The sequence below is a fragment of the Pontibacter sp. Tf4 genome, from assembly GCF_014212495.1.
Taxonomy (GTDB): domain Bacteria; phylum Bacteroidota; class Bacteroidia; order Cytophagales; family Hymenobacteraceae; genus Pontibacter.
Genome location: NZ_JACKZC010000008.1, coordinates 173,015 through 288,357 on the forward strand (window position 1 = coordinate 173,015; position 115,343 = coordinate 288,357).

The 115,343-nt window shown below is 48.0% G+C and carries 100 protein-coding genes and 1 pseudogene (1 of these 101 cut by a window edge); 42 read left to right on the forward strand and 59 right to left on the reverse strand.

Annotation, left to right across the window (positions count from 1 at the left end; all coding sequences use genetic code 11):
- Window positions 1–236: 236 nt before the first annotated feature.
- From H7F15_RS14515 to lon, 5 genes are all read right to left on the reverse strand, one after another.
- Window positions 237–965, reverse strand: coding sequence for an SDR family NAD(P)-dependent oxidoreductase (locus H7F15_RS14515; protein WP_185197713.1), 729 nt, complete (start codon window positions 963–965; stop codon window positions 237–239).
- A 173-nt stretch (window positions 966–1,138) separates the two neighbouring features.
- Window positions 1,139–3,091, reverse strand: coding sequence for a DUF3857 domain-containing protein (locus H7F15_RS14520; RefSeq protein ID WP_185197714.1), 1,953 nt, complete (start codon window positions 3,089–3,091; stop codon window positions 1,139–1,141).
- A gap of 287 nt (window positions 3,092–3,378) precedes the next feature.
- On the reverse strand, window positions 3,379–4,773 hold the full coding sequence (gene hslU / locus H7F15_RS14525) for an ATP-dependent protease ATPase subunit HslU (RefSeq protein WP_185197715.1): 1,395 nt from the start codon (window positions 4,771–4,773) through the stop codon (window positions 3,379–3,381).
- A gap of 44 nt (window positions 4,774–4,817) precedes the next feature.
- Complete coding sequence (gene porQ, locus H7F15_RS14530; protein ID WP_185197716.1) at window positions 4,818–5,861, reverse strand: type IX secretion system protein PorQ; 1,044 nt, start codon at window positions 5,859–5,861, stop codon at window positions 4,818–4,820.
- 105 nt (window positions 5,862–5,966) lie between these two features.
- The gene (gene lon, locus H7F15_RS14535) at window positions 5,967–8,456 is read right to left on the reverse strand and encodes an endopeptidase La (RefSeq protein WP_185197717.1); all 2,490 of its coding nucleotides are present in this window, start codon (window positions 8,454–8,456) and stop codon (window positions 5,967–5,969) included.
- Window positions 8,457–8,678: 222 nt separating this feature from the next.
- Between lon and H7F15_RS14540 the strand changes: the two genes are divergently transcribed.
- Both H7F15_RS14540 and H7F15_RS14545 read left to right on the forward strand, forming a co-directional pair.
- The gene (locus H7F15_RS14540) at window positions 8,679–10,658 is read left to right on the forward strand and encodes an OmpA family protein (RefSeq protein ID WP_185197718.1); all 1,980 of its coding nucleotides are present in this window, start codon (window positions 8,679–8,681) and stop codon (window positions 10,656–10,658) included.
- A 15-nt stretch (window positions 10,659–10,673) separates the two neighbouring features.
- A complete protein-coding gene (locus H7F15_RS14545; protein ID WP_185197719.1) occupies window positions 10,674–11,417 on the forward strand; it encodes a DUF4184 family protein in 744 nt (247 codons plus the stop codon).
- A gap of 1 nt (window position 11,418) precedes the next feature.
- Here H7F15_RS14545 and H7F15_RS14550 read toward each other — a convergent pair whose 3' ends face one another.
- The 5 genes from H7F15_RS14550 to H7F15_RS14570 all read right to left on the reverse strand — a co-directional run bounded on the left by H7F15_RS14550 (window position 11,419) and on the right by H7F15_RS14570 (window position 16,546).
- Complete coding sequence (locus tag H7F15_RS14550; RefSeq protein WP_185197720.1) at window positions 11,419–11,919, reverse strand: DUF6702 family protein; 501 nt, start codon at window positions 11,917–11,919, stop codon at window positions 11,419–11,421.
- A gap of 195 nt (window positions 11,920–12,114) precedes the next feature.
- Window positions 12,115–13,428, reverse strand: a complete 1,314-nt coding sequence (rseP, locus tag H7F15_RS14555; protein WP_185197721.1) for an RIP metalloprotease RseP — start codon at window positions 13,426–13,428, stop codon at window positions 12,115–12,117.
- Between the two features lie 49 nt (window positions 13,429–13,477).
- Window positions 13,478–14,638, reverse strand: coding sequence for a 1-deoxy-D-xylulose-5-phosphate reductoisomerase (locus H7F15_RS14560; RefSeq protein ID WP_185197722.1), 1,161 nt, complete (start codon window positions 14,636–14,638; stop codon window positions 13,478–13,480).
- Window positions 14,639–14,662: 24 nt separating this feature from the next.
- Window positions 14,663–14,992, reverse strand: coding sequence for a four helix bundle protein (locus tag H7F15_RS14565; protein WP_185197818.1), 330 nt, complete (start codon window positions 14,990–14,992; stop codon window positions 14,663–14,665).
- A 54-nt stretch (window positions 14,993–15,046) separates the two neighbouring features.
- Window positions 15,047–16,546, reverse strand: coding sequence for a GH3 auxin-responsive promoter family protein (locus tag H7F15_RS14570; RefSeq protein ID WP_185197723.1), 1,500 nt, complete (start codon window positions 16,544–16,546; stop codon window positions 15,047–15,049).
- A gap of 157 nt (window positions 16,547–16,703) precedes the next feature.
- On the opposite strand from H7F15_RS14570, the gene H7F15_RS14575 reads away from it, so the two are divergent.
- Entirely contained in the window at window positions 16,704–17,138 is a 435-nt protein-coding gene (locus H7F15_RS14575; RefSeq protein WP_185197724.1) for an OsmC family peroxiredoxin, read from the forward strand.
- A 154-nt stretch (window positions 17,139–17,292) separates the two neighbouring features.
- Complete coding sequence (locus tag H7F15_RS14580) at window positions 17,293–17,802, forward strand: hypothetical protein (RefSeq protein ID WP_185197725.1); 510 nt, start codon at window positions 17,293–17,295, stop codon at window positions 17,800–17,802.
- Window positions 17,803–18,437: 635 nt separating this feature from the next.
- Here the strand turns inward: H7F15_RS14580 and dnaA are convergent.
- The 3 genes from dnaA to H7F15_RS14595 all read right to left on the reverse strand — a co-directional run bounded on the left by dnaA (window position 18,438) and on the right by H7F15_RS14595 (window position 21,677).
- Entirely contained in the window at window positions 18,438–19,862 is a 1,425-nt protein-coding gene (gene dnaA, locus H7F15_RS14585) for a chromosomal replication initiator protein DnaA (RefSeq protein ID WP_185197726.1), read from the reverse strand.
- Between the two features lie 105 nt (window positions 19,863–19,967).
- Window positions 19,968–20,903, reverse strand: a complete 936-nt coding sequence (locus H7F15_RS14590; RefSeq protein WP_185197727.1) for a bifunctional UDP-sugar hydrolase/5'-nucleotidase — start codon at window positions 20,901–20,903, stop codon at window positions 19,968–19,970.
- Between the two features lie 6 nt (window positions 20,904–20,909).
- Window positions 20,910–21,677, reverse strand: a complete 768-nt coding sequence (locus H7F15_RS14595) for a 5'-nucleotidase C-terminal domain-containing protein (RefSeq protein ID WP_185197728.1) — start codon at window positions 21,675–21,677, stop codon at window positions 20,910–20,912.
- 308 nt (window positions 21,678–21,985) lie between these two features.
- Here H7F15_RS14595 and H7F15_RS14600 point away from each other — a divergent pair, with 308 nt between their 5' ends.
- Complete coding sequence (locus tag H7F15_RS14600; RefSeq protein WP_185197729.1) at window positions 21,986–23,617, forward strand: T9SS type A sorting domain-containing protein; 1,632 nt, start codon at window positions 21,986–21,988, stop codon at window positions 23,615–23,617.
- A 37-nt stretch (window positions 23,618–23,654) separates the two neighbouring features.
- On the opposite strand, the gene H7F15_RS14605 is transcribed toward H7F15_RS14600, so the two are convergent.
- A complete protein-coding gene (locus H7F15_RS14605; protein WP_185197730.1) occupies window positions 23,655–24,968 on the reverse strand; it encodes an amidohydrolase in 1,314 nt (437 codons plus the stop codon).
- A 127-nt stretch (window positions 24,969–25,095) separates the two neighbouring features.
- Between H7F15_RS14605 and H7F15_RS14610 the strand changes: the two genes are divergently transcribed.
- The 3 genes from H7F15_RS14610 (at window position 25,096) to scpA (ending at window position 29,604) form a co-directional block, all read left to right on the forward strand.
- The gene (locus H7F15_RS14610; RefSeq protein WP_185197731.1) at window positions 25,096–25,479 is read left to right on the forward strand and encodes a YkvA family protein; all 384 of its coding nucleotides are present in this window, start codon (window positions 25,096–25,098) and stop codon (window positions 25,477–25,479) included.
- A gap of 73 nt (window positions 25,480–25,552) precedes the next feature.
- The gene (locus H7F15_RS14615) at window positions 25,553–27,373 is read left to right on the forward strand and encodes a methylmalonyl-CoA mutase family protein (RefSeq protein WP_185197732.1); all 1,821 of its coding nucleotides are present in this window, start codon (window positions 25,553–25,555) and stop codon (window positions 27,371–27,373) included.
- Between the two features lie 95 nt (window positions 27,374–27,468).
- Window positions 27,469–29,604, forward strand: a complete 2,136-nt coding sequence (scpA, locus tag H7F15_RS14620; protein WP_185197733.1) for a methylmalonyl-CoA mutase — start codon at window positions 27,469–27,471, stop codon at window positions 29,602–29,604.
- A gap of 195 nt (window positions 29,605–29,799) precedes the next feature.
- On the opposite strand, the gene H7F15_RS14625 is transcribed toward scpA, so the two are convergent.
- The gene (locus tag H7F15_RS14625) at window positions 29,800–30,291 is read right to left on the reverse strand and encodes a transposase (protein ID WP_255481260.1); all 492 of its coding nucleotides are present in this window, start codon (window positions 30,289–30,291) and stop codon (window positions 29,800–29,802) included.
- A 105-nt stretch (window positions 30,292–30,396) separates the two neighbouring features.
- On the opposite strand from H7F15_RS14625, the gene H7F15_RS14630 reads away from it, so the two are divergent.
- Window positions 30,397–30,942 (forward strand): metal-dependent hydrolase, encoded by a 546-nt coding sequence (locus H7F15_RS14630; RefSeq protein WP_185197735.1) that lies wholly within the window; start codon window positions 30,397–30,399, stop codon window positions 30,940–30,942.
- Between the two features lie 342 nt (window positions 30,943–31,284).
- On the opposite strand, the gene H7F15_RS14635 is transcribed toward H7F15_RS14630, so the two are convergent.
- Window positions 31,285–32,052: a hypothetical protein gene (locus H7F15_RS14635; protein WP_185197736.1), complete on the reverse strand. Its 768-nt coding sequence runs from the start codon at window positions 32,050–32,052 to the stop codon at window positions 31,285–31,287.
- A gap of 144 nt (window positions 32,053–32,196) precedes the next feature.
- Between H7F15_RS14635 and H7F15_RS14640 the strand changes: the two genes are divergently transcribed.
- From H7F15_RS14640 to H7F15_RS14655, 4 genes are all read left to right on the forward strand, one after another.
- Entirely contained in the window at window positions 32,197–32,595 is a 399-nt protein-coding gene (locus tag H7F15_RS14640; RefSeq protein ID WP_185197737.1) for a hypothetical protein, read from the forward strand.
- A gap of 88 nt (window positions 32,596–32,683) precedes the next feature.
- Window positions 32,684–32,878 (forward strand): hypothetical protein, encoded by a 195-nt coding sequence (locus H7F15_RS14645; RefSeq protein WP_185197738.1) that lies wholly within the window; start codon window positions 32,684–32,686, stop codon window positions 32,876–32,878.
- A gap of 38 nt (window positions 32,879–32,916) precedes the next feature.
- Entirely contained in the window at window positions 32,917–33,162 is a 246-nt protein-coding gene (locus tag H7F15_RS14650; protein ID WP_185197739.1) for a hypothetical protein, read from the forward strand.
- Window positions 33,163–33,265: 103 nt separating this feature from the next.
- Window positions 33,266–34,390, forward strand: coding sequence for a hypothetical protein (locus H7F15_RS14655; RefSeq protein WP_185197740.1), 1,125 nt, complete (start codon window positions 33,266–33,268; stop codon window positions 34,388–34,390).
- Window positions 34,391–34,461: 71 nt separating this feature from the next.
- Here H7F15_RS14655 and H7F15_RS14660 read toward each other — a convergent pair whose 3' ends face one another.
- Window positions 34,462–35,865, reverse strand: coding sequence for a DUF5723 family protein (locus H7F15_RS14660; RefSeq protein ID WP_185197741.1), 1,404 nt, complete (start codon window positions 35,863–35,865; stop codon window positions 34,462–34,464).
- Between the two features lie 262 nt (window positions 35,866–36,127).
- Between H7F15_RS14660 and meaB the strand changes: the two genes are divergently transcribed.
- The gene (gene meaB, locus H7F15_RS14665) at window positions 36,128–37,108 is read left to right on the forward strand and encodes a methylmalonyl Co-A mutase-associated GTPase MeaB (RefSeq protein ID WP_185197742.1); all 981 of its coding nucleotides are present in this window, start codon (window positions 36,128–36,130) and stop codon (window positions 37,106–37,108) included.
- Between the two features lie 886 nt (window positions 37,109–37,994).
- Here the strand turns inward: meaB and folB are convergent.
- From folB to H7F15_RS14680, 3 genes are read right to left on the reverse strand one after another with little or no spacing between them, the layout of a single operon-like run.
- On the reverse strand, window positions 37,995–38,351 hold the full coding sequence (gene folB, locus H7F15_RS14670) for a dihydroneopterin aldolase (protein WP_185197743.1): 357 nt from the start codon (window positions 38,349–38,351) through the stop codon (window positions 37,995–37,997).
- A gap of 6 nt (window positions 38,352–38,357) precedes the next feature.
- Window positions 38,358–39,335 carry a DivIVA domain-containing protein gene (locus H7F15_RS14675; RefSeq protein WP_185197744.1) on the reverse strand — a complete coding sequence of 326 codons (978 nt, stop codon included), beginning with the start codon at window positions 39,333–39,335 and terminating at the stop codon, window positions 38,358–38,360.
- Window positions 39,332–40,261 carry a WD40 repeat domain-containing protein gene (locus tag H7F15_RS14680; protein ID WP_185197745.1) on the reverse strand — a complete coding sequence of 310 codons (930 nt, stop codon included), beginning with the start codon at window positions 40,259–40,261 and terminating at the stop codon, window positions 39,332–39,334. The genes H7F15_RS14675 and H7F15_RS14680 overlap by 4 nt, the downstream gene beginning before the upstream one ends.
- A 239-nt stretch (window positions 40,262–40,500) precedes the next feature.
- On the opposite strand from H7F15_RS14680, the gene H7F15_RS14685 reads away from it, so the two are divergent.
- The gene (locus H7F15_RS14685; RefSeq protein ID WP_185197746.1) at window positions 40,501–41,151 is read left to right on the forward strand and encodes a 4'-phosphopantetheinyl transferase superfamily protein; all 651 of its coding nucleotides are present in this window, start codon (window positions 40,501–40,503) and stop codon (window positions 41,149–41,151) included.
- Window positions 41,152–41,153: 2 nt separating this feature from the next.
- Entirely contained in the window at window positions 41,154–41,744 is a 591-nt protein-coding gene (locus H7F15_RS14690) for a thioredoxin family protein (protein WP_185197747.1), read from the forward strand.
- A gap of 260 nt (window positions 41,745–42,004) precedes the next feature.
- On the opposite strand, the gene H7F15_RS14695 is transcribed toward H7F15_RS14690, so the two are convergent.
- The 6 genes from H7F15_RS14695 to H7F15_RS14720 form a co-directional block, all read right to left on the reverse strand.
- Window positions 42,005–42,637, reverse strand: a complete 633-nt coding sequence (locus H7F15_RS14695; RefSeq protein ID WP_185197748.1) for a bifunctional 2-polyprenyl-6-hydroxyphenol methylase/3-demethylubiquinol 3-O-methyltransferase UbiG — start codon at window positions 42,635–42,637, stop codon at window positions 42,005–42,007.
- 268 nt (window positions 42,638–42,905) lie between these two features.
- Entirely contained in the window at window positions 42,906–43,757 is an 852-nt protein-coding gene (locus H7F15_RS14700) for a transglutaminase-like domain-containing protein (RefSeq protein WP_185197749.1), read from the reverse strand.
- A gap of 135 nt (window positions 43,758–43,892) precedes the next feature.
- Window positions 43,893–44,255, reverse strand: coding sequence for a four helix bundle protein (locus H7F15_RS14705; protein WP_185197750.1), 363 nt, complete (start codon window positions 44,253–44,255; stop codon window positions 43,893–43,895).
- Window positions 44,256–44,366: 111 nt separating this feature from the next.
- Window positions 44,367–45,995 (reverse strand): acyl-CoA carboxylase subunit beta, encoded by a 1,629-nt coding sequence (locus H7F15_RS14710; RefSeq protein ID WP_185197751.1) that lies wholly within the window; start codon window positions 45,993–45,995, stop codon window positions 44,367–44,369.
- A gap of 83 nt (window positions 45,996–46,078) precedes the next feature.
- The gene (locus H7F15_RS14715; protein WP_185197752.1) at window positions 46,079–47,137 is read right to left on the reverse strand and encodes an MlaD family protein; all 1,059 of its coding nucleotides are present in this window, start codon (window positions 47,135–47,137) and stop codon (window positions 46,079–46,081) included.
- A 21-nt stretch (window positions 47,138–47,158) separates the two neighbouring features.
- Window positions 47,159–47,941 (reverse strand): N-acetylmuramoyl-L-alanine amidase, encoded by a 783-nt coding sequence (locus tag H7F15_RS14720; protein ID WP_185197753.1) that lies wholly within the window; start codon window positions 47,939–47,941, stop codon window positions 47,159–47,161.
- 73 nt (window positions 47,942–48,014) lie between these two features.
- On the opposite strand from H7F15_RS14720, the gene H7F15_RS14725 reads away from it, so the two are divergent.
- The 9 genes from H7F15_RS14725 (at window position 48,015) to H7F15_RS14765 (ending at window position 57,479) form a co-directional block, all read left to right on the forward strand.
- Window positions 48,015–50,672, forward strand: a complete 2,658-nt coding sequence (locus H7F15_RS14725) for a putative LPS assembly protein LptD (protein WP_185197754.1) — start codon at window positions 48,015–48,017, stop codon at window positions 50,670–50,672.
- A 75-nt stretch (window positions 50,673–50,747) separates the two neighbouring features.
- A complete protein-coding gene (gene panB, locus H7F15_RS14730) occupies window positions 50,748–51,569 on the forward strand; it encodes a 3-methyl-2-oxobutanoate hydroxymethyltransferase (RefSeq protein ID WP_185197755.1) in 822 nt (273 codons plus the stop codon).
- A gap of 196 nt (window positions 51,570–51,765) precedes the next feature.
- The gene (locus H7F15_RS14735; RefSeq protein WP_185197756.1) at window positions 51,766–52,437 is read left to right on the forward strand and encodes an RluA family pseudouridine synthase; all 672 of its coding nucleotides are present in this window, start codon (window positions 51,766–51,768) and stop codon (window positions 52,435–52,437) included.
- Window positions 52,438–52,670: 233 nt separating this feature from the next.
- Entirely contained in the window at window positions 52,671–53,423 is a 753-nt protein-coding gene (locus H7F15_RS14740; protein ID WP_185197757.1) for an acyl-CoA desaturase, read from the forward strand.
- Between the two features lie 1,021 nt (window positions 53,424–54,444).
- Window positions 54,445–54,993 (forward strand): 30S ribosomal protein S16, encoded by a 549-nt coding sequence (locus tag H7F15_RS14745; protein ID WP_185197758.1) that lies wholly within the window; start codon window positions 54,445–54,447, stop codon window positions 54,991–54,993.
- A gap of 12 nt (window positions 54,994–55,005) precedes the next feature.
- Window positions 55,006–55,578 (forward strand): ribosome maturation factor RimM, encoded by a 573-nt coding sequence (rimM, locus tag H7F15_RS14750; protein WP_185197759.1) that lies wholly within the window; start codon window positions 55,006–55,008, stop codon window positions 55,576–55,578.
- Window positions 55,578–56,255 (forward strand): tRNA (guanosine(37)-N1)-methyltransferase TrmD, encoded by a 678-nt coding sequence (gene trmD / locus H7F15_RS14755; RefSeq protein ID WP_185197760.1) that lies wholly within the window; start codon window positions 55,578–55,580, stop codon window positions 56,253–56,255. Before rimM ends, trmD begins: the two co-directional genes overlap by 1 nt.
- 153 nt (window positions 56,256–56,408) lie before the next feature.
- Window positions 56,409–56,762: a 50S ribosomal protein L19 gene (gene rplS / locus H7F15_RS14760; RefSeq protein ID WP_185197761.1), complete on the forward strand. Its 354-nt coding sequence runs from the start codon at window positions 56,409–56,411 to the stop codon at window positions 56,760–56,762.
- 129 nt (window positions 56,763–56,891) lie between these two features.
- Window positions 56,892–57,479 (forward strand): inorganic diphosphatase, encoded by a 588-nt coding sequence (locus tag H7F15_RS14765; protein WP_185197762.1) that lies wholly within the window; start codon window positions 56,892–56,894, stop codon window positions 57,477–57,479.
- 504 nt (window positions 57,480–57,983) lie between these two features.
- On the opposite strand, the gene H7F15_RS14770 is transcribed toward H7F15_RS14765, so the two are convergent.
- The 3 genes from H7F15_RS14770 to yidD all read right to left on the reverse strand — a co-directional run bounded on the left by H7F15_RS14770 (window position 57,984) and on the right by yidD (window position 60,574).
- Window positions 57,984–58,679 (reverse strand): ABC transporter ATP-binding protein, encoded by a 696-nt coding sequence (locus tag H7F15_RS14770; protein ID WP_185197763.1) that lies wholly within the window; start codon window positions 58,677–58,679, stop codon window positions 57,984–57,986.
- Between the two features lie 29 nt (window positions 58,680–58,708).
- Complete coding sequence (locus tag H7F15_RS14775) at window positions 58,709–60,187, reverse strand: DUF5687 family protein (protein ID WP_185197764.1); 1,479 nt, start codon at window positions 60,185–60,187, stop codon at window positions 58,709–58,711.
- 165 nt (window positions 60,188–60,352) lie between these two features.
- Entirely contained in the window at window positions 60,353–60,574 is a 222-nt protein-coding gene (gene yidD / locus H7F15_RS14780) for a membrane protein insertion efficiency factor YidD (RefSeq protein ID WP_221627092.1), read from the reverse strand.
- A gap of 172 nt (window positions 60,575–60,746) precedes the next feature.
- Here yidD and H7F15_RS14785 point away from each other — a divergent pair, with 172 nt between their 5' ends.
- Together H7F15_RS14785 and H7F15_RS14790 are read left to right on the forward strand one after the other, a co-directional pair.
- Window positions 60,747–63,068, forward strand: a complete 2,322-nt coding sequence (locus tag H7F15_RS14785) for a S46 family peptidase (protein WP_255481261.1) — start codon at window positions 60,747–60,749, stop codon at window positions 63,066–63,068.
- 383 nt (window positions 63,069–63,451) lie between these two features.
- Window positions 63,452–65,779: a glycoside hydrolase family 20 protein gene (locus tag H7F15_RS14790; RefSeq protein WP_185197766.1), complete on the forward strand. Its 2,328-nt coding sequence runs from the start codon at window positions 63,452–63,454 to the stop codon at window positions 65,777–65,779.
- A gap of 175 nt (window positions 65,780–65,954) precedes the next feature.
- Here H7F15_RS14790 and H7F15_RS14795 read toward each other — a convergent pair whose 3' ends face one another.
- Entirely contained in the window at window positions 65,955–66,341 is a 387-nt protein-coding gene (locus H7F15_RS14795; RefSeq protein ID WP_370523736.1) for a GIY-YIG nuclease family protein, read from the reverse strand.
- A 151-nt stretch (window positions 66,342–66,492) separates the two neighbouring features.
- Between H7F15_RS14795 and H7F15_RS14800 the strand changes: the two genes are divergently transcribed.
- Together H7F15_RS14800 and H7F15_RS14805 are read left to right on the forward strand one after the other, a co-directional pair.
- Window positions 66,493–67,278, forward strand: coding sequence for a hypothetical protein (locus H7F15_RS14800; protein WP_185197768.1), 786 nt, complete (start codon window positions 66,493–66,495; stop codon window positions 67,276–67,278).
- A gap of 2 nt (window positions 67,279–67,280) precedes the next feature.
- Entirely contained in the window at window positions 67,281–69,359 is a 2,079-nt protein-coding gene (locus H7F15_RS14805; RefSeq protein WP_185197769.1) for a hypothetical protein, read from the forward strand.
- Between the two features lie 4 nt (window positions 69,360–69,363).
- Here H7F15_RS14805 and H7F15_RS14810 read toward each other — a convergent pair whose 3' ends face one another.
- From H7F15_RS14810 to H7F15_RS14865, 12 genes are all read right to left on the reverse strand, one after another.
- On the reverse strand, window positions 69,364–69,777 hold the full coding sequence (locus H7F15_RS14810) for a hypothetical protein (protein ID WP_185197770.1): 414 nt from the start codon (window positions 69,775–69,777) through the stop codon (window positions 69,364–69,366).
- Between the two features lie 276 nt (window positions 69,778–70,053).
- Window positions 70,054–70,650, reverse strand: coding sequence for an RNA polymerase sigma factor SigZ (sigZ, locus tag H7F15_RS14815; RefSeq protein WP_185197771.1), 597 nt, complete (start codon window positions 70,648–70,650; stop codon window positions 70,054–70,056).
- Window positions 70,651–70,668: 18 nt separating this feature from the next.
- Window positions 70,669–71,181 carry a GNAT family N-acetyltransferase gene (locus tag H7F15_RS14820; RefSeq protein WP_185197772.1) on the reverse strand — a complete coding sequence of 171 codons (513 nt, stop codon included), beginning with the start codon at window positions 71,179–71,181 and terminating at the stop codon, window positions 70,669–70,671.
- 82 nt (window positions 71,182–71,263) lie between these two features.
- Window positions 71,264–71,674, reverse strand: a complete 411-nt coding sequence (locus tag H7F15_RS14825) for an ArsI/CadI family heavy metal resistance metalloenzyme (RefSeq protein ID WP_185197773.1) — start codon at window positions 71,672–71,674, stop codon at window positions 71,264–71,266.
- Window positions 71,675–71,800: 126 nt separating this feature from the next.
- On the reverse strand, window positions 71,801–72,262 hold the full coding sequence (locus tag H7F15_RS14830; RefSeq protein ID WP_185197774.1) for a hypothetical protein: 462 nt from the start codon (window positions 72,260–72,262) through the stop codon (window positions 71,801–71,803).
- A gap of 48 nt (window positions 72,263–72,310) precedes the next feature.
- Window positions 72,311–74,206 carry a DUF3857 domain-containing protein gene (locus H7F15_RS14835; RefSeq protein ID WP_185197775.1) on the reverse strand — a complete coding sequence of 632 codons (1,896 nt, stop codon included), beginning with the start codon at window positions 74,204–74,206 and terminating at the stop codon, window positions 72,311–72,313.
- A gap of 95 nt (window positions 74,207–74,301) precedes the next feature.
- Window positions 74,302–76,263: a DUF3857 domain-containing protein gene (locus H7F15_RS14840; protein WP_185197776.1), complete on the reverse strand. Its 1,962-nt coding sequence runs from the start codon at window positions 76,261–76,263 to the stop codon at window positions 74,302–74,304.
- Window positions 76,264–76,277: 14 nt separating this feature from the next.
- Window positions 76,278–78,224 carry a DUF3857 domain-containing protein gene (locus tag H7F15_RS14845; RefSeq protein WP_185197777.1) on the reverse strand — a complete coding sequence of 649 codons (1,947 nt, stop codon included), beginning with the start codon at window positions 78,222–78,224 and terminating at the stop codon, window positions 76,278–76,280.
- 368 nt (window positions 78,225–78,592) lie between these two features.
- On the reverse strand, window positions 78,593–78,961 hold the full coding sequence (locus tag H7F15_RS14850; RefSeq protein ID WP_185197778.1) for a hypothetical protein: 369 nt from the start codon (window positions 78,959–78,961) through the stop codon (window positions 78,593–78,595).
- Between the two features lie 170 nt (window positions 78,962–79,131).
- On the reverse strand, window positions 79,132–79,911 hold the full coding sequence (locus tag H7F15_RS14855; protein ID WP_185197779.1) for a TIGR03915 family putative DNA repair protein: 780 nt from the start codon (window positions 79,909–79,911) through the stop codon (window positions 79,132–79,134).
- Between the two features lie 11 nt (window positions 79,912–79,922).
- Window positions 79,923–80,141, reverse strand: coding sequence for a hypothetical protein (locus tag H7F15_RS14860; protein ID WP_185197780.1), 219 nt, complete (start codon window positions 80,139–80,141; stop codon window positions 79,923–79,925).
- Between the two features lie 16 nt (window positions 80,142–80,157).
- Window positions 80,158–81,423, reverse strand: a complete 1,266-nt coding sequence (locus H7F15_RS14865) for a putative DNA modification/repair radical SAM protein (RefSeq protein WP_185197781.1) — start codon at window positions 81,421–81,423, stop codon at window positions 80,158–80,160.
- Window positions 81,424–81,653: 230 nt separating this feature from the next.
- On the opposite strand from H7F15_RS14865, the gene H7F15_RS14870 reads away from it, so the two are divergent.
- The 8 genes from H7F15_RS14870 to H7F15_RS14905 all read left to right on the forward strand — a co-directional run bounded on the left by H7F15_RS14870 (window position 81,654) and on the right by H7F15_RS14905 (window position 91,240).
- Complete coding sequence (locus H7F15_RS14870) at window positions 81,654–83,537, forward strand: hypothetical protein (protein WP_185197782.1); 1,884 nt, start codon at window positions 81,654–81,656, stop codon at window positions 83,535–83,537.
- Between the two features lie 65 nt (window positions 83,538–83,602).
- Complete coding sequence (locus tag H7F15_RS14875) at window positions 83,603–84,235, forward strand: Dps family protein (protein ID WP_185197783.1); 633 nt, start codon at window positions 83,603–83,605, stop codon at window positions 84,233–84,235.
- 1,031 nt (window positions 84,236–85,266) lie between these two features.
- A complete protein-coding gene (locus H7F15_RS14880) occupies window positions 85,267–86,106 on the forward strand; it encodes a S1 RNA-binding domain-containing protein (protein WP_185197784.1) in 840 nt (279 codons plus the stop codon).
- A gap of 81 nt (window positions 86,107–86,187) precedes the next feature.
- Complete coding sequence (locus H7F15_RS14885; RefSeq protein ID WP_185197785.1) at window positions 86,188–88,704, forward strand: DUF5916 domain-containing protein; 2,517 nt, start codon at window positions 86,188–86,190, stop codon at window positions 88,702–88,704.
- Between the two features lie 13 nt (window positions 88,705–88,717).
- A complete protein-coding gene (locus H7F15_RS14890) occupies window positions 88,718–89,404 on the forward strand; it encodes an oxidoreductase (RefSeq protein ID WP_185197786.1) in 687 nt (228 codons plus the stop codon).
- 25 nt (window positions 89,405–89,429) lie between these two features.
- Window positions 89,430–90,215: a cyclopropane-fatty-acyl-phospholipid synthase family protein gene (locus H7F15_RS14895; protein ID WP_185197787.1), complete on the forward strand. Its 786-nt coding sequence runs from the start codon at window positions 89,430–89,432 to the stop codon at window positions 90,213–90,215.
- 102 nt (window positions 90,216–90,317) lie between these two features.
- Window positions 90,318–90,812: a hypothetical protein gene (locus H7F15_RS14900; protein WP_185197788.1), complete on the forward strand. Its 495-nt coding sequence runs from the start codon at window positions 90,318–90,320 to the stop codon at window positions 90,810–90,812.
- Window positions 90,813–91,003: 191 nt separating this feature from the next.
- On the forward strand, window positions 91,004–91,240 hold the full coding sequence (locus H7F15_RS14905) for a hypothetical protein (RefSeq protein WP_185197789.1): 237 nt from the start codon (window positions 91,004–91,006) through the stop codon (window positions 91,238–91,240).
- 144 nt (window positions 91,241–91,384) lie between these two features.
- Here the strand turns inward: H7F15_RS14905 and H7F15_RS14910 are convergent, their stop codons facing one another.
- The 8 genes from H7F15_RS14910 to H7F15_RS14945 all read right to left on the reverse strand — a co-directional run bounded on the left by H7F15_RS14910 (window position 91,385) and on the right by H7F15_RS14945 (window position 97,493).
- A complete protein-coding gene (locus tag H7F15_RS14910; protein WP_185197790.1) occupies window positions 91,385–92,326 on the reverse strand; it encodes a succinylglutamate desuccinylase/aspartoacylase family protein in 942 nt (313 codons plus the stop codon).
- Between the two features lies 1 nt (window position 92,327).
- Window positions 92,328–93,230: a 30S ribosomal protein S6--L-glutamate ligase gene (gene rimK / locus H7F15_RS14915; protein ID WP_185197791.1), complete on the reverse strand. Its 903-nt coding sequence runs from the start codon at window positions 93,228–93,230 to the stop codon at window positions 92,328–92,330.
- Window positions 93,227–93,721, reverse strand: a complete 495-nt coding sequence (locus H7F15_RS14920) for a RimK/LysX family protein (protein WP_185197792.1) — start codon at window positions 93,719–93,721, stop codon at window positions 93,227–93,229. The genes rimK and H7F15_RS14920 overlap by 4 nt, the downstream gene beginning before the upstream one ends.
- A 135-nt stretch (window positions 93,722–93,856) precedes the next feature.
- A complete protein-coding gene (locus tag H7F15_RS14925) occupies window positions 93,857–94,666 on the reverse strand; it encodes an alpha/beta fold hydrolase (RefSeq protein ID WP_185197793.1) in 810 nt (269 codons plus the stop codon).
- 426 nt (window positions 94,667–95,092) lie between these two features.
- Complete coding sequence (locus H7F15_RS14930; RefSeq protein WP_185197794.1) at window positions 95,093–95,635, reverse strand: DUF502 domain-containing protein; 543 nt, start codon at window positions 95,633–95,635, stop codon at window positions 95,093–95,095.
- A gap of 75 nt (window positions 95,636–95,710) precedes the next feature.
- A complete protein-coding gene (locus tag H7F15_RS14935; protein ID WP_185197795.1) occupies window positions 95,711–96,607 on the reverse strand; it encodes a 4-hydroxy-3-methylbut-2-enyl diphosphate reductase in 897 nt (298 codons plus the stop codon).
- Between the two features lie 7 nt (window positions 96,608–96,614).
- The gene (cmk, locus tag H7F15_RS14940) at window positions 96,615–97,319 is read right to left on the reverse strand and encodes a (d)CMP kinase (protein WP_185197796.1); all 705 of its coding nucleotides are present in this window, start codon (window positions 97,317–97,319) and stop codon (window positions 96,615–96,617) included.
- Window positions 97,320–97,337: 18 nt separating this feature from the next.
- On the reverse strand, window positions 97,338–97,493 hold the full coding sequence (locus H7F15_RS14945) for a hypothetical protein (protein WP_185197797.1): 156 nt from the start codon (window positions 97,491–97,493) through the stop codon (window positions 97,338–97,340).
- 86 nt (window positions 97,494–97,579) lie between these two features.
- On the opposite strand from H7F15_RS14945, the gene ade reads away from it, so the two are divergent.
- Window positions 97,580–99,217, forward strand: coding sequence for an adenine deaminase (gene ade / locus H7F15_RS14950; protein ID WP_185197798.1), 1,638 nt, complete (start codon window positions 97,580–97,582; stop codon window positions 99,215–99,217).
- A gap of 31 nt (window positions 99,218–99,248) precedes the next feature.
- Complete coding sequence (locus tag H7F15_RS14955; RefSeq protein WP_185197799.1) at window positions 99,249–100,100, forward strand: sulfite exporter TauE/SafE family protein; 852 nt, start codon at window positions 99,249–99,251, stop codon at window positions 100,098–100,100.
- Between the two features lie 51 nt (window positions 100,101–100,151).
- Here H7F15_RS14955 and H7F15_RS14960 read toward each other — a convergent pair whose 3' ends face one another.
- Entirely contained in the window at window positions 100,152–100,592 is a 441-nt protein-coding gene (locus tag H7F15_RS14960) for a response regulator (RefSeq protein ID WP_185197800.1), read from the reverse strand.
- A 254-nt stretch (window positions 100,593–100,846) separates the two neighbouring features.
- Window positions 100,847–101,827 (reverse strand): annotated as a pseudogene (locus H7F15_RS14965) (PLP-dependent cysteine synthase family protein); the annotation flags it as partial.
- Window positions 101,828–102,160: 333 nt separating this feature from the next.
- On the opposite strand from H7F15_RS14965, the gene sucD reads away from it, so the two are divergent.
- Entirely contained in the window at window positions 102,161–103,051 is an 891-nt protein-coding gene (gene sucD / locus H7F15_RS14970; RefSeq protein WP_185197802.1) for a succinate--CoA ligase subunit alpha, read from the forward strand.
- 715 nt (window positions 103,052–103,766) lie between these two features.
- Here sucD and H7F15_RS14975 read toward each other — a convergent pair.
- A complete protein-coding gene (locus H7F15_RS14975) occupies window positions 103,767–104,711 on the reverse strand; it encodes a hydrogen peroxide-inducible genes activator (RefSeq protein WP_185197803.1) in 945 nt (314 codons plus the stop codon).
- A 133-nt stretch (window positions 104,712–104,844) separates the two neighbouring features.
- Between H7F15_RS14975 and H7F15_RS14980 the strand changes: the two genes are divergently transcribed.
- A complete protein-coding gene (locus tag H7F15_RS14980) occupies window positions 104,845–105,318 on the forward strand; it encodes a Dps family protein (RefSeq protein WP_185197804.1) in 474 nt (157 codons plus the stop codon).
- A 998-nt stretch (window positions 105,319–106,316) separates the two neighbouring features.
- Here H7F15_RS14980 and rny read toward each other — a convergent pair.
- From rny to H7F15_RS15010, 6 genes are all read right to left on the reverse strand, one after another.
- A complete protein-coding gene (gene rny, locus H7F15_RS14985) occupies window positions 106,317–107,882 on the reverse strand; it encodes a ribonuclease Y (RefSeq protein ID WP_185197805.1) in 1,566 nt (521 codons plus the stop codon).
- A 108-nt stretch (window positions 107,883–107,990) separates the two neighbouring features.
- Complete coding sequence (locus tag H7F15_RS14990) at window positions 107,991–108,275, reverse strand: cell division protein ZapA (RefSeq protein ID WP_185197806.1); 285 nt, start codon at window positions 108,273–108,275, stop codon at window positions 107,991–107,993.
- A 56-nt stretch (window positions 108,276–108,331) separates the two neighbouring features.
- On the reverse strand, window positions 108,332–108,628 hold the full coding sequence (locus H7F15_RS14995; RefSeq protein ID WP_185197807.1) for a hypothetical protein: 297 nt from the start codon (window positions 108,626–108,628) through the stop codon (window positions 108,332–108,334).
- 3 nt (window positions 108,629–108,631) lie between these two features.
- Window positions 108,632–111,052, reverse strand: coding sequence for a phenylalanine--tRNA ligase subunit beta (pheT, locus tag H7F15_RS15000; RefSeq protein WP_185197808.1), 2,421 nt, complete (start codon window positions 111,050–111,052; stop codon window positions 108,632–108,634).
- A gap of 885 nt (window positions 111,053–111,937) precedes the next feature.
- Window positions 111,938–112,732, reverse strand: coding sequence for a hypothetical protein (locus tag H7F15_RS15005; protein ID WP_255481262.1), 795 nt, complete (start codon window positions 112,730–112,732; stop codon window positions 111,938–111,940).
- A 122-nt stretch (window positions 112,733–112,854) separates the two neighbouring features.
- Window positions 112,855–114,027 (reverse strand): glycosyltransferase family 1 protein, encoded by a 1,173-nt coding sequence (locus H7F15_RS15010; RefSeq protein ID WP_221627085.1) that lies wholly within the window; start codon window positions 114,025–114,027, stop codon window positions 112,855–112,857.
- 153 nt (window positions 114,028–114,180) lie between these two features.
- Here H7F15_RS15010 and H7F15_RS15015 point away from each other — a divergent pair, with 153 nt between their 5' ends.
- Window positions 114,181–115,343, forward strand: partial view of an aminopeptidase P family protein gene (locus tag H7F15_RS15015; protein ID WP_185197809.1) — the 5' portion only. It continues 127 nt past the right edge of the window; 1,163 of the gene's 1,290 nt are visible here — the first part of the coding sequence; the start codon lies at window positions 114,181–114,183; its stop codon lies off the right edge, out of view.

The window sequence follows — 115,343 nt, forward strand, 5'->3', positions numbered from 1 at the left end:
GTGTTAAGATAGTTTTTATGCTATAAAGATGCAAGGTGCCAGTAACTATAAAAAAGCATAATCCCCGGTAAGTACACATCCTGCCAACGAATGTACTACACCCACAGAAGCCTGTCGTTGTCCGTTATTCGTTGATCGGTAAACTATAGCCTGTACTCCTGTTCACGAATCCCAAACTATAGTTTGCCGAATACCTAATTCATAATTCTTAATTCATCATTCATAATTGACCCTCTCTACATATTCCGCACGTCCTGCAGCACCTCGCTATAGTTGTCGGCGTTCTGCATGAAGCGGATGATCTTGTGGGCAACATCTTCGGGCTGAGCCAGCGCGTTACTGGCTTTATAGTCACGGAATTTTTCGACAGTACTGAATTGCCCTGCATCTGCCTCCCGGATCTGACCCTGCATCTGGGTATCGACCACGCCGGGTGCCAGCGCATATATTTTTACACCGCTCCCGCGCATTTCCTGCTCTTTTTGTATCGTCATGGAAAGCATATCCAGCGCTGCTTTGGAGGCACAATAGCTCGCCCAGCCATCGATCGGGTATTTGCCTGCACCGGAGCTGATGTTCACGATAAGCTTTTGAGCGGGGTGCTGCTGGTACACCTGCAGGAAAGAGTTCATCAGCATGGCTGGCACGATCACGTTCACATCAAACACAAACTCAAACCGCTCATTCGGCATGCCTTCACCTACATAGCCAATATCACCCAGCACACCGGCATTGTTGATCAGCACCAGCTTTTGGGCATCTTTGTAGGGCAGAAACACTTTTTGCAGGTTGTGCTCTACGGCTGGTATATCCGAAAAGTCGAGGGGTTGGTGCCTATAGTTTGGATGTGCTATGGTGCTGTTGCGGCAAACGCCTACTACATGGTTGTTCTCGTCTCTTAGAAGTTCTTCTGCCAGGGCTTTGCCTATTCCTTTGCTGGTTCCGGTTATGATGTAGATGTTCACTTTTTATCTGAATTATGAATGATGAATTAAGAATTATGAATTACGGGTGCGGGGTTAGGAAAGGTTATTTCTACTCAAGCATACAAACTATAGAAACTAAACTATAAAACAAAAGCCGGCAGCTCTGCATCTGCAAAACTGACGGCTTTTTTAATTTATTTACAACCTGATGCTTAATTGACAACTACCTTCTTAAGTACTACCTGCTCTGCATGCTTGGCAACTACCTGGTTGTATAGTTCGCGTAGCTGTGGGTATTCTTCCGGCGTAAATACTGTTTTATTCACGTTCAGTTTACTTACTACCATCAGTATGTCGCCGGTTTGCTGTACCATGTAAGAGTAGGTAGCACTTCGGCCAGGCAATACCAGGTTTATGTTCTGCGGTACTTCTTCTACTTTCCATCCGGCAGGAATTTTAAAATTACATACCACTGTCTCTTTTATAGGAGCCGCAAAATCTACAGGATAAGTGCGAACCGGCAGTTTAAATGGATTTTCAGTAGCACCACGCCCCATTACCGGGTTCAGGTAAAGCATGTTTATCTTACTACTGTTTGTAGAAGTAATTTTATAGTTGACTGAAAGTGGCAGGTGCAGGCTGTCCAGGTTGCTTACTATGGCATTGTTGGTTTTCAGGCTGCCAGAACCTTTGTTATAGTTGGCTGCATATTTTTCTATACCTTCTTCCTTTATAACCTGGCGGGCATCTTTTGCCATGTAGCCATCCAGCAATTCTTCGCCGGTGCCCGCTATAACGCCCTCTGTATCTATAGTTAAATTACCTACAAAGTACTCGCTGAAGCTGGCCTCAGGCTCAACCGTAATCCATTTCGAGTTTTCACCATCTACCAGATAACCTTCCCCGTTCAGACAGCGCACTGGTAACATACCCGGCGTCAATTCTTTTTCTGTAGCATCCAGCAGCAGTTCATTCCCATCTACGGTAACCTGGGCTATAACATAATTAAATTTACTATGGAGTGGGCTTGCTTTGTAAGGCTTGCCATAGCCGCGTGTGCTAACTAAAACCGGATCAGCCTTAAAGCCAGCTTCCCGCAACATAGCGATCAGGGTGATATTGATGTCTCCGGCATCTCCTTCACCCCCATAGTATAGTTCGGGCAAAGGTTTTTCTACTGTCCAGCCGCTGTAGCCGTTCCAGGCCATGTTGGTTTTTACCAGGTCATAGATTCCTGCCACCTGTTCTGCCGGTGTTTTAAACTTCGCCTTTATTTCGCCGATGGGTCTCTCAAAACGATTTGCTGGTGTGAGCGGTACTCCAAAATCTTTTTCTTTTGATAACATCTCGACAAACTCCTGCCAGCTGCCTGATATGATTTTCACATCGTTGGCAGAATACTTTATTTTTTGCAGCTCAAACTCAATCTTGGTTGTATAGTCTGACAGTGTAGTAACATAGCTCTCTAACTTTAAGGCAGGCACATCCTTCGCTATCCAGCGATTCCCTTCTTTTCTGAAGTTATGCGGTAAACCGAGTTGCTCCGGTGTATAGATCGGGTGATTCCCTTGTCTGACTAATTTAAATTCAAACGTTGCTGGTATCCTGACGCTATACTCACTCCAGACAGTGGGAATGACAGATTGGAAATCCCACCCTCTTAAGTTTTGGAAGTACCTTGAATTGATTGTGTAGGAGTACTCGATAACAGAACCAACTTTAACATTAGGCATCGCAAACTTTTTGTAATGCCTGCGTCTGTCCGATTTTTCTGTAAATATTTCGTTAGGCTTTACTTTGTCTTCTATGATCTTACCATCCAGTAGATTGTAGGTGCTTGCTTTAATATCGGTTACTTCCTCTCCTTTCGCTACCGCGCCGAAGAAAGGGATCTCAATATTGGCGTATTTGTAACCAGCTTTTTTCATGATTTTGATGCGGACCTGACGCTTATATCTGAAAGATGCATAATAGTCTTCAACATAAGCCAGGCTTCCGTGGTCTGAAAGAATAACAGCCACTGCTGATGTATCCGGAGCGTAAGATGTCATGGTCAGGTCAGCGATATCAATCTGACCGAATTTGGGTGCCTGGGCCAGAGCTGTACAATTAGCGGCTACAAAGAGTGTAAGTGCCAGGCACAAGATGGTAAGGTTTGTTTTCACAGGTGATAAGGATTGATCTAACACCTGTAAATATAGCACCTTTCAGATATAAATCTGTGATAAACTATAAAGCCGGCAGCTCTGCTTTTGCAAAACTGCCGGCTTTTAATCTATAGTTGTGACTCAGAAGCGAGCCTGGAGACTCGTGCCCACCCTTCGTCACCGGTCGGATACCGGCGCCAGTTTTGGGGTTTGCGAGAATCTGAGATTCGCTTTTATAGTCTGGCCCGGAAGCGACTTCCGCGCCAGTTCTAACTTTCTAACTTTCTAACTTCCCAACTTTCTAACTATAGAATGTATTCGCTCAGGTCACGGTTTTTCACCATGTCTGATAATTTTTCCTGCACCAGTTCGCGGGTGATCACGATCTGGGCGTTGGCACTTATTTTGTCCGGTACATCAAACAGAATGTCGTTGAGCAGGCGGCTCATGATGGTCTGCAGGCGGCGGGCACCGATGTTCTCTACTTCGGCATTTACTTCGTAAGCCAGGCTCGCGATCTCATCCAGCGCTTCGTCGTTAAAGGCGAGCGACACATTTTCTGCAGCCAACAAAGCCTCGTACTGCTTGGTAAGCGCGTTTTTAGGGAATTTCAGGATCTGGTAGAAGTCATCTTTCGTCAGGCTCTGTAGTTCCACACGGATCGGGAAACGGCCCTGTAACTCTGGTATCAGGTCGGATGGTTTTGCCACGTGGAACGCGCCGGCAGCTATAAACAGAATATGATCGGTGTTGATGACGCCATACTTTGTGTTTACTGTCGAGCCTTCAACTATAGGCAGCAGGTCGCGTTGCACACCTTCGCGGCTTACGTCCGGTCCGCCGCCTCCTTTTTTGCTGGAGCTGGCCACCTTGTCAATCTCATCTATAAAAATAACGCCGGAGTTCTCTGCCTTAAAAATGGCTTCTTCCTTCACTTCATCCATGTCGATGAGTTTGGCTGCTTCTTCTTCCAGCAATATTTTGCGGGCCTCGGCTATCGTTACTTTGCGCTTCTTTGTCTTCTTCGGCATCATCCCGCTGATCATTTCCTGGATGTTCATCATCGATGCCTCATCCATACCAGGCCCTAAAACGCCCATGCCCGGCATGGCGCTTTGCTGTACACGTATCTCAATCTTGCGGTCTTCCAGCTCGCCGTTTCTGATCTTCTCTCTAAACTTTTCGCGGGTACGCTCATTCAGTTCGTAGTCGTTATCCGGAATTGTGTTCGGGTCCAGGGTATGGTTTACCGGTGCGGCAGAACGTCCCTGAATTGGCGGGATCAGCGCATCCAGAATAATATCTTCTACAATCTCGGCTGCGCGCTGCTTTACTTCTTCTTTTTTCTGGGTCTTCACCATGTTCACCGACTGCTCTACCAGGTCGCGCACCATGCTTTCCACATCACGGCCAACGTAGCCCACTTCTGTAAATTTAGAAGCCTCAACTTTAGTAAAAGGGGCATCGGCAATTTTGGCAAGGCGGCGGGCAATTTCTGTCTTACCTACACCCGTAGCCCCAATCATCAGGATATTATTCGGAACGATCTCTTTCTGTATGCTTTTGTCGGCATTCATGCGGCGCCAGCGGTTACGCAAAGCAATGGCTACGTTACGCTTGGCATCCTGCTGCCCGATAATATATTTGTCCAGCTCCGCTACAATCTGGGCTGGTGTTAAATGTTCTAAGGAATCTAACATCTTATTCGTTATTAAATGATCTGCTATAGTTATAACAGGTAAATTTATTCTGTGTTTTTACGCTTGAGCAGCGTACCGGTATCTGTGCTTATAGTTACATAATGACTGGCACCGGCCGGGTGATAAAAGGCACTGCTATAGTTCAGCTCAAATGCCCGCACACGCAGCATCGCACCCACCGAAAAACCTGCCCCGCCCGAAGCGTTCTCTAACCGTAGTTCTTTACGGCGTAAATGGTTATACCCGGCACGAACCTGAAAGTTTTTACTGAAAATAAACTCCGCTCCTGCCACAAAATGGCGCGCTATCTTATCTCTGACCGATTTCTCTTCCTTTATCTCGTTGCCGTTCGCATCGAGGCGGCCTTTGCTGTTGGGGTCTAAGTATACAACGTCAAACTGGTACAGGTGGTATGCAGTAAGCGATAACCTGACCGGCATATGCTCCGGCTTATAACTGGCTCCAAGCTGCGCATCAAAAGGCATAGCCTGCCGCTCGCCGCCATCAAAGGGCTTTAGCTGGTAGCCAATATTCTTAAACGCAAGCCCCACTGTAAAGTCTTTCTCAGGATGCTTGAACAAACCACCTACATCAGCCAGAAAACCAACCGATTTATTACCAGCTATAGTTGACACAGCCAGTTTCGCGGTAGCTCCTATCGTAAAAGCATCGGCCTGGCGGGCGTGGCTCAGGCTAAACGTATAGTCGTTTACGGTAAAGCTGGCTTCTTCTATACCGCTTGCGTCGCGCTGCACAAAGTCGCCATAGTTCAGGTAGTTGATAGTTGCAGCCCAGCGCCCCAGTTTCTGGTGGTTAAAAGCATAGGCGATGTTGCTTTGTTTGATGTCGGCCAAATAACCCACATAACTCAGACTCAGCTGGCGGTCCATTTCCGGGTTAAGCAAGGCCGGGTTGGCCGTTACCATATTTACATCATGTCCTAACGAGCTGACGTTTACTCCACCTAACCCCGCCTGTTTAGCGCTTACCGGCAACTCCAGAAACGTAAAAGCCCGCTGCCCTCCCACCTGCGCCGCGAGCGGAAAGCTCAACAGCAAACAAAGTAAGAGGGCAGCAGGGTATTTCATATTAATGTTGAGTGAGCGAATGTGTGATTGAGTGAGTATTGAAATGACAACTATAAGTTAATTTAAAATTCACTCATTCACTCAATCAAAATTCAAAATTAAACCTTACTCTACTTCCACTTTCCGGTCTTCCGTCACAGTCAGGTTGAGCGGGTTCTTTACTTTCTCTTTCAGCAGGGCAATCTTCACTACTTCTTCCACGCGGTCTACATAATGGATGGTCAGTCCTTTGATATAGTTCTCCGGAATCTCGTTAATATCCTTGCGGTTCTTCTGGCAAAGGATCACATCGGTAATGCCGGCACGTTTGGCAGCCAGTATCTTCTCTTTTATGCCACCTACCGGCAACACCTTGCCACGCAGGGTTATCTCGCCGGTCATCGCTAACTTAGAGCGTACCTTGCGCTGCGTGTAAACCGAGGCAATGGACGTGAAAATAGCGATACCTGCCGAAGGACCATCTTTTGGAACAGCCCCTTCCGGGAAGTGAATGTGCAGGTCGTACTGCTCAAATATTCTATAGTCTATATCCAGCAGGTGCGCATGCGCTTTTAAATGCGACAGTGCCGTAACAGCCGACTCCTTCATCACATCGCCCAACTGGCCGGACAAGGTAAGCTTGCCTTTTCCTTTGCTAAGGATAGATTCCACGAACAGAATATCTCCACCCACCGAGGTCCAGGCTAGGCCTGTTACAACACCGGCTGTACTGAAATCCTGGTAAATCTCTTTATCAAAGATCTCGGCACCCATGATCTTCACCACATCTTCTGGTTTTATAGTTGTCGGGTACTCTTCTTCCATCGCTTTCAGCTTGGCAATGTGGCGCACCAGTTGGCCGATCTTACGCTCCAGGCTACGCACTCCCGATTCGCGGGTATAGTCTTCGATCACTTTCTGCAGGGCAGGCTTGGTGATCTTTACATCGCTTTCTGTCAGGCCGTGTTCTTTTATCTGCTTTGGTACCAGGTGGCGTTTGGCTATTTCCAGCTTTTCCTCCATCGTGTAACCAGTCAGCTCAATAATCTCCATACGGTCGCGCAGGGCAGGTTGTATGGTGTCCAACGAGTTGGCCGTAGCAATGAACAGTACTTTCGACAGGTCGTACTCCACATCCAGGTAATTATCCATAAACGTGTGGTTCTGCTCCGGGTCCAGCACCTCCAGCAACGCCGAAGACGGGTCGCCACGGAAATCAGAAGCCAGCTTGTCGATCTCGTCCAGGATGATAACCGGGTTACCCGAGGCTACTTTTTTAATCTGGCTGATGATCTTGCCTGGCATTGCACCCACATAGGTTCTGCGGTGCCCACGAATTTCTGCTTCGTCGCGCACCCCACCCAGTGACATTCTGACATATTTACGACCTAAGGCAGTAGCGATAGAACGACCAAGCGACGTTTTACCAACACCCGGAGGACCGTAAAGGCAAAGGATCGGCGCCTTCATGTCGTTTTTCAGCTTTAGTACGGCCAGGTATTCCAGAATGCGTTCCTTTACTTTCTCCAGGCCATAGTGGTCGGTATCCAGTATCTTTTTGGTGCGCTTCAGGTTAAAATTATCCTTGGTGTACTCTTCCCACGGCAGGTCCAGCAGGAACTCGATATAGTTTACAGCCACAGGATATTCAGCGGCCTGCGGGTTAAGGCGGGCCAGCTTATCAATCTCTTTCTTGAAATGCTTTGCAACGGCTTCCGGCCATTTTTTCTTAACAGCTCGATCCCGGAAGTTCTCAATTTCCTTATCCGGGCCTTCCTGCCCCAGTTCATCCTGCAGTACTTTTATCTGCTGGCGCAGGAAATAGTCGCGCTGCTGCTGGTCAATGTCCGTGTGAACTTTGGTATGGATCTCCTGCTTCAGTTCCAGCAGCTGAATCTCGCGCAACATCAGCTGTAGCAGCTGTGTACCGCGCTCGGCGCCATCGTTCACCTCCAGTAGCTGCTGCTTCTGAGCCACTTCCACGTTCAGGTTGCTGCTCAGGAAATGTGTCAGGAAACTTGGGCTGTCGATATTATCCAGCGCTACCTGCGCCTCCTGCGGTATCTCCGGGTTCAGTTTCAGGATCTTAGCCGCCGCATCTTTCAGCGATTGTACCAGCGCCTTTACTTCCTTGTTCTTCTTGTTCAGGTTGGTTTCCTTACAGTAGCTGACACGGGCTGTCAGGTAAGGATCTTCCTGGGTGATCTCTTCGATCTGGAAACGGCTGTGGCCCTGTATGATGATCGTTGTGTTACCGTCCGGCAGTACCAGCATCTTTAAAATGCGGGCAACCGTACCTACACTAAAGAGGTCTTCCGGGTTCGGATCGTCGGCGTTGGTATTCTTCTGGGCTACTACCCCTATCGTTTTATCACCTTTATAAGCTTTGCGCACCAGGCGCACCGATTTTTTACGGCTAACGGTAATAGGCAGCACCACCCCCGGGAACAGCACTGTATTGCGCACGGCAAGTATAGGCAGCTCGGCAGGCAGGTCTGCGGTAGGTATTTCCTCTTCAGGGTCCGTGGTAATGATCGAAACTACATCGTCGCTGTCGTGGTCTGAAGCGGAACTTAGTAAAAGGTTATGCAGAAAGTTATTCAAGGTATACTTCATAGTTTGGTAAATGCCATAATGACATAAAAAGTCCGCAAACGCGGCTTTCCGGGAGTTGTCGTACTATAGTCAAGACTTGTGCCAACTATAGCCTGCTGCCGGTTTTGCAGCCCTGACCAAATGAGCACTTAGCCAAAAATTAAATGTTATAGTACGACACTTGTTACAAAAATATAACACAAAATTAATATCTTTGGCTGACAGGTAAAAACAAGATGGCAAATGAATAGACTGTACCTGCTCGGGGTGTTGCTATTGTTGCTACCAGCCTTCAGTAAGGCTCAGGAATACAAGCAGATACCCATTGAGACGGAAACCGGCATCAAGGTGCACCGCAAAGCTCCCAAGCAGGAGGTACAACTCTTATTTCCTAACCTGAACAAAATTCCCTATTACCACGACCAGAAAAAACTGGATGCGATCCAGAAATTAGAGAAAAAGCGCCGCTACGAGGAAGCCCTTCCGCTGCTGGAGGCCTACGTGAATAATTTCGGTATCGAGAACTTTTACAAAGATACGCCGCTGATCTGGCGGCTGGGTCAGTTGCTCGAAAAACAAGGCCAGTCTGAAAAAGCCAAGTCACTTTACCGCATGGTGCTCAAACACCACCGCTCGGATGTGCGCCGTGTGTACTCTTACTACGACTCGCTGGAACAGAACAGCAAAGACTACTACGTGCCGCTCAACTATTATTACGAGATGGTGGAGTACCGTAAATCTGTGGCCACGTTTAAGCCACCCAAAGGCGTATACCTGAACATGGGCAATGCCATCAACTCGCCTTACGAGGACTATGGCCCAACTATAAATGCCGACGATGAAGTGCTGATATACACCTCGCAGCGCAACACCCAGGGGTTGAACGGCCGCGCCAACGAGGACCTTTTTTACACGCAACAGGTAAATGGCTACTGGGAAGAAGGAAAATCATTTGGCAAGCCCATCAACAGCATTTACAACGAAGGCTCTGCCTGCCTGAGCCGCGACGGTAACACCCTGTACTTTGCCCGCTGCGAGGCCCCGGACGGCTACGGCAACTGCGACCTGTATGTAGCCACCAAACAGGCCGACGGCACCTGGGGCAATATCCAGAACCTGGGCAAACAGGTAAACTCCACTTCCTGGGACTCGCAGCCAACCCTGACTGCCAACGAGGACACCATCTACTTTGCGTCTGACAGGCTCGGCGGATTTGGCTTATCGGATATCTACTACACATATAAGAACAAAAAAGGCGAATGGTCACCTGCCGAAAATGCCGGCCCTGTAATTAATACCCGCGAAAGTGAGGTAAGCCCGTTCTTCCACCCGCTTTACCAGGTATTATATTTCAGCTCACGGGGTCAGCTTTACAACTTCGGCGATTTCGACATCTATAAAACCTACCGTGTAGGAGGCCAGTGGCAGGAGCCCCGCAACATTGGCCCGCTCGTGAACGGGCGCGGCAGCGAGTATTATTTTACTATCGACTCCCAGTCCAAGAACCTGTATTATGCCCGCTCCGAAGCACAGGACATCCACAACCTGGACCTGTTTTCGTTTCCGCTGCCCATGGAAGCCCACCCGCTGGCTGTAACCAAAATTGAAGGAACACTCCTTGATTCTGTTACCCAAAAGCCTCTTTCAGGTATGATCTCCGTTATCGACCTGGAAAATGGTATCGAGATATCCTCTAAATACATTCGCCCGGATGGCAGCTTTGAGTTTGACCTGATCGACCACACCCGCTACATGCTGCTGATCCAGAGCCCCGATTTCTTTACCATTGAGCGGGAAATCGCGCTGGAACAGGACACGGCTTTCCAGATCATGACCACCCTGATCGACTATAGTGTACCGATGGTTTTCAGTAACATTGAGTTTGACCAGAACCAGTCGGATATTAAGGAAGAAATGAAGCCTATCCTGGACGAAGTGGCCATTTTCCTGGTGGACCACCCGACTTACCGTTTAGAGATATCGGGCCACACTGATAGTGCCGGCGACCCTGAATTTAACCTATCGCTCTCGCAGGACCGGGCAAACGCCATCCGGAAATACATTGAAGACAAGGTTAACTTAACGGACGGGCGCATAGATGCGTATGGATTTGGCAGTACCAAGCCGCTGCGTGAAGAAAAGACACAGGAGGACCGCAGAATAAACCGCCGCGTGGAGTTCAGGCTGATAAAACCTGAAAAAGCGGAACGTGGCGGCAAGTAAACCAATTCCTACATTATGCCCTTTACGGCCGCACATCCTGCGCTTATAGTTCCATTGCTACGGCTGCATCGCCGGTGGCTCTCTGTTACGGGGCTTATAGTTGGCAGCATCGCCCCAGATTTTGCTTACTTTCTTCCGGTTGACAGGCTGGGTAGTTTAAGTCACTCGCTGAAAGGGTTGCTGCTGTTTAACCTGCCCATGGCGTTTGTGCTGGCCATACTTTTTCATATGCTTATCCGCGACCAGGTGATGCAGCAACTCCCGGAGTATTTCCGGAAACGGGCATTAGCTGTACAACCTGTGCGTGTCGCTGATCTGTTGCTCAAAAACGTACACATCTTCGCTATTTCAGCGCTTATCGGCTCTTTTACCCATTTATTCTGGGACAGCTTTACGCACTATAACGGCTACTTTGTCAGAAATTATCCGTTCCTGCAACAACCGGTTTCAGTGCTGGGGATTTTGAGTCTGCCGCTTTGCAGGGTGTTGCAGCATGCCAGTACGCTGGCCGGTTTTACTGTGCTGCTATGGCATATCCATAGTTTGCCTGTTGCGCCTGTGAAGCGTCGGTTTTTGTTTGCCTGGCTACCTTACTGGGTGCTGGTGGGCTTTATAGCTGCGGTTTTCATGCTCCTGAACCTACCCTCACACTTCCACTTGTCGGGGCTGGAGCGCTTGGTGGTGCCTTACCTGGCAGGTATCTTATTGGCTGTAACTGGCCTGGCTACTATCCGGAAAGTACGGTTGCTGTTTGGCTGAACTATAGGGTAAATTTTTTGCTGGTTTCGTCTTTCCGGAAAAGAGAGCTGTGCATTTTGCCTTTATAGTCCAGGTTCAGGATGTTCATCTGGTCATCAAAAAGCTCTGTAAGCACGGCGTTCCGGATGTAGAGTTGCGACAACGAGGCTGCCTGCACCGGCACTTCAAAATAGATCCAGACCACATCGGCTTCGGCTTCCGATCCTACAAAATGCTGTTTCAGTGGTTTGCCCTGGCTCAGCTCAAACCTCATGGTAGTTGCCATGTAGGTAACCAACTGCTCTTTTACCTGCTCCGAAGTGGCACTATAGGTTACGTTTCTCTTACTCTGTTTTGAGAGGGCATTTTCCAGGTCATCGGTAAACACCTTTACGGCTACCTGCAGGCTTTGCGTGCGCGGGTTAAACTTTACATCCGTTATGCTGGCGTGGTAATCGTGGGCGGCAGCGGAAAGGCTGCACAAAAGGCAAAGGGTAACTATAAAAACAGATCTGAGATACATGGTTTGCAAGAGGTAAAGTAAAACTATAAACTATAGTTTGAACCGGTACAGGTAATTTACTTAAAATTTCAGAATACCAACTAAGAACCGGTTTATAGTTGCCATAGTTCAGTTTGGCTATAGTTGGATATCCTCAAACAAAAACGCTGTTGCAGGTCATGCAACAGCGTTTGCTATCGTTTACTCATCTTTTGGTTAGAAGATAAGTTTGAACACATCGTTAAAGATCGCGAAGGCCATTAAACCTAACAGCAGCACCATGCCTACTTTCTGGGCATTCTCCAGGAAGTTATCAGAAGGTTTGCGACCGCTGATCATCTCATAGGTCAGGAACATCACGTGGCCGCCATCCAGCGCCGGTATCGGCAGGAAGTTCATAAACGCCAGCACCATCGACAACATCGCCGTGATTGACCAGAATTTGTACCAGTTAAAGGTATCACCAAAGATCTGCGCTATCCCGATCGGGCCGCTCACTGATTTGGAGGCCGAAACCTCGCCGCGGAAGATCTTGCCAAAGCCTTTCAGGTTAGCTGTAATGACGCCAAACGCCTGTTCCGTACCAGCCGGTATCGCTTCCCCGATGCTGTATTCTCTGGTAGCATAGTTCAGCAATGGCTTCTGCATGAAACCAATGGTACCATCCGGCTCTACTTTTGCCTTTAGGTCAATCACCTTTTCGCCGCGCTCTACCTGCAGGGTCACGTCTTTGCCGGCATATTTTACCAGCAGCTGCTTAAATTCATCAAAAAAGCGGGCTTCTTCGCCGTTTACGGTCAGGATGTAGTCGCCGGGTTGCAGGCCTGCTTCGGCGGCGTTGCTGCCTGCCATTACCTGGTCAACCACAAACGGCTGGCGTGGCTGCACAAACAGCATACGCTCTTCCTTATCGGCCAGCTTGTCCATCAAGTCTACGGGCACCGGTATGTTCACTTTCTCGCCATCGCGCTCCACGGTATAAAAAGCGTTTTGGTTCAGCAGGGCATCCATCGAGTAAACATCCTCAAATTTCTCCAGCGGCTTGCCATTTACAGCTACTACCTTGTCACCGGTCTTAAAACCGATCTCTTTGCCTATCTCGTTCGGTACAACACCGTATTTTACTTCTTCTGCCGGCAGGTAATTTTCGCCGTAACTATAGGTAAGGCAGATATAGATAACAATACCTGTGATCACGTTCACAATAATACCGCCCATCATCACGATCAGGCGCTGCCAGGCCGGCTTGGCCCGGAACTCCCATGGTTTTGGCTCCTCTTTCAAAGCCTCTGTGTCCATCGATTCGTCTACCATGCCGGAAATTTTTACAAAGCCGCCCAGTGGGATAAGGCCCAGCATGTATTCTGTTTCACCGATCTTTTTACCGAAAACCTTTGGCGGGAAGCCGATAGCGTATTTTTCGACGCGCATGCCAAACCACTTTGCCGTGAGCATGTGCCCAAGCTCGTGCAGACCAACCAAAATTGTAAGGCCCAGAATTAACTGGGCAACCATGATTACTATATCCATCTAAGAAAAAAAATATGCAAGTATTAACTGTATTGTGCCTTGTAAGCTGCTAAATCGTTTTATTTTTCACGAAATCGGCGGCCAGCAGGCGGGTCTCCCTGTCTGTATCAACATAGTCGGCGTAAGAAGGGTTTGCAATATACGCAACTTTTGCCATACAGCTTTCTATCAGATCCGACATCTCCAGAAATCCAACCTCATCCTGCAGGAAGGCACCTACCGCAACTTCGTTGGCTGCATTCAGGATACAAGGCATGTTTCCGCCCTGCGCCATGGCATCAAAAGCGAGCTGCAGATTACGGAAAGTCTTCAGGTCGGGCTGTTCAAAGGTAAGCTGCGGGTAGTCCAGGAAATTGAATCTCGGAAAATCAGACTTCAGGCGGTTGGGGTAACCCAATGCGTACTGAATTGGCAATTTCATATCCGGTAAACCAAGCTGTGCTTTTATGGAGCCATCCTCGAACTGAACCAGCGAGTGAATAATAGATTGCGGATGCACCACTACTTCGATCTGGTCGTTGCGCAGCCCGAAAAGCCATTTTGCCTCGATCACTTCCAGGCCTTTGTTCATCAGGCTGGCAGAATCTATCGTTATCTTAGCACCCATGTCCCAGTTCGGGTGTTTGAGTGCCTGCGCTTTGGTAACGAATTTTAAGTCGTCTATAGTTCGGCCACGGAACGGGCCACCTGAAGCTGTGAGGATGATCTTTTCGATCGGGTTATGAAACTCTCCTGCCAGGCACTGGAAAATAGCGCTGTGTTCGGAGTCTACGGGGTAAATGTTCACGCCTTTTTCGCGGGCCAGATCTGTGATCAGTTGTCCGGCTACTACCAGCGTTTCTTTGTTGGCCAGCGCAATCTCTTTTCCGGCCTCTATGGCGCGTATAGTTGGTTGCAGCCCGGCATACCCGACCATCGCTGTGAGGACCATATCCACCGTTCCCATTTCCACTACCGCGTTCAGGGCGTTGGCACCGGCGTATACTTTTATGGCCTCGTGCTGCAGGGCGCTGCTTACTTTGTCGTACAGGTCTTCGCGGGCAATTACCACCACGTTGGGCTTAAACTGCAGGGCCTGTTCTATCAGTAGGTCGGCGTTATTGTAAGCGGTTATAACTTCCAGTTCAAAACTCTCCGGGTTAGCCGCAATCACGTCCAGCGCCTGCGTCCCGATAGAGCCTGTTGAACCAAGTATGGCGATTCTCTTCATTAATTACGAATTACGAATTACGAATTACGAATTGGTCTTCTTTTCCAGCTTCGCTTTACTCGTAATGATGATACTATTTAAAATTTTAATTATCTCTTCACAATCTGTATGAATACTTTCGAACTGTGTTTGTTTAATGTAGCCGGTGTCATGTAATAGCCTCAGCCAATAACTACTTTCTCTGGCTTCCTTTCTAGCTATGCTTAACTTATGAACAAAATCTATAGTTGATTGCGCGGCCACTCCTTCTTCAACATTTGCTCCAATTGATGTACCGCTCCGTAATAACTGCTTTGCTAAAACATATTCCTGTTTCTCTCCTTTCAGGTACTCATACAGCTTAACAACCCGAATGGCAAATCATAGGTTTTGCTTACAATTACATTTTCCTTCATTCGTAATTCATAATTAGGAATTCGTAATTGTCAGCAGGCCTGAGGCCAGCTGGCGGTCGTTGCTCAAACGTGGCACTTTGTTCTGACCGCCCAGTTTGCCCTGCGATTTCATGTAATTACGGAACGTACCAAGTGGCAGCACACGTACTTTCAGATTCGCAAGTATGTTGCCGGTAATCAGGTCGTTGTAGTAACTGTTCAGCTTTTGTAGCTGCTGGTTCAGCTCTTTTTCGAAATCGGCCAGGTTGTTTGGCACCTTCGAGAACTCTACCAGCCACTCGTGGTACGACTCGCCTTCGCCGCTACTAACGTATGGCGCCACCGTAAATTCCACCAGTTCTGCCGTCGGAAATTTCTGCATGGTCTGCTGCATGGCTTTCTCCACTTCCTCCCCAATCACGTGCTCTCCAAACGCCGAAATAAAGTGTTTTATGCGACCGCTTACAATAAGTTTGTATGGTTTTATGCTTGTAAACTTCACCGTGTCGCCAATGGAGTAGCCCCACAAGCCCGCGTTGCTGCTGATGACCAGTGCATAATTTTTTTCCAGTTCCACCTCACCTATGGTTAAGCGGGTCGGGTTGTCGTTAAAATATTCTTCTACTGGTATAAACTCGTAAAAAATGCCGGCATCCAGCAAAAGTAGCAGGCCTTTGTCGTTCTGCTCGTTCTGGTAAGCAAAAAAGCCTTCCGATGCCGGAAACGTCTCGATGCTGTCTACCTGGCGCCCGATCGACTCGAACATTTTTTTGCGGTAGGGTTCAAAGTTCACGCCACCATATACAAACAGCGAAAAATTCGGGAAAACATCTTTTATCTGCTTGCCCGTTTGCCGCATCAGTTTGTCAAAGTACATCTGCACCCACGGCGGTATACCCGAAATGAGTGTCATGTTCTGATCTATAGTTTCCTCTATGATCTCGTCAAGCTTGTGTTCCCAGTCTTCGATGCAGTTGGTTTCGTAGCTGGGCAGTTGGTTGGTGCGCAGGTAACCGGGCACGTGGTGGTTCACAATACCAGACAGCCTACCGGTCTTAATGCCGCCCACCTCATCCAACACCGGACTTCCAGATAAAAAGATCAGTTTGCCATCTAAAAACCTGGAATTACCGGTTTCGTGAATATAGGCCAGCAGCGCATTTTTAGCGCCGTTTATGTGGTTCGGGATAGAATCTTTAGTAATTGGGATGTATTTGGTGCCCGACGTGGTGCCGCTGGTTTTGGCTAAGTAAATGGGTTTGCCAGGCCAGGTAACATTTCGCTCGCCCTGTTTGATGCGGTTGAAATACGGGCTCAGGCCCTCGTAGTCGCGTACAGGAACAGCTTTTACAAAATCAGCGTGGGTTTTTATAGTTTCGAAGTGATGATCGTGGCCAAAGGCGGTCTGCCGCGCCCCGGCAATGATCTTCTGAAAAATGGCCTCCTGCGCAGCTACCGGATTATTGATCCAGGTCTGCTGCTTTTTGTGCACATAGGCTGCCAGAAACTTACTCAACCACGCTTTTACACCCATACATTGCTGTTTTATAGTTGGTAAAGATAGGCAGGAATCGTTTTAATGCCATAGTGTAGCCTTACATTATGCTTGCTGTAAACAAAATCTGCTGCGCTGGGGTAACTATTAATGCTAAACTAAGTTTATAGATTATCTAAACAAACTAATAAAAACTATGAAGCAGCACAAAGCAAAAGCCCAGTGGAAAGGCAGCCTGAAAGAGGGCTCCGGAGAATTTGAGACCGGCCGCGGTAATGTAAAAACCGGTTATTCCTTCGCATCCCGCTTCGGCGACGACACCAAAGCCACCTCGCCGGAAGAACTGATCGGTGCGGCACATGCCGGCTGCTTTTCGATGTTCCTGAGCGCTTTGCTGGGTAACCAGAACATCACTCCGGATTATATCAGCACCACAGCCGATGTAACTTTAGGCGAAACCGATGGCGCACCAACCATCCAGAAAATTGTGCTCACCACCGAGGCCAAAGTGCCCAACCTGCAAAACGACGACTTTCAGAAGCTGGTACAGGAAGCCAAACAGAAGTGCCCGGTTTCGAAGGCGCTGAGCGCGGTGCCCGAGATCTCAGTGAATGCCACACTTAAAGAATAATTTATTATCTTGCACTGAAGCTGAAATACAACTATAGTTTGGGTTGCAAGTTCCGGTCATCAAAACCTGATGACTGCGCTCTTCGCTTATCCAAAATAGTTTTAAACCAGCTTCTAAGCCCGCAGGGCAGTATGTTTCACCAAATCAGTAAAGCATGGCAGCAACTGGCAGTAGCAGTGCACGATCGTCGTTATTCATTCAGTTAAGCCCTTCGCGCAGCGCCAAGCTGTCGTTCTCTATTCAGCTTATGCTCACCTTGTTGTGGGTAGCATGGGCAGCAATGCTCGCTTTTACCGACAGGCCAACGTCCGGCGAGTCGATCCTGTTTTATGCTTTTCTGGGGCTGGCAATTGCTTTCCTGGTTTATGTGGTACTGCAAAACACGTCGGTTTTCGGCTTTCAGTCTTACATTGAGGTAACACCAGAGTACATTGTGCGCAAGCACGGGGTTTTCCGCCCGAAGCATGTGGTGGCTATCCCTAACATAAAAGCAGTGCACATCACGCCGCTGGCCCTGCGCGTAACTGAAAAAAACGACACCCAAACGTACTTCGACCTGAAGCAGGTGCGCAAGCGCAAGGATAAGCAAAGGATAAAAGGGAAAGTCCGTGACCTGGCTGCCGTACATGGCTTTGAACTGACAGAAGCAGAAAATAACCGGTAAGGTTTAAACTATAGAAGTCCGGGCTATACTTGATGAAAGTATAGCCCGGACTTTTTTGACAGGTTTTTAGATTTCTCCTGAACTGCGGTCATCCCCCAGCCCCCTTCAAAGGGGGACAATAAGCAATGCGTAATTCAAAACTATAGTTTTACGTCAGGAGATAAAGTCCCCCTTTGAAGGGGGCAGGGGGATGAGTTACGATTGCAGAATTTCTCAACTGACCCAAGGCAAGTCACAGGTTAGGGCGGACTTACCTTAATTTTTACCTTTTAAGGCTGAAGTGAACCACCACATAAATTCCAGGTAATGCTTTAAAAGAAGTACTAACAGAATTATAAATGCAATAAGAATAAACAAGTCATTCACAGACCATCTCTTTCTTACAACTTTAACTATAGCTACGACACCATGAATAAAAACAGACACGTACAGCAACATCATAAAGATTATATCTGCGCCGCCTGAATGATTGAACAGGAACAACGAAGCAACAAGAAAATAAGACAAGAAGATTATAGCCTGTCTCCTCATTGATATTCCAATATTCATCTTTAGTTTAATATGTTTGCCCCAAAAACAAACCGGGGCTATAGTTACTGCAACTATAGCCCCGGCTATTTTATAGTAGAGTTTTTCTATCCGGCTTTCGATTTAAATTTTTTCTGTAACTCCTGAATGCTTGCCTTAAACTTCTTATCCGTATCGATCAGATCAGAAACGGTTTGTACGGAGTGGATAACGGTACTGTGGTCGCGGCCGCCGAAGTGATAACCAATTGACTTAAGCGAGTGGCTGGTAAACTCTTTGGCAAAATACATGGCCACCTGACGCGCCGTTACAATTTCTTTCTTGCGCGTTTTGGCTTTCAGCGAGTCTAAGCTCACCTGGAAGTACTCGGCTACCGTTTTCTGGATGAAGTCGAGGTTTACTTCTGTCTCAACGTCTTCAATAATATGTTTCAGGGCCTGCTTGGCAAGCTCCAGGTCAATTTCTTTACGGTTCAGCGACGATTGCGCGATCAGGGATATCAGTACACCTTCCAGTTCACGCACGTTGGTATCCACGCTGTAAGCCAGGTACTCGATCACGTTATCCGGAATGTCGATGCCGTCGCTCTGCATCTTTTTCTGGATAATGGCCATACGCGTTTCAAAATCCGGGCTCTGTAAGTCAGCTGTTAAGCCCCACTTAAAGCGGGACAACAAGCGCTCTTCCAGGCCTTTCAGGTCGCGTGGCGGGCAGTCTGATGTCATTACGATTTGCTTGCCGGATTGGTGCAGGTGGTTAAAGATGTGGAAGAACATTTCCTGTGTTTTGTCCTTGCCGCTCAAAAACTGCACATCGTCTATGATCAGGATATCTACCAGCAGATAGAAGTTGGCAAAGTCCTGCACATTGTTTGTCCGAACAGATTCGATGAACTGGTTCACGAACTTCTCCGACGAAACGTAAAGTACAAACTTATCGGGATTGCTGTTTTTAATGTAATTGCCAATGGCCTGCACCAGGTGCGTTTTACCAAGACCTACACCGCCATACACCATCAGCGGGTTGAAAGAGGTTGTGCCGGGTTTGTTAGCCACAGCATAACCAGCAGAACGCGCCAGACGGTTACAATCACCTTCAATATAGTTCTCGAACGTATAAGCTGCATTCAGCTGCGAGTTCAGGAAGTTGCGGTCAATCGTTTTGGACTCGAACGGGCTCTTAATGAAGTTCTGCTCCGGACGGTATGAGTTAACAACAGCTGCTGGTATTTTTTTGGTCGGGATGTTAACGGTTTGCGGCTTGTTCGACTCGTTGCCGCGGTCAACTATAATAGAGTATTCCAGGCGGCCATCGGCGCCAAGTTCCTGGTAGATTACCTTCTTTAAAAGCTGCACATAATGTTCTTCCAGCCATTCGTAAAAAAATTGGCTGGGCACCTGTATAGTCAGCACACTGTCGCGCAGGCTTATCGGTTTAATTGGCTCGAACCAGGTCTTAAAGCTCTGATCGCCAATATTTTCCTTTATCACCTGCAGGCAGTTACTCCATACAGTCGTACAATCTTTAATCATCCAGTTTTCCAAAGCTCACAAGATTAGTTTGGTTTTGCAAACCGCTCCTTTTCCACAGGGGGGTTACAAATTTGCTTAAATATAAGTAAACAAAAAATTATTTTTTCACGAAGTTAATACAGGGTTATCCACAGGCAAAGCAGCCGTTCTGACACCCGTTTTTTGCTTCGTTTTTTTACTGAATTCATAGTCGATGCGACCTAAGTAGATGCCGGCATAGCCTACCTGGTTTATCAGCGTTTCGTGCCCTGATTCGTGGCGCATTACTTCCGGCTGCTCCATAAACGTGTGGGTATGCCCGCCAATAATCAGGTCGATGCCCGGTACCTGCTGCGCCAGCTTTCGGTCGTCTATCTTCTCGGTTGTGTAACTATAGCCCAGGTGCGACAGGCAGATGACCATGTGGCATTTCTGGTTTTCGCGCAGCACTTTTACCATTTCCTGCGCTTTGGCAACAGGGTCTAAGTAAACGGTTTCGCCGTACTGTTTTTTACCTACCAAGCCTTCCAGCTGTATGCCCAGACCAAATACGCCGATGCGCAAACCTTCCTTCTCGAAAATTTTGTAAGGCTTAAATTTGCCAGCCAGCATCGTTTTAGAAAAATCATAGTTGGCGTTCACAAACTCGAAACCAGCAACAGGTAGTTGTTTTGCCAGTCCCTCCAGACCAAGGTCGAAGTCGTGGTTACCGAGTGTGGCGGCGTCGTACTTCATGTCGGTCATCAACTTGTACTCCAGCTCGCCGTTAAAAAAGTTGAAGTAAGGCGTCCCCTGCCAGATATCGCCGGCATCCAGTAGAAGCACATTCGGCTCTTCTTTGCGGATACGCTCTACCAGGCTGGCACGTCGGGCCATGCCACCCATACCGGCATGCTTGCGGCCATCGCTCGGAAACGGATCGATGCGCGAGTGCTGGTCGTTGGTATGCAGAATGGTAAGCTTTATAGTTTTGCTGGCGGCTTCGGTAGTTAACGGAAAACCAACTATAGTTAAACCGGCTGCTCCTACGGCACTGTATTTTAAAAAATCTCTTCTCTTCATGGCTGGTTACTTTTGCGGGATTCCGAAAACGCGTTTGGTGGTGTCGGCAACTATAGGTTTACCGGCGGCAGTCAGTTCTTTTATGTGTTTCAGGATCATGTCGCGCATCATCATACCAACTTTCTCCGACTTAATGGCTTTTTTAAACATCACCATGTTATCGCCGCCGCTTGCCAGGTAATCTGATGTTACAATGGTATAGTTGCGGGATGTATCCAAAGGTTTGCCGCCGATCTTCACATCTATAGCCTGGCCATCCTTTACTGTATAAGTGGCATTAGCAATGGGTGAGATACCGGTCTTGGCAGCAAAGTCAAACAGCTCTTTGGTGGTAGGGCCATCCAGTGTCAGCACGATCACTTCGTTCTCGAAAGGCATCAGTTCGAAGATGTTACCAACGTTTATCGGTCCGGCTGGAAGTGGCACGCGTAAACCACCATTCGTGGTTTGGGCCATATCCACCGGCGTGTCCACCATTTTATTGGTCTGCTCCAACAGCAGGTCCACCACAAAATTACCGAGCGGCGATTCGTAATCTGCCTTGCGTAGTTCTACAGGAGCTGTACCGATCACTTCGCTCATTTTGGCGGTAACCTGCTGGCGGTAAGGAGCGATCATGGCTTCCGTTTCGGGGTCTGCTTTCAGAGTGCTGTCTACGGGCACATCGGTCAACTCCAGGCTCGGCGACTGCGGCTGCCATACTTTCTGCTGGCAACCAACCGCTGATGTGGCAAGCAACAGGGCGGTTATATAACTATAGATCGGGTGTTTCATAAGATCAGGTGCGAGTTATCCACAAAAGTACGGATATACCTGCTGTGGCACAACATCAATTCGCCTGTCAAGGGTTTCGTTACTTAAGGTAAGGTTTATATTTGATAGATGCTATATTCTGCAGCAGAGTTATTATCTTAGTATCAAATTTATCAACCGCTATGAAACAACTTATACTTCTTTTTAGCCTGTTACTATGTTTTGCGACTGCTTCGGCTACGCATATTAAGGGTGGATTTATCACTTTTACTCACGATCAGCGCGCAAATCCGAATCCACGTAAGTTTACTTTTACTTTAACTGTACTAATGGATCAAACTTCTCTGGCAGATCATGAACAGGTTGAAGTTAACATGGGAGACGGAAAGGTTATTGTAGTAGAGCGTGAAACTGGGTCCAGCCGTGGTCCGGAAATCGGCTACTATAACACGAGCGTGAATTTTTATAAATGGGATTACACCTATGCTAATGATGGCAATTATACAGTTTACTGGAATGGTGTAAACCGGAATGCTGGTATCTTAAACATAACTCCCCCATCTGATTCGTACTCTTTTCTGGTAAGCACTACGTTAACTATAAACTCATTAACGCGACTGAACAATAGTCCGGTGTTTATGGCTCCAATTGGAATATTTGCAACTGTAGGGCAGCCTTTAAACTATAATCTGTTAGCTTATGACCGGGACGGAGACAGCCTGTCATATAAGTTAAGGACTCCCCTATGGAAAGATATAAATGGCAAAACATTACCACTGCCAGGCTATCAGCTACCAGATAAAATAGCGCGTTGCATGAACGCTGAGCAAATGGGCCAGTCTGAGTTTAAGCTATCTGAAACTGATGGGCAGCTGGTCTGGAATACCCCTTGTTATACGGGTGAATACGTTTTTGCAGTAGCAGTAGAAGAATGGCGTAATGGCCGTAAGATTGGGGAAGTAGTTTATGATATGCAGCTGTTGGCAAAAGGCAGTTTTAATGGTACTTACCCTGAAAAGCTATTCCTGATAAAACAGCCGGCACAGGAATTTACGCAGGAAGGATACCTTGTGGCTAAGATAAACCAGGAAGTGGAACTACGGATCGCCTATAATAACCTGAAACCCACCTACGCTCCTATTAAAGATGCGACAACGGCAAAGCTGTATGCCAGCGAATTGTCGGAGTTACTGAATGTTCCGGTCACATTCGAGATTGGTCAATATGGAACAGGCATATTCAGGTTTACACCAACTGAAGACCTAATCAGAAACCGTCCTTATTTTGTAAGCTTTTACGGAACCACTTATTATACCTGGGCAGTAACTTCAGTAGGTATCAGAGTGCGCTCCGATCAGCCAATATTTACACTTTTAAGCACCAGCAACCTCAGCCGGTCTCCGGAAGGAGAGTTCATGACAAAGCCGCAAAAACAGGTAAGCCTGGAAGTATTTGCCGAAACTATAAAGGGCTATGCGCCAACTATAACCACAGAAAGTGATTTAGCTAACGGAGCATCTGACTTCGCCTTCACCTCCCGCGACTCTACAGAAGGTAAAATTGGAAAGCTTGTTTTTACGCCATCGCTATCTCAGGCAACCGGCACTCCTCAAACTATAACTTTCAGGGCAACCCATACTGCTACTGCCAAGGAGCCTATAGTTCTGGAGAAACAGGTACAGGTTATAGTTGTGCAGCAGTTGCCAACCGCCACCGCCGAAGAATTAGCCGCCGCCACTTACCTGATCTACCCGAACCCGGCGCAAAATAAATTTACCGTTCAGGCGGAGACACCGGCTTTGCTCAGCATCTATAGTTTACAGGGCCAGCTGGTACTGGAACAAAGACTACAACCGGGCCTAACTGAAGTAGAAAGACCTAACGCCACTGCCGGGCTATACTTTTACACCTTAACGACTAAAGACGGGCAAAAGAAAACCGGTAAGCTGGTGCTGCAATAGCACTGGCTTACCGGTTTTGTCCAACTATAAACTATAGCTACAACTTCCCTTTCCCCGTCATATAGTTCAACGTTAAACCGAGCAGGGTTTTAACGCCTAGTTGCATGCCGCTTTCGTCGATGTAAAAATCCGGGGTGTGGTGGGCTGGTGCGGTGTTGGGGTCCTGGCCTTTTTTCATGCCGCCTACAAACACGAACAGGCCCGGTATCTTTTGCTGGTAATAGGCAAAATCTTCGGCACCGGTCATGGCGTTCATCAGCAGCACGTTGTCTTTACCAGCTATAGTTTGCAGGGTGGGCAGCATGCGCTGGGTCAGTGCTTCGTGGTTATAAGTTATGGGGGCCATTTCTTCTATAGTTACTTCGGCAGTGGCTCCGGCGCTTTCGGCAATTTTGGTGGCGGTTAGCTTTATGCGCTCGTGTATCTGTTTCTGCATGTTGGGGTCCAGTGCGCGAATCGTACCTTCGAGCTGCACTTCTTCCGAAATAATGTTGTTGCGCACGCCACCGTGTATGCTGCCAATCGTTATCACAGCGGCATCTTCGGTCAGGTCTACCTGGCGGCTAACTATAGTTTGCAAGCCGTTTATGATCTGCGCTGATACAACTATAGGATCTACCCCAGCCCACGGACTGGCGCCATGTACCTGCTTGCCTTTTACTTTTATCCGCAGTACATCGGCACTGGCCATAATACCGCCGGGGCGGTACTTTAGCTTGCCTACTTCAGTTTGGGAGTTGATGTGTAAGCCAAAGATCACTTCCGGTTTCGGTCCTTTGCTTAGTACGCCTTCTTCCACCATCAGCGATGCGCCACCTTTCTCACCGGCTGGCGCGCCTTCTTCGGCAGGCTGAAAGATGAATTTCACCGTTCCCGGCAAATCCTTTTTCATACCGGCCAGCACTTCGGCGGCACCCAGCAGCATAGCCACATGGGTATCGTGACCGCAGGCATGCATTACGCCAACTTCCTGGCCGTTATAGTTGCCTTTTGCTTTACTAGCATAAGGTAGATCGGCACGCTCTGTAACCGGCAAGCCATCCATGTCGGCACGCAAGGCAACTACAGGTCCGGGCTTTCCGCCTTTTAAAACTCCTACTACACCCGTATGGGCTATGCCGGTTTCTACTTCAATGCCCAGTCGTTTTAGCTCGGCGGCAATTTTGGCGGCGGTTTTTACTTCGCGGTTACCCAGTTCGGGGTGCTCATGAAAATCGCGGCGCCATTCAATTACTTTCTTTTCGATTTTGTCGGCCATGCTATTGGCACGGGCGAGCAGTTTGGCATCCTGGGCGGTAGCAGGCAAGGCCAGTAGTGCGGCGCCAACTATAGTTAGTAAGGTTTTATGCATACAGGTGAGTTGATGATCGTGTTTAAAGTAGAAATATAGCGATTTTATAGTTGCGATCTATTGTTCAGGGCTGACCTTCCGAATTTAAAATAAACTATAGTCCGGCTTCTTCCCGTACAACAAAACTATGCTGCGCAAATGGAAAGAACTGGTCCGGAAACTGAAAGAAGATATCTACACCCTGTATCTGGCATCAGGCGATCCGCGCATCCCGTTTATGGCCAAAGTAGTAGTGGTACTGACCGTAGCCTACGCCTTCAGCCCCATCGACCTGGTGCCGGATTTTATACCCGTGCTTGGTTACCTGGACGATCTGCTGATCCTGCCGCTGGGTATCTGGCTGAGTATAAAACTTTTACCTGCAGAGGTAGTAGAAGAGTACCGGCAAAAGGCCCGCCAGCAACTGCAACGCCCGCGTAAAACCAACTATACCATGGCGTTTATGATAGTACTTATCTGGCTCCTGATCGGGTATGGTGCCTACCGCCTTTACGTTCGCAGCTTTGCATAACCAGCAACTATCCCTGTTTAAAACGTAAACTATAAAGTATATCTTTACATCAAATTACAACTATATACACCAGATGACGGACGATAGCAACAACACGCAAAAGCTATTCTCGGAGTTTACACCTGCCACTGCCGCCGATTGGGAAGAACGTGCCCGCAAAGACCTGCGCGATACGCCCCTGGAGCAACTCACCTGGCACACCTACGAAAACATCGATATTAAGCCATACTATACCAAAGAAGATGTACAGCAACTGCCTTTTGCCGGAGAGTTCCCGTTTGTGCGCGGCAGCAAAACAGAAAGCAACAACTGGCTGAACATACAGGAGATTAAAGCAACCGGCGATGGCAGAGCAGCTATAGATAAAGCGACTGATGCCCTGGCACGCGGGGCAGATGGCATTCATTTTATAATTCCGCAGCCGGAGCAATTTGACCTGGTTTACCTGCTGAGCCAGGTAGACCTGAACAAAACACCGGTTGGCTATAGTTTGCCCGAAAAGCTGGACCATTTCCCGAGCCGCCTGTACAACAAGCTGGCCGCCAACCAGGTATCGGCGCAAAACCTGCGGGGCTTTTTAAAATACGACCCCATTACAGCCAAAGGCGAACTGAGCCGCGACGAAAATAAAGCGATTCTGGAAATACTGGACCAAACCAAAGAGAGCCCGGAGTTTCGTGGCATCTCCATCAGCGGTACCAATTTCGGCAGTATCGGGGCATCGGCCACGCAGGAAATTGCTTATACCTTAAATGCAGCGGTAGCCTATATCACCAGGCTCACCAACGCAGGTCATCCGCTGGAGTCGGTGCTGCAGAATGTGCAGTTCCACATGGCGGCGGGCACCAACTATTTCTTCGAGATCGCCAAACTGCGTGCCTTGCGTTTGCTGTGGGCAGCTATAGTTGAAGCATACCAGGCCGACCCGAAACTGGCGACAGCGCTGCGCATCCATAGTTCCACATCCAGCTGGTACCAGACAACCCTGGACCCTTACGTGAACATGCTTCGCGTAACTACAGAAGCCATGTCGGCGGTTATTGCGGGCGCCAATTCGCTTACCGTTTCGCCATTCGACAGTACCTTTAAGGAGTCGGATGAATTTTCGGAGCGCATTGCCCGCAACGTATCCATTATCCTGAAAGAAGAAGCTTATTTAGATAAAGCCATTGACCCGGCTGCCGGCTCGTATTACCTCGAGTCTTTAACGAACGAACTGGCCACCAAGGCCTGGGATTTGTTTAAAACAGTAGAAGCCAAAGGCGGTTTTGAGGCAGCCTATGAAAGCGGGTTTATCCTTGGCTCGATCACCGCAGTAAGCCGACAGAAGTTCCGTGATATTGCTACCGGCCGCATGGTGCTGGTGGGCACCAACAAATACCCGAACCCGAACGAAACGCTAAACTTCGACCCGGAAGCACTTATCCAGAGCCCTGCCTTTGATACCGCACGCGCCGCCTACCCTACCGAAGTGATGCGCATGGCCACTGAGCTGCACCTGCGCAAGCGCCAGCGCCGTCCAAAAGCTATAGTTGCCATTATTGGCAACGGCGAGCAGCGCCTGGTAAATGCTACGTTTGCAAAAGAGTTTTTCTCGTGCGCCGGCTTCGAGACAGACCTGCAAAACTATAGTTCAGTAGAAGAAGCATCTGATAAACTACAGAATACGGCAGCCGAAGTGCTGGTTGTGTCGTCATCGGAAGCCAACTATGTGAAAGAGTTCGGTCCACGCATCTGTAACCATCATGCCAAGCCAACCTTAATTCTGGCAGATGATCCGCAGCACATGAAAGAGGAAATGATCGCCAACGGGTACGACGAATTTATCTTCGAAGACTGCGACATGCGCTCTATCCTGGACCTGGTACACCGCAAACTGCACGGAGATAAGTAATGGGATTTGAAAATTTGATGATGAGAAGATTTGAAGATGAATCATGAGTGCCTATCTAATTCATAATTCGTCATTCATAATTCATAATTAAACACATGAAGCCTGATTTCTCGAAAATAGACATAGCAAAAGTAACATCGGCTGAGAGTGCGCCGCCGGAGGCTGCCGCCTGGAAAACGCCGGAGCGGATAAAAGTAAAGAGCTTTTACACCGCTGAGGATGCCGCCAGCTTTGAACATACCGGTTTTGCCGCCGGTCTGCCGCCTTATCTGCGCGGGCCTTACAGTACCATGTATGTGCAAAAGCCCTGGACCATCCGCCAGTACGCCGGTTTCTCTACTGCCGAAGAAAGTAATGCCTTTTACCGCCGCAACCTGGCGGGCGGGCAAAAAGGCCTTTCGGTAGCCTTTGACCTGGCCACGCACCGCGGCTACGACTCCGACCACCCGCGTGTGGTAGGTGATGTGGGCAAAGCCGGTGTGGCGATTGATTCGGTGGAAGATATGAAGATACTTTTCGATCAGATCCCACTGAATGAAATGTCAGTTTCGATGACGATGAACGGCGCCGTGTTGCCGATCATGGCGTTTTACATAGTTGCTGCCGAAGAGCAGGGTGTAAAGCCGGAGCAGCTTTCAGGAACGATACAGAATGATATCCTGAAGGAGTTTATGGTGCGCAACACCTACATCTACCCGCCGGAGCCGAGCATGAAGATCATTGCCGACATCTTTGCCTACACGTCCAAAAAGATGCCGCGCTTTAACTCTATTTCCATTTCGGGCTACCACATGCAGGAAGCCGGCGCCACCGCCGATATTGAACTTGCTTATACCCTGGCGGATGGTTTGGAGTATGTGCGCACCGGTTTGCAGGCAGGTATGGACATTGATGATTTTGCACCGCGTTTGTCGTTTTTCTGGGCCATTGGCATGAACCACTTTATGGAGATTGCCAAAATGCGCGCCGCGCGTATGCTGTGGGCAAAGCTTATCAAACAGTTCAACCCAAAGAACCCGAAATCACTGGCTTTACGAACGCACTGCCAGACATCCGGCTGGAGCTTAACCGAGCAGGACCCGTTCAATAATGTAACCCGTACCTGCGTGGAAGCCTTAGCTGCTGCCCTGGGCGGTACACAAAGTTTGCACACTAACGCGCTGGATGAAGCCATTGCCTTGCCAACCGACTTTTCAGCCCGCATTGCCCGTAACACACAGATCTACCTGCAGCAGGAAACCAACATTACCAAAGTAGTGGACCCATGGGGCGGCTCGTATTACGTAGAGGCGCTGACGCATGAACTGGCGCACAAAGCCTGGGCCTTGATACAGGAAGTGGAAGAGCTGGGCGGCATGGCCAAAGCGATTGAGACTGGTTTGCCTAAAATGCGCATCGAAGAAGCTGCTGCCCGCAAGCAGGCCCGCATCGACTCCGGTAAAGACATTATAGTTGGCGTGAACCGCTACAAACCACTACACGAACAGGAAATCGACATCCTGGATATCGACAACACAGCAGTGCGGGAATCGCAGTTGCGCCGACTGGCTAATGTAAAGGAAAGCCGTGATAATGATGCAGTAGCCAAAACACTCGAAGCTTTAACCGCAGCAGCACAAACCGGCGAAGGCAACTTACTGGACCTGGCCGTTGCAGCAGCTCGCCACCGCGCCACCTTAGGCGAGATTTCAGATGCCCTGGAGAAAGTATACGGAAGACATAAAGCAATAATCAGAGCCATATCAGGAGTGTATTCAGCAGAAATAACCGATGACGAGAACTTTGACCGCGCTAAGAAATTAGCCGATCAGTTTGAAGAACTCGAAGGCCGCCGGCCACGCATTATGGTGGCTAAAATGGGCCAGGACGGCCACGACCGCGGCTCCAAGGTAATTGCCACTTCCTTCGCCGACCTTGGCTTTGACGTAGACATAGGCCCATTGTTCCAGACCCCGGCCGAAGTAGCCATGCAGGCCGCTGAAAACGATGTGCACGTAGTGGGAGTTTCTTCTCTCGCAGCCGGCCACAAAACGCTGGTTCCGCACTTAATTGAGGAGCTCCGCAAATTAGGCCGTGACGACATCATGGTTATAGTTGGAGGTGTAATTCCTGCCCAGGACTACGACTTCCTGTACCAGGCAGGTGCTGTGGGTGTGTTTGGTCCGGGCACAATCATTTCCGTTGCCGCACAGAATATTCTGGAAAAGCTGATTAATTCAGTTAAGAGTTAAAAGTTTAGAGTTAAGAGTCTAAATCCGCAGTTGATTCAGTTCAACTGCGGTTTTTTACTTCTAAGTTTCTGGCGCCGGTATCTAACCGGTGACGCATAGTGTACGCGAGTCTCCAGACTCGCTTTCATCCTTATATAAGTGAGTCTGGAGACTCACACCCACCTAAGGCACCGGTTGGATACCGGCGCCAGATTCTTACTCAATCAAAACAATCTCCAGCCTCCCTTTCTGCCCGGCATAATCTCTCGCGCTACTATAGTACCAATGTTCCGGATCTTCAACAAAACCAGCCTTTACCGGATTTTGGTGCAGGTATTCCAACCGCTGCTCCATCAGCTCATTGGTGCTTAACTCCACATAATGCCCACCCAATTGCCAAAACTGGTATTCGCCGTGGCTGGCACTTTTTCCGGCAGCACTTTTAAACATCCACAACAGCCAGTTTTTCCGGCTTTCTGCGGGGTTATTCTTAATAGAATCAACTATAAACCGGGAAGTATATTTCTTCAGATCACGTATCACGTCTGGCAACTTTGGTGCTGAGCAAATTAAGTGCACATGGTTGGTCATAATGCACCAAGCATATACCGTTAGGTTTTTCTTTTTCTGGCAGTATGCTAAACTTTCACAAAGCAGCTCATTGTACGCGCGGCGGGTAAATACATCAGCCCATTCAACTACTGTCAATGTTACAAAATAAAGATAGTCCGGGCCCGAGAATCTATACTTTTCACTCATCTTACCCAAGACGAATTATTTACTATCTTGTTTGCCTGACCCAAACCCCAAACAATGGCATCAGCATTTGCGCACGCTTTGGCAGCGCTAACGATAGGCAAAGCTTACCCAAACAAATATACTTCTGCAAAATTCTGGGTACTTGGGGCATTTTGTACTATAGTTCCGGATGCCGATGTGGTAATGTTTAAGTTCGGGGTACCGTATGAACACCTATTCGGGCACCGGGGATTTTCGCACTCGCTGGTATTTGCGCTGCTGTTAGGCATAGACGTAACTATAGTTTTCTTCCGGAACACCCGATTTGGCAGCAAACAGGGCTTCCTACTGGTGTTGTATTTTACCCTATGCACGGCTTCCCATATCCTGCTGGATGCCCTCACTAACGGAGGCCTGGGCGTGGCCATATTCGCACCTTTTGATAATACCCGTTATTTCCTACCGTGGCGCCCGATACAGGTTTCACCGATCGGGGTTGGCAATTTTTTCAGTGAGTGGGGTTGGCGTGTTATAAAAAGTGAGTTGGTGTGGGTAGGGCTGCCTGCTATAGTTTGCCTGGCTATAGTTTGGTTTTTCAGGCGGCGCACTTCTGCAGAATAACGGCAGCTATAAAATAAAAGCGGACCAAATGAGCGGCCCGCTTTTCGGGGATTAGGGTTTAGGAATGTAGAGGGTATTATCTGTATTGGTAAGTATCAGTATTTCTGCCATGATCGGTGTATCCTGGTACCGTAGTTCCTATACACAATCTCATAAGCGTTTATAGTTGTAATTGATTTAAAACAAAGTTCAACTATATATATCTATAGTTCAATACTCATTATTGGGTAATTTTTAATGAGATACTAATCAGGCTCCGCGCATACTTATGCAGCATGCAGGTAAACAAAAAGCGGGTACCCGAAGGAACCCGCTTTGCTATAGTTTAGCTATAGTTGGTGCTTAGTTACAGGCGTATGTGAAGTTGGTTACATACGTGTCATCGCCATCAACCTCCGTAATTTTGGTTGGCAGGTTTTTGTCGTTGTACTGGTAAGTATAGTTGATCACAGCTGTTTCAGCCTCTTCACCTTCGTAGTAGTAAGAATAAGTTACTTTGCCCGGGTTGTTCTGGCTTGAACCTGAATATGGGTTAACCATACCTTTGATAGCCGCATACGGGGTCAGTTTATTATCGTAGTTCTCATACTTAATCTTATAGCTGATTTCATCCATGTACCCTACTGTAGCTTCTGATACGTTGTTGCCGCTGTAAGTAAAGTTCATTACATATCCTTCATCATCAGAGATCTTGGTGATCTTCTTGTTGCTGTCGTAAGTAAGGGTTTCTGTATAGTTCAGCTCACCACCAGAGTAGCTCTTTATTTTGCTCAGCATACCGTTGCTGTACTCGTAGGTATAGTATCCATCCGATTCACCATCTTCAAAAGACTCTTCTTTTACAAGGTTGTTGTTGCTGTCGTAGGTAAATACCACAGTGTACTCTGTGCCATCCTCGCTGTCAGTTTCTGTAACTTTGCTTACATAGCCTTTTGCGTTGTATTCGATCACCGACTCGTCGCTATCGTCATCGGATACTTTGGTAAGTCTGCATGATGTCTGGCCAACATCTGGTGTTACATCATCATCTTTGTCGTCGCCGCAAGAGGTTAAGATAAGCGAAGCCATAACAAGCAGGCTCAGCAGTTTGCTGGTAATGTTTAATTTCATTGTTTTATTTTGTTAGTGATTATAAAAGACTGGCAAATTTCAAATAAATAATTCGATTATACAATACTCAAAAATGAGTATCAGATAATTTTTAAAACAATTGGGTGCATTTGCTGTTTCCTATAGTTGGTCACTTACAAATTCATGAAACTAAAACACATCCTTTTAGCCCTTACAGTCGTGCTTATCGGCTGGTTTATCTACGACTCGTTTTCGCAACCGGGCCCCGATGACCTGGAAGGCGACTTTAAAGAAACTGCCTTTTATCGGAACGAGAACAATACCGGCCCCATTATCCGCATCTATGCCGTAACTGTTTCCGATACCCTGTGGTCGCAGATGCAGCAGTACGGCGAGTATATGCCACACACCAAGTACGGCAATACCAAGGTCTATTTTTTCCCGGAAGGCAAACCGGCCCCAACCGAGGTACAGCCCGGTAACCAACCTATTCCCGCTCCTTTCCGCGAGAACTGCCTTGGCGTATATGAGAAAGATGCCATGAGCCAGGTAACGTTTACCAGGTACCCGTTCAGTCGTTAAGCAGCCGTTTTTCCAGGCGCCGGTTTAGTCTTTGTATGTTTATGCCTCGTACAATAGAAAATTGTTCCATTAACCAAGTGCATAAACTATGAAACGAATAAGAACAACTATAGCCGGTGCTATGCTTATCGGCGCAACAATGGCAGTTGCCTCGTGTGGCGGCCGGCCCGACGGCGAAGGAGATGACCATGCTACCCAGAACGAACAGATAGACACCGATACTGACAACAGCATGCCACAGGACACCGCTATGACAGACACCGACACGACAGCCACGATGTAACTGCTGCTTTCGTAACCTGAACTTTTACTTAATTAACTATGAAAACAATATCCAGAAAAATAGCAACACTAACCCTGATCTGTGCGCCTTTGCTGTTTGCAGCCTGCGGTGGCGGCGAGTACGGCGAAAACGCAGAAATGCCGCCAGAGTCGCAGACCGGTGACACAAACGAATCGGGTGTGGAAGGCACCGGTGACCAGCCCGGCACTGCCGCCGACGACACAACAGACTATGTGAACGAAGTAATAGGTGACGACAACGCTGCCGCTCCGGACAGCCTTTAAACCTATAGTTTATAATCAAGGGCAGGCATCGTAAACCTGCCCTTCTTTTTTTACTCTGGCACTACGTTTGCAACAACCGCGTTATCAGGTAAAACGCAAACACATGATCCGATTAAAACACATAGCCACTGCGGTACTTTTCTATAGTTCTGTGATTATAGCCCAGGCCCAGGGCGAACAGAACAACTGGTTCTTTGGCAAAGGGGCCGGTATTGCCATCCACGGCGATTCGGTAACGGCCTTAGCCAATGGCAGACTTTATACCGAAGAAGGCAGCGCCAGCATTTCAGATAAAAACGGGAACCTGCTGTTTTATACCAACGGCCTCACCGTCTGGAACCGGAACCACCGGGTAATGCCCAACGGCAACGGCCTGCTGGGCGGCAACTCCTCTACGCAGTCGGCGCTTATAATTCCCAAACCCGGCTCCGAAACCATATACTATATTTTTACAACTGATATACAGGCACAGTCGGATGGCCTGCGCTATAGTATACTGGACATGAGCAAGGACAACGGCAACGGCGACCTGGTGTTTAAGAATACATTTATGATCGCACCGGCCACCGAAAAACTGACAGCCGTACGCCACAGCAACGGTAAAGACTGGTGGGTGATTGCACACCGCTGGAACAGCAATGCTTATATCTCTTTCCTGGTATCAGAGACCGGGGTAGCCACGCAACCTGTAATGAGCCACGCCGGCACCGTGCACGGGGGCGCAAACCGCAAGGCCATCGGTTACCTGAAACCCTCGCCGGACGGCACCAAACTGGCTGCAGCCCTCTGGAACGACGACAGCAACTTCGAGCTCCTGAACTTTGACCGCAGCACTGGCAAAATATCCAACCCTGTGTTATTTAAAGGTTTTACAGAGGCCTATGGCATTGCTTTTTCGCCGGATGGCAGCAAACTATACGGCACCGTTAAAGATAAAAAATCAGGTAAGGGCCAGGTAGTGCAGTTTGATCTGAAAGCAGGTAGCCCCGGCGATATTATAAAATCGGCAACTATAGTAGCTACCTCAGGCAGCCCCGTGTTAGGTGCCCTGCAAACCGGCCCTAATGGCCGCATTTATGTAGCCCGTAAAGATAACCTGTATCTGGGCATTATCGAAAATCCGAATGCAGCAGGCAAAGCTGTAGTTTACCAGGACAATGGCATAAAGCTGGCCGGCCGCCGCAGTGATCTTGGTTTACCTAACTTTGCACAGGATGTAAAAAGATAAACTGCCAACTATAAAAACAGAAAGGCCAGCCCGGTTAAGGCTGGCCTTTCTGTTATGAACTATAGCTACCGTTACAGTAGCTGCGGCTTACCGATCTTGAAACGCAGGAAGCCCATTGCAAAAGAAGCTCCCGGGTTATTTTTTGTGAACGGAGCGGTTACATCGCGCATGCCCAGGCCAAACTCATACACCGGCGAAACAATAGCGAAACCAAACGGCACATTCAGCTTATCTCCTGCTCCTGATGATACACCTGAGCTCAGGCGGAACACCGGAACAGGCGAGAAATCGATACCTAACCCAACGAAATCAGAAGCAATGTTGCCTGGTGCCTTGTTCAGAGGTGCCACGTAGTCTACACCAACTTCCACGCGCTGGCCAATTTTAACGCCTGCCCCAAAACGGAAACGTGTAGGCAGTTTCACTTTCATCTCATTCACCGGACTGAAAACCAGGGCGCTATCAACTATAGTTTGGGCCATTTTACCGGCATCTCCCCAGAAGCCTTCGTTATCGGCACCAGTTTCGCCAAGGTCGCTCATGGTAAAGCCATTGTCTTTCCCCTCCAGCAGGTTCTTGTTCCAGCGGATGCTACCAATATCAGTAACGGAAGCGCTTACTTTTACGATTTTGATGATCTCGGCAGAAAGACCTAGGTCAACACCGTGGCCGCGGCCAACCGGGCTTAGCAACCCATCGGCGCTGTTGTGGTTAAACTTCGGATCGTCGAGGTATTTGTCATAATCGGCATCCAGCACCGGCGAGAAGGCATTGTACGCTTTCACGTTTCCGCCTTTGGCGCTGAACTCATACAGGCCCAGGCCCTGCAGGTATTTGTAGCCCACACCACCGTAAATGTTTATTAGTGGCAGTTCCATCACCTTGCGGCCGTAAGCCAGGTTCCACTCGTTCACCCACGACATCTTTACTTCAGAACCATCAAAGATCTCGGAAACAAACAAGGTTTCATCGGGCTGTACATTCTGCAGAAACTCGGCATCCTGGCCCAGGAACAACAGCTCCGAAAAGTTTTTATTGAAGGCCACATGCCCCAGCAGGCGCTGTCTGTTGCTCACGGCAAAGCCGCCTATTTTTGGCAGACTTACTGATACGGCCAGGGTGGTCATATCGGCGCCGGCATTCAATACGTTGTCGCTGGTAAAGGCACGGGCAAGCTGCAGGCGCTCTTCCATGCTTATGGTCTGGTCAGATGCCAGCTTGGTAGCGTTGCGCAGGGTTTTGCGGGTAAAAGCCTGTGAGCTTCCGAAACCACCAAACTCGGCAATGGTGAACGAGATAAAAGAGGTGCTGCGGCCCAGGTTGGCTGGGTTTACGCCAATGGCCTGGTAATCGTGCACAAACGTGTTCTGAACGCCGCCACGGCTTACAACCGAGTAGCTGCTGCTTTCGGTTTGTGCCAGTGCTGCCACCTGCCCTGCCAGCAGAGCAGCGGCCACTAAAAGTACTTTCTTCATAAAAAGGTCAACTAATAAATTGTGCTGTACAGGAAGATCCGGTTTATACTTTAGCAACACCTCCACTATAGCAAAATAACTATACCTGAACAGGTTACCAAATTCAGAAGTATAAACCGGGGCGCAAGTTCAACTTTTTTTCTGAAAATCAGAATATAGTCCTCTTAAATTATAGTTCCGTTTTTCCGGGAATGGCCCAGCGCCTTCGTTGGCTTATGATGTACCGTACATTCTATTAACTTTGTAGCTAAACCCTGTCGTTATGGCTAAAAGATTTTCTGCAGAAACGTATGTGAATGGTATCCTGAGCGGAGACCGTGTGCTGCTGAGCCGTGCCATTACCTTAGTAGAAAGCAAATTACCCCAGGACCAGGAACTGGCCCAGGAAGTGATTGACAGGGTTTTGCCCCATTCCGGAAACGCAGTACGAATCGGCATCACGGGTGTGCCGGGCGTAGGGAAAAGTACCTTTATTGAGGCTTTTGGCAACTATGTAATTGAGCAGGCCGGTAAAAAGCTGGCCGTTTTAGCCATAGACCCCACCAGCCAGCGCACCGGCGGCAGTATTTTAGGCGATAAAACCCGCATGGAGTCGCTGTCTGTTAACCCGAATGCCTTTATTCGTCCGTCTCCGGCGGGCAAGTCGTTGGGAGGTGTAACCAGGAGCACCCGCGAAACGATAGTTCTGTGCGAAGCGGCCGGTTTTGATGCCATTATAGTGGAAACGGTTGGTGTTGGTCAGTCCGAAACGGCCGTGCATGCTATGGTTGATTTCTTTTTGCTGCTGATGCTGGCCGGTGCCGGCGACGAGTTGCAGGGCATCAAACGCGGCATCATGGAAATGGCCGACGCTATCGCCATCACTAAAGCCGACGGCGAAAACCAGGGCAAGGCTACTTCCGCCAAAGCAGAGTATCAGAGTGCGCTGCACCTCTACCCTGTCGGTTCCTCCGGCTGGATGCCTAAAGTATCTACCTGCTCTGCCCTGCAACAAACCGGCTTAGACACTATCTGGCAAACTATAACGGAGTACCTGCAACTCACCAAACAAAACGGTTACTTCGAGCAAAAGCGCCGCGACCAAAATTTACAGTGGATGTACGAAGCGATACGACAAGGACTGGAAGAGAATTTTTATGCCCACCAACAGGTTAAGGCACAGCTTGCAACGATAGCGGAGCAGGTAAAGCACGGGCAAAAGTCCGCGTTTGCCGCAGCACATGAGTTGCTGAAGTTGGTTTGACCAATTTCCTCCTATTTATCAACCTGAGCAAAGTCGAGAGACTCTATTATACCCTATAGTTCCATCGCTAGCGCGAGCGTTCTCGCTCGTGTCGAAATATGGTGTTTAGTCTCCTGACTAAACTGGCCCAACAGGGACAGGCTTGCCATTAGTTCTGGCCATGGTTCGACAAGCTGTAGTTTCTCTTTTGTCATGTCGAGCATTCTTGAGACGAGAGTCGAAAAGAGCCAGCGTAGCTGTGAGACATCTTATATTTCCGTTTTTTGTCATTTCGAACGCAGTGAGAAATCCATCTCAAACTATAGTTGATGCTGAAAAGCTATAGTCCTATAGTTTGCTTTGCTTACTGCTGGAACCAAGCCTTTCTTTTATAGTTATCTCTGATCCTGGGAGCTCTAAGAGCCTATAGTTCTATAGTTTATTTGGCTCCCTCTGAGGCCGGGAGGCCCCGTCTTCGGGCATCGCGCTGCTTTCGCTTCCTTGGCTCCTGACGTCGCCATGCCTGACGGCACCGGAACCTCTCGAGGCGCTCAACCCAAAGACTGTAATCAAGCTCGATAGTAGATGCTATAGTTTTAGTTTGCTCTATGTCTCTTGGGTAAAGCAGTTCGGTTTACTTATGGATGTATTCCGTCGGGACAGGTAAACCTGTCCGCTCTTGGTCTATAACTATGAAACTATAGCTTAAACTATAGTAGTATCAGAGTTCCCCTCCTTGGATAAGGAGGGGCAGGGGTGGTTGGACCAACGCCAACTATAAACTATAGCGCAAACTACAGTCTAATAAGAAATCCTATTTATCAGTTCAATCCCTTTAATCACTGGTCTAAAACAAAAACAGCCGGCCCATTCCTGAACCAGCTGTCTCTGTATCAATAAGTATCTTTTATCTCGCTTCTTCCAGGGTAACTTTTGCCCATTTGCAAATGCCTCCGAGCGGCGGGTTAAATTTGTATACGCTCACTTTCACCGACTGCACAAACGGAAATTTGTCATACACCTTGTCGATGATGCGGTGGCCGAGGTGCTCTAACAGACGGGCCGGTATTCTCATTTCCTCCAGCACCAGCGCGTACAGCACTTCGTAGTTTACGGTTTCATCCAGGTCATCAGATTCTGCGGCGCGGCGCAGGTCGGTGTTTATCGTCAGGTCGATGCCGTATTTGTTTCCGATCTTCTGCTCTTCGTCGTAAAAACCATGGAAGGCAAAGAACTCCATGCCCTCCAGTGCAATCTGCCCCATTCCTGCTTAGATCTCGTCGAAGAAAGAACCTCCACCCTGCTTAACAGTTGCTCCGTTGCTAGCATAAGCATTGCGCGAAGGCTCGGTCAGCGGAGGCTGAATTTCAGGTTTTTCTGGCTGAACCGGCTTAATTTCAGGCACAGGCTTTTCGATGTCCGGCGCTGGCACACGGCCCGGGTAATCAGGTTTTACAGGCTCTATTTCCGGCGATGGTACGTTTGGCACTGGCGTCACCGGATTCGGAATTTCCGGGTGTGGCTGCGTTACGTCTGGTGCCGGGTCACCAAGTGGGTTATATTCTTTGCCGTTATTTTGTACCGCTATTGGTGCATTGGCTGCAGTTGATACCGGTATTTGTTGTTGTATTGTTTCGGTTGTGATGTCCATATCTTTCAAGGTTTTCAGCAGCTCTGTGTTGTCTATAGTTACATTTGCTGCTCTTGAAAGCATACTGTTTACACCACCCTTTGGTTTTGCCTTGGTGCGCTCTACTTTTTCCAGGGCATCGTTTGCCAGGTTCTTCAGATCACGAACAAGGGTATCCAGGTAACCTTCCATGCGCTGGTATTCCTGTTCCAGACCTTTCACTTCTTCCTGCATCTCGGCTACCATCTTCTCGGTCTGGCGGGCTGCATCTTCCAGGGCCTGGCGCGCCTGGTTGCGGGCCTTGTTCAGCAGTTCGTTGGCCTGCAGTTCGGCTTCGCGGGCGCGTAGCTCGGCTGCTTTGGTGGCCTGCTCTAATATGTTATTGCCGGTATCTTCGGCGGTTTTAAGCGTTTTGTATAGCGATGATTCCACTTCGCGCAGCTTCTGGGTTTCGCGGTTGGCGGCATCCAGCTTCATGCGAAGATCCTTGTTTTCATCCAGCATCTTCTCCCACTGCTGCGACAGCGTCAGCAAAAACGCATTTACTTCATCCTTATCCAGTCCTCTAAAAGCCTTCTCAAACGTTTTCTGCCTGATATCTAACGGTGTAATCTTCATAATGCATCAAAATTTATATCCCAAACCGAAATGGTACGGTCATCGCTACACGAAACTAACTGATTCTTGTGAGCCGACCAAAATAATTTATTAACCGATGTGCCGTGGCTTGCATTGCGCACTTTATCGATCACTTTCAGCAACTTAAAGGTTTCAGCGTCCCAAACTTTTACTGATTTATCCATGCTGCAGGTGGCAAAATAGCGGCCATCGGGGCTGTAGGTAATGTTGTTGATCGTATACATGTGCGCGATCACGTAGCCACGCTCTTTATAGTTGTTCGTTGCTTCCCAAACCCGCAAGTGTGCATCACGCCCACCCGTTAACAGCAGTTCGCCATCCGGAGAGTAAACTATAGTAAAGACCGAGTTTGTATGGTTCTGTAGTTCAAACTTTACTTCCATAGTTATGGCATCAAAAATGCGCACCAAGTGGTCGCTGTAGCCGGCTGCCAGTTCGTTGGTTTTAGCATTATAAGCCAGGCTGCGCACACTTTTCTCCGATTTCCGAACTATAGTTTCCAGCTCAAAAGTATCGGCAGCAACTATAGCTATTCCACCGTTTTTCAGGCCAACATATACTTTGTTCAGATCCGGCACATATTCAATATCAAAAATGGGCACCTTCGGCAGCGGCACTGATTTAACTATCGTTTTCTGCTTCACATCTATCACATGCAGGCCGTCGTTGTTCTGGCCAACTAGCAGCAGGTCGCGGTCCGGGATGTATTTGATGGCGTACACAGAGCTTTCGGTGCGGGCGATCAGTTCGCCCTGCTCCGGGTCGTTAAAGTCCCAGCGCACGATCATGCCATCGCCGGCAGCCGAATAAAAATGTGTTTCGCTACCAGACTGCTCTAAACTATAAACACAATCGCGGTGACCGGTCAGGGTGGCTATTTTCTGTACTTGTACCTTGCTCGCCATCAGTGAAATCAGCGTAAGTTAAATTTTACCTAAATTTACGATTTACCCGGCAGCCCTACAAAAAGCGGGGTTGTTAAGTTATTTTATAGTTAGTCAAACAACTACTTTTGAAAAGTCTCCCCTTGAGGGGAGTTAGAGGGGTGTTGAACTTCGTAAAGGGCTTTTGCAACTGGCTTTACACCCCTATAGTCCCCTCAAGGGGACAGTTTAATTAGCCAGAAAAAGTCAATAAATTACTTATGCCCCTACTTTTTACCCGCCAGCTAAACGAGCATACTGTACTTGGTGCGTGGTCTATTACAGAACGCGCCGAGGAACTTTTGCTTGCCCTGCCCACCGGAATTTCTCCGGAACTGATGCTGGAACAGGCACACCCGCGCAGGCAGAAAGAGTGGCTGGCCAGCCGGGTGCTGGTCTATAGTTTACTGCAACAGTTTACTTCCGATAAGCCTGTGCTTCAGCGCAATGATCATGGCCGTCCGGTGTTCGAACAGGCTCCTTTTCATGTTTCCATCAGCCACTCACCTGGATTGGCTGCGGTCATCCTTTCAAGTAAATATGAAGTTGGCATAGATGTTGAATTACTGAGCCCGAAAGCGCTGCGTGTAGCCGATAAGTTTCTGAACGACAACGAGAAGAACTATACTTGCGGAGAAGCGGATATAACCTGCTTGTACTGGAGCGCTAAAGAAACATTGTACAAAATGTATAGCCAACGTAAACTGTTCTTTAAAGAGAACTTACTGCTGCAACCCGACCCGAATTCAGAAAATTTGCTTTTAGGCCATGTGCAGACAGATAATTTTTCTAAATTGTATCAGGTACAGCACGAGATTTTAAACGAACACGTACTTACTTATTGCATCGATAATTCTACAAACGAACGATAGACATGAAATTTTTAGCAACTCTTGCCACTGCCCTTTTGCTTACGGTAAGTGCATTTGCCCAAAACAGCAGTTACCAGTTAGGCGATAAGGTTGCAGACTTTACGCTGAAAGGCGTAGGCAACACCGAGGTTTCGCTCAGCGACTTTGCCAACAGCAAAACTGTAGTGCTGGTATTTACCAACAACACCTGCCCTTACGCCAAACTATACGAGAACCGCCTGGTAACCTTATCGAGCGCGTATGCCAGCAAAGGGGTACAGTTCATTTTTGTTAACCCGGGCGTAGGCCTCGGCGAAGGCAGCGAAACTTTGGAAGAAATGGCTGCCAAAAACTATAGATTCCCGTACCTGGCTGACGAAGGACAAAAAGTGAGTTCCCGTTTTGGAGCGACTAAAACCCCTGAAGTATTTGTGCTGCACAACACCGGCGACAGCTTTGTATTAAAGTACAAAGGTGCCGTTGACGATAACCCACAGGTTGAAAGCGGCGTGAAAAGCCCTTACCTGAAAAACGTGATCGACGAAGTGCTGGCCAACCGCGCCGTAACTATAGCCGACAAACGCGCCACTGGTTGTTTGATCCGGAAGTACTAAACTATAGATTGAAGGATAAAAACAAAAGCCGCTCTTATAGTTTAGGAGCGGCTTTTGTTTTTTAAGTTTCACTCTTGCCTTCGGTAAGAAACATTTTAGGGTGTAAACTATAGTTTGTCTTTTTCAATTCTTGTGCTGTTTCGGATTGCTTAATCCGAAACCAAGCCTGGAGCGGATTTCCTAATCCGCGTTAGCAGCAAAACGGGGATTAGGCAATCCCCGGCGGGACGCGCGAGCGAAGGCAGTAGACTATAGTTAGGTTATCCTTCTTTTTTGCAGGTTACCAGGTAGAATTTAAGTGCCGGCTTGCCCGGCATGTTCTTCATCGGTTCTGAAATCCCTATAAAATCAACCAAGCCAAATTTGCCAAACTCCTGTTTTACCGCATCTTCATTGTAAAAGTACATCTGCACGCCTTCAAAAATTTCGAACCGGTTTTTGCTTAGCTGCCTGCCTGCGCCATAGTTTGGCGACTTTGTTGAAACGGCTGTAAAAATCATATAACCGCCCGGCTTTAACTGGTTATAACAATCAGTAAGCAGCTTTTGTCTTTCTTTTTGGTCCAGCAGATGGATAAGCGCATAACAGAAAATACCATCGTAAACCTCATCATCAAAAGGCATATCCGTTACAGAACCGTGGTGGATTTTCAGCTCCGGTCCGTAATGCTTCTTAGCGAGATCAATGGCTGTCTGGGAAATTTCGATACCGGTTACATGCATCCCGTTCTCACGGAACAGCTGGGCATTTCTACCATAGCCAAACCCGGGAACCAGTATATTTTTGAGCTGTTTCTCTCTAAAAAGTTCGTTTGCAACTATAGCAGATTCCGATGGCTCGAAACCCCACATGGCTTGCTTTTCAATGAAACTTGCTTCCCAGAATTCGGCCATGTTTTGATAGCTATAGTTGTAGTTTTATGCTTGAGTTCATAGATTAAATACAAGAGAAGTATTAATGACTCTTCTTATATTTTCTCCTGAAGAAGGTTATTACGACAATTAATACTCCTAAAAGAAAATAAATCCAACCTATTGAGTTTGTTGTATTTTCAGGAATATTATGCCCTGAAGCTATTAACATTACCCAAAACAATGAATTTGCTATTAATAACAGAATAAGAATTACCAATAAAATATTCAGGGCTATTTTCATCAGCTTCTACTGAATTGCCGGATCATCATCCGTAATAGCGGTAAGCAGCTTGGTAACCTCTGTAGCTTTTTCCAAATCTTTCATTTTCTCAAACGAGAAGGCCAGGTTGCGGAGCGCGCGCTTTACGATCTCCAGGTTTGAAGTCGGTTCGTAGAAGATGTCTACCGGGTTCAGGTTAAGCTGCAGAATATAGTTGTCGATATCGGCTTTGGAAAGAATTAGGCCTTTGTTGTAGACATTAATGTAGAACTGTACCCCGTCCATTTTGTAGGTGAGTATAAACAGGTTTGGCAGGTTTACGCCATACACCGGGAAACCCAGGCGCTGCGCAATAACCATGTAAATAACGCAAAGTGTAAGCGGATTACCGCGCTTAGTTTCTAGGGCTAGGTGCAACATAGAGTTAGCAGGCGAATGAAAATTCTTGGTATTGGCCGTAAACTTCTTTTCCCGGAACAACACGTTATTTAGAGACTTCACCTGGTCATAAGGGTGCATGTCATCCCGCATGTTCGTCCAGACATCAAAGTACAGCTGGTCCATTGTTTTGGAGATAGATGCAAAATCTACATCCGGATACATGTAAGCGTTTACCAGCCACATGCCTTTCAGCAAATCAGAAGCACCTTCCTCCTTCCATTCCTGCAAACGGTGCAGTAGGCCGTTAAACTGCATGTCGTGGATCAGGTCTTCTATCTTTTTCTGCAGATCGGTGTTAAGTGTTTCTTCCCACTCCTCTTCCAGCAACGGAATAGCACCTTCGCCCAATGAAATTATTTTCTTCTCCACATGCTGCGCTACCTCAAAATCCGAATCGTCCAACAGCGAGATAAGCGCCTTTATTTCCTTCTTTGTCAAGCTAATGAGTAATTATTAATGAGTAATGACTAATAATTTTAATGAATAGTTATTAATGAATAATGACTAATGCTTTGTTAATGTTTAATCTATAGTCTATTATTCATTCTTAATTGCTAATTATTCATTACCAGGTTAACTTCTTATTCTTCCGGAAGACTTTAATATAGAGAACAGTATTTTGCTTATTTCTACATAGGCCAAATGTGAACTATCAAAAGTCGGTTTATCTATATAGCCAGTGGCGTGAAGTAAACGCAACCAGTAGCTGGTTTCCTGAGCCTCTTTATAAGCTATGCTAATCTTTGCTGAAAAGTCGGCCAGTGAGATTCCTGCAACTGCTTCCTCTACATTAGCACCAATTGATGTGCCGCTTCTTAAAAGCTGTTTAGAAAGCACAAACTCCCTCTTTTCTTCTGTTAATTTCTGGCAAAGCAAAACCACCTGCACAGCAAACTCAAACGATTTGCTTAAAATAACATTCTCTTTCTTCTCCATTCTGTTGATCTGAATTGCAACCTAAATCCAAATCAACCCCAGTAAGTTCAAAAGAAGGATGAGTAAATTATTAGTCATTACTCATTCCCTCATTATTCATTAATTAGATTATCACGTTTGTATCACGCCTACGTTGTAAGGCTTTTCAATCGGGGCGTGGTTTGCCGCTTCTATACCCATGGATATCACTTTGCGGGTCTCCAGCGGATCAATGATGCCATCTACCCATAAACGAGCGGCCGCGTAATAAGGTGACAGTTCTTCGTTATACTTTGCGGTGATGCGCTCCAATAGTTCCTGCTCGGCTTCCGGCGTAATTTCTTCGCCTTTGGCTTTAAGCGCTGATACCTGTATTTGGAGCAATGTTTTGGCTGCTGCCGCACCACTCATAACCGCTAACTGAGCAGTTGGCCATGAGTAGATCAGGCGTGGGTCGTAGGCTTTGCCGCACATGGCATAGTTGCCGGCTCCATAGCTGTTACCAACTATAATGGTAAACTTAGGCACAACAGAGTTAGCCATGGCATTCACCATTTTAGCGCCATCTTTTATAATGCCGCCGTGCTCGGCCTTGCTGCCCACCATAAACCCGGACACATCCTGTAAAAACACCAGCGGAATTTTCTTCTGGTTACAGTTCATGATAAAACGGGCTGCCTTGTCAGCTGAGTCGGAGTAAATTACGCCACCCATCTGCATTTCGCCTTTTTTGCTCTTCACGATCTTGCGCTGGTTGGCAACTATACCAACTGCCCAACCATCAATGCGCGCCAGGCCACAGATCAGCGACTGACCGTATAGTTCCTTGTAAGGCTCAAACTCAGAATTATCTACCAAACGGCTGATGATATCCATCATGTCGTAAGGCTTGGTGCGGTCCGATGGAAGTATACCGTAAATTTCCTGCTCATCCAGTTTCGGGGCTACAGGTTCTACGCGGCTAAAGCCGGCTTTCGGGTTCTCGCCCAGCTTATCAAAAATAGTACGGATGTGGTCCAGCGCTTCTTTATCGTCTTTGCACTTATAGTCTGTTACCCCGGAAATTTCGCAATGCGTGGTAGCACCACCCAGTGTTTCGTTATCTATAGTTTCACCGATGGCTGATTTAACCAAGTATGATCCACCTAAAAAAACAGAACCGGTTCCCTCAACTATAAGGGCTTCGTCGCTCATAATGGGCAGGTATGCGCCACCGGCCACGCAGCTTCCCATAATAGCGGCAATCTGAACGATACCCATCGAACTCATTACTGCGTTGTTGCGGAACATGCGGCCAAAGTGCTCTTTATCCGGAAAGATCTCGTTCTGCATTGGCAAAAATACGCCAGCGCTATCCACCAGGTAAACTATAGGTAATCTGTTTTCTATGGAAATTTCCTGTGCACGCAGGTTTTTCTTGGCTGTGATCGGGAACCAGGCACCGGCTTTTACAGTAGCATCGTTGGCAACAATCACACACTGGCGGCCTTTAATGTAACCTATACCTGTAACTACGCCACCACTTGGGCAGCCGCCAACTTCCGGGTACATGCCTTCGCCGGCAAAAGCAGCCACTTCCAGAAACTCAGAGCCTTCATCAATCAGATAGTTAATGCGCTCGCGGGCTGTCATTTTGCCTTTTTCGTGCTCTTTGGCGATGCGCTTTTCGCCGCCGCCCAGGTATACTTTCTTTAACTTCGTTTTAAGCTGAAATACAAGTTGCTTTAAGGAGTCTTCGTTTTTGTTGAATTCGATATCCATGAAGGGTGTAAGTTTGTATGAGGGCACTTATAAAGAAAAATCCGCCCAGAAAGCGGATTTCACAAATATACAATTTTATAGTCTTATTTAGATTTTGTTGTATCAGGTTTTACCGGTACCTGCACACTGTCCGGCACTGGTCTTCTGAACTCGTCCGGGTGCTCGTCCTGCATGTCTTTTACTTCTTCCAACGTTATCACACGCCCGGTAGCATCTACCTTGTATTTATCTTTGCGGCCAATCAGCGAGAACTGCACGTAGCGTTTCGGGTAGGCCTGTATGTCGCGCAGCAGCAGGTTCAGTGCTTCGGTAGAGCGTGCCATGTTCTCGTACAGGGTGTTGTCGTTCATCAGCTTGCCCATTGAACCCTCGCTTGAGTTAAGCTTGGCTACTGTTTGCTGCATTTCCACAACAGCCTTGTTAGCATTATCTATCAGTTTATTAACCTCAGCCTGTTTTAAGGTATCAGTTATTTCGGCCATGTTCTGGGCCATGCGGTCTATGTGGCGCTGCGTTTGTATCAACGAAGCCATCAGCCTGTTGGTGTTAGCCGTAATCTCGTTAATATTTTTCTGGTTGGCCCGAAGCATCTGGTTCAGTGCATCAGTAGTGGCCTGGGTATTAGCCAGTATCAGCTGTATGTTTTCCTTGGCTTCAGAGTCGAGCAGGCGGTTTACGCGGGCAAGGGTGGTATCTACCTTATCTATTACAGGCACTGCTTTTGTCGAGAGCATGTCGGCTATGCTTTTCTCGTTAAAGGCAATAAGCCGCTCGCCACCCTTATACAGTTTTTTGCTGTTACCTAAGTACAGTACTATGGCTTTGCTGCCCAGCAGGTCGGAGCTGGCAAGCGCTGCGATCGTGGAGTCGCCAACCTGCAGCTCATCCATAATTTTAAGCTGTACCAGAATATGATTCTGTTCTTTGGGCAAAAGCTCCAGTTTCTGTACAGTACCTACCTGCACGCCGTTCAGCATTACAGGATTAGAAGCAGTAAGGCCGTCTACATTCGTATATTTTACATAGAAGGTCCTGGTATCAGAAAACAGGTCGGCCCCTTTCAGGAACATAAACCCGAAGTATAAGATCACAAGTGCTACTATACCAAGTAGCGCCACTTTAATTTCTTTCGTCAGTTTCACGCAATGGTGTTCGGTAGGGTGTTAGTTCATCGCCTCGAGCTCTTTCTTATAATCTTTAAAAGCCCGATATATACCTGAAGCCATATACGATTGCCCTGTTTTATCGTTAAGAAATTTTTCTTCGGTGGCATTTGTCAGGAAACCGCACTCGATCAGTACGCTTGGCATATAAGATTTCCAGAGCACCAGGAAGCCAGCCTGTTTTACGCCGCGGCTGCTGCGGCCAACTCTTGTTTTAAACTCATTTTCCACTTTCTGAGCAAAACGCAGGCTGTTGTCCATGTAGGCGCTTTGGTGCAATGTAAATAAGATATGGCTTTGCGGTGAGTTAGGATCAAAACCGCCATAGTTCTCTTTATAGTTGTCTTCGTGAAGGATTACCGAGTTCTCGCGTTTGGCTACATCCAGGTTGCCTTTGGAGGTGTGCAGTCCCATGGTATAGGTTTCGGTACCGAAGGCAGCCGGAGGGCCGGCATTTAAGTGAATGGATATAAATAGATCGGCGTTGTTTTTATTGGCAATACCAGCGCGGTCTATCAGTTCCACAAACGTATCGGTTTTGCGGGTGTAAACCACCTTTACATCGGGCAGGTTCTGTTCTATCAATTCTCCTACCTGCAAGGCCAGCTTAAGTGCTACGTCAGCCTCGTGCGAGAATTTTCCGTTACAACCATTGTCTTTACCGCCATGACCGGCATCGATCACAACTGTACGAACTTTGTAGTCTTTGCGGTACTCCAGCCTGTTGGATGATAACAGGAAGAAAATAAGGGCTAAAACTGAAACAATAACAATATTTCTCACAACGCTCGTTAGTTAAAAGCTAAAACAATAACTTTGTACAAATTAAATAAAACTTTAGGGAAGTCTGAAGAAGTTGCGACACATTTTGATTTTTTTGCTGCTGCTGCAGCTTGCCGTACTTATTCCCTTTGACGCGGCTGCTCAGTTCGTCCGCGCGCGCCAGTCGCGGGTTACCTCGCCGCAGGATACAGTAGCACAGGACTCGCTAAAACTGGCCCCTACCGGCGACATCGAGACCACTATCAAATACTCGGCCAGAGACTCCATCCAACTCGAAGCCAACACCAAAGTAGTACACCTTTACGGCGAGGCCAAGATCAACTATGGCACCATGAACCTGGAGGCAGCCTACATCCGCATCGATTACGCAGAAAATACGCTAACCGCCACCTCCCTCCCCGACTCTGCCGGAAAAGATATCGGCGTACCCATTTTTGCCGATGGGGCGGAATCGTACCAGGCCAAGCGCATCGTTTATAATTTTAAAACCAAACGTGGCCGCATTGCAGAAGTAGTAACGCAGCAGGGCGAAGGATTTATACATTCCGAGATCGTAAAAAAGAACGAGCACAACGAGATTTTCGGTTTTCATAATAAGTATACCACCTGTAACCTGGCGCACCCGCACTTCTACATCAGTGCAGGCAAAATAAAAGCCATCCCGAAAGATAAAGTGATGTCGGGGCCGTTTAACCTGGTTATCGGTGATATTCCTACGCCGCTGGGCTTTTTGTTCGGACTTTTCCCTACTCCTAAAAACAACCGCTCGTCGGGGGTTATTGTGCCCAGCTTCGGCGAATCGCGCACACAGGGCTTTTACCTGAACAATGGCGGCTATTACCTGGCCCTGAACGACTACATCGGTACAACTATAACCGGTAGTATATACTCGCTGGGTGGCTATAACATCAGGGTAAACAACGACTACCGCAAACGCTACTCCTATCAGGGTAGTTTTACGTTTGATTACAACTACTTTAAGAACGACATAACCGACATAGAGCAGTCCCGCGCAACAGATGGTGTCGGTTTGTTGCCGCCTTCTACGCGCTCGTTCGGAGTCACCTGGAACCATGCTCCTGTGCCAAAGCCCGGACAGGGCCGCTTTACTGCAAGCGTAGATATCCATAGCGATCCTATACATAACCGGGTTTCCAGCAATTCCACTACCGCCCAGCGACTGGAGGCTTCGGTTAACTCCAGTATCTCTTACCAGAAAAATATCCAGAACTCGCCCTTCAGCTATACTGTAAAGTTAAGGCAGTCGCAGCAAGCAAACGGAACCATGAACCTTGTGCTGCCGGATATAAACTTTGGCATGTCGTCGGTGGGTTTGTACGAGGTACTGTCCGGAAATGCGCCGACCGGCAAGTGGTACGAGAATTTTACGCTGGGCTATAGTTTAAATGCTTCCAACCAGATATCAAATATTATCCCGGCGAGCAGCAGCCAGTTTGGTGCCTTACCGGTTGTAGGCGGCGCTACCCGGTCGGACACCATCAGATTTGGAGATGTGCAGCGTCTTTGGGAAAATGGTCGCCGGTCTGCCAACCATAGTTTCCAGATCGGGTTGGGTAACTATAAGATATTCAAATACTTTAACTTATCGCCGAGTGTAAGCTATGCAGAAAGATGGCTGGACCGCAAGTATAGTTTTACCTATAACCCGGATCTGAAGGCCCTGGACGTGGACACCGCTAAGTTTGGCCGTGTGTATGACTATAGTGCTTCGGCCTCGCTCAGCACCACAATTTATGGTACCGTGCGCGTGGGTGGCAAACGTGTAGAGGCTATCCGTCACCTGGTAAGGCCATCTATTTCTTACCGCTACCAGCCGGATTTCGGCGATCCGTTCTTCGGATTTTACCAGAACCTGTACGTAGGCGATAATCCCAAAGGAGAACCGGTTTACCGCCAGATCAGCCGTTTTGAGTCGGGCGCACCCGGCCTTGGCTTAACAAGCGGATTAGGATTCAGCCTGAGCAACAACCTGGAAATGAAGGTAAAAGCCAAAGGTGACACCACTGGTAAGCAGTTCGAGAAAGTCAGCCTGATCGACAACTTAGGCATTAGTGGCAGTTATAACTTTGCGGCAGAGGCTTTTAAACTGAGCAACATTTCGGTAAACATGAACACACGCCTGTTCAAGGTGGTAAACTTTAACTTCTTCTCCACCTTCGACCCCTACCAGGTTGACTCGGCAGGCACCCGCATTGACCGTTATATGCTGAAGGGCCCGGGCTTTAAACCGGCTCGTCTGTTAAACGCTGGTCTGAACGTTACCGCAAACCTTAACCCGCAGGCCCGGCGCACCGACACCTCAAACCCAGGCACCGTGCCAGACCTGGGCCAGGATCAGAATCCGTTTGAGCCCGACTATGTTGATTTTAAAATTCCGTGGTCGCTGAGCTTTGGCTACACCCTGAACTTTAACCGCGGCACAGGCAACCAGCCAAACAACATTAACAACACCGTGGACGTGAACGGCGATGTAAACCTGACCGATAAATGGAAAATAGGATACCGTGCCCACTACGACCTGGTAGCACAGCAGATTGCAAGCGCCGCCCTTAACATTCACCGCGACCTGCACTGCTGGGATATGAGCATCAGCTGGACACCGTTTGGCTACACCCGCGGATACAACATCACTATAAATGCCCGCTCGGCACTGCTCCGCGATCTTCGCCTGACCAAAAGATCTTCCGCATCCGGCATTAACTACAGGTAAAGTATAAACAGCCGCCCCCGGGTGGCTGTTATTGTTTAGGAAGTTTTATAGTTTTACAAAAAAATACGAAAGCACATGTCAGTACAGAAAAAGACCGATGTTAAGGTGATCACGACGCACCAGCTCCAGAACATGAAAGAGCGTGGCGAAAAGATATCTATGCTTACCGCCTACGATTTTTCGATGGCCACTATACTGGATGCAGCCGGTGTGGATGTACTGCTGGTTGGCGATTCGGCATCGAATGTAATGGCCGGTCACGAAACGACACTGCCTATCACGCTGGACCAGATGATATACCACGCGCAATCGGTAGTACGAGGCGTGCGACGTGCTTTTGTAGTAGTAGACCTGCCTTTTGGTTCGTACCAGGGCAATTCATCTGAAGCGCTGCGCTCCACTATCCGGATTATGAAGGAATCAGGGGCACATGGCGTAAAGATCGAGGGCGGCGCGGAGATCAAGGAATCGATCACGCGTATTCTGAGCGCCGGCGTACCGGTGATGGGCCATCTGGGTCTGACGCCGCAGTCCATTTATAAATTCGGCACTTATACAGTACGCGCCAAAGAAGAAGCCGAGGCACAGAAACTGATCGAAGATGCACAACTGCTGCAGGAGCTTGGCTGTTTTGCTATAGTTCTGGAGAAAATACCATCTGAGCTGGCAAAACGCGTAGCAGAAAATCTGCAGATACCGATCATTGGCATTGGTGCCGGCCCGCACGTAGATGGCCAGGTACTGGTGGTGCACGACATGCTGGGCATCAACAAAGAGTTTAAACCACGCTTCCTGCGCCGTTACGCCGACCTGCACACCATTATGACCGAGGCGGTGCAGAACTACGTGAAAGACGTAAAAGACCGCAATTTCCCAACCGAAAAAGAAGCGTACTAAGTTTAATTACGAATTAAGAATTACGAATTATGAATGAGTGGTTCGTAGTTCTTGATTCATATAGTTCTCGTTCATCCTAACTATAGTTGCTCAATATTTGACTGATGTTCTTTGCGAAAAGGTAGCCACTGCCACCATTCGTAATTCATAATTCGTAATTCATAATTCGTAATTCGTAATTCTTAATCACCCAAGCTTGTCTTTAAGTGTTTTGTTTGAGGATAACCATGTGCTGGTGGTGAACAAACCTGCCGGCCTGCTGGTGCATGGCGATGAAACAGGCGATGTAACACTGGCCGATCTGGCAAAAGAGTACATCAGGGAAAAGTATAACAAGCCCGGGAATGTATTTATAGGTGTAGTGCACCGCCTCGACAGGCCCGTAAGTGGCGTAGTACTGCTGGCCAAAACATCTAAAGCACTGACCCGCCTGAACGAGCTTTTCAGGAGTAAGAAAACCCGGAAAATTTACTGGGCAGTTACCTTAAACAAGCCGCAACAGGAAAGCGGTACTTTGGTGCACTGGCTGGTAAAAGATGCATCCAGGAACGTTACAAAAGCCTTTGCAAAAGAGAATGCTGCCGGCGCCCGGTCGGAGCTCAACTATAGATTGTTAGCTTTTAAGCAGGGCCGGTACCTGCTCGAAGTAAACCCGATCACAGGGCGCCCGCACCAGATACGTGTGCAACTGGCCAGTATGCGCTGCCCCATAGCCGGCGACCTGAAATATGGCGCCCCAACTCCTTTGCCCGATAAAAGCATTGCCCTGCACGCCCGTGAGCTCCACTTCGAGCACCCTACCTTAAAAACAACTATAACTGTAAGCGCCCCACTCCCCGCAACCCCTGTCTGGAAACCGTTTGTTTAATCACTAATTAGTAATGATTAATGAGTAATCAGATAGTAACTATTCTCTGCTTATTTGTCGTTATTCATTCATCATTACTCATTAAACAAAAACCTGATTTTCGTCACCTTTCTGAACTTTTATAGGGTCTACACTATTTTGATTAAAAACCTATTGTAATTTTGCAGCAGTTTGGGTCTATCGTTTCGTATAGTTCCTACCTAATCAACTAATTACCACATACAACCGCTTTAATGGCTATTCTGATTTTCTTTTTAGTACACTGGTACCTGTCACTTTTCGTGCAGACGTTCTTTCTGCACCGCTATGCCGCGCATAAAATGTTCACCATGAGCCCGTTCTGGGAGAAAGCATTTTACCTGCTTACTTATATTGCCCAGGGTTCATCGTTTTTATCGCCACGCGCTTACGCTATTCTGCACCGCATGCACCACGCGTTTTCAGATACAGAGCGCGACCCGCATTCGCCGCATTTCTCTAACAACGCGTTTACCATGATGTGGAAGACAAAAGAGATTTACAATGATGTACTGAACAACCGAGTGGAACCAGAGCGTCGTTTTGATGGCAATTACCCTGTATGGAACCTGATCGAGAAAGTAGGAGATTCCTATTACTCCAGAATTGGCTGGGGCGTGCTGTATGTATTGTTCTACATTCAGTTTGCGGAATACTGGTGGATGTACCTATTGCTGCCGATCCACTTCCTGATGGGCCCGGTACATGGCGCTATCGTAAACTGGAGCGGCCACAAATATGGTTACCAGAACTTCGATAACAACGATAAATCACGCAACTCCCTGTTCTTCGATTTCCTGACAGGCGGCGAGCTGTTCCAGAACAACCACCACAAACTGCCAAACCGCGTTAACTTCGGTGTAAAATGGTGGGAAGTGGACCCAACATGGCCTGTTATCTGGACACTGAATAAACTAAGCATCATAAAACTGAAGCCTGTTAAGGTAAAAGTAAAAGCCAACGCATAACGCAAAAGCCCTTCGGAAACGGAGGGCTTTTTTGCTGTCTGAATCTTTAAATAGGGCCCCTACCCCAAGGATTTACAGGATTAGAGAATTTTCAGGATTGGGACTTTTGCTATAGTTGAAGCTATAGTTTTATAGGTACTTCATTATTGCTGGCGCGGGTTTGTAACCCGTGTCTATCTATGAGGTTGAGTTTGTAACTCAACTGGCCCGATAGGGACAGAAATGGTAGAGGCATTGGCTATATAGTTTTATAGTTACTGATTGTCCAACCACCCCTACCCCTCCTTATCCAAGGAGGGGAACTCTGATACTGCTTTGGATTCAACTATAGTTCTATAGTTGCAGTCTATGAGCAGGCAGGCGTAGCCTGACACAAGTAATTACAACCACAAGCAAAACCGATCTGCTCAAGCTAAGAGCAAGTATAGAAACTATAGCCAGATCATAACCTATCGAATATGATTTCAGTCTTTGGGTTGAGCGCCTTTGACTTGTTGCGGTGCCGTCAGGCAATCCGACGCAGGAGGATAGCAAGAAGGCAGCAGCGCGATGCCCGAAGACGGGGCCTCCCGGCCTCAGAGGGAGCCAAAGAAACTGTAAAACAATAGGTAAGTCGAGCTCCCAGGATCAGAGGTAACTATAGAACTATGGCTTGGTTCCAGTGGTAGGCAAAGTAAACTATAGCACAAGACACCCACAGGAGCTGCTAGGTCTTAATAAACTATAGGCCAAGATAGATTTCTCACGTTGTTCGAAATGACAGTAACAGAAACTATAGGACATATAAGATGTCTCGGCTGCGCTCGACATGACAATAACAAACAAATCCTTCGACTTCGCTCAGAGTGACATCAGAGAAACTGACATCTTACCCAAACAAACTATAACTCTGCAACTTACTACACCAAAAACTCTCTTAACCATACACAAACTATAGTTTGAAATATCACAAACTATCTTTACCTTTGCGGTTCTAAAAACTGGCGGACGGGTTCCGCCGACTTAACTATTATACTATACAATGGCTGTTAAAATCAGACTGGCCCGCAGAGGCCGCAAAAAAGCCGCTATCTACGATATCGTAGTAGCTGACGCTCGTGCACCACGTGATGGTAAATTCATCGAGAAACTGGGTACTTACAACCCGAACACTGTTCCTGCTTCTATCGACTTCAGCGAAGAGAAAGCATTCCAGTGGCTGATGAACGGAGCGCAACCAACTGACACTGTGAAAGCGATGCTTTCTTACAGAGGTATCCTTTACAAGAAACACCTGCAAATTGGTGTTGTAAAAGGTGCTATCTCTCAGGAGACTGCTGATGCTCGTTTTGAAGAGTGGAAGAACGCCAAAGACGCGAAGATCGCTAACAAAGTAGCCACTGTAGGTTCTGCTAAAGAAGCTGCTAAGAAAGCTGCTCTGGAGGCTGAAACGAAGAAGAAAGAAGCTCGTGCAGAAGCTATCCGTCAGCGTGAAGCTGAGAAGGCTGCTGCCAATGCACCTGCTGCTGAAGCAGAAGAAGCTCCTGAAGCACCAGCTGCTGAAGGCGAGTCTACTGAAGAGCAAGCATAAATTATTGGTGCCATGACTATTGATGCTTGTTTTCAGCTTGGATACATCGTTAAAACGCATGGCATAAAGGGGCAGGTTGTCGCGTTTTTTGACGTGGACTACCCCGAAGATTACGAAGATCTGGAATCAGTTTTCCTTGAACAACAGGGAAGACTGGTTCCATTTTTTATTGATGACATGGAGCCGCAGCAAAAAGGCCGCTTCATCATCAGGTTCGAAGACATTACCACCCTGGAGCAGGCCGAAAAGCTTCGCAATGCGGCGCTCTACCTGCCACTGGACGAACTGCCAGAGCTGGAAGCAGATCAGTTCTACTTTCATGAAGTGATCGGTTACACAGTAGTGGATGCGCAGCACGGCGAACTGGGCACTGTAAAGGAATTTTACGACATGCCGCAACAGCAACTGATGGCTATGGACTACCTGGACCAGGAAATGCTGATACCGGTAATGGACGAGATACTGTTACGCGCTGACCACGAAGCAAAACAGCTGCACGTAAACCTACCCGAAGGACTACTGGAAGTTTACACCCAGCCAGGTACCCCCGACGATGCCGACGAGGACGCAGAGGAGGAAAAATAATGCGTATCGATATTATCAGCTGCCAGCCAGACCTGCTGGACAGCCCCTTTAGCCATTCTATTCTGAAACGCGCGCAGCAAAAAGGCCTTGCCGAAGTGCATGTGCACGACCTGCGTAAATATGCCATCAACAAACATGGCCAGATAGATGACTATGCGTTTGGGGGCGGAGCCGGCATGGTGATGATGATAGAACCGATAGACAGGTGCATCTCTGACCTGAAAGCGGAGCGAGAGTACGATGCTATCGTTTACATGACACCGGACGGCCAGACGCTGAACCAGAACACGGTAAACCAGTTTTCGCTGCTGCGTAATATCATTATTCTTTGCGGGCATTATAAAGGTGTAGATGAGCGCGTACGCCAGCAGTTTATTACCCACGAGATCAGCATCGGCGATTACGTGCTGTCGGGTGGTGAATTAGGAGCTGCTGTGTTGGCCGATGCCATTATCCGCATTATACCAGGCGTGCTGAACGACGAGACCTCGGCCCTAACGGACTCTTTTCAGGATGGTTTGCTGGCCCCGCCGGTGTATACCCGCCCGGCAGAGTACAAAGGACTGAAAGTGCCGGAAATACTGTTATCAGGCGACACGCCGAAGATAGAGCAGTGGCGCTTTGAGCAGGCCGTAGAACGCACCAGGCAGCGCAGGCCAGACCTGCTGAACGAATAGAACCATAGATTTTAGCTGCCACCACAAAAGCAGCTAACCAACTATAACACAGAAAAAATAAATTTTTCGGGCAAGTATTCTTATCTATAAAATAATTATATATCTTTGCAGTCCGAAATTTGAAGAAGATACTTTAGCTTTAAGAACATAGCCATGAGCGAATTAATTAAATTAATTGAGCAGGAATCTACAGAAAAACGTGCATCGTTCCCTGCTTTCCAGGCGGGTGATACTATAAACATCCACGTAAAGATCCGTGAGGGTAACAAAGAGCGTATTCAGCAGTTCCAGGGCGTTGTTATTCAGCGTAAGAACGTAAATACTAACGGCGAGACTTTCACTGTAAGAAAAGTTTCTAACCAGATCGGTATGGAGCGTATTTTCCCGCTGCTTTCTCCATCTATCGAGAAAATTGAGCTTATCAGAAAAGGTAAAGTAAGAAGAGCCAGATTATACTATCTGAGAGGCTTGTCAGGTAAGGCTGCAAGAATCAAGGAAAGAAGATAATAATACCTGTTTTCATACATTTTCCATAGTTAAAAAGGAGCCGTTAAAGCAACGGCTCCTTTTTTATTTCCCTGCTACTATAAGCCCGAAGCCTTATATTTGCAGCCAACACATTCCGGTTACCCAAACATGCGTCGCTTATCTTTTCTGTTCCTGTTGTTTATAGTTACTGCATTAACTGCCTGCCAGACAAACTATACCGAACTGCCCACCTACTCAGGGGCAAGACAACTACAGGTGGTGATAGAAGTGCCTGCCGGCGATGCCTACGCCACGGTTTACAACAAAGCCAGCCATACGTTTGAGAAAGCCAAGGTAGCTGGCAAAGACCTGATTGTTAATTCGCTGCCCTACCCCGGCAACTATGGCTTTATACCGTCTACAGAAATTGGCGCAGCAGGCCGCGGACTAAGTGCCCTGGTTATAGCCGACCGTGCAGAAAGCGGCACCGTAACCGAAGTAATACCGCTGGCCACCCTGATGCTCGAGAAACCAACCGGCGATCTGTATCCGGTCATTATCTGTACGCCTGCGCGCCCAAGCGAGCAGCTCATCAAGGCCTGGGACTTTGTATCGTTTAGTGTAGAGTACCCGGCCGTAAAAAATATGCTGCAGCAATGGTTTGTAAGCCGGAGCAAAACAGAGCAATTAACTTTTGTGGGCTGGAAAGACGAAAAGTTCGCTGAAAAAGAGATACAGCGCTGGATGAAACTATAGACCAGGATTTATAGGACAGGGATTACAGGATTAGGCTATAGTTGTAGTCTGTAAATTGGTATTATTATTTTAAGTTCGAGTGTCGCGCTGAAACTATAGCTTGTATTTACTTATAACTGCTCTTTTGGACTTCTTAGTCCGAAAGCCATCTGCCGGGGATTTCCTAATCCCCTTTTGGCGAATAACGCGGACTAGGAAGTCCGCAGCAGAGTTGGTTCCGGACAAGGATGTCCGGAACAGCAGCTAAAGCTCTAACTATAGAACGTTAGATCGAATACAGCCTAACACTGGCGCGGAAATTATTTCCGTGTCTGTCTATACAGTCGAATCTCAGATTCGACAAAGCCACACGCCAAACTATAGCTGCAACTATAGAACTATAGCTTAACGCGGCCAGAGGCCGCATGTAACTCACACTCGCGGGACACGAGCGAGGGCATAAATACAAAAGGAGTTAGAAAGTCGAGAGCTTTCCAACTCCTAAACTCACTAACTCGCAAACTCTTACACTGTAAAGTACGTTTCCAGCTCCTGCAGTGTGTTTTCGGTTGTCTGCATGTCCTGCACTACCTGTCCTTTTTCCAGGATCACAATGCGCTCGCAAACATCAATTACATGGCTCAGGTCGTGGCTCGAGATCAGCATGGTCATCTGCTTTTCTTCCCTGAATTTTTTCAGCAGGTTTTTCAGCCTGATCTGGGAGCTTGGGTCGAGGTTGGCAAAGGGCTCGTCCAGGATCAGCAGTTCCGGGTTGGATAGGGCCGCTGCCGCAATTCCGATCTTTTTCTGGTTTCCTTTCGAGTAATCACGGATGTATTTGCGCTGGTTCAGGATCTCGCCGTTAAAGAGGTCGGTAAAAGGTGCCAGGCGCTCGACCACATCGCCACCAGACAAGCCGTGCAGGTCCCCTATAAATTTAAAGTATTCTTCGGTGGTCAGGTAATCTATCAGGAAACCTTCGTCCAGGTAAGAGCCGGTATAATTTTTCCAGTCGCCGGATTGCATCACGTTTGTACCCTTCGACAGCACTTCGCCTTTACTGGGCCGGATCAGGTCCAGGATCATACGGAAGAGCGTGGTTTTGCCGGCCCCATTGTTACCTACCAGGCCCACAGATTCGCCTGCAGTTATAGTTAGTTCGGTCAGGTTTACGACAGTGGTGCCGTTATATATTTTCTGAAGATTATGTATGGTGAGCATTGTTGCTTGATTTTAGAAGTTATAGTTTGTTAGGATTGTCTGTAGCCGGCAGCAAGTTTGTACTTATGGGCTACGAACCTGTTAGCCGACCATTGCAGCAGCTGTTTCCGGAAGATGATGCCCAGGAACCCGAGGCCGCCCAGCGCAGCAATACCGGCATACGGTATGCCCGTTAAACCAAAAGGCAGATAGATCAGGATGGGCAGTGCCATAGCAGGCAACATCATCACAAACTTAGAGGCACCAACCCCCTGCCAGTTAAAGGTAGCGCCCTTGCTCAGGTCCAGCCGCTCTTTGTTATACACCGAGAAGAAAAAGATCACGAATACGTTTACCCCCACGTTATAAAGCAGGGTAGCTGCATTTATGAGTATAATTTTGTAGCCAAAAAAGCCGTAAGGCAATGTCAGGATAAAGGCCAGCACCGTAACAGGTACCATCATCCAGTATTTGGCAGTATAAAACTGGTAAGGTGAAATGTTCTTTTGAGTGAGTAATCCATCGAAGTGGCCGCTCTGCCAGCCCGGCAAAAACTGGCCATAGTTAAACATTGGCATCCCCGACAAAATAATCCCTACAAAAATCAGTGTCCCGAAGCCATCCATAAACTTGCCTTTCCCATAAAATAGAAAGCCATAGAACAGGAACATCACCGACATCATGGCGATAGATCTGGTGCGTTTATGCCGCCAGATCAGCTTCAGTTCCAGCTCTATCAGTTTGCCCAGTTCCCCGAAACGATTCAGGAAGGCGATATCGCCGCCTGTGGCTGTGTTGGTTTTGCGGAGCTCCAGTTCTTCGGGGTAGGTATGGGCTTTCAGGTAATAAAAGTTAAGCAGGTAGGTCCCTGCCAGCAACACAAGCGGTACAACTGCCAGCCACGGGTTTACCAGCACCGCCCCGAAAAGTGTTTCAGAAATTGCCTTTAGCTGCAGCACCCCAAAATAATCGAGCAGCATAAGCCCAACTATAGCCACGCCAAATGCCAGTGTGTAAAGGGGTTTGGTACTCATTTGCCGCTTAAAGTACATAAGCAGGTAATTGTTCAGGAGGGTAACCAGTAGCAGTGTAGCAACCCAGACTATAGCGACGGCTGCCCCATAGGCCGGCATTACGGAAGTGTACATAAACGGCACAAAAACCAGCAGCGGAAACAGGTTAAAAATGCTCGGTACCGATTTTACCAGCACATAATGCACCAGCTTGTTTTTAGCGATAGGTAAGTGCAGGTAAGGTTGCACGGCCAGCACGGGCAGTTCCTGCATCAGAAACCTGAAAAACAGATCGATCAGGAAACAGAAAAGCAGCGCACTGTTAAAAATACCGACAACATCCTGACCCGGGTACATGTTGCCCAGAATCTTATGCAGGCCAAACCCCAGAAGCAGGAAAATGCTCCCGAAGTACAAAATAAGCAACCCAAGGATAATGTTCAGGACCAAACTTTTCTGAAAAATGGAGGAGCGTAGCTTTGCCTTCCATTGGTGTGAGAGTAGCGTTAGCAGCATAGGCAACAGGTATATGATATAGTTACTTTCCTGAATATACCTGAAAAACTTGCAAAGTCTAAGCCCATATAGCAGCATTTAGACCAACCTGCCCGAAAAAGATACCGATCGCCTCTCCTGCTCTATAAACAGGACAGCCATTTCCGACGCCCTCGCGCTCGTCCCCTATTTTACCGGGTCGTAGCCGCTGCCGCCCCAGGGGTGACACCGGCCAATGCGTTTCAGGGCCATCCAGCCGCCTTTAAACGGGCCATATTTGGTTACAGCCTGCAGCGCGTAGGCAGAGCAGGTAGGCGTGTAGCGGCAGGTAGCTGGCTTTAGCGGTGAGATCATGTGCTGGTATACCCAGATCAGGCCAAGGAGTAATTTCTTTATTATCCAGCTCATGGTATTGTATTTCGTGTTTTGTGTTTTGCCTTTCGTAGGTTTATGTATCATTCAACTATAGTCCTTCATCGAAAAACTAAAAACGATACACGACACACATCTTAACTAACAGCCGTTAGGTGAGTAATTTTTATTAAATTGCATGCAGTTTAACTAATCTAAACATATTTCCATGTTAAAAAGAATCCTCTCACTCCTACTTTTAGTTGCGCTTAGCGTGCCGTTCACGGCCAAAGCCGACGAAGGTATGTGGTTGCCGATGCTGATAAAGCGCCTGAACCACGCTGATATGCAGAAAAAAGGACTTCAGCTTACGGCCGAAGAAATTTACTCTGTAAACAACTCGAGCCTGAAAGATGCCATCGTGCAGTTCGGTGGTTTCTGTACCGGTGAGTTCATTTCTAAAAACGGTCTGTTACTAACTAACCACCACTGCGGTTACGGCCAGATCCAGTCGCACTCTACACCGGAGAACGATTACCTGACCAACGGTTTCTGGGCGAAGAACTACGCAGAAGAGCTACCAAACGAAGGCCTTTTTGTGGATATTTTAGTGCGTATGGATGACGTGACAGGCAAAGTTCTGGAAGGCATCGATAACAACACTCCGGAAGCTGAGCGTGCTCAGAAAGTAGGCCAGCGTATGCAGGCATTGGCTAAAGAAGCGAGCAACAACGGCGAATATGTAACCTATGTGCGCGATTTCTTTAACGGCAACGAGTTCTACCTGTTCGTTTACAACCGTTACACCGACGTTCGTCTGGTAGGTACGCCTCCATCATCAATCGGTAAATACGGCGGCGACACCGACAACTGGATGTGGCCACGCCACACCGGCGACTTCTCTATCTTCCGTGTATATGCGGGCAAAGATGGCAAGCCAGCCAAGTATAGCAAAGACAACGTTCCTTACAACCCTAAGCACCACCTTCCGATCAACATCGGCGACAGAGAGCCAGGCGATTTCTCGATGGTTTTCGGTTTCCCGGGCCGTACCAAGCGTTTCATGACCTCTCAGGGTCTGCAACTGGAAGTAGATCAGCTGAACAAGACACGTATTAAACTGCGTGAGAAAAAGCTTGCCCTTTGGAAAGAAGACATGGATAAGAGCGATGCCACCCGCATCAAATATGCCTCTAAATATGCCTCTACTTCTAACTACTACAAATACTCTATCGGTCAGAACGAGGGCATTAAGCGCATGAAGACCATAGAAGGCAAAGTAGCTGACGAAGCGAAATACCAGGCATGGGCCAACGACCCGCAGCGCAAAGCCCTTTACGGCAACGTGCTTTCTGATATTGATGCCTCTTACAAAGAGATCGCAAAATACAACCTTGGCTCTGTTTACCTGAACGAAGCCATTTTGGGTACTGAATCGTTGCTGATGGCTTACCGCCTGATGCCGCTTTACACAACGCTGAAGGGTGGCGACAAGGCCGCTGTTGACAAAGCAGTTGAAGACCTGATGCCACGTGTGGATGCGTTCTTTAAAGACTACAACATGCCAACAGACAAAAAAGTGTTTGCTGCCATGCTGAAATTCTACTCTGAAGACATTGCCAAAGACCAACAGCCGGAAGCATTCAAAAACCTGGTTGCCAAGTACAAAGGCGATTTCAACAAACTGGCTGACCACGTATACAGCAACTCGTTTGTGGTATCAGAGCAGAAAATGAAGGACTTCCTGAAGAACCCAACTGCCAAGAAACTGGAGAACGATCCTGCTTTCGCGATCGTGCAGCCGATCATCGAGAACTTCCAGACCAACATTGCGCCTAAAGTGGGTGCAGCTAACGCTAAACTGGCAACAGCCAGCCGCCTGTATGTAGCTGGTCTGCGCGAAATGAACCCTGACTTTGTATACTACCCGGATGCTAACTCAACTATCCGTCTGAGCTACGGTGCCATTAAAGATTACAGCCCGCAGGATGGTGTACTGTACAACTACTACACTACCATGGAAGGCTTAATGGCGAAAGAAGACCCAACCAACGAAGAGTTTGAAGTACCGGCTAAACTGAAGCAACTATACGAAGCTAAAGACTACGGCCGCTATGCTAACTCTAAAGGCGAAATGGTGGTTAACTTCATCACAGATAACGACATTACTGGTGGTAACTCAGGTTCTCCGGTTATTAACGGTAAAGGTGAGCTTACTGGCCTTGCATTTGATGGTAACTGGGAAGCAATGACCGGTGACTTAGTTTACGATGCAGACTATAAGCGTTGCATTAACGTGGATGCTCGTTACGTACTGTTCATCATCGACAAATATGCAGGTGCCAACAACCTGATTAGCGAGATGACAATTGTAGACACAGACAGCCCGGGTGCCGGCGACGCTGCAAAAGCAGAAGCTAAAACACCACAGGCTGAACTACTGAACGAAACGATGACCGAAGCACAGGAAAAACTGCGTGCCGGTAAAACAGAGTTCAAAATCGAAAAGAAAAAAGGTGACGCGAAGGTTAAACTTCAGGTAAAAGACTAAGTACCTTTTAAACTATAGAAAAGCGCTGGGAGCCATCTCAGCGCTTTTTTTTATGTAAGTGATTGAGGGGATTATCCTGATTATGATGATGCTGGTTATGCCGCAAGTTAGGAACAGCGTAACTTGATGTAGAGTATGGTTCCAGTTTGTAACTGACTTTCTGCACCAGCAGAGAAAAGGAACTTTGGCAGAAAGCTATAGTTGAGGAACTCTGTAGCTACTGTTCTATAGTTGCGGATGCTGTTTTCTTTGCTTCTGCAAAGTAGAAATCCCATTATGCAGTGATTCAGAAATCTTATAAATCAGAATAATCTTTTTAAATCACTGGTCTGTTGGCATTTTAAACTAATCCTGCTTATTCTTGAGGCTCAAATCTTTGCCCGATGCCAAAACTGCTTACCCTAATCTTAGCTATAGTTACCATTTTGCCGGCTCTTGCCCAGCAAAGCGCGGTTTCTGAAATTTCTATAGTTCCGAAACCGCAACACCTTATCTTGCAGCAAGGCAATTTTATCCTTAATGCCAACACCAAGCTATACATAAACTCTGAACAGCAATTCCTGAAAAGTACCGCCGAGCAATTGGCCCAAACTATAAAAATGGCAACCGGGCAACAACCACAACTACTCTACAAAATACCCCGGAAGCGGACAGCCAACTATATTTACCTGAGCCTTATTAACTCCCCGGATACGCTTGGCCCGGAAGGCTATCGTTTATCAGTGCAACCTACCAGAATTTTACTTTCTGCAAATCATCCGGCAGGCATCGGCATGGGGCTTCAGACTATAAAGCAGCTTTTGCCACCAACTTTTAAGTTTACTTCTGTAGCTGTTCCTGCCCTGGAGATCATTGATAAACCAAACTATAGCTGGCGTGGTCTACACCTGGATGTGGTGCGTCATTTCTTCCCGGTTTCGGATATCAAAAAGTATATTGATTACATGGCAATGCATAAGCTCAACACCTTCCACTGGCACTTAACCGATGACCAGGGCTGGCGCATCGAGATCAAGAAATACCCGAAACTGACGGAAGTTGGCGGCTGGCGCGACGGAACTATAGTTGGCCACGCCCTGGAACGTCCGCAGCAATTTGATGGCAAAAAATATGGCGGCTTTTACACACAGGACGAGATACGGGAAGCAGTGCAATATGCCAAAGACCGCCACATAACTATAGTTCCGGAGATAGAAATACCCGGTCATGCACTGGCGGCACTGGCGGCTTACCCTGAACTAAGTTGCACGGGTGGTCCTTTTAAAACAGAGCAGGCCTGGGGTATTTTTGAGGATGTTTTCTGTGCCGGTAATGAGCAAACCTATAGCTTTTTGGAGAATGTGCTGACTGAAGTCGCTGCCCTTTTTCCGGGACAGGTCATACACATTGGTGGCGACGAAGTGCCCAAAACCCGCTGGAAAGCCTGCCCCAAATGCCAGGCTAAAATAGCTGCAGAAAAACTAAAAAATGAGAATGAGCTGCACGGATATTTTATCGAGCGCATCGCGAAGTTTCTGAAGACAAAAGACAAACGCATCATTGGTTGGGATGAAATTCTGGATGGTGGCATTCCCAGCAATGCGTTGGTGATGTCGTGGCGCGGAACGGCTGGTGGTATAAAGGCAGCCGAGCAACAACACGGTGTGGTTATGACGCCTACCTCGCATTTGTATTTCGACTATTACCAGGGCGATCAGCAACTGGAGCCGCTTGCCTTTGGTGGATACACACCGCTCAGCAAAATCTATAGTTTCAACCCCACTCCCGACAAACTCACGCCATCCGAGAAACGCTTTATAATTGGCGCCCAAGCCAACCTCTGGACCGAATACATCCCGACGTTTAAACAGGTCGAATACATGCTATTCCCGCGCATTGCCGCCGCTTCCGAAGTATTCTGGACCAACCCTGCAAACAAGAACTGGCAGGACTTTAAAGAGCGTATGCAGGAGCAGTATAAGCGCTACGATGCTCTTGGCATAAACTATAGCACCAGCGCTTACCAGGTAAAACAACAGGTAACGATAGACACCACGCAGCACCACGCAACTTTAACCTTTACCTCAGATGCAGCAGGCACGCAACTCTACTATAGTTTGGATGGCTCCGCTCCTACCATTGCAAGCCAACTTTACACCAGGCCATTTATAGTTAACAAATCGGCAACTATAAAAGCGGCATCTTTTAAGGATGGCAAGCTGATGGACGAGCCAACTACCACAACCTTAACTATTCATAATGCTTTTGCCCGGCCAGCGAAATTACTCAACAAACCCAGCCGCTACTTTCCGGCCCAAGGCAGCGCAACTATAGTTAACGGTCTGAACGGTTCCCTTAACCAGTCGGATGGCCAGTGGCTCGGCTTTTCCGGCAACGACTTTGAAGCTGTAATTGATCTGGGGCAAACCACCACTATAAGCCGCATTAGCAGCTCGCATTTACAGAACATGCTGGCTAACATTTTCCTGCCTACGCAAGTAGCGTTTCTGGTTTCCGAAGACGGTAAGAAGTACAAAACCGTTAAAACTATAGCCAACACCACCGACCCGTTAAAAGGCGGCATCTTTACCCAAACATTTACGGCTGAGTTCGCGCCTGTAAAAGCTCGTTTCATTAAAGTCGTCGGCCGAAATATTAAAGTATGCCCGCCTAACCACCGCTCCGCCGGCAAAACCGCCTGGTTGTTTGTGGATGAAGTTGCGGTGGAGTAACGTTCTTATTTAGTCTGAGATAGATCTCTCACTTTGTTCGAGATGACAGTAAGTTTAAGGTTACTTATTATTTATTTTGTCATTTCGAGCCAAAGCGAGAAATCTATTTAAAATGCATTTTGATAGTTTCAATCTGCTTCCCATTTAATCCGGATGACATCATTAGATAATTCTATTAATCATCTTGTATCTCTTGGTTAAGGAATATCCAGAATGGATTTTGAGAATTAATCAGACTTTCCTTTTTCGCCCTACTCCACTTTTTAATTTCTTTCTCCCGCTCAATTGCATGTTCAACTTGGGTGTGTCGTTCGAAATAAATGAGATTATAGCAGTAATATCTTCCGGCATAAGTAGATGCATTCCCACTGTTCATAAAGTGTTCATGAAGCCTTCTCGGTAAATCATTTGTTATACCAACATACAGAGTCGTTTTCTTGGGATTGGTAGTGATATAGACAAAATAATTATGCGCTCTCATATTTATTGTCATTTCGAGCCTGAGCGAGAAATCTATCTCAGATACTACCACCAACAATCTTCTAAAGTTGCTCAGACACATCGCATCGCTAACAAAACCAACTTAATCAACAACCTCCCGTAAGTCCTATTTCACTAACTGTTAAAGGCTTACGGATGGGATAACTTTACTGCGCTATAGTTTATACTGCTTCTTATTCCTCTTCCCTTTCCTTGCAAAGGCACAAGCTGATGTGCCGTTTGGTGCCCGAGCTGCTGCACTTGGTAATGCCTCTGTAACAATTCCTGACCTTTGGGCATTGCACAACAACGTAGCCGGCATGGCCGCGCTCACACAACCACAAGCCGGGGCTTATGCCGAGAACAGATTCGGTGTACGGGCTTTTACTACTGTAGCACTTTTGGGTGTTTACCCGACTTCTAACTATGGCGTGTATGGCATCAGCCTGAGCAGGTTTGGCGACGAACTATATAACCGGCAGCACATTGGCGTTGGTGCAGCACATAAACTGGGGCAGTTCAGTTTAGGTGTAAAAGCGGATATCTGGCAGGTTTCCGTTCAGGGATATGGGAGCCGCAAAGCGGCAACTATAGCAATCGGCGGGCAAGCTGAAATTGTGCCAGGACTTTATTTTGGTGCCCACGCATACAACCTGAACCAGGCAAAACTCTCCGACTTTGAAGACGAACGCATTCCCACCATCATGAAAGCGGGGCTCAGTTACACACCCTACAAAAAGCTTCTGCTGTTAGCTGAGACTGAAAAGAACATCGACCATAACGCTACTTTTAAAGCCGGTATCGAGTATCAGCTGTTTCCGGATAAATTTATAGTTCGCAGCGGGTTCCAGTCGCTAACCAACACGCTTAACTTTGGAGCTGGTTTTGTGGCCAGGCAGTTTATAGTTGATTATACTTTCGGCAATACCACGCACCTGGGCAACAGCCACCATTTGTCGGTTAGCTATAGTTTTGGAAGCCGGGCTATAGTTCAACCTACCTCTGTAAATCAATTATAGGTATGCGACAGGTTATAATTCTATTACTGATCTTATACCTGCCACTACAACTACAGGCGCAGAACTACCCGCGCCAGACAATAGATTTCGACCTGTTTGTGCAGGAGCTATTTTCGCAGCAGGAAGACGAAAACATCTCTTACGAAGACCTGTATGAAACGCTTTTCCAGTATTACCAGCAACCTATCGATCTAAACAATACTACGCCCGAAGAACTGGCTTCGCTGTTCATCCTTTCACGCCCGCAAATCGCTTCATTTTTCCAGCACATTCAGGACAATGGCAAACTACTCAGCATTTACGAACTGCAAGCCATCCCGGGCTTCGACCTGATCACCATTTACCAGCTGCTGCCTTTTGTTAAAGTAGATGACGCCGGCTTGTATGCTGATTCGCGCCCGTTATGGCAACGCCTGATCGGGGAAGATAACAATGCACTTATAGTTCGGTACGAGCGCACGCTGCAGGAACGGCGTGGCTATAGTTCAGTTGATTCCAGCAGCAGGTCGCAGAGCAGATACCTGGGCTCACCGGATAAGCTTTTTGTACGCTACCGCAACAGCGTAGCGCAGGATTATAGTTTGGGCTTTACGGCCGAAAAAGATGCCGGCGAGGCCTTTACCTGGGACCCCGACACCCGCCGCTATGGTTTCGATTTTTATACAGCGCATTTCCAGCTATACAACAAAGGCAGGTTTAAAACCATAGCGCTCGGCGATTACCAGTTACAGATCGGTCAGGGATTACAATTGTCGTCGGGGTACAGCGTGGGCAAAGGCAGCGAAACGATAACTACGATTAGTCGGGCTAACCTGGGCATACGGCCCTATAGTTCTGTGTTGGAATCAGCCTTTTTCAGGGGTGCGGCGGTAACCTATCGTTTAAAAGATGACCTGAACCTAACAGGTTTTTACTCCACCAAACGCACCGACGCAAATTTACAGACCGACACGATCTCTGATGTTAGCGAAACTTTTACCGGCATCCAGACTTCCGGCTTTCACAGAACCGCAACTGAACTGGCTAACAAAGGGCGCGTGCGGGAGCAGATTTTTGGCGGCAGTTTGCAGTATCAGAAACGGGCTTTTACCATTGGTTTTACGGCCGTAGGAACCAGCTATAGTTCACCTATCAAAAAGACCGATGCCCCTTACCAGCGTTTCGAGTTTAACGGCAGCAGCAACTATACAGCCGGCGCCAACTATAGTTTTACCTGGCAGAATGTGTACCTGTTCGGCGAGACAGCTATGAGCAAAAGCGGTGGAATTGGCAGTATAAATGGCCTGATCGCGAACCTGTCTGACAAAGCGGAAGTGGCCATGCTGTACCGGTACTATAGCCGCGATTTCCATAGTTTGTATGGCGGCGCTTTTGGCGAAGGCAGCCGGAACATCAATGAGCGGGGCTTTTATACCGGCATCAAACTAAAGCCAATTGCCCGCTGGGAAATTACCGCCTATTACGACCGCTTTACCTTTCCGTGGCTGCGCTACCGCGTTGATGCCCCGTCGTATGGAGACGAATACCTGGTGCGGCTCTACTTTAAACCCAACCGACAGAGCGCCCTCTACGGCCAGTTCCGCACCGAAAGCAAAGGCCTGAACGCCCCCAACAACACTACAACTATAGACTATGTAGCACAAGCCCTGCGGCGCAACTACCTGTTATATTATGAATTCGCACCAACGCCAGCACTCAGTTTAAAAAGCCGCGTTCAGTTCAGCAGTTACGAGCACGAAGCCCCAAAGCAAACCGGTTACCTCATAGCCCAGGACATAAACTATAGTTTCAAAAATATCCGCCTCAGCACCCGTTACGCCCTTTTCGACACCGACAGTTACGACACCCGCCAGTATGTGTACGAACGCGACGTGCTATATGCGTTTTCTATTCCAGCACTCAGCGGCAAAGGTACGCGGGTGTATGCATTGCTACAGTTCCAACTAATCCGCGACTTGGATGTATGGATAAAATATGGTATCACCAACTATAGAAATGTGGAGACCATTGGCTCGGGATTGGAAACTATCGAAGGCGCTACGAGATCAGATGTGAAAGCGCAGGTTAGGTATAAGTTTTAAGTTATTAATTATCGCAGTGTATTAGTGGCCTGTCATCCTGTGCTACATAAAAATTGATGTGTACTGAGTCACCTGCTTGAAAAACAACAGGGGTAGTTTCAATATCACGGCATCCTATGTACCTGCTTACCAATGAATATCCTACACTGAATGGCTTTGTTTTGAAACTGAAGTTTCCTTGTTTATTGTCTGCATAAGCACAACCATATTTAACCACAGCACCTTCTAAAAGTCCTTTTGAGGCAACATCAAATACATTTCCACCCACATACACGCTATCCTGAGCAGCCAGATGCATGCTCTTGTATACTTTGAATGTATAACCTCCTTTGTTATAAGTTGGTGTAAGTACTAACTGTTCTGTTTTGCAGCTGACGAGGAAAGTTAAGAGCGCAAGGCAAAGTAGCAGGTTTCTCATATTAGTCATTTTGTAGTTTAGCTTTTAGTTACTTAGATGCCAGAACCTTCTATTTTCCATAAACCGAATTAAAATTACTCAGCTAACACGTTGCTGGCATGGGTCTGCAATCGAACTGGGCCGGAGGCCCAAACTATAGTCCGACACGAGGGAGGACGCTCGCGCCATAAAGACTTTACCCCTCCTGATTTTAGGAGGGGACAGGGGAGGTAATTCCCCTCCTCGGAGGGGTTAGGGGTGGGTTAATCGGACCACGAAACCTATAACTGCCCACAACTACAACCCTTGCAGCGGCTTACAGCTGTCTTTTACAGTAGCGGAAACGATACTGCCGTCGTGGCTGAACTCCAGGTGGCAACATTCTATGAACAGGGCTTTTAGTTTTTCGCGGCCGCGCTGCACCCTTGATTTTGCGCCGGAATAGGAAATACCTAAACGCTCCGCAATTTCTTTCTGGCTTACTCCTTCCAGTTCGCTCAGGCGCAGGGCTTCGGCATATTCTTCAGGCAGTAAACTGATCAGTGGTGCAACCAAGGCTTCTACATCATGGCGGGTGTCGTCGGGTAGTTCTTCCAGCTCTACTTCAGCTATAGTCTGGTAGCGGCTGCTTTCCCTGAAAAAATCGTAGACGGCGTTGCGGGTTATCTGGTAGAGCCAGGCTTTTATATTCTTTACTTCAGGGAGCTGTTCGCAGTTTTTGTAGATTTTCAGGTATAGTTGCTGCAGGATGTCGTTGGCTTCGTCTTTGTCTAAAATACGCTTCATCACAAAGCCTTTCAGCTGCGCCTCGTAAGCCAGAAAAACGGGTGCTACCGCCGAGCATGTGTCGGTCGTCAGCTTTTGAGGTGCAGAGTTGTCACAGCAATTTTTCATCGGTAAACTATAGTTGGCTTAAACTCCTACTCTGTTACTCCGGCGTTCCATCAGGCAGATATCGCGCCACTGGCCGTGTAGCTGGCCCAGCCTTTCACGTACACCTACTATCCTGAAGCCACATTGTTCGTGCAGGTGTATACTTGCTTTGTTCTCGTTGATAATACCAGCCTGCAGCGTCCAGATACCCGCCTGCTCCGATTGACGCACCAGCTCCCGCAACAGCAGTTTACCGATACCCTGTCGTTTAAAATCAGGATGCACATACACGGTATCTTCGGCCACGCCGGCATACACGCACCTACCAGACACGGCTGACAAAGCAGCCCAACCTGCTACCCTATTATTTTGTAGTGCCACCAGGCGGCAGATCTTCATAAATTTGGCATCCCAATCGGCCCATTCAGGGGCTTTGGTCTCTAAGGTGGCGTTGCCTGTGGCCATGCCCAGTTCGTAAATTTCTTTAACCTGCGGGTAGTGCTCCGGCAACAGATCAGTAACTATAGTTTGTGCGGTAGTTTTGGCTTGCATAGGTGGCTCAATTTAACGGAAAGCAGCAATAGCGGCAAGTAAAAATTTACCTGCCGCCTTACTTTTATAGTTCTATAATGTACTAAACGATCGCTTCAATTTTACGGGCATTGGCACCTTCGCCGTAAACAGTTGCTTCCCCAAAGGTGTAAAATGCTTCCCAGTCCACGCCCTGTGGGTCTGTTATCCACGACTTCTCAGATTTAGCATAGCAGCAGGTGCATTTACCTTCTTCCCTTATAGCGCCTTTCGCTTTTTTCAGGTTACCGTATACTTCAGCCAGTTCTTCTTCGCTCTCAGCCTGAATACCTAAATGCTCGATGCCTGCATTTTCAGGGTGCAGCGAAATGGCAAAATTTATACGTGGGTCTTCGAGCATCCATTTGGCATAATCCTCTTTCAGTACAGTGGGCTCAGTGGCGAAAAGGGCGGTATAAAATCCTACTGATTCTTCCAGGTTCTTTACTCTAACATTAACGTGAAATCTTTTCATGGCTCTTATAGTTTAAGGTGTTTTGTTTCGTTTTACACCCTGATGACGGAGCCACTTCTAAAAAGACGCAACCCACAGAAAATATTTTTCTGTGGGCTGCGATTGAGATTTACAGTTTAAGTATATCTATAATACAGGCGACATAAAAAATAGAAGCGGGATTATCATAATGACGGTAACAACAGCACAAACTATTCCCATCCAAACTGAACGCCAAACAGAGTAAAAGGCTCCGTTCTGTTGTTCATGCTCAAGCAATATATTATTCTGGTATTTCTTAGCTACAAAGTAAGCTATACCCCCGTTGATCCAAGGTATTACAATATTAGGAATTCGATCTATCACAGGCTCGGGTAACAGCATCATCACTCCAAAAAGTAAATAGGTATAGATGATCGCCCAGATGATGATACTTTTGGCACCCTCTTCTTCCCCAGTAGTTGTATAGTTTCTATACATCATATACCCGGCAGCTATAGGCCCTCCTAAAACAGTAGCTACCATAATAGGATTCAGGTTATAGTATTTCTCTTCGGGCACACTTGGCACGTTTTCTCCCGCTGCCACTTCGGTATTCTCCTCTATCATTTGTAAAAGGTAAATGGTATTAAATAAAATTCATGGCTAACTATAACCCTACTGCACATTCTTCACAAACACCAGCTGCTGACTGTCAGATTTCACGATGCTGTTCATAAAGTCCAGTAGTTTGGTATAGGCTTCCGGTTTGTGACGGCCTTTGTTCAGTTGCAGCGTGCGGATATAGGTTACCTGCTGCCCGTCTACTTTTACAGTTGTTTTAAAAGAACCGAACTCTGTTTTATGCTCCGTATCGCTTGGTTTGTGCTCCAGTGCATAACCCGACGGCACTTCGTACACAATGGTGTCTACTTCTGTATAAGCCATTTTGCGTTCCACATCCCACTGCCGTTTCTCAATAATGTTTGGTGTGCTGTTCCATTTGTTCATCAGGTTTGGCGTCAGGAACATGCGTTTGCCACTGATAGTAGCACACTGGCGCAGCGTGAGCTCCAGCGTTTCGTCCACTTCAGGCAGGCGGTCTTTTTTCAGGTTAAGCGAGAACTTGTTCAGCTCAAACGCAGGTATGCCAATGTTGCGGTAAAGCCATTTGCGCTGATCCTCCGGCGAGGCCGAGTTGATCAGCCTGGCATACACCTCGTGGTCCTGGCCTGTGTAGCGGGTATGGGCGCTGGCAGTACCGTTGCCTTTGTCGTCCAGTTTCACTTTTACGGTGCGGTGGTGCGTGTTTTCAGCAGCTGTGTAAACCGGGGTCTTCACCAGTTTGCCGCCTTCCGGGGTTATTAACAAGGCTTTGCGGTTACCTGTAAAGCTACCCGAGTAACCCGCCGCTTCGGTCTGGCTGGTGCACTCAAGCCACAGTGTGTCCTGCTCCATTGGTACCGATAATACAACGTGGTTAAACTGGCTGCTCGGGAAATCATCACGCAGATCAGGTGCATCTTCGCCGGCCCGTATCAGGGCATAATAAGAATCTATACCTGCCACTTTCAGCATCGACAGCGTATAGTTGGTGAGCGCCTTGCAGTCGCCGTAGCCTTTGCTGTCCACAAAGCTGGCCTCAAACGGTTGCCAGCCACCTATGCCCAACTGTATCGACACATACCGGGTGTTGCTTTGCAGATACTCGTAAATACGTTTTACTTTTTCTTCTTTGGTTTTGGCATCGGCTACAAGGGCTTTTATTTTAGCTTTTGTGGCTTCCGGTAGCTCATCGCGGCCGGCATTCAGCTTGTTCATCCACTGCCCGAAGCTCTGCCACGTGCTCATGTCGCCGGCATAGCCCTGCACTTCAAAGGTGGTAGGCGCTGTATGCACCAATGGCACCAACTCTGTAAAGTCAGGCATATAAGGCTCTGCCTTAAAAGAAGTCAGGTCGTTTACCTGCCAGATGTAGATATCGTACCCGCCTTCTTTTTTTATAGTTACCGGACTTTGCAGGTTCTGTTCGCGGTAGCGCATTTTCATACCAGCCGGCATCACTACTGTAAATACTGATTTTGCAACCGACAGATTTTCTTCATCAAGGGGCACCCAGCGTGGGTAAAACATCATGTTGGAAGAAGTGGTCTGGTACTCAAACTCCACTACAAACGGGTACATGGTGTGCGTCAGGTCGGCGATCTTCATGCGGTTATCTTCAAACAACGACACCCCCGACACAGCACTTACATCCGCCACATCACTGCTCTTCAGCGATTTTATCTTCTTCCCGTTTCTATCAAAAGAAACGCCTTTCAGGTAATTTACCTTCGAGAGCTTGTCGTAGGGCACGTACATTTTAGCGCGGTGCAGCCCGTTCTCGTTCAGGATGGTAAGGTTTACCTTGTAAGTAGTAGTAGCTGAGGCCGGTGATAGCACCGTAAAAACGGTTTCCTCGGAATTGACCACCACATTGGCGCCCTTGGTAAGGTCGGCGGTGCGGGCAGCTATAGTTGCAAATGGCAGGGCCAGCCACAGTAGTAAGGGCAAAACGGCCAGTTTGTATCTCATAAAATGGTTGGGTAAGTATAAACCGGCAACTGCAAACCCAGGCTGCTGCCCGGGCTATAGTTGCCGGCTTATAGTGATAAACTATAAATTACAAATTAGTTGGCAGTTGCCTTTTTCAGCACGATCTGCTCGGCATGTTTCGCGATGATCTGGTTATAGAACTCTTTCAGGAACGTATATTCCGGGGCGTAAAACACAGGTTTGTTTATGCTTATGCGGCTCATTACCTGTAGCATATTGCCGTCCTGCTGCACTATAAACGTAAAGCGCCCCCCATTTTCCGGCAACGATATCACCGAACCTTTCGGGGCTTCATCTATCACATAGCCGGCCGGGATGGTAAACTTCGTGATAATGGTCTCATCTATAGGCGAAGCAAAATCAACCGGGTACTGGCGCTCGTTCAGCTTAAACGGACTCTGTTTTTTGCCATGGCCAAGCAGCGGGCTCAGGTAAATGATGTCGGCCAGCTGTCCGGTACCGCCAGAGCTTATGTCATAATTTATCTGGAAAGGCTCGCTTATCTTCTCGGTGTTGCCAAACGAAGGCTTGCCCAGTTTATAGTTACCGATCTCGCGCGTCAGTCTTTCAGCAAATTTATCTTCGCCTTCCTCGGCCAGTGTTTTGCGCAACGACAGGGCATAGTAGCCACCCGCCGATTCGGTGGTTTTTCCTAAAAGCTCGCCGGTAGGGCTAAAAGTTACATCTGTTGTTATAAACTGCGAGTAGTTTGCCGGTTTAAGGGCTACCCAACGGTTTTCTTTTCTTTTGATCAGGTGGCCCTCATCGTTCAGGGCACGTACCGGCAGCATCCCGAAAGGCATTAGGGGCTCGGTCGCATCCAGCAGTATTTCCTTGCCATCTACCACCACATGCGCCAGTACGTAGTTAAACTTATTGATCAGAGGAGAGCCTTTAGGCGGACGGCCGTTGCTGCGGGTACTTACCAATACCGGGTTGGCATCGAACGACGCTTCCTGCAGCATAGCCACCAGCATCAGGTTTATATCGGCAGCACTTCCGGTACGGGTATCGTAGGCTTTGCGCAGCGTGTTGGTTGCTAAGTAGTGGTACTTCCCGTTCCAGGTCATGCGGTCTTTCACGTGGTTATAGATAGCCTGCACCAGTTCTTCCTTCGTCTTATGCTGGGCTGTAAGCAATGCCAGCTCGTTCTTATAATAGCCACTGCGGTTCAGCTGTTCCCCGAAGCGTTCGCTCAGCAACAGGTCTCTTGTTACGTCGTCCCAGTTTCCGGTCATGGTTTGCGGAGCCTGGCCCGGCAGGCGCACCTGCTGCAGCTCAAACTCTATCTTCGCCTGGAAATCCTTCATGGTCGTGATGTAGCTTTCTTCGCGCAGGGCAGGTATATCCTTCATCGCCCAGGTATAGGCATAGTTGATAATCTGCGTGCTTCCGGTAGCCTTGTTCGATTTGTCGCTATTGTACAACGGGTGATAACCCTGCATCAGAAACTTATAGTTAAAGATGTCAGGTATCTCGGCGCGGTACTCGCTCCACAGGGTTGGTATCGTTGTCTGGAATTCCCACTCGCGCAGGTTATAGGCAAAATCCGAAATGATGGTATATTCCACATCTATCACAGAGCCGACTTTTACGTTTGGCATCGTGAACTTTTTAGAGTACCAGTTTTCGTTGTGCTGCTCATCAAACATGCTTTTGGCTTCCAGTTTATACTTCTGCACCTGGCCGTTTTCCAGGTTATAAGTAAAGCCTCTCACGTTAACAACTTTCTCTTTGTCGGCCCCTTTCATGTAGTAAGGCACCGCAAAATCGGCCCAGTCGTAGCCCGACTTTTTAAGTATTTTGATACGGATGTGACGCTCGGTAAAAACCTGCGTTTTGTGCGCAAACGAGAACCTGGAGTAACCGATATCCGACAGCACGATGGCATCGGCGGCTGTGTCCTGCGGGTACTGGGTCATCCGGAGCTCTTCGTCCGAGATCTTGCCAAACTTGGCGTCCTGTGCAAAAGCACTGGTTGTGGCAAACGCTATGCAGAGCGTAAGCCAGCACATAAGGGTAGAGGTCGCTTTCATAAGCTATAAAAAGGTTAATTTGCTGATGCTTTTTTCAGCACGATCTGCTCGGCGTGCTTGGCAATGATCTGATTATAAAACTCTTTCAGGTATGGGTATTCCGGCACGTAGAACAAAGGCTTGCTGATGCTCATGCGGCTCATAACCTGCAGTTGGTTGCCGTTCTGTTGTACCATAAAAGTAAACCTTCCCCCATCTTCCGGCAACGACACCACAGCCCCCTTCGGTGCTTCGTCTACTACATAGCCATCCGGTATGGTATAGTTCGCAATTATGGTTTCATCTATAGGGTGGACAAAATCTACCGGATAAAGGCGCTCGTCCAGTTTCAGCGGGTTTTCGGTTTTTCCGAAGCTCAGCAGCGGGTTCAGGTAAATAATGTCGGTTAGCTGGCCCATGCCCCCGGAACTTACCTCGTAGTTGATCTGCAAGGGTTTTCTAAGCTCATCTTTGGCCTGAATGGTAGGTTTTGCCAGTTTATAGTTACCGGCCTCACGGGCAAGGCTTTCGCTAAACTTTTCTTCGCCCTGTTCTGACAGTGCTTTCCTGAGCTCCAGCGCATAATAGCCCCCTGCCGATTCGCTCATTTTTCCGTTCAGTTCGCCTTGTGGTGTAAAAGCAGCCTCAATGGTTAAAAATTTAGAATGTGTGCCTGGTGTCAGCGCTATCCAACGGCTGGCGTTCGTTTTTATCAGGTGGCCTTCCGCGTTCAGTGCCCGTTCCGGCAGCAACCCAAATGGCAACAGAGGCTCGGTCGCGTCCAGCAGGTACTCCTTTCCGTTAATTTCTACCTGTGCTACCAGGTAATTAAATTTGGTTACCAACGGAGAGCTTAACGGAGGACGGCCATTATTACGGGTACTTACCAATACCGGGTTAGCGTCAAAAGAGGCTTCGCGCAACATGGCTATCAACAGCAGGTTTATGTCGCCGATGTTACCTTTGGCATCATCATATGCCTTGCGAAGTGTTAAACTGGCCGGCCCGAAACCATAGACTTTGTTCCAGGTCATGCGGGTGCGCACGTGATCGTATATTTTCTCTGCAGCTTCTTCCCTGGTTTTGCTTTCAGCCAGGATCGGGGCCACTACATTTTTAAATCCGGTCTTCCCATTTATCTGCCCGCCGAAGAGACTGTTTTTCATCAGTTCTTTGGTGATCTCTTCCCAGTTACCTATAACCTGCTGCACGGGCTTGCCCGGAAAGTGTATCTGCTGCAGTTCAAACTCTATCCGGGTCTGGTAATCTTTAAGGGTAGTGATAAAGTTCTCCTCTCTTAAGGCCGGCACATCCTTCATGATCCAGGTATACTGGTGGCTTGTTCCGGTAGCAGAATAGGCTGCTTTGCTTTGCTTGTCTGAGGAATGCAGGGGGTGGTAGCCCTGCATCAGGAACTTATATGTAATGTGGTTCGGTATCTCTGCATGGTACTCGCTCCAGGCGGTAGGTATGGTGCGCTGAAACTCCCAGGCCGGCAGATTATAGAAGGCTGTCACCAACTGAATAGTATAGGTAACATCCATCACAGAGCCTTCTTTCACGTTGGGCAGCGTAAACTTTTTCAGGTACCAGTCCTCGTAATACTTTTCATCAAATGCGCTTTCCGGATCCAGCTTTGACTGCTGCACTACGCCGTTTTCAAGGTTGTAGGTAATGCCTTTCAGTTCCAGCATCTTACCTTTCATAATGTAGGGCACCTCAAAATTGGCCCACTCGTAGCCAGTTTTCTTCAGTACTTTGATCCTGACATGGCGCTCCATCACAATGCCACGGGCACCAAACTTGGTATAACCTTTATCGAAAAGGATAACTGCTCCGGCTGCCGTGTCGAGGGGGTATTGCTTCATGGTCAGTTCATCGTTGGTAACAACACCGAACTTAGAGACCTGCGCCAGGCCCTGGAAACTGACAAAAAAAGAAAATAACAGAAGTGTGAATTGTTGGGTAAAGTTTGATCTCATAGGCTAAAAGTACTTGGCTATAGTTTGCACATAGTTGCCGGCATTTTGCACGCCACACCTCTATTTGCGACTACAAAATAGCTGTATTTTTATGAATAATTACACACGCATGTAACTTTATTTCAGCTTTTTAGCCATTAAAGCGCGGCATTATACAATTAACAATTGTACTAAATTCTTGAGTTTATAGCTGTGTGCGGCAGGTTGTAGCGGCAAATTGTAATTTATCTTATTCCGGGAATTTTATAGTTGAAAGTGAAGGACACAAAAAAACAGGCCGGTAGGTGCCTGTTAAGAGATGTGTTTTATAAGAAGAAGCAGTACGGCAGCCAAGGGTGAGAAAGGGGCCTGCCGTACTGCCTTACATGTTAAAGGTAGGAACTGAAATTATCTTTGTTCTGCCAGAACTCACGGCAGGCTTGCCGCTGCTCCTCTAAAAATTCCGAATTCTTTTTAAGCTCACGCCAGTTGCCATAGCCCAGTCGCTCGCAAAGCCTGAAAAAGTTATCGCCCTGGTTCTTATATCCTTTGGTACTTACCAGCGCACTCAGCAGGGGTCTGCCTTTGGCGTGCTCCTCTTCTGATATTTCGTCTATCACTTCGGTAAGCTGTGCTTTTTCGTAGGTATTGTCGAGGTTAAGGCCTAATTCGGCTTCGTAAATAAGGTTCTGGAAAGTAAGCTGGCTGGCCCGGCCGCGGGCTACCTGGATAAGTTTTTTACGTACGCGTGTATTCATAAGTGCAAAAAAGTTAGCTAAGCCACATACACATTTCTATTTTACTGTATGCCGTAGCAGGTCATCTGCGGCTTGTTTTAGTAATAATATATAGAAATGCTTACGTAAACCGTACAGGGTATGTTACAGCAAAGGGCAAACTTTAACTCCGGAAACTGTCCTATAATGCACTAGGCCCTTAGCAGGCGGGGCTGCTTTTCAGAGAGATATTTCCAGTAGCGTTTTGGAATGTGGCGCAGGTGCAGTTTGGGATTTTTGCGCTCGGGTATGTTTACATGGTCAAAATAGACCTGCCATAGTTGCTTGTAGCTGTGCTCCTCCTCCATCACCGCTGATTCCGGCAATACACCTATACCCTTGCGCGGCGCTGCATCCAGTGTTATAAATTGCGTGGTGTGCAGGTCGTAGTAGGCGCCATAGCGGCGACGGATATCGTAAATGGCCCAGCGCTGATCGGCGTAGCGTTTGGTAAAATGTGAAAGGATAAGCGGCAGCACATTAAAATCGGGCTCAATGTGCGCATAGTAAAGTCCGTCGGTCGTTTTCTGGAAACGCACAAAGGCCTCCATGCGGTGCTTTTCGCGGTGTACCTGTTTGGCAGCCTGCTGCACCTGAAGCACACAAGGCGCTGTATAGTTGCCTTCTATACTCTCAGCACTTTCGAAAGCCAGTTTACTATAGTTAAAGATCGTCAGCTCAAAGCCGGGCTGCTCCCACAGGTACGTGTGGTATAGTTGCTTTTGCGCTGTTACCGATAGTTTTTTCTCCAGTCCTTTCCATACCCGTTGCGCTTTCACTTCGTCGGTAACTACAGCTATAGTTTCCCCGAAAATGCCCGGCTGCGCTATCTGCTCCTGCTCAATGGTAGTTGGCCATGCTTTGCGTTCCCAGGCTTCAAACACCACCGTCAGCAGTCCTTCAAAAGAGCCGTCGTAGGTATAGAAATACATTAAACTATAGTTTACTGGTTGCTGTTGTTGCGGGCTTTCTCCGGCTTGTTTTCTGACTGCATTCTAGTTGATGAAAGGCTTTGCAGGTGAGGTACCAGCATGTTGAGCTTGCAGTAGCAGGATACGCGGGCAACTTTGTTGTTCTTTCTCATCACTTTTACTTTAATCGTTTTTATTTTCTGTGTTTCTTTTTCCTGGTCGGTAGCAACGGTTTTATACTTCTGTGCCATAGCTATACTTGGTTTATCATCCCACTTGCCTGAACAGGTCCAGCTGCTGGGTAAGCAACGGACTGCGCAAGGCTCCATCTCCAAACAATATTTTATTCCGGATGCGCTTCGAGTCGAAATCGTAAGGTTGCAGGCTTTTGTGGTTGCAGGTAATAAAGTATTTCGCCCGCTTCATTACCACACCCATTTGCTTCAGATGCTCATAGGTAAGCGTTGCAAACCTGCGTGCCGATACGATCTTTTTCGCCGACTTTACCCCGATGCCGGGCACCCGTAGTATCATTTCATAGTCTGCCGTGTTCAGTTCCACCGGAAAAAAGTGGCGGTTGCGCAGCGCCCAGCTCAGCTTCGGGTCAATGTCCAGGTCCAGGTGCGGGTTGTGCTCGTCCAGTATCTCCTTCACATCAAAACCATAGAAGCGCATCAGCCAGTCGGCCTGGTAAATGCGGTTCTCCCGTATAATTGGCGGCTCTGTAATAATTGGCAATCTGTTATCCGCACTCACCGGCACGTAGCCCGAGTAGTATACCCGCTTTAAACTATAGTTTTTGTACAAGTCGCTCGAAAGCTGCAGGATCTGCTGGTCGTTCTCGGCCGAAGCCCCAACTATAAGCTGCGTGCTCTGCCCGGCCGGTGCAAACGCAGGTGCCGACTTAAACAGTTTCTGCTCTTCCTTGGTCTGGATTAGTTGCTGCTTGATGTTATCCATGGGCAGCAGAATCTCGCTATAGTTCTTTTCCGGAGCCAGTTTTACCAGGCTTTGCTCTGATGGCAGCTCAATGTTCACGCTCAGGCGGTCGGCATATAAGCCGGCTTCTTTTATGAGCTCTTCGCTGGCGCCCGGTATCGTTTTCAGGTGAATGTAGCCGTTAAACTTTTCTTCCTGGCGTAGTTTTTTGGCAATGCGCACCAGGCGTTCCATGGTATAATCTGCATTCGAGAAAATGCCGGAGCTCAGAAACAAACCCTCGATATAGTTGCGGCGGTAAAAGTTAATGGTCAGGTCCACTACTTCCTGCACCGTAAAAGCAGCACGTTTAATATCGTTGCTCTTGCGGGTAACACAGTAGGCACAATCAAAAATGCAGTAATTGGTCAGTAGTATCTTCAGCAGCGATACGCAACGGCCGTCTTCGGTATAACTATGGCAGATACCCATGCCTTCGGCGTTGCCTAGGCCTTTGTTCTCGTTTTTGCGTTTACCACCACTCGACGAGCAGGAAACATCATACTTGGCAGCATCTGCTAATATCTTTAGTTTCTCCGTTATTTTCTCGTTCATGCGCGGTACTTTGTTCTGCTTTAGTGCTTTAAAGGTAGGCAACACTTGCAAACATACCTAATAAATTTAGCAAAACTTATACACAGCTTTATCAACAATCGTGTTAATTACTAAATTATTTAGCTTAATAAGTATCCAGCTTAATTTCAGAAGGAGAAGATGGCTGAACTGCTTTCAAAAAACGTTATCTTTATCAGTTATACTTTGCTTTCGCGCTACTCAGGTACCTTATGCGTCATCTTCGCCCTTGCTATAGTTTGCTGCGCCTGCTTTTGCCGCTGCTGTTGCTGCTGCCCGCCCTGCAAGGTAATGCCCAGAAAAAACCTGTAGCCAAACCCGACACTGCTATAGTTGCCGATACCACCCGCCGGTTTGAAGACCGCGTGATGCAGAACCTCCGCGAGCTTTCGGAGCGCAAAACCATTATGGGCAAACTGCTGAACTCGATCCTGGTATTTGACCGCAAAGATGAAGTACTGAACCTGGACGCCGAACTGATAGAGCGCGAGTATGAACGCCACAACTATAAGGTAGTGCGCAACATACGGGTCATTTCGCTGGATGCTTTTGGTTACTCGATAAACGACACCACCCGCGTACCGGCCAACTGGTTCGAGAAAACCGGCAATTTCTTTCATGCCCGGTCCAAGGGCAGCCTTATCCGGAACAAGCTGCTTTTTGAGACAGATAAAACACTGGAACCGCTTGCCCTGGTAGAATCGGAGCGATTGCTGCGCCAGACCGACTACATTCTGGATGCCCGGATTATAGTTAATGAACGCACCACCACAGACGACAGCCTGGATGTGATCGTGATCACGAAAGACGTATTCAGCCTGGGTGGGTCGGGGTCGTTTACGCCATCGTCGGGGTCAGGCCGGATAACCGTGCGCGAACTTAACTTTCTGGGGCTTGGCCATCAGCCGGAGCTCACGTATCGTTTTAACCAGGAAGCGCCGCGCCCCTGGGAGTTTGCCGGGCGCTATAGTATTGAGAACATTGGCCGCTCTTATATTACTGCCAACATTGCCTATATAAACGAGAACCGATACCAGGAACGGAGCGCTTTCCTGTCGCGTGATTTTTATGCTACCAATACCCGCTATGCCGGTGCCGTGGGCGTAAGCCGCATAGAAGAACAACTATTGCTACCACCTGCCAACGGCGATGCTACCCCAACCTTTGGCACTTTAAGCTATACCCGCCGCGATGCCTGGTTTGGCCGTGCCTTTAAGTTCAAGAGCTACAACCTTGGCTACGAACCGCGCGGCCGCCTGATCCTGGGTGTCCGGGTGATCGACACGAAATACCACATCGTTCCGACAGAGAACTTCCATAGCAACCAGCTTTATTTGGGTAGTATCGGCTATAGTGTGCGCAAGTACTACAAAGACCGTTACCTGTTTGGCTTTGGTAGAACAGAAGATATACCCACAGGCGGCATTGTGTCGGTAACGACAGGCTACCAGGATGGGGCCGGCACCAACCGACGCTATTTCGGGGCTTCGGCCGCATTTGCGCAATACCGTTCGCATCTGGGCTATTTGTATGGCAATGTATCGTGGGGCTCGTTTTTAAATGATGACACCTGGGAACAGGGAAAACTGGAAGTGCAGTCGTTGTACTTTACGCGTTTGTATGAGCGTGGCAACTGGAAACTGCGCCACTACCTGCAGACCCGTGCCACTTTTGGCCTTAACCGCAACCCCGAAGAACTGCTCACCATCAACAACAACGATGGCCTTCGCGGCTTTAACTCCGAAATGCTGCGCGGCAGCAAGCGGCTTACCCTTAACTATGAGGCAAACCTGTACACGCCTTTTTCTTTTTTAGGATTTAAGCTGGCCACGCTTGCTTTTGCCGATGTGGCCTGGCTATCGGCGGGGAACAAGACCAGCCCGCTCAAAAACAAGCCGTACACCGGTTTTGGCCTGGGCCTCCGGTTCCGCAACGAGTACCTGTCTTTCAGCACGATACAGATCCTTTTCAGCTTTTACCCACGCCTGCCTGTTAACGAAGACATCCGCGGTTTTAAAGTATACGAGGCCTCCCGCCCTTACTACGACTTCACGGATTTCCGCTTCGAGCGGCCGGGCGTAGCCGAGTTCCGGTAAGCGTTTTTCATATCCTTTTCGGGGTTTCTGCGGTAAGTATAGATGTATAATTACAAACTATACCTATGGAAAAGCTACGAGAAAAATCAGAATATGAAGGAAACCCGGTCGGGTTATCCGATAACACCGCCAAAGCCATGGCCCGCGACCTGGACCGCCACCTGGCATCGTTCATTACACTTTATAACCAGTACCACAAACACCACTGGATGGTAGAAGGCCCGCAGTTCCGCGACCTGCACCTGTTCTTTGAGGAGCACTACACCCAGATACACGAGCAGTACGATGCCATTGCCGAGCGCCTGACCGTAATGGGCTTCTGCCCTACCTGCCATCCTAAAAAGCAGCTGGAGATTTCTTACATAGAACACGAAGAAGAAGGTGTTTTCAGGATAAGGGAGATGCTGGCCAAGGACATGGAAGACGAGAAAACGATAGCCGTAGAGCTGCGCAAAACTATAAAACTGGCATTTGAGCACGAAGACTTCGCAACAAAGGCCCTGCTGGAAGGCATATTGATCAAAACCGAGGACCGCTGTCACCACATCGAGCACTTCCTGGGCGATGACGGTTTATCGATCGGTATGATTGCGCGTCCGGAGGATATTATGGAAAAGGAAGATAAACCCAGCCGCAGCAGCAAAGCCGCGTTAAGAACCACTACTAAAAAGCCGGTTGCAAAAGCAAAGGCGAAGTAAGTGTAAACTATAGTTTGAAAAAGGCAGCTTTATAAAAGCTGCCTTTTCTGTTTTTAGCAGCCTGGTTATTGGTTTGTGCTGTTGGATAACTATAGACCTATAGTTTGATTAACTATAGTTTCTTATTTGTTATGTCGAGCAGAGCTGGGAAATCTTATATGTGCTATAGTTTCCATTATTGTCATTTCGAACAGAGTGAGAAATCTATTTTGGACTATAGTTGGTAAAGACCTAGCAGCGTGCGCAGCTCCTGCTAGCGTCTGGTGCTATAGTTAGCTTTGCCTACTAACTGAACCAAGCCGTTTCTTTCATAGCTTCTTTCAATCCTGGGAGCTCTAATAGCCTACTGTTTTATAGTTAGTTTGGCTCCCTCCCAGGCCGGGAGGCCCCGTCTTCGGGCATCGCGCTGCTGCCTTCTTGCTATCCTCGTCCCTCGGATTGCCTATCGGCACCGCAACAAGTCAAAGGCGCTCAACCCAAAGACTGATAGCAGTTCGATAGGTTATGATCTGGCTATAGTTACTGTGCCTGCTCTTAGTTAAAGCAGATCGGTTACTTTCTCGTGGCTATAGTTCCGTAGGGACAGGTAAACCTGTCCTGTTCGTAGGCTGGAGCTATAGAACTATAGTTGAGCCTATAGCAGTATCAGAGTTCCCCTCCTTGGATAAGGAGGGGCAGGGGTGGTTGGATTTCGGCAACTATAAAACTATAGCTGCAACTATAGCAAAAGCCCCAATCCTGAAAATCCTAAAATCCTGCGAATCCTATTCAGACAAACTCCCTCTCCTGTTTTTAGGAGAGGGCCGGGGTGAGGTAGCAACAGCCGGTGCTAAGAAATACCACAAATCCTGCTAAATCAGTTAAATCCATTTACCACTTATCATTGGCTTTTATACTTAACTTACTCTGTTTTATACTTTACCTGAAATATATAGCGTTGTTCTATTTAGCTGGCTCTCAGCTTTTATAGCGTTTGTGTTTTTGTTAGATTTGTAGAGCGGCACTTTTACGCAACAAACTATAACACGCACATGGTAGATTTAGGCAACTATAACGAGCTGGAGATAGCCCGGGAAGTAGATTTCGGAGTATACTTAACCTCAGAAGATGGGGATATTCTGCTGCCTGCCAAATATGTGCCCGAAGGCGCCAAAGTGGGCGACTTGGTGCGCGTGTTCGTGTACCGCGACTCCGAAGACCGGGTAATTGCCACCAACCTGACACCTTATGCCACGGTAGGCGAATTTGCCGGACTGCTGTGCAAAGATACTTCAAGCTTCGGGGCGTTTATGGACTGGGGACTGGAGAAAGACCTGCTGGTACCGCTCAATAACCAGAAAGTAAAGATGGTACCCGGTCGCAAATACTGCGTGTACATTTATTTAGATGATGCCTCGGACCGCATTGTGGGCACCGCCAAGATCAACAAGTACCTGAACAATGAGGACATACAGGTAAAAGAAGGTGAACAGGCAGATCTGCTGATCGCGGAGTACACCGACCTGGGCTACAACGTCATCATCAACAACCAGTACAAAGGCCTGCTGTACCGCAACGAGGTGTTTAAAGACCTGGAGATCGGTGACAAACTGCCCGGTTACATCAAAACCATACGTCCCGATAACAAGATAGACGTAACACTGCGCAAACCCGATGCTGATACGTTCAGCGAGATGGATGAAACCTCAGCTAAGGTAATGCAGCTGCTCGAAGAACAGAACGGAACCCTGAACCTGTCGGATAAAAGCGACCCGGAAGACATTTACCGTGTAGTGGGCGCAAGCAAGAAAATGTTTAAGCGCGCTATCGGCAACCTGTACAAGGCAGGCAGGATTGAGATCTTCCCGGATTATATAAAGCTCAGGCGTTAGTTAGCCATACTTCCGCTAAAACAACCTATAAACAAGACTAACAACTATAACAGCCGCGCTCTCGTCAGGCGCAGTACTATAATGCTACACAAATACCTAACCGTTGCCCTAATCCTTACCTTATTTTCGGCCACCGCTGCCACCCCCGACAAAGACAAAAGCAAAGCGCCCGATGCTGCCGAGCTCAAGCGCAAGACAACTATAGTTACCCGCGTGGCCAAAGCCCCCGTGCTGGATGGTTACCTGGAGCCCGAAATCTGGCAAACCGTAGCCCCTGCCACCAACTTTGTGCGCTACGACCCGCACAACGGCCAGCCATCATCGCAGCATTCCGAAGTCTACTTTCTGTATGATAACGAAGCCGTGTACATAGGCGCCAACCTGTACGATACTGCTCCGGACTCTATACTTACCCAATACGGCTCCCGCGATTCCGGCGAAAACAACTCCGATATGTTTGCCGTGTACCTGGATACATACAACGACAAACAGAATGCCTTTGCTTTTATGGTTTCGGCGGCGGGTGTGCAGACAGACATTAAGTTTTCGCAGGGGCGCGAAGACTGGAACTGGGATGCCGTGTGGGCCAGCCAGGTAAAAAAAACCACACAGGGCTGGGTAGTGGAGATGAAAATACCATATAGCGCCATCCGTTTCCCGGAGACGCAGGTACAGACCTGGGGCGTGAATTTTATGCGCGTGGTACGTCGTTCCCGCGAAAAATCGTACTGGAACCATGTAAACAATGCCGTGGAAGGATTTGTGAGCCAGGAAGGACGCGCCATCGGAATTGAGGGCATTAAGTCGCCGGTACGTTTGCAGTTTACACCTTATGTTTCGGGCTACCTGAACCATTACTCCGGCGATACCAAGGGCAAAAATCCTTTTAACCGCTCTGTAAACGGGGGTATGGATGTAAAATATGGCATAAACGACGCCTTTACCCTGGATGTAACACTGGTACCGGATTTCGGACAGACACAGTCGGATAACCAGGTACTGAACCTGAGCCCGTTTGAAGTGAAATTCGGCGAGAACCGCCAGTTCTTTACCGAAGGCACCGAGCTTTTCAACAAGGCTGGCCTCTTCTACTCCCGCCGCATCGGGGGCACGCCGATGCTACGCGGCAGCGTTAGTGGTTCGTTGGAAGAAAATGAAACTATAGAAGAAAACCCAACTATAAGCGGCCTGCTGAATGCAACTAAAGTATCGGGCAGAACAAGAAAAGGCCTGGGGGTAGGTTTGTTCAATGCCATTACGCGCAACATGTTTGCCAAGATAAAAAACAACGAGACCGGCGAAACCCGTGAAGTACTCACCGACCCGTTCACCAACTATAACGTGTTTGTGCTGGACCAGACCCTGCCGCGTAACTCCTTTATCACCTTCACAAATACTAACGTCAGCCGCTCCAAAGGGTATTACGATGCCAACGTAACCGGCCTGAAAGTGCGCTTCGCCGACAAAACAAACAACTATGCCATTAGTGCTGGCGGTAACCTGAGCCAGATTTACAACAAAATTCTGCGCGGCGACTCCATCCCGACAGCTGTACATCTGGGCCATCAGTATAGTGTAAATTTCAGTAAGGTAAGCGGTAACCTGCGCTTCGGTCTGAACCACCACGTTGAATCGGATACCTATGAGATAAACGACATGGGCTACCTGAGCAACAACAACGAGATCAGCAACAGCGCCAGCATCAGTTATAACTTTTACCAGCCTGTCTGGAAATTCCTGAGCTGGAACAACAGCCTGAGCGTGAGCCATAGTATGCTGTACGCTCCGCGCGAGTTTGTAAGCACCTCTATGGGCCTGAGCAGCAACGTGCGTTTCCGCAATTTTATGAGCGCGTATGGTAATGTAGGCATACGCCCGGGAAATGCCTATGATTACTTTGAGGCCAGACAGTTTCCGCAGGTATTCATTAAGCCGCCTGCCTTCGATTTCAACTTCGGATTCTCAACAGACTACCGCAAGCGCCTAGCATTTGATGCATCGGTGGGGCATTGGCAGTCGAACCGCTACAACCAAAGCGACTGGTGGGGCAGCCTGAGCCCGCGCTTCCGGGTAAACGATAAATTGTTGCTTGTTAACGGCAACAGCTATAGTATAAACAAACACAGCATCGGCCACATCTCCGATCCGTTGGGCCTGGCTACAGGCGTTTTTGCGAACCGGGATATTAAAACCCTGACCACCACCTTATCGGGGGCCTATATTTTTAACGAGCGAACCGGCCTTACCCTGAACATGCGCCACTACTGGTCGACGGCCGAAAATAACTGGCTCTATTACCTGCAGCAGAATGGCACCCTTTCCAGAATAACTCCGGAGCAGGACCCGAACCAGGCGCGGTACAAAAACATCAACTACAACGCCTTTAACATAGACCTGATGTATAGCTGGCGTTTTGCACCGGGCAGCGAGCTGATGGTGATGTGGAAAAACGAGATACGGGATGAGCGGAAGGAAATTGAACGGAAGTACATCGATAACCTGTCGAAAACCTTACAATCGCCGCAGAACAACAACTTCTCGGTAAAATTATTATACTACATCGACTATATAGCCCTTAAAAACGTACTCTCTGCGTAAGCGAACATCTCTTATGCACAAAACCCGAAATGCATTAATAGTAGGAGCCAGCGGCCTGGTGGGCGGGCATTGCCTGCGCCTGCTGCTGGCCAGCGACAGATACAGTCAGGTCATCTCGATCGGCCGCCGCGACCTGCCACTCATACACCCGAAACTGGACCAGAAGGTAATTGATTTTGATAACCTGAAAAAGTATGCGCCTGAGTTGGTGGCCGATGATGTATTCTGCTGCCTGGGCACTACTATAAAGAAAGCCGGTTCCAAAGAAAACTTTTACAAAGTAGACCATACCTACGTGGTAGAGCTGGCCCGGCTTACCGCTGCCAAACATGCGGCGCAGTTTCTGGTAGTATCTGCCATGGGGGCCGATGCCGGTTCTATGATCTTTTACAACAAGGTGAAAGGCGAGATGGAGCGCGACGTGCAGGAGTTTGGCTTCAGGGGGGTGCATATTTTCAGGCCGAGCCTGCTGCTGGGCGACCGCGAAGAAGAGCGCACCGGCGAAGAACTGGCCTCTAAAATAATGAAGCCCCTGAGCAGCCTGATGGTAGGCCCTTTGCGTCGTTACAAGCCCATTCCCGGCGAAGATGTAGCCAAAGCCATGCTGTATGCTGCCGAGCAAAACCGGGGCGGTACCCAGATCTACCCATCGGATAAAATTGCCGAAATGGCCGCAAACTATAGCCAGAGCCCTGCGTAAAGGCAGAAGCACTAAAACTATAGTTATGCAACAACGCCACCTGCGGCATGTTTTCCCGAAAGCCAGCCAGTACGACCCCGAGTGGGTGCGCAAGCACTCCATGGGCGAGAACGTCCTTTTTAACCTCGAAAGCCTTACCAAATCGCTGGACCTGAAACCCGGCATGCGCGTACTCGACCTGGGCTGCGGCAAAGCAATCAGTTCTATTTTCCTGGCAAAAGAGTTTGGCGTAACTGTATGGGCGGTGGATGAGGCCATCTCGGCCAGCGACAACTATGAGCGCATCCTGGAAGAAGGATGTGAGGACATGGTTATCCCCATTGAAGCCGACGCCCGATCGCTGCCTTTTGCCGAAGAGTATTTTGATGCCGTGATTGTGGTGGACTCTTATACGTACTTTGGCACCGACGAGAAGTACCTGCCCTATATTGCCCGCTTCATTAAACCCGACGGCCACATTGCTATAGTTGACGTGTGCTTTACCAAAGAAATAGAATCTCTGGACGAAGTGCCCAAGTTCCTGCGCCGCGATTATAAGAACTACTGGTACTTTATACACAGCATAGCCTGGTGGCGAAAACTATGGGAGAAAACCGGATTAGTACAAATTGAAGCTGCCGAAGAACTTTCCGAAGCCGGGGTAGTACGCGAGCATTATATCAAAGATTTTGAGAACGATAAAAAGCCCGACGCCTTTGCCAAAGCCTTAAAGCATGATGATCAACAGTTTATATCTTTCTTTAAGCTGATTGGGCGGCGCACCCGCAAAACGGCTTACCTGCAGAGCTACAAATCCACATCTAAAAAGTAACGGTAGCGTACAATATTTATTTTTATATGCGTTAGATGTTTTAATTTTACTGCACCGGCAGTGCAATTTTGCCGGCCGCACATTTTTAACTTTTAACCTTTTATGAAAACGTTTTACCGAATTTCATTCGCACTGGCGCTGATCTTGTCAGTGGCTTTTAGTGCAAACGCCCAGAGTGGCTACAAAACTGGTATAGGCTTCAGGGGCGGTATTGCTTCGGGCTTAACTGTAAAGCATTTTATTAAGAGCGATGCTGCCATTGAGGGTATCCTGAGCACCAGCTTCCGGCACCGCGGTACTGTTATTACAGTGCTGTACGAGAAACATGCGCAGGCTTTTAATGCGCGCGGGCTGCAGTGGTACTATGGTTTGGGTGGGCACGTTGGCTTCCATGAAGGCCACTACTACTACGACCGCGGCCATAAACATTACCACGACGACCATGTGGTAGCGTTAGGTGTTGACGGCGTACTGGGTCTGGAATACTACATCCGTGATATTCCTTTCACGATCGGTGCTGACATTAAGCCTTACATCAACATACCAAGCGGCGGCGGCTTCTGGGACTCTGCCCTGCACGTGCGCTACGTATTTTAACAGATTTGAAAGCAACATAAAAAATGGCCCTGCTATAGTTTAGCAGGGCCGTTTTGTTTACAGCAACTATAGTCTGTCTTGTTTATTCTGATTCTAAATTTGGCCAAAACACGATTTTTATACAAACAAGGCCTCCGGAAGGCAAGTATAATGTAACCATACACAAGCGTTAACCTAAACAACATACTACTATGGAAGCAACATGTAACCACTGCGCCCACTGGGAGCAGGACCCAAACAAAGTACAGGTACCAAGTAACAATTTTGGTGTTTGCGACGAGCTGACAGGCCAGCATGCCATGGATCCCTCGTACGTGCTGCCGCTGGTACACGAAGCATCTGCCGACCTGAAACCAAATAAATTTGAAATGATAACCGGCGCCGAGTTTGGCTGCAACCACTTTAGTGAGCGCAGGAGATGGGTATAAACTATAGTTTAAACTATAAAGCAAAGGCCCGGCTATAGTTGTAGCCGGGCCTTTGATTTATTATATATACTGCCGGAGCTCCACTCGCTGCGAAGTCATCCTAAATCATCCAACAATCAACAACCAGCAATCAACAATCAACAATTAAAAAGCAATATGCAGCAAGGCATCGCCCTGGTTAACCACCGGCATGTTGTTTAAACCGATGACGTAACCGGTAGCCGGAGCGTTCAGGCGTACTTCCATCTCGCCGTAAGGATCGGTGATGCTGCCTACAAGCTGGCCTTTTTTTACATACTCTCCTGCCTGTATGGTAGTGCGCCATAACCCTGCATTTTTAGCGCGCAGCCAGATGTCTTTCTGGCAAACTATAGTTGGCTCCTTTGCCTCGGCGCAGTTGGCTGTCATGCCCAGGTGGTGCAATACGCGGCAGGTGCCTTCCATGCCTGTTTTAATGCCTTTTTCGTCGAAGCGGAGGCTCTCGCCGGTTTCGTATACCAATATGGATTTGCCCAGTTTGCCGGCCTCTTTGCGCAGCGAGCCCTGCCGGTAAGGCGCATTCAGCACAAACGGGGCTGCGAAAGCCTTGGCTAACTCTTCGTTTTTGTGGTCGCTTAGTACACAGCGTATCTGCGGATAGTTTTCGCGGCTGCTGCCACCGGTATGGAAGTCCAGGCCATAGTCTACGTACGGCATCACCTCCTTCATAAACCGGTAAGCTACCCGGCTGGCCAGCGAGCCTTCCCTGTTCCCCGGGAAACTACGGTTCACATCCTTGCCATCCGGCACCTCTCTGCTAAAGTTCAAGAAACCATAGATGTTCAGGATAGGCACGGCTATAATGGTACCTTTCAGCGGGTAAAGCATCTTTTTGGAAAGCATCCTCCGGATGATCTCGGTACCGTTCACTTCGTCGCCGTGCATGCCGGCCATCAGCAGTACCACCGGCCCGTCGTGCACCGAACGGAAAACATACACCGGAATTTCGATGACCGTGCCGCTGGGCAGTTTGCTGATCACCAGTTTGGTCAGTACTTTTTCACCACGGTCTATGCTTCGACCGTTGATAACTATCGTTTCGGGCATGCTATTCGTTTACTTTCTTCTTGGGCTTCTTTTTAGCAAGGCCTTCCACGTACTCTATTATTTTGCCGGCTATATCTTTCTGGGTAGCTCTTTCAATACCTTCCAGCCCCGGCGATGAGTTTACTTCCAAAATAAGTGGCCCGCGCTTGGATTGCAGCATATCCACACCGGCAATACCTAAACCCAATGATTTGGCAGCCAGTAGGGCAGCGGCTTTTTCCTGGCGCGTTAACCGGATGAGCGAGGCTTTGCCACCACGGTGCAGGTTAGAGCGGAACTCGCCCTCTTTGCCCTGTCGCTTCATGGCGCCTACCACTTCGCCGTTTACTACAAAAGCCCGTATATCGGCGCCACCCGCTTCCGAAATAAATTCCTGCACAATAATGCGCGCCTTCAGGTTATGAAAAGCTTCTATTACCGATTCAGCTGCTTTCTTGGTCTCTGCCAGCACTACGCCCAGGCCCTGGGTGCCCTCCAGCAGTTTAATTACAAGCGGTGCACCACCTACCTCTTTTACCAGCCCCGATGTTTCTTTTGAATAGTTGGTGAAAGCTGTTTTGGGCAAACCAAGTCCGGCGCGACCCAGAATCTGCAGGCTACGTAGTTTATCGCGGGAGCGAACTATAGCCTGCGAATCTACCGCACTTTTCACTTTCATCATCTCGAACTGGCGCACCACAGCCGTACCATAAAACGTAACCGACGCACCGATGCGCGGAATAATGGCATCTATCCCGGTCAGGCGCTCGCCTTTGTAAAGTATGTGCGGGTCGCCCTGCTCAATAATAAGGTCGCAGCGCAGGTGGTCGAGCACTATGGCCTGGTGCCCCCGCTGCTCAATGGCCTCTACCAACCGACGGGTGGAGTACAATTTAGGGTTGCGGGATAGTACGGCTATTTTCATAAGTTAGAATGTTTCTGCTGTTGTTTTATTTTGTACTTCTGTGCGACGTTTTTACGGGAAACATCCACTATAAACCTGCCTTTTAAAAGCTTGCGCCCGATGAGCACCGGGTATTTCATGTCGCTGCGGTCCGAGAGCGAGAACTCTGCTTCTATCTCTTCATCAAAAAGTTTGATGGTTGTACGGATAACATAACGCTCCTGCACCTCGCCAAACGAACTTTTTATTTCGCGCAGGTCGTACTCGGCAAAGCGTAATTTTTTATGGTTGTACTGCGGGTGCGACGGATCGAGCAGGTCCACACAGATCACGGTTCTGCCATCTTTGCCGGTCTCCTCGTGTATATCGGAGCAATGGATGGCCGAGGTATAAGCACCCGTATCTATTTTGGCTTCGATCTCCTCTATGTCCAGCTCCGGCAAAGCTACCATTTCGCGGCGACCTATAACACGTTTCTCTGGCCTGGGGGCAAGTTTATTTTCCTTTTTCATCAAAGCGAAAATAGGTTTTTTAATTATGAATTCTGAATTAAGAATCAGGAACGGAAGTAGAAGGCTATACTTATATACCAACGTAAGGGTTAAAGAAAGCTGCCCGTAGTGCCCTACTCCTGCCCGGTTTGCCCGCTAATGTTGGTTACGGATACGCTTCCTGTGCAATAGTTCGGCTACATCCTGTATCAGGTTGGAGTGGCCGGTTTTAAGGATGATGAGCTCGCCTTTTTCCAGCGCATCCATGAACACACTTACCCGTCTTGGCGAAATGATCTCGTCATACTCCCCCAGAAACATAGTAACCGGTATTTTGTGCCCGTTCAGCTGCCGCACGATCTGCCGGATATCGAAGTTGAGATCACGGAAACCGATCCAGGAGCGATACACGCGCAGGCGCTTGGCGGTGCTGTCCATCTGGTAATGCGCAAACCGGATAAGGCTTTTATGGGCGAGTTTGTATTTGTTGAGTACCTGCAGAAACTTAAAGAAAGGCTGCGGCTTAACAACAGTGCGCTTAAAGAGTTGCTGCATCCAACCCGGATAAGTGGCAATGTTGTACCAGAAACTGGTCTTGATACCGTCCGGCGCGATCAGGTATAGTTCTTCTACCCGCTCCGGCATCTGTTCTATCAGCGTCAGCGCAAATTTACCGCCCATGCTAAAGCCCATCACCGAGAACCGCTCGATCCCGTGCTTTTCCAGAAAGTGTCCGATCATCTCTTTCAGGAACTCTTTGGTAAGTGGCATATCGTCTTTGTGCAGCCGGCTCCCGCCATGGAAAAACAGATCGAAAGCATAGATGGTATAGTCGTGGCCCAGCGCCCTCTCCATGGGGTGATAATACGAACTGCTCTGCCCGTACCCATGAAACGCCAGCAGCACTTTGCTCCCACTCCCGATCTTGCGGTAATGCAGCTTCGATTTATCCCTGATCAGATACAACTTTTAATTATGAATTAAGAATTATGAATTACGAATGGATGGTTTGTATACTATAGTTTATTCGTCATGCATACAGTTTTGTTGTCTGAACCGGGATTAATATTGATTCTAAAGGCCAAATTTAATTATAGAATTTGAGCTCTTTCTGCCGCAAGTTTAGCTTCAGCGTAACTTGTGGCTGTTTATGGCAGCAAGTTTTCAACTTGCTTTGCTTTGGAAAAGCAAGGATAGCTATAGTTTGACCTAAACTACAGCCCCAGCTCTTTCTAACTATAAACTTCCGCTACTTATCCTTTTCTGCTCGCGCAGAAAGCCAGTTGCAAACTGGCACCAAATTTAACCACAAGTTACGCTGGCGCTAAACTTGCGGTATGAACAGAATCATATCTAATCAGAAGAATCCCTATTAATCCCGGTTCAGGCGAACTAAAGTCGCGATACGCCGCCTGACACGATAAACTTCATTACGTCGGAGCTTGGCACGTTCAGGTAGGTAACATTGCGGCGCGGCACCAGAAACAGCTCTCCTGAAAAGTTGTAGGAGTGCGGAAAGTACACAGCCACTTTATCGTCTACACCTATAGTTTCCAGCACATCCTGGGTTACAAAACCGAGCTTGTGGTTGTCGGAGTCTTCCGCCATTTTTACCATTACCGGCTTGTTGAATTTCTGATTATCGCCTACAAAGGCATCGAACAGGTCGCGGATGCTGGAGTATACAATGCCTACCAGCGGCACTTTATGAAAGATGCGCTCGGTAAGAATGATGAACGGTTTTACAAGGAAAGACGAACCAATAAAGCCAACAAGCGTCAGCAGTACTACCATCAGCAGAATGCCCAGCCCCGGAAAACCAAGGTCGAACATATCGTTAAGCCAGTCTATGATTGCCACCACTATCCAGACGGTGATGGTAAAGGGTGCTATGATCAGAAGTCCGTTAAGGAAATAGCCAAGTATTCGTTTCATGTTTTATAGTTCACAAAAAAGGCTTTGCCGGAAAGCAAAGCCTAAAAGTAGCAAAAAAGCTTATATTTTATTTTGCTATACTTGAGGCGTGGGTGCACTCAGCTTCGCGATATGGTCTGCTACCTGTTGCATCAGCCACATAGGCGTTGATGTTGCCCCACAGATGCCTACGCTGTCAGCGCCGTCAAACCACTCCGGCTCCAGTTCGGTCTCGTTCTCGATGAAGTAGCTGTTGGGGTTGTGCTGCTTGCATACGCTGTACAGGGCCTTCCCGTTCGAGCTTTTTTTACCGCTTACAAATACCAGTACATCGTGTTCGGTAGAGAACCTGGCCAGTTGCGGCTCGCGGTTCGATACCTGACGGCAAATGCTGTCGTTGGCATCAAATTCTGGTTGTGTGCTGTCCTGGTTCGCCTGTGCAATGCGCTCTTCTATCAGCGCTTTAATATGGTAAAAGCCTTTGGTGCTCTTGGTCGTCTGGCTGAAAAGGGTAACCGGGCGGGTAAAATCAATTTTGTCCAGGTCCTCTTCGGTGGTAACTATAATCGCTTCGTCGCAGGTCTGGCCGGCCAAACCAATTACTTCCGCGTGGCCAACCTGACCATAGATTACTACCTGGCCTTCATCTTTCTTAATAGAGTCAAACGCATGCTTTACACGGTTCTGCAGTTTCAGCACCACAGGGCAGCTGGCATCTATCAGTTCCAGGTTGTTCTTCAGCGCGATCTGGTAGGTTTCCGGTGGCTCGCCGTGCGCACGTATCAGCACTTTGCAGTCGCGGAGGTTACGCAGCTCTTCGCGGTCTATTACGCGCAGGCCCTTCTTGTAAAGGCGCTGCACTTCCATGCTATTGTGCACAATGTCGCCGAGGCAGTACAGTTCTTCTACATGCTCCATTTCGTCTTCTGCCATTTGTATGGCAAACTCAACGCCGAAGCAGTATCCTGAATTTTTATCTATGACAATGTTCATGGTTTCTTTAGTCTTGCTCTACGGAATACTTTTGTTCAAGCAACTTCGATGCCACCTTGTGCATCACAAATTCTACCTGCTCATCTATCGTCATGTGCGAGGTATCCAGCAGATCGGCATCCTCGGCGCGGCGCAACGGGCTTTCGGCTCTGGTAGAGTCAATGTGGTCGCGCTTCTGCAGGTTCTCTCTTATCTCATCCAGGTTCACGAGCTGGTTCTTCACCAGTAGTTCCTGCTGGCGGCGTCTGGCACGCGTATCCACATCGGCTGTCATAAATATCTTCACTTCCGCATCCGGAAACACGGCAGTGCCAATATCACGGCCATCCATCACCACGCCACGGCGCCTGCCCATTTTCTGTTGCTGCGCTACCATGGCACGGCGTACTTCAGGCACCACACTTACTTCGCTTACCTGGTTCGAGATGTACATTTTGCGTATCTCGTCTTCCACGTTCAGACCGTTCAGGTAGGTTTCGTTGCGCTGCGTTTTTGGATTATAATGGAATGTGATCTCGATGTTGTTTAACGCGTCCTTTATCTCTTTCGGGTTGGTAAGCGACACATGATGATCGAGGAAGTAGAGCGTAACCGCCCGGTACATGGCGCCGGTATCAATGTAGGCGTATCCCAGTTCGGCTGCCACCTGCTTGGCCGTAGTGCTCTTACCGCACGAAGAATGGCCATCTAAAGCGATCACGATTTTTTTCATAAAGGAGGTGCGTATAATTTAATTGGAATCGCAAGGGCAAGGTGCTTTGCCGCGCTTGCTCATTTTCTGGTATTTAGCCGTTTTTTTCTGCTGTGCGGTTTTCTGGCTGCACCCGGCCAGCGAGCCCGATGCCATAACGCATGCTATTACCAGGTATGAAATTATCTTTCTCAAAACGACTGACTTTAATGCAAATATAAAGTAATTTACGGGTTCGAGCCCCATCTGCGGGCAATTTATCTAAACTTACACCAAACACCATGCAGGCAGCCTTTACCGTTTCCGGTCGCATCATAGACATACACAACCACGAGATATTTGAAGGTACAGTTCATGTTGCAAACGGCCACATTTCTAAAATAGTTCGTGAAGCCACCACGGCCACAAATTATATTTTACCCGGTTTTACAGATGCCCACGTGCATGTAGAAAGCTCTATGCTGGTATCCAGCGAGTTTGCCCGCCTGGCCGTTGTGCACGGAACTATAGCTACCATTTCAGACCCGCACGAGATAGGCAATGTACTTGGCGTTAAAGGTGTGGAGTATATGATCGAGAATGGCAAGAAGACACCTTTCAAGTTTTACTTCGGAGCGCCCTCGTGTGTGCCGGCTACTCCTTTCGAGACGGCCGGTGCTGAGATAACGGCTGCCGACATAGAAGAATTGTTTAAGCGTGACGAGATAGTATACCTGGCCGAAATGATGAACTGGCCGGGCGTGCTAAACCGCGACCCTGTGGTAATGGAGAAAATTGAGCTGGCTAAAAAGTATGGCAAAGCGGTAGACGGGCACGCACCTGGCTTAATGGGAGAACATGCCAAACTATACGCCTCTGCTGGCATCACTACCGACCACGAATGCTTTACCGCCGAAGAAGCCCTGGACAAACTGGCCGTAGGCATGAAGATACTGATACGGGAAGGCAGCGCCGCCAAGAACTTTGAAGCACTTATTCCGCTGTTGCCGGAACACTATAACAACATCATGTTCTGCTCTGATGACAAACACCCGGATAACTTAGTGGAAGGCCACATCAACCTGCTGGTAAAACGCGCGCTGGCAAAAGGCAACAACTTGTTCCATGTGCTGCAGGCAGCGTGTATCAACCCGGTAGAGCACTACAAGATGAAAGTAGGCTTGCTACGAGAAAATGATCCTGCCGATTTTATAGTTGTAGATGACCTGGAAAGCTTCAACGTGCTGGCCACTTACATCAACGGCGAAAAGGTAGCCGAAAACGGAAAGTCGAATATTCCTTTTACAGAGAGCGAAACTATAAACAACTTTAATACCAGCCCTAAAACTATAGACCAATTCAAGATTCCGGCTTCTGATGCCCATAAGATCAGGGTAATAGAGGCTTTTGACGGGCAGCTGATAACCAAGGAAGGTATAGTTGAACCGAAGATAGAGAATGGCTTTATAGTTTCGGATGTAGCGAATGATGTGCTGAAGATGACTGTGGTGAACCGTTATGAAGAAGCAGAGCCAGCAGTAGCCTTTATCAAAAACATTGGCCTGAAATCAGGGGCCATTGCTTCGTCGGTGGGCCATGATTCGCATAACATTATAGCGGTGGGTGTGGATGATGAAAGTATTGCCCGCGCAGTAAACCTGATCATCGGAGCAAAAGGCGGCGTATCGGCGGTGCGCGGTGAAAAGGAGCAGTTATTGCCCTTGCCGGTGGCTGGTATTATGTCGGCGGAAGATGGGTATAAAGTGGCAGAAGCGTACGCAACTATAGACAGGATGAGCAAGGAAATGGGCAGCGCACTGGCTTCGCCGTTCATGACGCTGTCGTTTATGGCGCTGCTGGTTATACCGTCGCTCAAGCTCAGCGACAAAGGTTTATTTAACGGCGATACGTTTTCGTTCGTACCTGTAACAAAAGCATAAACAAGGTCCGCTGCCGCAGGCACGGTTATACATGGAAGAATTACTCATATTCTTTATCGGGATGTTGGTAAGCGGATTTGGCACCGTCATCGGGTTTGGTGGCGGCGTTTTTATGGTGCCCATCCTCATCATCTTCTTCGGGTATAACATCGAGATTGCTATCGGCTCAACTATGGCTGCGCTGGTGCCGGCCTCCTTCATCGCTTCTATCTTTAACCTCCGCGACAAAACCATTGATTACCTGGTTGGCACCTTAATTCAGCTGCCCGCTATAGCCGGAACGGTGCTGGGTGCTTTTCTGGTAGCTTTTCTGCCAGTATTTAAACTACAGCTCTTGTTTGCCCTTTTTGTGATTGCGGTTGGTATAGCCATGCTGAAGCCTAAAAAGCAGAAAAAGATAGACCCGCATGCCGGCATGATGTACCGGCTAAGGCGCGTACCCACATCGTTTATCCGGAAGAACAGGGCAAAACACCTTGCTTACCGCCTCAATGCCGGCGTCGTGACAACGCTGGGCTTTGTTTCGGGTGTTATGGCAGGGCTTTTTGGGATTGGCGGCGGCTTTGTACAAACCCCTATGATGATAAAGCTTTTCCGGATACCGGCTCAGATCGCTACTTCCACATCGCTTTTTATACTTGTTATTACCAGCTTTACAGGGTTTATAAGCCACTTTTTACTGGGCAACGTACTCTGGAGCCGCAGTCTGCCGCTAATTGCAGCTTTTGCACTGGGCGCACTGGGTGGCAACATTTTTAAGCAACGGCGTGGCAAGCTCAGCAACATGGAAACCCTGATCGGCATCGGGCTGTTCCTGGCCGGCTTCGGCGTGTTGCTGAACCTGGTCATAAAATCGGAAGTAGGCGTTGGCTTTTCTTTCTAAAACAAAAAAGCCTCTGTAAGGCAGAGGCAGGTTTTAGTAGTTCATGATATATTAAGCTTTGTCTTCCTGGCGCTTGGCCTGGTGCTTTGTGAGCAGCTTGTTTAGTTTTTCGGCTGTAAGCGGTTTGGTAACATATTCAGCAGCGTACTCTTCTACCGTATCGGTATCCTGGGGGTGGGTAGAGGTTGTAAGCACCACCATCGTTATGCCTTTTCTAAAATCCGGGCTCAGGCGTTCGTACAGGTCCAGCAGCTCAAACCCATCCATTACCGGCATGTTTATATCCAGAAAGATTAGTTCGGGCTTGAAATAATCGCGGCTGCCGGGGTCGTAGTTGTTGTTACTGATGTTGTAGAGGTAATCAAATGCCTGCTTGCCGTTCACAAAAGTATGGATATGGTCGGTCACTTCCATCCTGTCCAGCAAACGCTGGTTCAGGAAGTTAGTGGTTTCGTCATCATCAATAAGTAAGATGCCGGAAAGTTTAGTCATTATTAAATTACTCAATACTTAGGCAATACGATAGTACCTGAACAGAGGGTACTTAATTGAACTTAATGAATGCAGCTTTTATGCCAAAGATAATAGCTGCATCGTTTAAGCATGTTGTTTTATTTTATCCGTTCGGTTTAACTGCACATTGAACTACAGTCCAACGATACCGCCGAATAAAACATTTCCGAAGATATAGAAAAGTGAAGCCCGAACCAAATCAGGCTTCCAAGTTTATACGATAGCTATTAGTTGATGTAGCCCTGAGAGCGCATCCAGTCATCATTGTAGATCTTGGCAAGGTAGCGCGTTCCGTGGTCTGGCAATAACACCACTATCACATCGTTTTCGGTCAGGTTATTTTCGCGGGCATACTCCAGGGCGCCAAATACAGCTGTGCCCGAAGACCAGCCTACAAACAAGCCTTCTTCTTTTGCCAGGCGGCGTGTCATCACAGCGCCATCCTTATCGGTTACTTTTATAAACTGATCGATCAGGTCGAAATCCACGTTCTTCGGCAGAATATCTTCGCCGATACCTTCGGTAGCGTAAGAATAGATCTCGTTCTCATCGAAAATACCAGTCTCTTTGTATTTCTTGAAAACAGAACCATAGGTATCAATTCCTATAGTTTGTACAGCCGGGTTTTTCTCTTTCAGGTACTTGGAGATACCTGTTACGGTACCACCGGTGCCTACGCCGGTAATAAAGTGCGTTACTTTACCTCCGCTCTGCTCCCATATCTCAGGGCCGGTGCTTTCGTAATGCGCCTGCCAGTTCGATAGGTTATCATATTGGTTCGGGTAAAACGAGTTTGGAATTTCCTGGTTCAGGCGTTTGGCTACCGAGTAGTAAGAATCCGGGTGCTCCGGGGCTACGTTGGTAGGGCAAACTATAACTTCGGCTCCTACAGCACGCAGGATGTCCATCTTCTCTTTGCTCTGCTTATCTGATAAGGTAAAAATACACTTATAGCCTTTGGCAATGGCAGCCAGCGCAAGGCCCATGCCGGTGTTACCCGATGTACCTTCAATTATAGTTCCGCCGGGCTTCAGGATGCCTGCTTTTTCAGCATCTTCAATCATCCGGATCGCCATGCGGTCCTTTACCGAGTTACCCGGGTTCAGGTACTCTACTTTGGCCAGGATGGTAGCCTTTGTTTCTTTTGCAACACTGTTAAGTTTTACAAGAGGGGTGTTACCGATCGCTTCGGTTATATGGTTCAGATACTTCATGTGAGGTATTTTTGAATTCTTGGGTGCAAAGGTACGTAAATAAAATTATGTTTTCAGCAGGAACGCCTGCCGCCCCTTGCAGCCTGCACTGTATACATAACAGCCCGGAAGGCGTATAGTGTTCCGGCAACTATAGTTTACATGCCATACATTGCCGCCGGCAGGCTAAAAATAACGGGCAATATATAACCACCGGAGCCCTGTTAACGAATACCGGATAACCATCCATCGTCAACTATATTAGCTTTAACTATTTTTTGTACGCGCCATAAAAAAGCCTATTTTTGCACATCCTTATTATCAGACGGTTTTACACAACTAAATAAGATACACATGAGTGTTTTAGTAAATAAAGATTCGAAAGTGATCGTACAGGGCTTTACAGGTTCTGAAGGCTCTTTCCACGCATCTCAGATGATCGAGTACGGTACTAACGTTGTTGGTGGTGTTACTCCGGGCAAAGGTGGCCAAAACCACTTGGACCTGCCTGTTTTTAACACGGTAGAAGAAGCCGTAAAAAGAACAGGTGCTGATGTATCTATCATTTTCGTGCCGCCGGCTTTTGCTGCTGATGCCATTATGGAAGCCGCTGATGCTGGTATTAAAGTGATCGTGTGTATCACAGAAGGTATTCCTGTAAAAGACATGGTGGCTGCTAAAAACTACATCAAGTCTAAAAATGTAACGCTTATCGGACCAAACTGCCCGGGTGTTATCACGCCAGGCGAAGCGAAGGTGGGTATCATGCCAGGTTTCGTGTTCAAACCAGGTCGTATCGGTATCGTTTCTAAATCAGGTACGCTTACTTACGAAGCTGCTGACCAGATCGTGAAAGCCGGTTTAGGTATTTCAACAGCTATCGGTATCGGTGGCGACCCGATCATTGGTACACCTACAAAAGATGCAGTACAACTGCTGATGGAAGACCCTGAGACGGATGCGATCGTGATGATCGGTGAGATTGGTGGTAACTACGAAGCAATGGCTGCAAAATACATCAGCGAAACTGGTAACAAAAAGCCGGTAGTTGGTTTCATTGCTGGCCAGACTGCTCCAGCTGGTCGCCGTATGGGCCACGCAGGTGCTATAGTTGGCGGCGCTGACGATACAGCTGCTGCTAAAATGAAAATCATGCGCGAGAACGGTATCCATGTGGTAGAGTCTCCTGCTGAGATCGGTGAAGCTATGGTTGCTGCTCTTCAACAAGCTGGTATCAACGCATAAGTTATATTTAACTTTATTTTATAAGGAAAGGCTGCTCTGAAAAGGGCAGCCTTTTTTATTTGTCTGAATCTTTAAATAGGGCCCCTACCCCAAGGATTTACAGGATGAAAGGATGAACAGGATTACTAAAACTGGAAGAGTGCGCAGTTTGGGCAGCGTCTGAGCTATAGTTCTATACTTAGTGTTTTAATCCACCTCTACCCCTCCCAAGAGGGGAATTTCGGCTATAGTTGTAGTTGATGGCTATCGTCCTATAGTTAGCGTCTTTACACCCCTGTGACCTACGGTCGCAAGTTTCGAACTCCCGTTCTCACTTGTCCTCAACGGGACAATTGTTTCGCCCTCGCTCGCGTCCCGCGAGTGTGAGTTACCTTCGGCCTCTGGCCGCATTTAAGACTATAGTTTAGGTTCGCTACTTAACTATAGTTTATACTTGTTACGATTGACGTGGAGGGACGCCACCAAATAGCTCACACTCGCGGGACGCGAGCGAGGGCGCAGTTTACGCTATCGTTCTGTAGTTAATGTTTGGTCATCCCCCTACCCCCTTCAAAGGGGGACTTTTCTGCCTTTGCTATAGTTCGTAGCCATAACTCTATAGTTACAGAAACTGGCAGGAGCTGCGCACGCTGCCAGATCTTACATCTTTCTAACTTTCTAACTTCCCAACTTTTTTAACTTCATTAACTCCTAAACTCATTAACTCTTTAACTCTCTAACTAATCCCTATTACCTGTTGTTTTTTGCGGGTAACTATAGTCTGGGGCACTGATGCCACGATTTCTTTCTGCAGTGCTTCGATCAGCTTTTTCTTCAGGAAGCTTTTGTGCACTACCAGGCTTACTTCACGCAAAGGTTGCGGCTCACTGAATGGCCTTATCAGTTTCTTCTTCTCTTCCGGCATTTCCAGCACCGATAGCTCGGGCAGCAGCGTAAGGCCGTGTTGAGTTTCAACAATGCGTTTCAAGGTTTCCAGCGAGCCGCTTCTGTAGTCCAGGTTTGCCCCTTCGGAGCTACCTAACTTGCCGCCGCGGTTACAGATGTTCAGTACCTGGCTCCTGAAACAATGGCCTTCGTTCAGCACCCACAGGTCATCGGGCAGTAGCTCGGTGGGGCTTACTTCTTTTTGTTTTGCCAATGGGTGTTGCGGATTTACATATACCATAAAGGCCTCGTAAAACAGCTGCAGTTCTTTTATGCTCTTGTTATCCAAAGGCGTTACCAGCAAGCCTACATCCAGTAGTTCGTGGTTCAGTTTATCTACTATTTCGTTGGTCAGCAGTTCCTGCACCACTACGCGCACCTGCGGGTATTTCTCCAGAAAGCTGGTAATAAACAAAGGCATCAGGTAGGGCGCCAGCGTAGGTATCACGCCGATCCGAAGCTCGCCGCTCAGCTCCTTTTTCTGGTTCTGTACCAGTTCCTGTATCTTTTTGGCTTCGGCGAGTACCACACGGGCCTGTGCTATAATTTCCTTCCCTATCTCGGTTGGCCGTACCGGCACACGGCTCCTGTCAAAAACCTGCACGCCCAGTTCATCTTCTAGTTTCTGTAGCTGCATGCTCAGGGTTGGCTGCGTTACAAAACAGTTTTCGGCGGCGGTGGCAAAGTGGCGATAGGTGTCTACTGCCACCAGGTATTCCAGTTGTATCAGTGTCATTTTAATCAGTTCTGTTACCTAAAGGTACTTTATAACTATAAACTATCAAAGCATAAATACTATTGATTTGATTTATAAACAAGATAAGCGGACCTTTGTAGTATAAGAAGTAAACATCCTAACTATAAGAACTATGAATAAGCTGACGAATATCGGATTGCAGAAAGAAGACTCTAAACAGATGGCTGATAAGCTGAATGAACTGCTGGCAAATTACCACCTCTACTACCAGAACCTGCGCGGTTTTCACTGGAATATTAAAGGGGTCAACTTTTTCCAGCTGCACGCCAAATTTGAGGAATTGTACAACAGCGCACTTACGCAGATTGATGCTATTGCAGAACGTATCCTGACGATCGGGCAGCAGCCCCTGCATACTTTTTCGGAGTACATCCGCGTGGCTACCATTAAAGAAGCTGCTGGCTTAAGCACTGATAAAGAAACCGTACAGGCCACCCATCAGAACCTTACAGTAATCCTTAACCTGGAGCGCGAAATCCTGAGCTTGGCTGCAGAAACCGGCGACGAGGGTACCGTAGCCCTGCTGAGTGAAGACATTAACGAAATAGAAAAGACACTCTGGATGCTGAATGCTTTCCTGAGTTAAACACAACCAAGATTTTAAGGCTAAAAGTGTGAGTGAAACAGTGGCAGAAGCGGCGCTTACGTTACCCGGCGCTGCAACTGCTCCTGTATTGTACCTGTCACACAGATTTGAACTATAAATTAATACAGCTTAAACATAGATTGAAAGCGTCTGTAGTTTCTGCAGGCGTTTTTTATGGTTCAGGTCATGATGCGAGTTGTCTGATTATTTGCCCCAGCACTATCCTTTTATCGAAGGCCTCTACCCCTGAAATGGGAAAGGGGAATTGTGTGAATCAGGATTTACAGGATTAGATAGATTATCAGGATTAGGACTGTTACTATAGTTGGAAGCTATAGTTCTTTAGTTAGTGTTGTTCCAACCACCCCTGCCCCTCCTTAGCCAAGGAGGGGAACTCTGATACTACTATAGTTTCAACTATAGTTCTATAGTTATAGACCAAGATAGGACAGGTCGCGACCTGTCCCTACGGAATTACAACCACGAGAAAAAAATGATCTGCTCAAGCTAAGAGCATGAACAGCAACTATAGCTTACCTATCGAACTGTTATCAGTCTTTGGGTTGAGCGCCTTGTAGATTTCCGGTGCTGAAAGCATTGCGACGTAGGAGCAAAGGAAATGTACACCGCGCGATGCCCGAAGACGGGGCCTCCCGGCCCAGGAGGGAGCCAACCAAACTATAAAATTGTAGGTAAGTAGAGCTCCCAGGATCACGAGTAACTATGAAACTATGGCTTGTATCAAGTAGTAGGCAAAGCAGGCTATAGGACTATAGCCTTTGTGCATCAACTATAGGCTGAGATAGATTTCTCACTTTGTTCGAAATGACAATAGTGGAAGTATAAGACATATAAGATGTCTCGGCTACGCTCGGGATGAAAATAGTGGACTAACCAATTCAGACCGACATGTACTATATCAACTATAAAATAAAAGCCGCCTGCTGTAGCTCAGTACAACAAGCGGCTCCACTTGGCTAAAAGTGAAATCTTAGAAATTACTTCGCGTAGCTGATCGCGCGCATTTCGCGGATAACCGTGATCTTGATCTGACCCGGATATTGCATTTCCTTCTCAATCTTCTGCGAAATATCAAACGACAGCTGTGCTGCTTTCTCATCTGACACGTTATCGGCATCCACCATAATACGGAGCTCACGACCAGCCTGGATAGCGTAGCACTGGTTTACGCCTTCAAAAGAAATAGCAGCTTCTTCCAGTTCTTTCAGACGTTTGATGTACGACTCCATGATCTCGCGGCGGGCACCTGGTCTTGAACCAGAGATAGCATCGCAGGCCTGGATCAGTGGAGAGATCATCGCTGTCATCTCGATCTCGTCGTGGTGGGCACCGATGGCATTACAGATATCCGGATGCTCCTTATACTTTTTGGCAAGCTCCATACCGATGATCGCGTGTGGTAGCTCCGGCTCGTCTGGGGTTACTTTACCAATATCGTGTAGTAAACCGGCGCGTTTGGCGTGTTTCACGTTCAGGCCAAGCTCAGCTGCCATGGTAGCGCAAAGGTTAGCTACCTCGCGTGAGTGCTGCAGCAGGTTCTGGCCATAAGACGAACGGAAGCGCATACGACCTACCATCTTGATAAGTTCAGGGTGCAGACCGTGAATGCCTAAGTCAATGGCAGTACGCTCACCGATCTCAACAATCTCTTCTTCAATGTTCTTGCGTGTTTTGGCAACAACCTCCTCAATGCGGGCCGGGTGAATACGACCGTCAGCTACCAGGCGGTGTAACGACAGACGTGCAATTTCGCGGCGAACAGGGTCGAAACCAGAGATAATGATAGCTTCCGGGGTATCGTCAACTATAATTTCTACGCCGGTGGCAGCTTCCAGAGCGCGGATGTTACGGCCTTCACGACCAATTATCTTACCTTTAATATCGTCGCTCTCGATGTTGAATACCGAAACGCAGTTCTCGATAGCATGCTCAGCAGCAGTACGCTGAATGGTTTCGATAACGATCTTTTTAGCTTCTTTGGTTGCGGTAAGTTTAGCCTGCGCTACAATGTCTTTGATGTGAGAAGATGCCTGCGTGGTGGCTTCGCTTTTCAGGGCTTCTACCAGCTGCTCGCGGGCTTCAGAAGCGGTCAGGCCGGCAATTTTCTCCAGCTGGGCAACTACTTCTTTGTGCTGGTTCTCTACTTCTTCTTTGCGCTTGTGCAGGTGCTCTAACTGCAGGTTAAGGGCTTCTTTTTCCTTGTTCAGTTCGTTTTCGCGGCGCTTATTATCTTCCATCTGCTTGGTAACATGCTGCTCGCGCTGCTTTACCTTGTTCTCATTCTGGATGATAATGTTCTTCTTCTTGTTTGATTCTTCTTCAAACTCAGATTTCAGCTTCAGGAATTTCTCCTTCGCTTCCAGCATACGGTCTTTCTTGATGGCTTCGGCATTGATCTCTGCCTCACGGATAATAGCTTTTGCCTTTTGGCGGGCGGCTACTTCCTGCTGCTTGTATACTTTTTGCAGCAGCATACGCCCTATGTACACGCCTACGGCCAGCGCAACAAGGGCAGTAATTAAAATGGATAGAATATCGGACATGTCAACATGTTTTTAAAGTTTGTTAAAAACACATTAGCAGTGGTCTGCAATAAGACGTGTTAAAGCTGGTAAAAAGCTACGACGTGTAAAGGCTGTACGGCAACAAAACTACTTCGCCGACGACAGAAGATCATCCAGCACCGTAAGCTGCTGGCCTACTTTAGAAAGATGCAGGTTTTTATCTTCCTCCAGTTTCAGTTTCTCTACCATAGTTTCAAAAGCAACCATAGCCAGAAGGTCCTGTTTGTCCTGAATTCCGAATTGGTCTTTAAAGAACTTTAACCGCTCGTTCAGCAATCTGCCTACCAGGCGAAGTCTTTCCTCTTCTTCTTCCTTTACCCGCATCGGATACTCGCGTTCTGCGATGCGAATCTTTATCGATAATTCACTCATCCGTTGCGTTTTTTATAGTCCTGCTTACCTTTTCTGCGCTGTTACTCATGTGGTTATTAGTCGCGCAGGTAAGCAATGCACTTATCAATTTCTCTGATGTATTCGTTTAGCTTGAGCTTTAACTCAGTCGAATTTGCAGGATTTCCTGCTATCGTGTCTACAATTTTAACAATATTCTCCTGATTTTGAAAATTTTTTATTTGCTGATCTTTCTCGTTCAGCTGTGTTTCCAGGAGTTTTATTTCGTCGCGGGCGCTGCTAAGCTGCTGCTGCACATCGGCATAGCGGCTGAGCAGTTTCCGCAGTTTATCTTCAATTTGCTGGAGCTGTTGTAGTTGCGCTTCCTTTGCCATGGCCTATTTCCGGATAAAAGCTCCTAACTGTTTCTCAAACTGCTGCATCAAACGTGTCATGGTGGCGTCAATTACTTTATCGGTTAGTGTCTGCTGTTTATCCAGCAAGGTAAAGCTGATAGCGTAGGCTTTTTTGCCCTGCTCTATTTTATCGCCTTCGTACACGTCAAACACGTTCACATCCTGCAGTAGCTTGCGCTCCGTTCTGAAAGCAATGTGCTTCACCTGGTCAAAGGTAACAGCTTTATCTAACACCAAAGACAGGTCACGGCGTACTTCCGGGAACTTCGGCAGCTCTTCACCAACCAGGTTGGCTTTGTACTTCTTCAGCAGGTAATCCCAGTTCAGCTCAGCATACCAAACCTGCTCCTTCACGTCCATAAACTTCGCTACACCAGCATCTATAGGCCCGATCTCAGCAACTATAGTTCCGTTTTTCACATAGGCAACGCCCTGCTTCATATACGGGTTTGGCTGCAATGGCTGGGTTTCGTAGTCCGACGCATTTAGTTTGCTTAGTACGTTTTGTACTACAGCGGCCAGGTCGTGGAAGGCCATTTTTGCACCCGGCTGTCTCCAGCTTTCGGCGGTCAGGTTACCGGCCATGTACAGCGCCAGGCGGCGGCTCTCTTTGGTGGTACCGTCTTCCAGTCGCTGGTATATTTTGCCAAGTTCAAACAGTTTCAGGTCGCGCTGCCGGCGGTTAATATTGCGGCGCAGCACTTCCAGCCCCGAAAACACCATGCTCTTACGCAGCACATCCAGGTCTTCGGAGTTATAGTTTAATACCTTCACCAGTCCTGCCATTTCGGCATCGCCAGCTGGTTTGTAGTAATTGGAGTTTGTAATCGAGTTGGTAATGATCTCATAAAAGCCCTGGTCGGCGATGTAATCCATGATCGCATCGGTCACATCTTCCGGGTAAGGCTTTGAGAAGCTGGCCATGTAGGTTGTGCCCATGTGCTCGCTTACCTCGATGTTGTTGAAACCATAGATGCGCAGAATTTCTTCCACCACATCCGCTTCGCGCTTCACATCCACTTTAAATGGCGGAACAGACAGCTCCAGATGCGTTTCAGATTCACCTTTCACTTCGATACCCAAATCGGTTAATATTGTTTTGATACGCTCTGTACCGATGTGCTGCCCGATAAGCTGGTGCGTACGCTCAATGCTCAGGCTTAGCTCTGTATTCTTAATCGGGTTTGGATAAACATCTACAATATCAGATGAGATAACACCACCGGCAATTTCCTGCATCAGCAGGGCAGCACGCTTCAGAGCTGTGATTACCATGTTCGGATCAGTGCCACGCTCGAAACGAAACGAAGCATCTGTTTTCAGACCATGCACCATGCCTGTGCGACGCACATAATCCGGCGAGAAGTAAGCGCTTTCTATAAATATAGTTGTCGTAGCTTCGGTAACACCTGACTTTTTACCTCCAAATACGCCAGCAATGGCCATCGGCTCTTCGGTGTTGCAGATCATCAGGTCATTGGCCTTCATTTTGCGCTCCACATCATCCAACGTTACAAAAGAAGTACCTTCAGCTATCGTTTTAACGATGATCTTATCGCCTTTTATCTGGTCGGCATCGAAAGCGTGCAGTGGCTGACCCAGCTCGTGCAACACGTAGTTGGTGATATCAACTATGTTGTTGATCGGCGAAAGGTCGATAGCGCGCAGGCGTTTCTGCAACCACTCCGGCGACGGGCCAACTTTTACGCCTGTTATAGTTACACCGGCATAACGCGGACAAGCCACAGTGTTCTCAACCTCAACAGCTATTGGTTTGTTGGTATTCTCCACTTTGAAAGCAGATACATCCGGCAAGGTAGCAGGAGTTTTGAGCAAAGCCTGCAGGTCGCGGGCAACACCGTAATGTGAGGCCGCATCAGCGCGATTCGGCGTTAATCCAATCTCAAATACTTCATCCGGGTTCAGTCCGAAATACTCGGCAGCAGGCGTTCCGTTTGGCAGATCAGTATCCAGAACCATAATACCGGCATGCGAGGCACCAATGCCAATTTCGTCTTCCGCACAGATCATTCCTTCCGAAACAGCGCCACGTATTTTAGACTTCTTGATCTTGAACGGTTCGCCATCGGTCGGATAAAGCGTGCTGTTTACAGTTGCTACCACCACTTTCTGCCCGGCAGCTACGTTTGGCGCACCGCATACGATCTGGCTCGGCTCTCCGGTGCCAATATCTACCGTAGTCAGGCTCAGTTTGTCGGCATCCGGGTGGCGCTCACAGGTAAGCACTTCACCTATCACAATGCCTTCCAGGCCACCTTTCACGGCTTCCAGCTTGTGAATACCTTCTACTTCCAGGCCTGCGCCTGTTAACAAAGCACCAACTTCTTCCGCGTTTTTATCTATATGTATCAGCTGTTTTAACCAGTCGAGTGAGATCAGCATGTCGTAATTTTTATTCTTTTATAGTTTAGCTCTATCGTTTGAGCCAGTTAACTTCAAAATTAAGCATTATTCTGTTTCCTGCTGCAAGTGATGTAAAATTGTAGGGGTTTATGGTTTATATTCAGTCATGTCGAGCATTCTTGAGACGCGAGTCGAAAAGAGCCAGCGTAGCTGCGAGACATCTTTTATGCCTTATAGTTCATTCCCTCTCTTTTGTCATTTCGAACAACGTGAGAAATCTATCTCAGCCTATAGATCGGTAAAGACCTAGCAGCGTGCTCAGCTCCTGCTAGCGTCTGGCTATAGTTGACTTTGCCTACTATTTGAAACAAGCCATTGTAGTATAGCTACTTCTAATCCTGGGAGCTTTAAGAGCCTATTGTTTTATAGTTAGCTTGGCTCCCTCCCGGGCCGGGAGGCCCCGTCTTCGGGCATCGCGCGGTGTACATTTCCTTTGCTCCTACCGTCGCAATGCCCTACAGGCACCGCAACAAGTCAAAGGCGCTCAACCCAAAGACTGATAACAGTTCGATAGCCGATGCTTTAATTATAGTTTATTTATTTGCTCTTGGCTTGAGCAGACCTGCTTTTCTCGTGGTTGTAATTCCTTGGGGCAGGCTGCGCCTGCCTGTTCGTGATCTGCAACTATGAAACTATAGCTTAAACCATAGTAGTATCAGAGTTCCCCTCCTTGGCTAAGGAGGGGTAGGGGTGGTTGGACTAGCGCTAACTATAAAACTACAAGTTCAACTATAGCAATAGCCAAAATTCCCCTCTGAGAGGGGCAGGGGTGTGTTTGCTAACTATAAAACTATAGCTGTTCCAACTATAGCAGACAACCCAATCCTGAAAATCCTCTAATCCTGTAAATCCTGATTCAGACAATTACTTCTTCAAATCCCTTCCGCCCACATTTATCACAAAACCTACGGCAAAAACGGAATAGGCAGCTGTTAGCGTTTCGCGGTTTTTAAGGCCGATGGTGGTGCCGGTGGTGTATTGTAGCTGTACCGAAGGGTTAAGCGTGAGGCGGGTGTAGAAGATGGGCTCCAGGAAAATATTGTCTTCTTCGGCAGCGGCCACACCGTTTAGCTTATAGTCGTGCATGTTTACGTAGCTGGCGCGCAGGGCCGTACCATAGTTCAGCGGAAACTCCCGGCTGAACAGACTCAGCGACCGCTTCTTTTTAGAAGTGAAGTTTACCTGCACAAAATACTTACTGAAGTTGGCTTCGTGGCGGGTGTAGGTCATTTCGCCGGTCTCTTTGTCTTCGTCTTTTTCGGTGCGGTCGCTGGAGCCACCGCCGTACCCGCCGTAAATTTCCAGAATGCGGTTATTGTCCGGCCCGAAGGTGGTAAAATAACCGCCGCCAGCTTCAAGTAAATTATGCCTGAAATCGCGCTTGCGGCGCTCGCTGTTCAGCATAGAGCCGTTGAGCACCACAGCAAAATGGTCCGACACGGCATAGGCTGTATTAAAGGTGATATTGCCTTTGGGGGTGATATGGCCGCCGGCACTCAGCTCGCCCTGCTGGGTAAACATAGGCACATTAGGCACATTGGGCATGTAGGCAGAAACGCAGCCCGAAAGAAGAACAGGAAAAAATAAAACTATAGTTACATAAACAGCACTCCGCTTTCCGGCACGCAGCAGGCAAAGCACAACATCACGATCACTCATTGTAAAACAGGCTTCAAAGGGCCTCAAATTAAAGGTTGGGGATTAAATATGAAACTATAGTTCAGGTTATTATTCAAAAAAAATACTACCGCAGTTTACAGATACCTTAGCCGCCGGTTTAGTTAGTTTTTTAAAAGTTGCTGGTATAACGCATGAAGCTGCGCAATGGTGTGTTCGGGCCGGAATTTCAGTGCATGCCGGTATCCCTGTTGTATCATTTGCTGTCGCAGCGCTTCACTCTGCCCTACCCTGCCAATGGCCGAGGCAAGTTCCTGCACATTATCCGGATCTATGTAAATAGCGGCCTCGCCCCCGGCCTCGCTGAAACAGGAGCCTTTGGAGGTGATAACGGGCACACCACTGTTCAGGGCCTCCACAATGGGAATACCAAACCCTTCGAAAATGGACGGATACGCAAAAACGGTGGCCAGCTGGTAAAAGGCCGGCAACTCCCTGAACGGAATATATGGCATAAAATGCACCCGTGTTTCCAGTTTGTGCTGCGCAATGTAGGCTTTCAGACTGTCCGCATACTTCGTCTGTTTCCCTATAAAAACAAGGTCCAGGTCTGTGCCTGCTGCGTGCCAGGCTTTCAGGAGGTTCAGCTGGTTTTTACGCGGTTCCACGGTGCCAACGCATAACAGGTACTTGTCCGGCAGTTTATAGTTCTGTTTTATAGTTGCCAGCATAGCCGTGTCGCAGGCCTCGTGGAAAACCGGGTCGCAATCCTGGTAGATCACTTCAATTTTGGCCGGGTCCGTACCAAAGAATTCAACAATATCGTTCTTTGTCTGTTCACTTATAGCCACTATCCGGTGCGCCTGTTTGCAGGCACTCCTGAACTTTTTATCATAGATCAGGCGGTCGGCAGGCTTAAACAGGTTGGGGTATCTTAAATAAATGACATCGTGTATCGTTACAACTGCCCCGCCAACGTTATTCCGGATATTGGCCGGCAACTCGTTACTGAGGCCATGAAAGATATCCAGTCGCTGCTGCTTTACCGTGGAGGCCAGCTTAAAAACACGCCATACAGATGATAACTTTTTCCAGGCGCCCTGCGGCTCCACCACCCGCACCGAACTATAGCCGGAATACTGATCCCGGAACAGTTCATTCCGCCTGGGCGTGTAAAGCACGTACTCGTTATCCGGAAAAAGCTCCGCCAGCGCCGAGATCGTGAAACGGCTATAGTTACCTAAACCGGATGTATTTGTAAAGGCACGTTTGGCATCAAAACCTATCTTCATGGTAAGCGGGGCACTGGTTAAACTATAAGAATACTGCTCCGGCATTACCAACTATAGCCAACTATAGAAAAGGCCACTACCATGGTGCTACCGGATTATTTGGTCAAATCAATTCCTAAATTTAGAGATAAATAGTAGTTTTAAAGTATGTTTAAGGAGAAGTGTTTAATTTAACCTTCTGTTAACCGAAAAAGACCCATGAAATACCTGCCTATCAGCAACGAGTTGTTTGTGCACAACCGCCGCAACTTCACAAAAGAGCTGAAACCGTCTTCTATCGCTGTCTTCCACTCCAACGATGTAATGCCTACCAACGCCGATGGCACCATGGCATTCCGCCAGAACAACGACCTGTTTTACCTGTCGGGCGTGGACCAGGAAGAAAGCATTCTGATAATTTTTCCGGATGCCCGGGACCCACGCATGAAAGAAGTACTGTTTGTGCGCGAGACCAACGACCATATCTTAACCTGGGAAGGCTACAAACTGACCAAGAAGCAGGCACAGGAAGTATCCGGCATCCAGACCATCCTGTGGACACACGAATTTAAGTCGGTGCTGAACACGCTGATGGCCGAAGCCGAGCACGTGTACCTGAACAGCAACGAGCACCTGCGCGCCGTTGTGGAAGTAGAGACCCGCGATGCCCGCTTTATAAAATGGATGCAGGAGCGCTACCCGCTGCACAAATACGAGCGCAGCACCCCAATCATGCATTACCTGCGTGCCATTAAATCAGAACACGAAATTGCGCTTATCCGCAAGGCATGCCACATTACCGAACTTGGCTTCCGCAGGCTGCTTAACTTTATAAAGCCGGGCGTGATGGAGTACGAGATCGAAGCTGAACTATGGCACGAGTTTATCCGCAACCGTTCGCGCGGGCCGGCTTATGGTTCTATCATCGCGTCGGGTAGCAATGCCTGCATCCTACACTATGTAGATAACGACCAGGAGTGCAAGGACGGCGATTTAGTGCTGATGGACTTTGGTGCTGAATACGCCAACTATGCCTCGGACCTGACCCGCACCGTACCGGTAAATGGTAAGTTTACCCAGCGCCAGCGCGATGTGTATGATTCTGTATTAACCGTAATGAAAGCTGCTACCGCCATGCTGGTACCGGGCAACACACTGGACCAGTACCACGCGTTTGTGGGCACTGTTATGGAGAATGAGCTGATAAAATTAGGATTGCTGAACGAGAACGATGTGCGTAACCAGGACCCTGCCGCGCCACTTTACAAAAAGTACTTTATGCACGGCACCTCACACTTCCTTGGCCTGGATGTGCACGATGTAGGCAACAAGTACCGTCCGTTTGAAGAAGGCATGGTGTTTACCTGCGAGCCGGGCATTTA

Excerpts from the sequence above, each read along its gene's own strand:
- hslU (WP_185197715.1), bottom strand. The coding sequence starts at position 4,773 with ATGTTAGATTCCTTAGAACATTTAACACCAGCCCAGATTGTAGCGGAG.
- porQ (WP_185197716.1), bottom strand. The coding sequence starts at position 5,861 with ATGAAATACCCTGCTGCCCTCTTACTTTGTTTGCTGTTGAGCTTTCCG.
- lon (WP_185197717.1), bottom strand. The coding sequence starts at position 8,456 with ATGAAGTATACCTTGAATAACTTTCTGCATAACCTTTTACTAAGTTCC.
- H7F15_RS14540 (WP_185197718.1), top strand. The coding sequence starts at position 8,679 with ATGAATAGACTGTACCTGCTCGGGGTGTTGCTATTGTTGCTACCAGCC.
- H7F15_RS14545 (WP_185197719.1), top strand. The coding sequence starts at position 10,674 with ATGCCCTTTACGGCCGCACATCCTGCGCTTATAGTTCCATTGCTACGG.
- H7F15_RS14550 (WP_185197720.1), bottom strand. The coding sequence starts at position 11,919 with ATGTATCTCAGATCTGTTTTTATAGTTACCCTTTGCCTTTTGTGCAGC.
- rseP (WP_185197721.1), bottom strand. The coding sequence starts at position 13,428 with ATGGATATAGTAATCATGGTTGCCCAGTTAATTCTGGGCCTTACAATT.
- H7F15_RS14560 (WP_185197722.1), bottom strand. The coding sequence starts at position 14,638 with ATGAAGAGAATCGCCATACTTGGTTCAACAGGCTCTATCGGGACGCAG.
- H7F15_RS14570 (WP_185197723.1), bottom strand. The coding sequence starts at position 16,546 with ATGGGTGTAAAAGCGTGGTTGAGTAAGTTTCTGGCAGCCTATGTGCAC.
- H7F15_RS14575 (WP_185197724.1), top strand. The coding sequence starts at position 16,704 with ATGAAGCAGCACAAAGCAAAAGCCCAGTGGAAAGGCAGCCTGAAAGAG.
- H7F15_RS14580 (WP_185197725.1), top strand. The coding sequence starts at position 17,293 with ATGGCAGCAACTGGCAGTAGCAGTGCACGATCGTCGTTATTCATTCAG.
- dnaA (WP_185197726.1), bottom strand. The coding sequence starts at position 19,862 with ATGATTAAAGATTGTACGACTGTATGGAGTAACTGCCTGCAGGTGATA.
- H7F15_RS14590 (WP_185197727.1), bottom strand. The coding sequence starts at position 20,903 with ATGAAGAGAAGAGATTTTTTAAAATACAGTGCCGTAGGAGCAGCCGGT.
- H7F15_RS14595 (WP_185197728.1), bottom strand. The coding sequence starts at position 21,677 with ATGAAACACCCGATCTATAGTTATATAACCGCCCTGTTGCTTGCCACA.
- H7F15_RS14600 (WP_185197729.1), top strand. The coding sequence starts at position 21,986 with ATGGATCAAACTTCTCTGGCAGATCATGAACAGGTTGAAGTTAACATG.
- H7F15_RS14605 (WP_185197730.1), bottom strand. The coding sequence starts at position 24,968 with ATGCATAAAACCTTACTAACTATAGTTGGCGCCGCACTACTGGCCTTG.
- H7F15_RS14610 (WP_185197731.1), top strand. The coding sequence starts at position 25,096 with ATGCTGCGCAAATGGAAAGAACTGGTCCGGAAACTGAAAGAAGATATC.
- H7F15_RS14615 (WP_185197732.1), top strand. The coding sequence starts at position 25,553 with ATGACGGACGATAGCAACAACACGCAAAAGCTATTCTCGGAGTTTACA.
- scpA (WP_185197733.1), top strand. The coding sequence starts at position 27,469 with ATGAAGCCTGATTTCTCGAAAATAGACATAGCAAAAGTAACATCGGCT.
- H7F15_RS14630 (WP_185197735.1), top strand. The coding sequence starts at position 30,397 with ATGGCATCAGCATTTGCGCACGCTTTGGCAGCGCTAACGATAGGCAAA.
- H7F15_RS14635 (WP_185197736.1), bottom strand. The coding sequence starts at position 32,052 with ATGAAATTAAACATTACCAGCAAACTGCTGAGCCTGCTTGTTATGGCT.
- H7F15_RS14640 (WP_185197737.1), top strand. The coding sequence starts at position 32,197 with ATGAAACTAAAACACATCCTTTTAGCCCTTACAGTCGTGCTTATCGGC.
- H7F15_RS14645 (WP_185197738.1), top strand. The coding sequence starts at position 32,684 with ATGAAACGAATAAGAACAACTATAGCCGGTGCTATGCTTATCGGCGCA.
- H7F15_RS14650 (WP_185197739.1), top strand. The coding sequence starts at position 32,917 with ATGAAAACAATATCCAGAAAAATAGCAACACTAACCCTGATCTGTGCG.
- H7F15_RS14655 (WP_185197740.1), top strand. The coding sequence starts at position 33,266 with ATGATCCGATTAAAACACATAGCCACTGCGGTACTTTTCTATAGTTCT.
- H7F15_RS14660 (WP_185197741.1), bottom strand. The coding sequence starts at position 35,865 with ATGAAGAAAGTACTTTTAGTGGCCGCTGCTCTGCTGGCAGGGCAGGTG.
- meaB (WP_185197742.1), top strand. The coding sequence starts at position 36,128 with ATGGCTAAAAGATTTTCTGCAGAAACGTATGTGAATGGTATCCTGAGC.
- folB (WP_185197743.1), bottom strand. The coding sequence starts at position 38,351 with ATGGGGCAGATTGCACTGGAGGGCATGGAGTTCTTTGCCTTCCATGGT.
- H7F15_RS14675 (WP_185197744.1), bottom strand. The coding sequence starts at position 39,335 with ATGAAGATTACACCGTTAGATATCAGGCAGAAAACGTTTGAGAAGGCT.
- H7F15_RS14680 (WP_185197745.1), bottom strand. The coding sequence starts at position 40,261 with ATGGCGAGCAAGGTACAAGTACAGAAAATAGCCACCCTGACCGGTCAC.
- H7F15_RS14685 (WP_185197746.1), top strand. The coding sequence starts at position 40,501 with ATGCCCCTACTTTTTACCCGCCAGCTAAACGAGCATACTGTACTTGGT.
- H7F15_RS14690 (WP_185197747.1), top strand. The coding sequence starts at position 41,154 with ATGAAATTTTTAGCAACTCTTGCCACTGCCCTTTTGCTTACGGTAAGT.
- H7F15_RS14695 (WP_185197748.1), bottom strand. The coding sequence starts at position 42,637 with ATGGCCGAATTCTGGGAAGCAAGTTTCATTGAAAAGCAAGCCATGTGG.
- H7F15_RS14705 (WP_185197750.1), bottom strand. The coding sequence starts at position 44,255 with ATGGAGAAGAAAGAGAATGTTATTTTAAGCAAATCGTTTGAGTTTGCT.
- H7F15_RS14710 (WP_185197751.1), bottom strand. The coding sequence starts at position 45,995 with ATGGATATCGAATTCAACAAAAACGAAGACTCCTTAAAGCAACTTGTA.
- panB (WP_185197755.1), top strand. The coding sequence starts at position 50,748 with ATGTCAGTACAGAAAAAGACCGATGTTAAGGTGATCACGACGCACCAG.
- H7F15_RS14740 (WP_185197757.1), top strand. The coding sequence starts at position 52,671 with ATGGCTATTCTGATTTTCTTTTTAGTACACTGGTACCTGTCACTTTTC.
- H7F15_RS14745 (WP_185197758.1), top strand. The coding sequence starts at position 54,445 with ATGGCTGTTAAAATCAGACTGGCCCGCAGAGGCCGCAAAAAAGCCGCT.
- rimM (WP_185197759.1), top strand. The coding sequence starts at position 55,006 with ATGACTATTGATGCTTGTTTTCAGCTTGGATACATCGTTAAAACGCAT.
- trmD (WP_185197760.1), top strand. The coding sequence starts at position 55,578 with ATGCGTATCGATATTATCAGCTGCCAGCCAGACCTGCTGGACAGCCCC.
- rplS (WP_185197761.1), top strand. The coding sequence starts at position 56,409 with ATGAGCGAATTAATTAAATTAATTGAGCAGGAATCTACAGAAAAACGT.
- H7F15_RS14765 (WP_185197762.1), top strand. The coding sequence starts at position 56,892 with ATGCGTCGCTTATCTTTTCTGTTCCTGTTGTTTATAGTTACTGCATTA.
- H7F15_RS14770 (WP_185197763.1), bottom strand. The coding sequence starts at position 58,679 with ATGCTCACCATACATAATCTTCAGAAAATATATAACGGCACCACTGTC.
- H7F15_RS14775 (WP_185197764.1), bottom strand. The coding sequence starts at position 60,187 with ATGCTGCTAACGCTACTCTCACACCAATGGAAGGCAAAGCTACGCTCC.
- yidD (WP_221627092.1), bottom strand. The coding sequence starts at position 60,574 with ATGAGCTGGATAATAAAGAAATTACTCCTTGGCCTGATCTGGGTATAC.
- H7F15_RS14785 (WP_255481261.1), top strand. The coding sequence starts at position 60,747 with ATGTTAAAAAGAATCCTCTCACTCCTACTTTTAGTTGCGCTTAGCGTG.
- H7F15_RS14790 (WP_185197766.1), top strand. The coding sequence starts at position 63,452 with ATGCCAAAACTGCTTACCCTAATCTTAGCTATAGTTACCATTTTGCCG.
- H7F15_RS14795 (WP_370523736.1), bottom strand. The coding sequence starts at position 66,341 with ATGTGTCTGAGCAACTTTAGAAGATTGTTGGTGGTAGTATCTGAGATA.
- H7F15_RS14805 (WP_185197769.1), top strand. The coding sequence starts at position 67,281 with ATGCGACAGGTTATAATTCTATTACTGATCTTATACCTGCCACTACAA.
- H7F15_RS14810 (WP_185197770.1), bottom strand. The coding sequence starts at position 69,777 with ATGAGAAACCTGCTACTTTGCCTTGCGCTCTTAACTTTCCTCGTCAGC.
- sigZ (WP_185197771.1), bottom strand. The coding sequence starts at position 70,650 with ATGAAAAATTGCTGTGACAACTCTGCACCTCAAAAGCTGACGACCGAC.
- H7F15_RS14820 (WP_185197772.1), bottom strand. The coding sequence starts at position 71,181 with ATGCAAGCCAAAACTACCGCACAAACTATAGTTACTGATCTGTTGCCG.
- H7F15_RS14825 (WP_185197773.1), bottom strand. The coding sequence starts at position 71,674 with ATGAAAAGATTTCACGTTAATGTTAGAGTAAAGAACCTGGAAGAATCA.
- H7F15_RS14830 (WP_185197774.1), bottom strand. The coding sequence starts at position 72,262 with ATGATAGAGGAGAATACCGAAGTGGCAGCGGGAGAAAACGTGCCAAGT.
- H7F15_RS14835 (WP_185197775.1), bottom strand. The coding sequence starts at position 74,206 with ATGAGATACAAACTGGCCGTTTTGCCCTTACTACTGTGGCTGGCCCTG.
- H7F15_RS14840 (WP_185197776.1), bottom strand. The coding sequence starts at position 76,263 with ATGAAAGCGACCTCTACCCTTATGTGCTGGCTTACGCTCTGCATAGCG.
- H7F15_RS14845 (WP_185197777.1), bottom strand. The coding sequence starts at position 78,224 with ATGAGATCAAACTTTACCCAACAATTCACACTTCTGTTATTTTCTTTT.
- H7F15_RS14850 (WP_185197778.1), bottom strand. The coding sequence starts at position 78,961 with ATGAATACACGCGTACGTAAAAAACTTATCCAGGTAGCCCGCGGCCGG.
- H7F15_RS14855 (WP_185197779.1), bottom strand. The coding sequence starts at position 79,911 with ATGTATTTCTATACCTACGACGGCTCTTTTGAAGGACTGCTGACGGTG.
- H7F15_RS14860 (WP_185197780.1), bottom strand. The coding sequence starts at position 80,141 with ATGGCACAGAAGTATAAAACCGTTGCTACCGACCAGGAAAAAGAAACA.
- H7F15_RS14865 (WP_185197781.1), bottom strand. The coding sequence starts at position 81,423 with ATGAACGAGAAAATAACGGAGAAACTAAAGATATTAGCAGATGCTGCC.
- H7F15_RS14870 (WP_185197782.1), top strand. The coding sequence starts at position 81,654 with ATGCGTCATCTTCGCCCTTGCTATAGTTTGCTGCGCCTGCTTTTGCCG.
- H7F15_RS14875 (WP_185197783.1), top strand. The coding sequence starts at position 83,603 with ATGGAAAAGCTACGAGAAAAATCAGAATATGAAGGAAACCCGGTCGGG.
- H7F15_RS14880 (WP_185197784.1), top strand. The coding sequence starts at position 85,267 with ATGGTAGATTTAGGCAACTATAACGAGCTGGAGATAGCCCGGGAAGTA.
- H7F15_RS14885 (WP_185197785.1), top strand. The coding sequence starts at position 86,188 with ATGCTACACAAATACCTAACCGTTGCCCTAATCCTTACCTTATTTTCG.
- H7F15_RS14890 (WP_185197786.1), top strand. The coding sequence starts at position 88,718 with ATGCACAAAACCCGAAATGCATTAATAGTAGGAGCCAGCGGCCTGGTG.
- H7F15_RS14895 (WP_185197787.1), top strand. The coding sequence starts at position 89,430 with ATGCAACAACGCCACCTGCGGCATGTTTTCCCGAAAGCCAGCCAGTAC.
- H7F15_RS14900 (WP_185197788.1), top strand. The coding sequence starts at position 90,318 with ATGAAAACGTTTTACCGAATTTCATTCGCACTGGCGCTGATCTTGTCA.
- H7F15_RS14905 (WP_185197789.1), top strand. The coding sequence starts at position 91,004 with ATGGAAGCAACATGTAACCACTGCGCCCACTGGGAGCAGGACCCAAAC.
- H7F15_RS14910 (WP_185197790.1), bottom strand. The coding sequence starts at position 92,326 with ATGCCCGAAACGATAGTTATCAACGGTCGAAGCATAGACCGTGGTGAA.
- rimK (WP_185197791.1), bottom strand. The coding sequence starts at position 93,230 with ATGAAAATAGCCGTACTATCCCGCAACCCTAAATTGTACTCCACCCGT.
- H7F15_RS14920 (WP_185197792.1), bottom strand. The coding sequence starts at position 93,721 with ATGAAAAAGGAAAATAAACTTGCCCCCAGGCCAGAGAAACGTGTTATA.
- H7F15_RS14930 (WP_185197794.1), bottom strand. The coding sequence starts at position 95,635 with ATGAAACGAATACTTGGCTATTTCCTTAACGGACTTCTGATCATAGCA.
- H7F15_RS14935 (WP_185197795.1), bottom strand. The coding sequence starts at position 96,607 with ATGAACATTGTCATAGATAAAAATTCAGGATACTGCTTCGGCGTTGAG.
- cmk (WP_185197796.1), bottom strand. The coding sequence starts at position 97,319 with ATGAAAAAAATCGTGATCGCTTTAGATGGCCATTCTTCGTGCGGTAAG.
- ade (WP_185197798.1), top strand. The coding sequence starts at position 97,580 with ATGCAGGCAGCCTTTACCGTTTCCGGTCGCATCATAGACATACACAAC.
- H7F15_RS14955 (WP_185197799.1), top strand. The coding sequence starts at position 99,249 with ATGGAAGAATTACTCATATTCTTTATCGGGATGTTGGTAAGCGGATTT.
- H7F15_RS14960 (WP_185197800.1), bottom strand. The coding sequence starts at position 100,592 with ATGACTAAACTTTCCGGCATCTTACTTATTGATGATGACGAAACCACT.
- sucD (WP_185197802.1), top strand. The coding sequence starts at position 102,161 with ATGAGTGTTTTAGTAAATAAAGATTCGAAAGTGATCGTACAGGGCTTT.
- H7F15_RS14975 (WP_185197803.1), bottom strand. The coding sequence starts at position 104,711 with ATGACACTGATACAACTGGAATACCTGGTGGCAGTAGACACCTATCGC.
- H7F15_RS14980 (WP_185197804.1), top strand. The coding sequence starts at position 104,845 with ATGAATAAGCTGACGAATATCGGATTGCAGAAAGAAGACTCTAAACAG.
- rny (WP_185197805.1), bottom strand. The coding sequence starts at position 107,882 with ATGTCCGATATTCTATCCATTTTAATTACTGCCCTTGTTGCGCTGGCC.
- H7F15_RS14990 (WP_185197806.1), bottom strand. The coding sequence starts at position 108,275 with ATGAGTGAATTATCGATAAAGATTCGCATCGCAGAACGCGAGTATCCG.
- H7F15_RS14995 (WP_185197807.1), bottom strand. The coding sequence starts at position 108,628 with ATGGCAAAGGAAGCGCAACTACAACAGCTCCAGCAAATTGAAGATAAA.
- pheT (WP_185197808.1), bottom strand. The coding sequence starts at position 111,052 with ATGCTGATCTCACTCGACTGGTTAAAACAGCTGATACATATAGATAAA.
- H7F15_RS15005 (WP_255481262.1), bottom strand. The coding sequence starts at position 112,732 with ATGAGTGATCGTGATGTTGTGCTTTGCCTGCTGCGTGCCGGAAAGCGG.
- H7F15_RS15010 (WP_221627085.1), bottom strand. The coding sequence starts at position 114,027 with ATGCCGGAGCAGTATTCTTATAGTTTAACCAGTGCCCCGCTTACCATG.